Raw genomic sequence first — 115,343 nt, forward strand, 5'->3', positions numbered from 1 at the left:
TTATTAGCTTGATCTTGCTTTTTCTTTCTTCTTCCTAATTATGAGCTTCTAGCTTGCATTGTAGTTTTTTTCGCTGTGTAGTTTTCAAAGAACAGGTACTACTGAAAGATCTTTTGATCTCTCAAAATTAAACAGTGATTTCCTTAAACTCCGTTAAACCGACCTAGAAGTATCTTTACTCCTTAGAAAGGAGGTGATCCAGCCGCACCTTCCGATACGGCTACCTTGTTACGACTTCACCCCAATCACTAGCCCCACCTTAGACGGCTGCCCCTCATTCGGAAGTCGGAAATCGGATGTCGGTTGTCTGTTCAGTTGTCAAGTATCCATTGTCTGCTGTCAGTTCTTGTTGCAATCGGCTTAGCCAATTGCTTCTATTTCTGACCTCGGACTTCTGTCCTCTGACTTCTGTTTAGACTTCTGACTTCTGACCTCTGACCTCCGAACGAGTTAGCTCACCGGCTTCGGGTGTTGCCAGCTTTCGTGGTGTGACGGGCGGTGTGTACAAGGCCCGGGAACGTATTCACCGCAGTATGCTGACCTGCGATTACTAGCGATTCCGACTTCATGTAGGCGAGTTTCAGCCTACAATCCGAACTGTGATCGGCTTTTTGGGATTTGCTCCACCTCACGGTCTCGCTGCCCTCTGTACCGACCATTGTAGCACGTGTGTAGCCCAGGACATAAGGGGCATGATGATTTGACGTCATCCCCACCTTCCTCCGGTTTGTCACCGGCAGTCTACTTAGAGTGCCCATCTTATTGCTGGCAACTAAGTACAGGGGTTGCGCTCGTTGCGGGACTTAACCCAACATCTCACGACACGAGCTGACGACAACCATGCACCACCTGTCTCTCTGTTTCCGAAGAAAACTCCATATCTCTATGGACGTCAGAGGATGTCAAGCCCTGGTAAGGTTCTTCGCGTTGCGTCGAATTAAACCACATGCTCCACCGCTTGTGCGGGCCCCCGTCAATTCCTTTGAGTTTCAGCCTTGCGGCCGTACTCCCCAGGCGGGGTACTTAATGCGTTTGCTGCGGCACTGAAGGGGTCGATACCTCCAACACCTAGTACCCATCGTTTACGGCGTGGACTACCAGGGTATCTAATCCTGTTTGCTCCCCACGCTTTCGCGCCTCAGTGTCAGGGTCAATCCAGAAAGTCGCCTTCGCCACTGGTGTTCCTCCTAATATCTACGCATTTCACCGCTACACTAGGAATTCCACTTTCCTCTCTTGCCCTCAAGTCATACAGTTTCAAATGCATGCCCGAAGTTAAGCCCCGGGGTTTCACACCTGACTTGTTTGACCACCTACACGCCCTTTACGCCCAGTAATTCCGGACAACGCTTGCCACCTACGTATTACCGCGGCTGCTGGCACGTAGTTAGCCGTGGCTTCCTCCTTGGGTACCGTCACCTTATTCCCTATTCAAAAATAAGACTTCTTCCCCATTGACAGAGCTTTACGACCCGAAGGCCTTCTTCACTCACGCGGCGTTGCTGCGTCAGGGTTTCCCCCATTGCGCAATATTCCCCACTGCTGCCTCCCGTAGGAGTCTGGGCCGTGTCTCAGTCCCAGTGTGGCCGTCCACCCTCTCAGGCCGGCTACCCATCGTCGCCTTGGTGAGCCTCTACCTCACCAACTAGCTAATGGGACGCGGGTCCATCCTTTATCGGAAGCTTATTCCAGAGGCCTCCTTTTCTTACTGTATGATGCCATACTGTAAGCTTATCCGGTATTAGCTCCAGTTTCCCGGAGTTATCCCAGCTTAAAGGGTAGGTTACCCACGCGTTACTCACCCGTCCGCCACTGATTGGAAGTCAGTCATCGGAAGTCCGATGTCCGCTCTTGTCTGCAATTGGCTTGCCAATTGCTTCTATTGCAGACTTCTGACCTCTGACGACTGACCTCCGCTCCGTTCGACTTGCATGTGTTAAGCACGCCGCCAGCGTTCGTCCTGAGCCAGGATCAAACTCTCCAGTTATATTTTTTCTAGCTTAAGTCTTAACCTAAGCTAGTTTTTAACTTTCGTTTGACCTGCTCGTTTTTTGGACTTGTTGTCCTGTTAATTCTTTACTGTTTGTGCCTTACTATATTATCTTCATAATTTAGTTTGGCTTTAATATTAACGGGTTTAATTCTATCACTGTTCAATTCTCAAAGATCATTTTTTTCTTGCTTTTGTCTTTTGTTTCTTCTTGCTTTTGTCCTGCTTCTTTGTGGCAGGAACTTTATCTTAACACATCTGCTTTAGTTTTGCAACTGGTATGCACTGGAACTTTTCGTTTTTATCTGCTGTTTTTTGGGTTGTTTCTGTGTTTTGTTTGTTGTTCCAGCTGCACTTCTTTGCTTTACTGCTCCAGACGACAATAGTTATGATAACATCTCTTTTTCTTCTTGTCAACTGGTTTTTTAATCATATTTTTTAATATTTTTTAATCATATTTCTATTATTCTATATTTAGAAAGTCTTAACTCTAATAAGTAATTAAACCCCTAAATATGCCTTTCGAACATCTTCACTAGCAGCTAGCTCGCTTGCTGGGCCATCTAGAACTATACGTCCGGTTTCTAAAACATATCCTTGATCGGCAACAGAAAGCGCCATATGAGCGTTCTGTTCTACTAGCAAAATAGTGGTCCCTTCATCATTTAACTCTTTTATTATAGAAAATATCTCTTGAACAAGTAGTGGAGCCAATCCCATAGATGGTTCATCTAATAACAGCAGCTTTGGCCTAGACATAAGGGCTCTACCCATGGCCAGCATCTGCTGCTCACCACCACTTAAAGTACCAGCAATTTGGTTTTTTCTTTCAAATAATCTAGGAAAACGTTCAAACACTTTATTCATATCTTTTTTAATCTCTACCTTGTCTTTGCGCAGATATGCACCAAGTTCTAAATTCTCATATACTGACATATTGGCAAAGACTCTTCTTCCCTCTAAAACATGGGACATTCCCATCTCCACAATCTTTTCAGCAGGTACACCTGTAACGTCTTGCCCTTTAAACCATATGCATCCGGATTTAGCCTTAATTAAACCTGATATTGTACGCAATATAGTGGTTTTACCTGCCCCATTAGCCCCAATAAGAGTTACTATTTGACCCTCTTTAACCTCCAGGGTAATGCCTTTTATGGCATGGATGACGCCGTAATACACGTTAATATTTTCAATTCTTAACATTTAGCTTACCTCCTCCCCCAAATAGGCTTCAATTACCTTTGGATCATTCTTTATTTCATCAGGAGAGCCATGAGCAATAATTCTTCCGTAATCTAAAACATAGATACGCTCACATACATTCATTACTAGAGACATATCATGCTCAATGAGTAAGACAGTCAAACTGAATTTTTCTTTGATCCATCTAATCATTTCCATAAGCTGATGGGTTTCTTGAGGATTCATTCCCGCAGCAGGTTCATCTAATAAAAGCAGCTTAGGTTTGGTGGCTAGCGCTCTGGTAATTTCCAAGCGGCGCTGTTCGCCATAGGGCAGGTTTTTAGCATATTCATCCTTTTTATCTTCCAAATTAAATATTTTTAGGAGGTCTATTGCTTTTTGAGTAATCTCCTCCTCTTCCTTTTTATATTTGGCAGATTGTAGTATGCCTGCGGCCACACCATAGGATACATTCTGATGATATGCAATCTTTACGTTATCAATTACTTTCAAATCCTTAAATAGGCGGATGTTTTGAAAGGTTCTTGCCATTCCTAACTGGGTAATATTATATGGTTTTTTTCCAACCATGCTTTTGTCTTCAAATAGTATATCTCCTGAAGTAGGCTCATATACCCCAGTTAACATATTAAATACAGTAGTCTTACCAGCTCCGTTAGGCCCAATAAGTCCTATTAATTCACCGTTATTAATAGTAATTTCAAAGTCAGAAACTGCATTTAAACCACCAAATTTTTTACAAAGGTTAACTGTCTTTAGTATTGTCAACTTGTTCACCTACTTTCTCTGACCGTCCAAGTAATTTTTTTATCCAGTTCCATAACTTTACAAAGGACTCCGTGCTTAATTCCTTTGTACCTAAAAGACCCTGGGGCCTAAAAATCATAATGCCAATTAACATCAAAGCATAGATAACCATTCTAAGTTCAGAAAACTGACGCAGAGCCTCAGTCATGGTTGTTAACAGTATTGCCGCGGCAATAGAACCAGTAATACTTCCCAAACCACCTAAAACTACCATTAATAATACTTCAACGGAAAACATAAAGGTAAAGGATTGCGGGTGCAGCAAGCGTATTAAGTGAGCAAAAACACCTCCAGCTACTCCAGCAAAGAAAGCACCAAAAGTAAATGCCATCACCTTGTATTTTGTTGTATTTATCCCCATGGTTTCTGCAGCAATCTCATCTTCCCTAATGGAAAGACACGCCCGCCCGTGAGAAGTATGCATAAAATTAACAATAAATAATACAGTAACAATAGCTACTAAATAGGCCCATAAAAAATTAGTATATCCAGGTATACCCCACATACCTGAAGCAGCGCCAACATATTTCCAATTCAAGAATAAGACCCGGATAATTTCTCCAAAGCCCAGGGTAGCAATCGCCAAGTAGTCTCCTCTTAAACGAAGAGTTGGCAGCCCAATTAGAAACCCAACCATTGCTGCTACAAGGCCTCCAACCAGCAGGGCCAGGAAAAACGTTAAAAAATCAGGCAGCCCTAGGTTTAATCTGGTCGTAATAATAGCAGAAAAATAAGCACCTACAGCTGCAAAGCCAGCATGTCCTAAAGAAAATTGACCAGTTATACCATTAATCAAATTCAAGCTAGTTGCAAGGATAATGAAAATACTCATTAAGGTAAGAACCTGTGCATAATAATTGTTTACTACACCATTCCAAATCAGAACCTGGATTATTACCCCAAAAACGACAAATCCCGTGATCACAAGTAGTTTTTTCATAAACACCTTACACCTTCTCTCTAACGTTCTTACCAAGAAGTCCTGAGGGTCTTACAATTAATATTACTATTAATATGGCAAATGCTACTGCATCCCGATATGTTGAAAATCCTATAGCACTAACTCCTGCTTCTGCCAATCCCAAAATCATGCCCCCAAGCATGGCTCCCGGAATAATTCCAATTCCTCCAAGAACAGCTGCAACGAAAGCTTTAAGGCCCGGAAGTAATCCCATCATAGGGTGAACTGTACCATAATACATTCCAAATAAAACACCAGCTGCGGCAGCTAAAGAGGATCCAATGGCAAAAGTAAATGAAATTGTTTTATCGACACTTATTCCCATTGATCTTGCTGCATCACGATCAAAGGAAACAGCCCTCATGGCTTTGCCCATCTTAGTCTTGTGGACAATGAATTGCAGTAAAAGCATTAGTGATATTGCAGTAACTAAGATGATTAATTGCCTATTGCTAATAGCCACACCAAAAATTTCCCAAGTTTGTACAGGTATACGTGGAAACGCCTTAGGCGTGGCGCCAACTGTATAAATAGTAAAATTTTGGTAAAATAATGATAAGCCTACAGCTGTCATTAAAGCTGCTATTCTATGAGCGTTACGCAAAGGTTTATAGGCAATTCTTTCCATAACCACTCCAAGAGTCGCACAGACTGCCATGGCTAAAACCAGTGCTAGAAAAAAAGGCAAACCTAAAACAGTAATTGCAAAAAAGCCCGCTAAGGCTCCAAGCATAAAAATTTCACCATGGGCAAAATTAATTAATTTAATTATTCCGTAGACCATTGTGTAACCCAAGGCAATTAGTGCATATACACTACCCAAAGAAATTCCATTTATTAACTGTTGTAAAATCTCCTCCACAGTCTCACTCCTATCTCTATACTTCTATTATTAAAAAGCTGCATAAGTTTCCAAATGCTTTTATATTTCGAGCGAGAGATCGTTATACATGGTATATTAATACTTGTAAAATTATCTAAATTTGCCCAATACATTCTTAAAGCAGTAAAGAGGGGTAAGCTTTTACCCCTCTTATGCATATAAACTTAACAGTTAAGGGAATTCATCAAATTTGTAAAATTTTTAGGGATTAACTGTTGTATAGTATACCTGCTGCTGATTCTCAATTTTGATAACCACCGCACTCTTAACTGGGTCCCTATTTTCATTTAATTTAATTTGTCCGCTTACACCTACAATTTCAACATCAGCTAATGCATCTCTAATTGCTTGAGGTTCTGCAGATCCTGCTTTTTCAATTGCTGCTGCAAGCATATATGCAGCATCATAAGCTAAAGCAGCTAGAGCATCTGGCATTTTGTTGTTGTACTTGGCCTGATAAGCTGCCAAGAAGGATTTAACTTCTGGACTATCTACGTCAGGAGAATAATGATTACTAAAGTAGAAGCCATCAGCCGCATCTCCCGCTAGTTCAAACATTACAGGAGAATCCCAACCATCTGCGCCAAGGAAAATCACATCTCTGCTAAAACCAACATTGTTCTTTGCCTGGTCTAGAATTAGCCCAGCTGTATCATAGTAAGATGGTACCCAAACAACATCCGGATTTGCGTTACGTACAGTTGTTAAAATGGTATTGAAGTCTGTATCCCCACTCATGAAGGACACATTTGCAACAATTGTCCCACCCTTGCTTTCAAATACTTGTTTAAATACTTCTCCAAGACCTTTGGAGTAGTCACTATTTGCATCGGTCATAATGGCTGCTGTTTTTGCACCCAGATTATCTAATGCAAAGTTTGCCATTACTGCTCCCTGGAAGGGGTCAATAAAAGCTGCCCTAAAAATAAAGTCTCCTACTTGTGTAACTGCTGGATTGGTAGATGTGGGTGACAATAAAGGAATTTTTGCTTCCTGAGCAATTGGTGCAGCAGCCAATGAGTTAGAGCTTGCTACTGGACCTAAAATAGCTACAACCTTATCCTGGTTTATCAACTTTTGTGCCGCTGTAGCTGAATCTGGCTGCACACTTCTGTTATCTTCAACAATAAACTTTAACTGTTTTCCACCTAGAACTCCACCCTTAGCATTAATTTCTTCAAATGCCAATTGTATAGCTTCAACTGATGATTGTCCAAATGTTGCAATGGCTCCGGTTAGTGGAAATATTCCCCCTATATTGATTGTTTCAACTTCTTGTTTCTCGTTACTTCCACCACTACTGCCACTGTCACTTTTGCCTCCGCATGCTGTTAGCACCAAGCCAAATGCTAAAAGCAATGCCACTAAAACAACAAAACTTTTCTTCATAAATAATCCTCCTCCAAGATAATTTCTGAATTTTTGCTCTTTAATGCCTAACAAAATATATAGCTACTTATGTTTAGCAACCGCAGTAATTTCAACGACTAAATTTATGTAGGTTCTTGAATTACACTAAACTAAGCCTAGTTTTGATAATATATTCATTTATTCAAGATGTCAATAATTTTGTTTTAACATTTTGACATTTTAATAGTTATTAAATTAAAAAGCCAAAGCAGCTGCCTGATAAAAGGGAGCTGCTTTAAAGCTAGTGAATACTTACTGTTAATTTTCTCTGGGCCTCATTGTTGGGAATAAGATTACATCTCTGATGGACGGGCTATCAGTCAATAGCATAACTAGTCTATCTATTCCTATGCCAAGCCCTCCTGCAGGTGGCATGCCATATTCTAACGCCCTTACAAAATCATCATCCATACGCTGAGCTTCTTCATCACCTTTATCCCTTAATTCCATCTGCTTTTCAAATCTTTCTTTTTGGTCTATTGGATCGTTAAGCTCAGAAAAAGCATTGGCTAATTCTCTATTTACAACAAAGGCTTCAAAACGGTAAGTAAAGCTTTCATTACCTTCAATCTTTTTTGCAAGTGGTGAAATCTCAATTGGATAATCTTTAATAAATACAGGTTGCACTAGATGTGGCTCTACTTTTTCTTCAAATATTAGATTTAGTATTTCTCCCATTGTTGAACCTTTTTCTACTCCAATGCCAATTTGCCTGGCAGCATTGATAGCATCCTCTACTGTTTTCCATTCATTATAGTCCACATTAGCAAACTTTTTTACTGCATCCACCATTGTAATTCTTTCCCATGGCGGAGTTAGATCTATCTCCTGTCCCTGATAGATAGCTTTTGTTCCCCCTAACACTTCCTTGGCAATAAAAGCAATCATGTTTTCTGTAATTTCCATCATATCTTCATAGTCTGCATATGCCTGGTAAAGCTCCATCATTGTAAATTCAGGATTATGTTTGGTTGAAATTCCCTCATTCCTAAAGTTTCTGCCTATTTCATAAACTCTTTCCAATCCTCCTACAAGAAGTCGTTTTAAGTGAAGTTCTAAAGCTATCCTCATGTACAATTCCATGTCTAGAGTATTATGGTGAGTAATGAAGGGCCTTGCAGATGCTCCACCGGGAATAACATGCAGTGTAGGAGTTTCCACTTCAAGAAATCCTCTGCTGTCCAGAAATTTTCTCATTGCCTGGATAATCTTTGTTCTCTTTATAAAAACATTCTTAACCCCAGGATTGACTATCAGATCTAGATATCTTTGACGATACCTTAAGTCAACATCTTTTAAGCCATGCCATTTTTCTGGTAAAGGCTGAAGGGATTTTGTCAATAGCTTTATTTTATGTATTTCAACTGTAACCTCACCGCGACGGGTTTTAAAAACAGACCCTTCAATTCCAATTATGTCGCCAATATCCATTTTTTTAAACAGTGCATATGCTTCTTCCCCAAGATTATTTACCTGTGCATAAATCTGTATTTGACCAGAAAGGTCTTGAATATGACCAAAGCTTGCCTTGCCTTGAACCCTTTTTGCCATTATTCGGCCTGCTATTTTTACTGGTTGTCCATCTAGAGCCTCAAAATTTTCTGCTATTTCCTGTGCCTTATGCGTAACTTCAAACTTGCTTCCAAAGGGATCAATTCCAAGCTGTCTAAATTCATTAAGCTTTTCTCTTCTTACTTGTATTAATTCATTAAATTCCATATCCATTAAACAGCAACCTCCTTGTTTTCTGCAACACGTACAATTCTCAGTAAAAATAATTATAATGTTAATAACCATGCATGTCCACAGCATAATTATATCCTTACAATTCTATATTGCCCATTTTAAAAATGGTACAATACACCTTTAGCTTATTCAGCCATGACCATCCAGCCCTATGACAGTTATAGAACAAAATAAATCAGGACTAACGATAGAAAACCGCAGTCCTGTTAACTTATGGCATTAAACTTACTTGGAGATTTGCATAATCTCATATTTTAAAGTTCCTACAGGAACATTTACTTCTACAATAGAGCCACTCTTTTGTCCAATGATTGCTTTTCCAACAGGAGATTCATTTGATATTTTTGAATTCAATGGATCTGCCTCCATAGAGCCAACAATAACATATTCAAACTCATCACCTGATTCCAGGTCCTTTAATTTTACTCTGGACCCTACACTGACTGCTTTTGTGTCAACTGCATCATTGTCAATAAGTTTAGCATTTCTAAGTTTTTTCTCCAAAGTCAGTATTCTGCCCTCAATAAATGCCTGTTCATGCTTGGCATCTTCATATTCTGAGTTCTCACTAATATCCCCAAACTCTCTTGCCTGTTTTATCCTCTCTGCTACTTCTTGTCTTTTCACTGTTTTAAGGTAAACTAATTCCTCCTCTAGCTTTTTAAGACCTTCAACAGTTAAAATTACATCTTTTGTAGACATGCTTAACTCTCCTTTTTAGTCATATCAAACAAAGTAATGCTACAATAATAGTATTTATTATATCTATATTCACCCATTAAAATTACTATTAAAGTATAAAACCCCCTAATTATTATAACAACAAGCACTGTTATTAAAAAAATAACAGTGCTTGTGCTCTTTCTTTATGGCTATTATAAAGACCTTCCTAATATTTGTCAAGGAAAGTATTCAGTATTATTTGTCTAATTTCTCTTAAAATTTATCCTTGGATAGCTTTTTTTGTATTCTGTTTAGTGAAATATCTTACCCTATCAATGATTTCAGGCTTAACTATTTTTTCAAAACTCCTGAACCCAGCTAGTTTAAACCCATGTTTTTTACCTAATTTATGTATCTCATCTACTTGCTTGATTGTTATTTCTCTTCCCAGGGTATATGATGTCCATTTTTTTTCTAAAGCTAGTATCATTGTCTCAGCCATACAAGCTAGTGCTAATTTTGGTGGATAGCCAAAGTTTAGATTAAAATCAACATCTCCTGGAACCTCAACTAATCCACCTTCAATAATAAGCACATCATCTCTAAGTTCTGCAACCTTTTTGGATACATCCCTCGGTCTTGCCACATCACAAACAAGTGCACCTGGTTTTAAGTCCTCAGGATTAATTACACAGTCTACTGAAGAGGTAACAGTTATTATTATATCAGCCGTTTTTATTGCTTGTTCTGATCGGTTAGATATTTTTACTGCCAGGCCTGTTTCTCTTAAAATCTTTGCTGATAGTCTCTCTAACTTTTTTACGTCTCGTGAAACCAGGGTCAAATAACCACATTTTCTGGCCATCATCTGTGCACAAACGTTTCCAATTGAGCCGTTGGCTCCAATTATTAAAACCTCAGCTCCTCTAATATCTATGCCTAACATTTCTGCAGCCTTTTCTGTTCCTTCCATGGCAGTTGCTATTGTATAGCTGTTGCCAGTAGTAACAGGAAGCTTCAAGTTTTGCGCTACTGTATATCCTGCGTCTCCTACAACAGAAGTCATTGCTCCTAAGCCTAAAATTCTAGCACCTAACTTTTCCGCGATTTTACCTGTTCGAATTATTTTATCTATAACTACATCAGTAGGCAGTTCAACCATTTGTTTGCTAGTTAGGGTGCATCCAAGAAAGTTTCCTAAAACCTCGGTATCATCATATATGGATTTTATACCTGTTATTTCTGAAGTCTTTATAGGTGGCATATGGTAAATTATTTTATCAAGTAATCTGTCCGGAAGCCGTTTAAGGAAAGAAAATTTTCTTGCTATATCTGAACTATCAATTGGGTGTATCATAAATGCAAACCTATCCATGACTAACCTCCTGGGTTTGAAATGTATTTCCATTCAACCACTCTGTATGGGGAACAAAATTTAGTTTTTCAAGTAAATTTAAATACTCATTACTAGTTAGCCCCTTGTTACCCTTTTCTGAAAGTGCAACTAAGACTCCTTCAATAACGTTTGTACCAAATGATCTGCCGTTTAGATGAGGGGTAGTAGTTACCAGCAGGGAAACACCCCTGTCTTTTAAATCCTGCACGTCTTCCTTTGTCACAGTATTTGTAATTACTATTTTCTCATCTAGTATTGGCGGCATGTGCTTTTTAATAAAATGGAAATCCCCAGCTATAATGTGGGCATCTTCATAGTATTTTTTAAATTTATCCTCTGCATTGCTTACTTCTTGCTTTTTACCTGTAGGATATAGAAATTTTAAAGGCATTTGAACTACAATGGGAGCAATGACCCTGGCCACTTTATCCAAGGTTTTTAGCGAATATAAAGGTATGGAAACTCCCAAGGCAAAAATTAAATCTCCATAGATCATACTTGCCCCTGCATCTTCAAGAGCCTCTGCCATTCCAAACCTATCCATTGCACAAACCATTAAAACCTTTTTGTCAGAAAATGTTATTCCCTTGGCTTCCCGCAGGTAACTAATGGTCCTTCTTTCTAAAGTGTTCTTTAAGCCACTACCATCCACAATAGGAGTTTTTCTGGCATTTTTAGCTATCTTGGCTGCTTCTCTAATAGTATAACGTTTAGTTCCAGCAAATATATATAGGTCGGTTCCACCCAGGCCAAAGCAATCCACCTTGCCATCTAGATCTGAAACCATCTCAGCAGCCTTTTTTAAACTTCCATCGGTTCCAATACGCTCTATTAATACCTTTTCACCCAATACATCTATTTCAACTGCATGATTCCTTTTTGAAGAGCCAAGACTCACACTAACCACTTTTTTCATATCCAGCCACTCTCCTTATGCATTCAATGTGGAAAACACATTTTTAATAATCTGCATATCTATAAGCTTGTTTCCTTCTATGGGCGATTTGCCAATCTCTATTCCAATAACCTCTTTATCAACTAAAGCTTCGCATAATTTTATCCTGTAGTTTGAGCCAATAACTATAATTACATCACAGGACCTCAAACGGGCTATAATCTCCATCACATCATTAAATAGTTCAATACCCTGTTTTTCCTTGACAAAACCCCATCTTTCCTCATCTGTCATAAGGAGCATGAAGTCTATACCTTCTTTTTTAAGAAACTGTTCCAGTTCAAGCTTGTTCTCTATAGGAAAGGCAACAACTCCTATTTTTCTGCCTTTTCTAACTTCACCTAGTTTTTCTAGTCTAGAAATAAAAGGCCGGTCCAGGCCCATTATATTTGCAACCTCTTGTTGAGATAGCCCTTCAGCTCTTAAATTTAGGGTCTTATCAATAATTGCGTAGAGTTTTTTTTTGCTCAGAACCTTATCACCAATACGCATAACATCCATAATAGTAATTCTCCTCTTATTGTGCACAAAATTGTCTACATTTATAATAACAAAAATCTTTATCATAAGCAAATAAAGTTGCCTATCAAAATTAGACAGGCAACTCAACAATATTCGGCATAATATTTATTTAGTTTTTCTATAACTAATTGGGCATCATCCAGCTTATTTATCTCTTCGCGCATTCTAGCTGCATTCCTTAATCCTTTAAAATACCAGGCTAGATGCTTTCTCATTTGTCTAACAGCTAAAGCCTCTCCCTTTTCCTCCATAAGCATATTATAGTGTCTAATACCCATTGCTATTCTTTCCCCTTGTGATGGTGGGGGTAAATGCTCTCCTGTTGTAATAAAATGAATGGTTCTTTTAAATATCCAGGGATTGCCCATAGCTCCCCTTCCAATCATTATCAAGTCACAGCCAGTCTCATCAAGCATTCTTTTACCATCTTCTGGGGCCCATATATCCCCATTTCCAATGACAGGTATATTTACAGCACCTTTAACCCTTTTAATTAATTCCCAATTGGCTTTTCCTCTATAAAATTGGCATCTTGTTCTTCCATGGACAGTTATAGCTGCTGCGCCAGCTTCTTCAACGATTTTCGCCACCTCAACAGCATTAATTGTTTCTGGACTCCATCCGGCTCTTATTTTCACAGTAACCGGCACCTTTACACTTGAGCATACTGCTTCTATTATCTCCTTAATTAACCGTGGATTCTTCATCAAAGCAGAGCCCTCATTGTTTTTAACTATTTTAGGTGCAGGGCATCCCATGTTGATATCTATAATCTGGGGCTTTTTCTTTTCAATCATGCAGGCAGCTTGTGCCATGATTTTTGGATCTGATCCAAATATTTGCACAGCTGTTGGCTGCATCTCTCCATCTATGTTAAAAAGCTCCAGGGTCTTGCAGCTATTGTGCATCAAAGCATTTGCACTTACCATTTCAGTATAAGTAAGAGCGCAGCCGTTTTCTTTAGCTAAAATACGAAAAACCTTATCACTGACACCTGCCATGGGTGCTGACACAACACAATTTCTTAATTTGATTGATCCTATGTACATATTATTTCTCCATTGCAGGTTATAGATTTCTTTTATATATTATCTTTAATCCTTCTAATGTCAGGTATGGATCAATATGGTCAATAGTGTCACAATGGGGGGCAATAAATCCAGCCAGGCCGCCAGTGGCAATAGCTGCAGGGGAACCCCCTAGTTCCCTTTTCATCCTGCTCACAATACCATCTACCTGACCTATATATCCATAAAGGATACCTGACTGCATACATGTAACAGTACTTTTTCCTATCACACTATCAGGTTTTTGCAGCTCAACCCTTGGCAGTTTGGCTGCCCTACTAAAAAGGGCATCCATGGAGATTCCAATACCTGGTGTAATGGCCCCACCCAGGTAATATTTTTCGGGAGAAATTGCATCAAAGGTTGTTGCGGTGCCGAAATCAACAACAATTGCCGGTGCTCCATATTTTTCAATTGCTGCTACAGCATTCACTATTCTATCTGCTCCAACCTCCTTGGGATTATCAAATTTTATTACGAGCCCTGTCTTTATACCGGGCCCAATAATGAGGGGTTTTACTTTAATATACTCCTCACACATCATTTCCATGGCTGACATGATGGTAGGAACCACAGATGATATGACAACAGCATTAATGTCCTCAAGGGAAGCCCCCTTATATTCAAATAGCTGATTTAATAAAACCCCTAACTCGTCAGAAGTCTTGTTTGTATCTGTAGATATTCTCCAATAGTACTCTAAATTATTGCCTTTATAAACCCCCATGACAATATTGGTATTTCCAATGTCTATTACAAAAAGCATAACAAAACCCCTTTCCTGTTCTAGCCCAATTCCAAGGATAACAGCCTTTTCTAATATATTCTAATACTTTAACCTTTTATATTTTAACCTTTTTTTGCAAATTTCCACAAGCATTATATGATGATATAAAAAATAAGACAGAGGAGGTCCCTTTGTCTTATTTTTTGAATTGTTTTGGAAAGAACATGATGGTTAATAAGGTGCACCTACACCTTTATTAACCATCATGAGTGGGGTTTATTATTTACCTGCTTTTAAAAGTGCCAGCTTTTAAAAGCTTCCTTTGTATAGAGGTCTGGGGTTATTCAGCGCTTTCTACTATTCTTCTAATTTCATTTTTCACACTTGTTTCTAATGGCTCAGGCTTATGGGTAGCAAGAATTTCTCTTGCCATCTCAGCGGCAGTTTCTGAAGCATCCTTGCTGCCTCTTAGCTCCCAGTTGTTTCTCATTCTTCTATCAAAGACCTTCGCCCTTGACTGTTCGGATTTCATGAAGTCCATTGTATGCTTTTGGATTAAGAAGTCATTTCCTGGACCAACTGCTTTAATAACGTCTACCCCCAGAGTTGCATCATTTACTTCCACACCCTGAACAACTCTCTTAACCATTCTAGCTATTTCAGCATCAATCATTAACTGACCAAAGCTAAAGGTAACACCTAGTTCTAGCATGCCCAAACCGTAAATCAGGTTAGCTCCCGCCAGGGCTGGCAACAAGGCGGTCATTGTTTTTTCGTATCCTGCTTGTGCATCAGAAAGCTTGCTGTCAGCCTATCCACCAGCTGTATAGCTGGGCAATAAGTAGAACTGTGCCAATCTGGCAACCCCAGCATTGATCATTCCCAGCTCTGGCGAACCAACTGGTGCTGTTGCAAACTGCATATCAAAGGTGGTTGTTGAGCTGCCATAAATACATGGCGCCCCTTTATTAGCTAATTGAGCTAATACAATCCCACTTAATACTTCAGCATTATGACCTACTAAGGTGCCAGCAATTGTTATTGGTGAAGATGCCCCTGCAAGGGTCATTGAAAGAACGTTAACTGGAACTCCCGCTCTAGCACATTCGATGATTATTTCACAACATTCAACTGCAAGCTGCAGTGGACTTGTTGGGCAGATAAGAACTGATAAAACTGGCCTCTCTCTCAGTTCCTCCATACCTCCTGCAATGGCTGCTCCCATTTGAAAATACTTCTTGGCATGTTCACCGCAGGTTAGGTCAATATGGTGACAATGCTTTGATGTATTACTTAAGAAAGCTTCTGCAGCATGCAGGTCTGAGGAAATAGGATTAACGTCTCTGGGAACAACTGCCTGGGAATAGACCTCAACCTCATCCAGGTAGTCCACAAACAAAGCCGTATTTCCTAAATCAGCCTTTGTAGTTTCCCTTAGAACACCTGTATCTGGGTCTACTACTTTTACCCCTGCACCAAAACAGGTAAAGTTAACTCTGCTGCCTCCTAACAATACGTCATACTTGGGATCACGACCTGCAAGAAGTACAGTCCTTGGAGCACTTCTAATGGCATCCTCCACCATCCATCCCGGAATTTTTACTAACTTTTCGGATCTAATTACCTTTGCACCTGCGTCCTCAAATATATTTAGAGCTTCCTCCATATAAACCTTTACTCCAGTTTTTTCCAATACCTCAAGGGTGGCCAGGTGTATTGCTCTCAATTCATCTTCGGTGTACATGTCCAGACTAAAACCCTGCTTTACAGTATAACTAGATTGCATGCTTCTTATTGTCATAACTTCCTCTCCTTTCTATACTGATTAGTTTTTTACATTAACATTTAAGGTCAAACCACCTTTTGATTTAAACTTATTTCTACTTCTGTATGGTTTTCTCACCTCCAAAAAGTAATAGATCAACCTGCTCTATATAACCTTTTCTTTAAAACTGAAGCTGCTTCACCTGCATCATAGGCATAAATATCAGCTCCAATGCCCATGGCAAATCTTTCTGTTATAGGGACACCGCCAACCATTACCAGAACTTTTCTTCTAATGCCAGCTCTGTCCAAAGCAACTATAACGTCCTTGAGTCCCACCATGGTGGATGTTAGCAGGGTTGATATGCCAATTACATGGGGTTTAAAGTCCATGCTGGCTCTAATAAATTCTTCTTCTGATACGTCTTTACCAAGGTCTTTTACCTCAAAGCCCTCTCTTTCCAGGGTAACCTTAACCAGATTCTTGCCAATATCATGCAGGTCTCCCTTAATAGTTCCAATTAAAACCCTACCAGTAGGTTTGGTCTTGTTTGCCAACAGATAAGGCTCTAGAACCTTCATTCCAGCATTCATTGCTCTTGTAGCAAGGAGAATTTCGGGGACATATATCTCATTTTTTTTGTATTTGTCTCCAACAATATTTATGGCGGTTAGCAGGCCATTTTTCAGTATTTCCTCTGGAGGAAGACCTATTTCCAGGGCTGTTTCAATGTCCTTCATAATTCTACCTGCATCACCTTTTGTTAAACTAAGTATTATATTGTTTATTATTTCCATCTAAAGTTCACCCCCAGCCCTTGGGCTTAGCTAATATTTTTATTTATTTTCTTTATTTAAAATTGTATGAAAACTGTGAAAATTAATCTTGTACTTTTTTTTGGTCTTTTGTACTTTCTTTGTTTATTTTGTTTTTCATAAATTACAGACATATTCATATTTGCTTTCATTGCAAAAATAATATCTAGCTAACATGCATGCATTTTTATAATATATAATTATATAATTCGCTTTATATGGTATATTTACACCTCATTTCTATAAAAATTTGGGGTTTTGCGCTAGAATTTGAATAAGAAACAGGAGGAATTACCCTCCTTGGGTATCCTCCTTGTATCTTTCTTTTTGTTTATAAAATCCCCCTGATACCGTCCACTAGATGCACCTGCACCTAAGTTTTAAGTCCTGGGCTTTATTATTTTTATCAAAAGAGATGTTACCAGCATACACCTTCGATATATTAGGGTATTAATTAATTTTGCTTGGGATTAGGATTACTCAACACTTTCCACGATTCTTCTAAGTTCATTTTTAACGCTAGCTTCTAGTGGCTCTGGTTTGTGGGTGTTAAGCAGTTCTTTGGCCATTTCTGAAGCCTTTGTAGCTGTATCCTTACTGCCTTCAAGCTCCCAGTTGTTTCTCATTCTTCTATCAAATACCCTAGCCCTTGACTGCTCTATTTTCATAAAGTCCATGGTATGCTTTTGTATTAAGAAGTCATTACCTGGGCCTACTGCCTTTATTACATCTACGGCTAGAGTAGCGTCATTAACGTCTACACCCTGAATAACCCTCTTAACCATTCTAGCTATTTCAGCGTCTATCATTAGCTGGGTATAGCTAAATGTAACCCCTAGATCCAACATTCCCAGACCATAAATCAAGTTAACTCCGCCCATTGCTGGTAATAAGGCGGTTATAGTTTTTTCATATGCTGCCTGAGCATCAGGTAGTTTGCTGTCAGCCTATCCACCTGCTGTATAGCTTGGCAGGTTATAGAACTGTGCTAAATTACCAACACCAGCATTAATCATTCCAAGTTCTGGTGAGCCAACTGGTGCAGTTGCAAACTGCATGTCAAAGGTTGTTGTCGAACTACCATAAATACATGGTGCACCTTTGTTTACTAACTGAGCTAGTACAATACCACTTAATACTTCTGCGTTATGGCTTACTAGTGTACCAGCAATTGTTATTGGTGAGGATGCTCCTGCCAAAGCCATAGACAGAACATTTACTGGAACCTCTGCCTTAGCACACTCCATGATAATTTCACAGTTCTCATCTCCAAGCTGTAATGGACTTGTTGGACATGTAAGAACTGAAAGAATTGGCCTTTCACGTAATTTATCCATTCCACCTACTATGGCGGCTCCCATTTCAAAGAATTTTTTTGCATGCTCACCACAGGTTAGATCTATATGATGGCAGTGTTTAGTTGTATTGCTAAGGAAGGCTTCTGCGGCATGAAGGTCTGATGACTTAGCTGGGACATCCCTTGGCACTATAGCCTGGGAATAGACCTCAACCTCAGGTAATCCATCAACAAATAAAGCTGAGTTTGCAAGATCCTGTTTGGTTGTTTCTCTTAACTTTCCTGTATCAAGATCTACAATTTTAACACCAGCACCAAAGTTTGTAAAATTAACCCTGCTGCCACCTAAAACCGTATCCCATTTAGGATCACGACCATAAAGGATTACTGTACTTGGAGCACTTCTAATGGCATCCTCCACCATCCATCCTGGAATTTTCACAATTTTATCAGATCTGTTGACTTTAGCGCCTGCATTTTCAAAAATATCCAATGCTTCTTTTAGGAAAACCCTGACTCCACACTTTTCTAAAACCTCCAATGTGGCTATATGGATTGCCTGCAATTCATCCTGTGAATACATACTTACACTAAATCCTTTTTTTGACACGTAAGTAGCCTGATTACTTCTAATTGTCACATAATCATCTCCCATATTATACTATAAGTTAACCATAATTACTGTCAGAATCAGCCTATTTATTCAGCTTTATTATCTTTATTATCTTTTACTTAATTAACCATGTTAAACTTATTCTTCAATAGTGATACAGCATCGCCAGCATCATGGGCAAAAATGTCTGCTCCAATCCTCATGGCAAACCTCTCTGTAACTGGAACTCCGCCTACCATAACCAGCACGTTTTTTCTAATATCTGCTTCATCCAGGGCATTAATAACATCCCTGATTCCTCCCATGGTGGACGTCAGTAAAGTTGAAATGCCAATTACATGGGGTTTAAACTCATTGTATGCCATTACAAATTGCTCCTCAGATACATCCTTACCAAGATCTCTTACTTCAAAACCCTCCCTTTCAAGAGTAACCTTAACCAGGTTCTTGCCAATGTCATGGAGGTCCCCTTTTATAGTTCCAATAAGCACCCTGCCGCAAACTTCACTGCCTCTAGCTGCAACCAGATACGGCTTTAGCACCTCCATTCCTGCATTCATGGCTCTTGTTGCCAGAAGAACATCCGGGACAAATATTTTGTTTTGTTTAAATTTTTGACCAACCTCGTCAATTGCTGTCAGCAGGCCTTCATTTAAAATGTCAATTGGATCCTCATCTAACTCAAGTGCAGCTGCAACGTATTTCATGGTTTTATCTGCGTCACCATTTTGAAGTGCTTCTTGAATAGTTGCAAAAATATCCATTATAGCAATTCACCTCCGGAGGAATTACTATTCTGTAATTTAAATTTTATGACAAAATAAACAATAATTCTTGTATATATTTTAGCTGCTTAGTAAAATCTTTGATTCTTAGGAGATATTTTTCTAAGTTTACCTGGGGAAACCCCCTCAACTTTCTTAAACATCTTAGTAAAATAGCTTTGATCATTGAAGCCTACCAGCTGGGCAATATCCACCAGGGAGAAGTTGCTTTGGCTTAAAAGCTGCTTACTGCCTTCAACCCTGACCCTGTTTAGATAATCGGTATAGCTCTCGCCAGTTTCATTTTTAAAGAGTTTGCTAAAATATGAAGCATTAAGACCAACCTCATTGGAAACATCCTCCAGAGCAATGCCCTTATTAAAATTATTTCGTATGAAATTCATTGCTCTAAAAATCACATCCCTGTTTTTTACATTCTTCAGGGAAAATGGACACTCTACAAAGGTATCTAAAACTTTAGTTAAGCAAAGATTTAGCTCATTTATGTCACTTGCAACCTTGAGATATCCCAGGTGCATATATTCTAGACCAAAGATAACCTCAAGATCGGCACCCTCTTCAATAACTGCCCGTGCCAGCACCACAGTCAATTCAATTGCTTTTAACTTAACCAGTTCAAATCTACTTGCACTTTGAAAATAGCTAAAACTGATAATATCATCTAGGACCTCCATGGCTCCCTCCTTATCTCCTAATTTAACCTTTGAAATTAGTTCTCTCTCTTTTTCAAATAGGTATAGCTTTTCATTATCCTCCTGGAAGGAAGAAGGATAGTCCTCCTTTATTGCTGTGATTTTTTCTGAAATCCGCTCATTTATTTTATTTATTTCTCTTCTTTTGACTAACTCTGTAATTTCCTGGGACATTAAACCCTTTGCCAGCATAAAAAGAGAATCTGCAAGATATTTAACCCTTTTGGGTTCAACCACCTCAATGCCCTTTAACTGGTCCTTGATCTCATCTTTCATGGTCTTTAGTAATGGGTTTTGGTTAATAATTTCCATAATCAGCAGGTCGTCTACCTGGTGCATAAGAACTGGACCACCCGTTATAAAGCATGCCATCTTGTCCCCGGAAAAAATTGGTACAGCCCAGTTAACTAAACCATATGGACAAAAATAAATATAGGGTTCCCCTAGCTTCTCACACTGCAAGCCTCCATAAACATAAGACTGCCTGCATTTTTTTAATCCATGATCCTGGCATTGAACCGTTTCACAAAAGGACGATCTGTTTCTTGACCCCCGGGTAAAATAAAATTTCTCCCCATCTATACTGAAGGCTTTACTGCTGACACCTGTTGCAATGGTGTAGGTGTCAAGTATTTTTACTAATTCTGGTCTGCCCTTAAAACTATCCAACACCATCTCTCCCTTTAGGTGGTTTCGTTGATCTGTATACACTCAGTCAATGAATTGGAAAGCATCATATTATCCATATACTTAAGTATTTCTATAAAAAATATAAAAATCCTATTAGCCTTAAAATTTTCCTTATCATTCAGGTTTTACCTTTTGTATTAGGAAACAATTTAAGGTAGTCTCTAATTTAAAGAAACTACCTTAGATAAATAGAAAGCTTAAACCACCTTGGGGAGTATTTATGGCTTGATTGCGGCCTTTATACGGGGTGCAATAAGGGCAACACCAATTACCTTTAATATATCTCCTGGCAGATACAATGTTGCCATGGCCATAAAGCTTTGCAGCATTGTTACCTCAATGCCCAGGACTTTATTTAAGATTATATTCATGTAAGGAACACCGATTATATAAAGAATAATAACTCCTATGATGCAAACAACTAGGGTTTTGGAAGAACTGAGTTTTTCATCACCTGACAGGAAGTATCCTACAAAAAAGCTTACAAATACAAACCCAATAATAAAGCCAAAACTTGGATGAAATACATACCCCAGGCCCCCACCCTCGGCAAATATTGGCAGGCCCACAAGCCCCAGGGTCAGGTACACTATTTGACTCAATGCACCCAGTCTTGGACCTAGAAGAATGCCTGCCAAAAACACAAAAAACACCTGTAGGGTAATTGGCAAATATGGTATAGGTATCTTAATAAATGCACCAACCGCTGTTAAAGAAGCAAACATGGCAACTAACGTAATTTTATACACATTCATGACTAATTTTCCTCTCCTCTCACACTCATATGATTGTTAACCCTTATTTTTAAGTGGTTAACTACAGCTTTAAAAAAATTTATTTTCCTTTCAGGCTAACTTCTCCACCATAAAAGGATATTTCCTGGTTATTAATTTTTAAAATAAGAGCACCATCCCTGCCTAGATCTACAGCTTTGCCTGTATGCTCTTTATCTCCAAAATATATTGTTACAATATTACCTATGGTATGACTGTTTTCTACACAAACCCTCCTGGCTCTTTCAAAACCATTTTCAAGAAAATCCAGATAGAATTCTTCTAGTGTTTCTAAGTATTTCTGCAGCAACAACAGCCTGTCTATTTCCCTTCCCTTGATAATTTTAAGGGAAACAGCTGTATTTGCTAGTTCCCCAGAAAAATCTGACACTTCCTGATTTACATTTATGCCAATGCCAATAATTACATAGTTTATCCTATCCATTTCCCCCTTCATCTCTGTAAGTATTCCACAAACTTTTTTATTATCCACAAGCAAGTCATTGGGCCACTTTACTTTTGCCTCTATATGAAATTCCTTATGGAGAGTTATCTGGAGAGCTGCTGCAGCTAACAAGGATAGCTGGGGGGCATCTCGCGGAGGTATTGAAGGCTTAAGAATAATGGAAAACCATAAGCCTGTCGAAAGTGACTGCCAATATCTGCCCATTCTCCCCTTGCCGAAATTTTGTTTTTCAGCAATTACCAGGGTTCCTTCAGGATAATTCTTCTCTGCAATTCTTTTTGCCTCTTCATTGGTTGATCCTGTTTCATGAAAATGTATTATGTCCCTTGCAAAAAGCTTACACTTAAGTCCTAGCCTGACTTTTTCAGGAGTAACATACTTATTCATATGTAAGAGCCTATATCCCTTACCAAACTGGGACTCAATACTATACCCATCTTCTTTTAAAGAATTAATATGTTTCCATACTGCAGTTCGGGAGATACCGAGCTTAGCACTTATTTCTTGTCCTGAAGTGTATTGCCCATTTAATAATATTTCAAGCAGCTTTGTTTTCACTAATAAGCACCTCAAAAAATATAATATCCTCATCTCATCTAATTGTCAACCCCTATTTAAGCAAGGTTAACCTTTCGTTTAATTTCTTAAAACTTCACCAGCTAGAACTCCTGAGACAATCCCATTATGTAATGCCAGATTGCCATTGACAAAGACACTTTGAACTCCTTTAGAATAACGGGTTGTCTGCTGTCTAGTAGCTTCATCATTTATATTATTAAGGTCAAAAACTGCTATGTCAGCTTTATATCCTTCCAATAGCCGGCCCCTATCAGCTAACCCTAGTCTGCTGGCCGGCATGGCTGTCATTTTATGTATTAGTGTTTCTATGGACAGCAGGCTTTTATTTCGGACATACTGGGCAATGATTCTAGGATAGTTGCCATAAGCCCTTGGATGAATAGCAACACCATTAACCCTAAGTCCAGAGTCACTAGCTATCATGACCTGGGGATGTATTATAGCCCTTTCCATGTCCTCCTCATTTATTGAGTAATAACTGCTGTCACCTAAATCATTGCTAGAAAAATTGTACCCATAAACATCAGCTTTAATGTCTACTCCACTATCTCTGGCTTCTGATAGGAGCTCTAAAATTTCTTCCATTTTACCCCAATTTTTCCTATGGGCAGCTTTTATATGGGAATACTGGACAGGCACCTTGGCCCTAAGGCCTATCTCTATTATCTCTTCAACCGCTGGGATTACCCTATCACCTTCATCTCTAACATGAACTGAAAGAACTCCCCCGTATTCAGCCAGCAAATAACTCAATTCAACAATTTCATCTGTTGTAGCAAAGCTCTGGGGCCAGTATTCCAAAGCAACTGAAAAACCAAAAGCTCCCGCCTGCAGATTTTCTTGCAGCATATCAAGCATTGCCTGCATCTGGGCCCCATTAGGCCTAACATTAGCATTACCTACAACACTGCGTCTTATTTCCCTGTACCCGGAGAACATTCCATAATTGATCCCCATGCCGTTAAGGTTGTCCAATACACTGCCAATTTTCACCTTGGAGTTACCACAATTGCCTCCAATCTGTGTAGTTACCCCTTGCAGTAATATCATTTCTGATCTGCCGTTATTAACCATGTAATCTTCTGTGTGGGTATGTATATCAATAAAACCTGGGGATACAATTTTCCCCCGTGCGTCTATTATCTCACAATTCTTGCCAGCAATTGACCTGGCTATTTTTATTATTCTATCGCCCTTAATGGCTATGTCACCTTCAAAGGGTTGTGAATTAGTTCCATCTATGATTAAACCTTTATGTATTAGATAATCGCACTCCAGGAAATCAATATTGGGCATATTCACTTCAGATGCATGAGCCTGTATTTTTATATCTTTGGGTAAGCACCCTGTTAGGGTAAGCATAGCAGCAAGGGTGCCTGTTCCATAAAGCAAAAAATCTCTCCGATTTATTCTTTGCAATTTCCTCTACTCCCAATAAATAGTATTATTTTATTGGTTTCGACAGAAAATCAATCTTTCCTCCAATTTTTTCATGTTTAATTATAAGGAAATATTTTACATGTGATAACCTGACCACCCTTTTTTAAAATAATTTATGTTTCCTTTTAATATTCGTACCAAAGGATGCTATTTTGTTACATTTGAAAAGCAAAAAATCCTCTTTATGAGGATTAAATTTTTAATACAATTTTACAAATTATATTCATCAGCCAGAAGAACCGTCCCCCCGGTTTTATTTTTCAGGGGTTCACCAGATGGGAGCTTTATATCAGGGGCAATTTCCAGCAGGGGCACCAGTACGAAATCCCTTTCTGTTAACCCTATATGGGGAATGGTCAAATCCCTGGTGTTTATTACCTCATCCCCATAAAGCAGGATGTCAATATCAATTGTCCTTGGACCCCATCTAATGGTACGAACCCTGTCTAAATCCTTCTCAATTGCCATTATAACCTCTAAAAGCTTAGCTGGCATTATAGTTGTTTCTATCTTGATAACCATATTTAAAAACTTGTTCTGTTCAACACCACCAAAGGGTTCCGTTTCATATACAGAAGATATACCTGTAACTGTTATCTCCGGAATATTTTCCAGGGCGTTGATTGCTTTTTCCAGATACTCTTTTCTATTACCCACATTAGAGCCAAGCCCCAGGAATACTTGTGTGGTCATGGTTTTTCTCTCTCCATCTCTACAGCCATGTAGTTAAATTTGCCCTTTATAGGGGCTTGTGGTTTCTTAACTCTAACCAGAGTCCTAGTTACTCTTTCTTCCTCAAGTACTACATCTACGATGTTTTTTGCAACAGCTTCAATAAGGTCAAACCTTTTTTGTTCGACTATGTATTTAATTTTATCATAAAGTTCTCCATAATGGACCGTCTCTTGAAGGTCATCAGTGTTGCCTGCCTTTTCTAAATCAAGCCAAAGTGTAACATCAACTATAAAGGGCTGTCCCTTTAATTGTTCCTCTGGAAAAACTCCGTGAAAGCCCCAGAATTCCATACTATCCATTATTATTTTGTCCAAAACCCTACCTCCTGACCATGGCATCCATCATTTTGCAAACCCTGACCATTTCTTTTACGTCATGTATTCTGATAATACTTGCCCCCCTGGCAATTCCTAGTGCTACTGTAGCAGCCGTTCCCTCTACTCTTTCTTCTACAGGCAAATCCAAGACCCTGCCTATCATTGATTTCCTTGAAGTCCCTAGAAGAATTGTCTTACCCAGGGTTTTTAGCTCATCAAGCCTGTCCATAATTTCCAGATTATGCTCCAAGGTTTTTCCAAAGCCTATTCCTGGATCAATTATTATTTTGTCTGAAGCAATACCTGCAGCTTCAGCAATCTGTATGCTTTTTCTTAGAAAGGCAATAACCTCTCCCATGAAATTGTCATATTCTGTACCGTTTTGGTTATGCATGATAATCACAGGAGCTCCATAAGCTGCAGCTACATCAGCCAGCCCATAATCCCTTTGGAGACCCCATATATCATTTATTATATGCACTCCCATGTCAAGCACCTTCTGTGCTGTAGCTGCCTTGTATGTGTCAACTGAAATTGGTACATGAACCTCTTTTAACAATCTTTCCAATACTGGTATTAATCTCTGGAGTTCTTCTTCTGCTTCAACTGGAGTATGACCAGGACGAGTTGACTCAGCCCCAACATCTATAATATCTGCCCCTTCTTCTACCATTTTTAAAGCATGGTCCACAGCTCTGCCTGCATCAAAAAACTTGCCCCCATCTGAAAAGGAATCGGGGGTAAGGTTTAAAATACCCATGACTATTGTTCTCTCATCTATTGGCAAGGTATATTGTCCAACCTTCAACGGTTCAAGCTGGTTTTGGGTGTTTTGAATTAATACCCCTATATGTCTGGCTAGCTCAGGCAGTTTAAAGGGCTGCATTTTAAGTTTTTTTATCAGCTTCTTATAGTCCCTATGGGTTCCCATAAGCAGCACCGAGGTAAGGGCAACTGAGCTGTCCACAACTCCCCTGGCAACTGCTGCTTCCCCACCAATTGACAGCATCTCCTGCTTTAGTATATGGGCTATTTTAATGGGTACCTCATCAAGCTGGATACATTGGAATAATGCCTTTGGCGCCATTATTTTTACACCATGGATATCTACACCCATTTCCAAAAGGTATTTCTCAACTTGATCTACTGCCTTAAAATTAATCATTCTTAGATTAAACATATCGCATCACCTAATAAATTTGTTTGCCTTGCTTATACTCTAATTCAATTTTACAATCATCAAAGGCTTTGCAGCCCTGACATTGTCGAGATAGTTTATCCCCCTCATACAGCTTTCTGCCAAAGGGTGAATTGGTCTTCTTGTACTTTCTATGTTCCCCAATTGCCTGACATACTACTTTTATGTCTTCAGGTGAAAAACCAACATCCTCCATAATATCTTTAGCAATCCTGCCGCTTACTAGAGCATGGTCTGTTCCATCTGTATATTGTTCAACCCTACCTAGATCATGAAGAAGTCCAGCTGCATAAACCAGTTCTTTGACTTCTCCAGCATCCTTCCCTGGGAATATTTTTTTGTACTGATTATTTTCAAGGACAAGGATGTAGGTTATTCTGGAAGTATCAAGAAAATGCTGGAGATTATGCAGGCAGAATTCTCTATCCTTTTCGCATGTATCTATCTCCTTGTTTCTTTTTATAAATTCTTCATGTTTAAGTATGGCCTTTATCTTTTCTGACATGTTTTACCACCTTATTATATAGCCCTCATATTGACACGAAACATAAATTTGCCCAGGGGAAACCCCTGGGCGTGATTATTTTTGTTTTAAATAGAGTTTTTTAAAACAAACCTGTAATTTTGCCGCTTTCATCAACATCAATTACTTCTGCAGCCGGTCTCTTTGGCAGACCAGGCATTGTCATTATTGCACCTGCAATACATACAAAGAAGCCAGCACCTGCTGATAATCTAACTTCTCTTACGGTAATTTTGAAGCCAGTTGGTCTACCATACTTGGTAAGGTCATCAGAGAAGGAGTATTGTGTTTTAGCAACACATACTGGCAGCTCGCCATAGCCCTGCTTTTCATACATGGCAATTGATTTTTCAGCTGTATCTGTGAATACTACTCCATCAGCACCATAGATTTCCTTGGCAATGGTCTCAAGTTTTTCTTTTAAAGTGGTGTTTAATTCATAAATAGGTTTGAAGTTAGATGGCTTGGTTTCAATGGTTTCAATAACCTTTCTGGCTAATTCAGCTCCACCTTCTCCACCTTTAGCCCAAACTTCAGATAAGGCAACTTCTGCTCCTGCTGCCTGACAGCGTTCAATTACAAACTTGAATTCTTCTTCAGTATCTGTTGGGAATCTGTTAACAGCAACTACTGCTGGTACGCCAAACTTTTTAACATTTTCAATATGCTTTTCTAGATTTGCAAAGCCTTTAGCCAAAGCATCCATATTAACCTGACCTAGTTCAGTCTTTGGCACTCCGCCATGCATCTTGAGTGCTCTAACAGTTGCAACAATAACTGCTGCATCAGGCTTAAGTCCTGCAAATCTACACTTCAAATCAAAGAATTTTTCAGCACCAAGGTCCGCACCGAATCCAGCTTCTGTTACAACATAATCAGCAAGCTTTAATGCAAGCTTGGTAGCTGTTACTGAGTTACATCCATGGGCAATATTTGCAAAGGGACCACCATGAATAAAGGCAGGTGTATTAGCAACTGTCTGTACCAGGTTAGGCTTGATAGCATCCTTCATTAATAGACCCATTGAACCTTCAGCTTTTAAATCCCCAGCTGTCACTGGTTCTCCATTAAAATTGTAACCAACTACTATTCTCTTGAAGCGTTCCTTCAGGTCAGTTAAATCAGAAGCAAGACATAAAATGGCCATTACCTCTGAAGCAACGGTAATATCAAAGCCGCTTTCTCTAGGCATACCATTGGCTTTTCCACCTAAAGCAATTACGCACTGCCTTAAAGCTCTATCATTTAAGTCAACTACTCTGCGGTAAACAACCTGTCTTGGGTCGATTCCCAACTCATTGCCATGGTGGATATGATTGTCAACCAGTGCAGCTAATAGGTTGTGTGCAGTAGTAATAGCATGAAGGTCACCTGTAAAGTGAAGGTTAATGTCTTCCATTGGAACAACCTGCGAATATCCGCCACCTGCAGCTCCTCCCTTAATACCAAAGCTTGGGCCAAGGGATGGCTCTCTCAAACACACCATTGCTTTTTTACCTATGTATGCAAGACCATCAGTCAAACCAACACTTGTCGTGGTTTTACCTTCACCAGCTGGTGTCGGTGTAATGGCAGTTACTAAGATAAGCTTTCCATCTGGCTTGTCCTGAAGTCTTTTATATACGTCTAAAGAAACCTTTGCTTTATACTTGCCGTATAATTCTAAATCATCCTCCTGTAGTCCTAACTGTGCTGCAATCTCAGTTACATGCTTCATTTTCGCCGCCTGGGCGATTTCAATATCGCTTGGTACCTTGCTCATAAAAAAAATCACTCCTTCTACATATTTTAATTTAATTATTCCCTAAAATAAGGCCATGCATTACTTTTACTTATAGTCTCTTCGCTCTTTTAAAAAAAAATCCTTCTTTTTTCTGTTTGTGATTGTACAAGTTTTCACTTTTGTTGGATATTATTCTTCTCTAGAGTACCAATGTTTTAGTGATACATCTTTATAGACATGAGGTTTCCTAACCCTTTAAATGCTATTCCAAGTACTAAAATGAAAAAAAATTACCATAATTACATTTTTCACAAACTGCCAAACCCCTTGCCTTAGACGCTTTAACTTTTAGCCAACCACTATCTACCTTGTGGAACTTATACTTTCTGCCCTGGAAATATAAATTTTCATTCATCAGTGGTGCCGTGAGACGGCATGGGTGTCTGATAGTGTAAAAAAGGGTCTCCCGAAGGGACCCTCAGTGGCTGTTTAGTTTTCGTATATCCAGCTATCTAAACTTCTTTCGTAGCTGCATATTTCTTCATTCTTAAAAAATATGCCTATTTCTCTTTTGGCACTTTCTATGGAGTCTGAACCATGAATAATGTTTCGACCCACACTAATACCATAATCACCACGTATGGTGCCAAACTCTGCATTTAAAGGATTAGTTGCACCCATCATCTTTCTCATTCCGGCAACTGCATCATCACCTTCTACAACCATTGCAACTACAGGGCCAGATGTAATAAAGTCAACCAATCCGCCAAAAAAGGGTTTTCCTTTATGTTCTCCGTAGTGTATTTCTGCAGTTTCTCTAGAAATCCTAATCATTTTCATGGCTGCAATTTTATAGCCTTTTTTCTCTATTTTAGAAACAATCTCTCCAATTAGGTTTCTCTGAACTCCATCAGGCTTGATCATAATATATGTTTGCTCCAAAATCTCAACTCCTATTTTAAATATTTAAAGGTTATTCTAGGATTCCCTCCTCCTTCGGGCGGGGGAGTGTCTTGAAAGTCTTTACGTTCATCGGTTGGTTCTTTAATACCTTTGGTTTCTTTGGTTTCTTTGGTTTCTTCATTTTGTTTATTTTTATTTTGAGAATCTTTTGCCATCATTTCATCCAGCTTATTTCGTGCTTCTTGGGGCGATAAACCTTCATCCATACTGTTTATGAGTGTTTCAAACTCATTTGCTTCCAAGGTCTCTTTTTCCATTAATGTTTGGGCCACCAGATGCAGTTTATCCATATTGTCCATTAATATTTGCTTGGCACGATTGTAAGATTCATCCATGATACGCCTGGCTTCTTTATCAATTGAAAAGGCAACCGCCTCACTATAGTTTCTGTCTCTAGAAATATCTCTACCCAGGAAAACCTGCTCCTGCCGCCTTCCAAAGGTCAGTGGTCCCAGCTCCTGGCTCATACCATACTCAGTAATTATTTTTCTTACAAGCTCACTGGCTCTTTCAAGATCATTTTGAGCACCTGTACTAATTTCCTTTAAGACAATATCTTCTGCAACCCTGCCACCTAAAAGCATGGCAACCATGTCTAATATTTGTGATTTAGTCATGTATCTACGATCCTCTTTAGGCAACAGCAGTGTATATCCCCCTGCTCTTCCCCGGGGAATTATAGAGACCTTATGGAGAGGGTCTGTGTGTTTCAAGTAATGGCCCATTAATGCATGACCAGCCTCGTGGTATGCCACCAGCTTCTTTTCGTAGTCACTAATTACCCTGGATTTCTTCTCTGGCCCTGCAATAACCCTTTCAATGGAGGCTTCAAGCTCATCCATTCCTATTTTTTTGCGCCCGTATCGGGCCGCAAGCAGGGCAGCCTCATTAACAAGGTTTTGCAAATCAGCCCCTGTAAAGCCCGGGGTTCTTCTTGCCAAAACATTTAAATCAACGCCATCTGCAAGAGGCCTGTTTTTTACATGCACCTTAAGTATTTCTTCTCTGCCCTTAACATCGGGAACATCAACAGTAATTTGTCTATCAAATCGCCCTGGACGCAACAATGCCGGATCGAGAATATCAGGTCTGTTGGTGGCAGCTATAATGATTATACCTTCATTTGTTTCAAAACCATCCATTTCAACAAGGAGCTGGTTTAGAGTCTGCTCTCTTTCATCATGGCCCCCACCAAGGCCAGCACCCCTTTGTCTACCAACAGCATCTATTTCATCAATGAACACTATACAGGGAGCATTCTTTTTTGCATTCTCAAAAAGGTCCCTAACTCTAGATGCACCAACACCTACAAACATCTCCACAAAATCCGAACCACTTATGCTGAAAAAGGGAACCCCTGCTTCACCGGCCACGGCCCTGGCAAGCAAAGTTTTCCCAGTACCGGGAGGCCCAAATAAAAGCACGCCCTTGGGAATTTTAGCCCCTATTTCGTTGAATTTTCTAGGATGCTTTAGAAATTCCACAACCTCTTCCAATTCTTCCCTTACTTCATCAACTCCTGCCACATCTGCAAAGGTAACCTTAGATTTTTCTCCAGTTTGCAGCCTGGCCTTGCTTTTACCAAACTGCATGACCCTGTTGCCTCCACCCTGGGTTTGCTGCATCATAAATAGAATTAAACCAACAATCAACAAGATTGGCAAAAAAGTCCCTAAAAGACCGGTCCACCAGGCAGGCTCTGGTTTTGGAATAGACGTAACTTCTATGCCCATGTCAACCATCCTTTGCAGCAGTTCAGGATTTGGAGGAATATTGGATGTAAATGGTTCTCCAGTTTTAAGTTCACCAGTTATAATATATATATCCTCCCGCAAGGTTACATCAGCTGATCTGATTTTACCCTGAGCAATATCAGCCATTAGAGCCGTTAATGTAAGCTCTCTGGGCTGTTCCCCAGTAGGAGTAGTCAATCTTATAACGGATACTGCAATGAGAACAATTAAAAGATAAATTGCTAAATTCTTAAATATTCGATTCAAAAATATCCTCCTCTCAAGCTGTTATACTTATGCTACTAAAAGAAACTATACCATAAAGTTCTATTATTTTTCAAAAGAATCTGCCCTTTTTTCATAATTTCTCCATTATTCTTCCTTAACAAATCTCAATAAAACACTATTTTTATCTAATGTATTCCTAAATTCCTCTGATATTCTTAAACCAGCTACCCAAATAACTTTTCCTGAATTTTTGCTGAGGATAACCGGCACCCTGTCTCTTTCTATCTTCTCAACCTTTTCATCAATGAATAGGTCCTTAAGCTTTTTAGTCCCTGACATGCCAACAGGCATTATTCTGTCCCCAGGCCTTCTATTTCTAATAATTAAAATATCATCTGGCTCTATAGCTACTACTGCTTCGTTTGCAGCTTTTAGTTCCAGTCTTTCTATGGTTTCTGATGGACTTAAGCATCTAGCTTCTATTGAAGCATTAATCTCCCCAATAAATAGGGTGCCCGGAATAGACAGCTCATAACTGTAATTAATACCTTCCTGTGAATAATATGCCTCTTTAGGCATTATTTTAAGCCTATCATAGCTATAAATAACCACCAATTGACCCGGTAATTCTGTGCTGCTTCCTGATACATTCTGGGATATCAAGCTTCTTACAACTTCTACATGAAAAAAAGATAGGTTATAATTGTTTCTCTTTAATAAAGCATATATCTGCCTTATAACTCTCCTTTGCAGGGCAATAGGCAGCCCTATAAAAGGTTTGGTCAACCATTCCCCTTTTTTTAGATCCGGGTTTACAAACACCCGGCACTGATTTTCACATTTTTCAGCCATTGAATCTAGATATGCATTTTCTTCCCTTAGTATATCTGCAGTATTCGAAAGAACATCAACTATTTTTGAATTAAACTCATTTTTTAGAATAGGCATAAGCCTGTTTCTTATTTTGTTTCTTAGATAAACGTCTTTAAAATTTGACCCATCCTCAAAAAAGGTTAGCTTATTCTCTTCACAGTATTTCTCCAATGTTTCTTTTTTAATCTCTATTAACGGTCTTACAAATGGGTCCCTTTTGGGAGCAATACCTTTTAAACCATCTAATCCAGCCCCTTTAAAAAGGTTGAGGAGTATTGTTTCGGCTTGATCATCCTTATGGTGGCCTAAGGCTATTTTATTGCAGGATAATGCTTCTGCAGTTTTTATTAAAAAATCATACCTAACTATCCTGGCACCTTCTTGTGGTGAAAAGCTGTTTTGAGCCAGGATTTCAGGAACATTAATCCTTTCTATAACAGATTTAAGTCCAAGCTTATCTGCAAAGCCTTTCACATACTCCGCATCCCGATCTGCTTCAGCACCCCTGAACATATGGTTTAAATGTGCTACAAATAAAGTCAAGCCAAACCTATTTTTAAGTGTATATAAACAATGAAGCAGGGCCAGTGAATCTGCCCCCCCTGAAACTGCTACTAAAACTCTATCATTTTTTTGCAGTAGATCGTATTTTGCAATTGTTTTTTCTACAAAAGTAATCATTTATCAGGTAAACTCTCCAGTATTACTTTAATCTAATCTATATCATTCGGTAAAAAACGACATTTTCCTGCCAATTTGGCTGTTTTTTCCTATATATTTCTAGTTTCCCAATGTGAAAATAATCTATACAATGCATGGGCAAAACAATTACTCTAATTTTGCTACAATAACAGTCATATCATCGTTTATGATATCTGGAGCAACTGCTAAAGCATGCCGTAAAATCATATGGGCTAGTTCCTGCGGATCTTGTAGGCGCAGTTCTTTTATTACTTCCACCATCCAGCCCTCTTTATCAGTAAATTCACCTGCCTCAAGGATGCCATCAGAAACCATAATTAGAGCATCACCCTTACAGAGATGTTTAGTTTGTCTAGTCACCTCAATGCCATTAAGAATTCCTAATGGATGACTATTAGCTTTTATGATGCCAATTTGGCTCCCCCTTTTTATAAACCCGGGCGCTGCACCAATTTTTATAAATTCTACTTCCCCAGAATAAATGTCAATTATGGTTAAATCCAGGGTAGCAAAGGTTTCATCCTCTGACCTAACTCCTAGAACAGAATTAATAGTTCGTATAGCCATTTCTCTATCAAAACCATTTTTTAAAAGCTGTTCTAATAGAGATATTACAGTATTACTTTCCTTTGCAGCCTTGGGTCCTACTCCCATTCCGTCGCTCAGTGCAATAATATGCTTGCCCCCTTTTATTTCAAAGGCCTTATAGGAATCACCACATATTACCGTTCCTTCACTTTTCACCTGGCTAAATCCCATAGTAACCTTCAATGCTGCTGTGGACCTTAGCTTGCAGCTGCAGATTAATTCACCTTTTTTTATTGCACAACTACTTCTATCAACTATATAGCTTTCTTTTAAATACTCCTCTAAAAAGGGCTTAACAATTAAATTGCATTCCATCTTACCTTTGCATGCCTCTTTAATAACATCAAGCTCCAAGGTGTTGCTGTTGGTTTGAGTTAAATTAAGAGATAATAAGTCAATACCCATTTCTTCCATTTTCCTGTAAATAAAATGCTCCTTTTCAGAAAGCTGATCCCTTTCTAATTTTATCTCTCCAGCCAAGCTATCCATGACAGCCGATACACCTTGCAACTGTTCTGATACTAGATTTTTTGTCTCACTTAGTTTTTTTCTGTAATGCTTATCCATTAAGTATGTCTCGAAGAGACACCCTGCCACTGTTACTAATTCATCAGGGCGAACGCACCGTTTTCTTAACTCTCCAGGCAGATCTTCCTTATTTACCTTTCCTTGAGCTTCAATTAAATTAAACAGGGTACAGATATGCTGGCATGTTGATTTTTTTTCTCGCTGCCAGCAGATCATAAATACTGAACATCCTGAGCAAACCTTATTTGTAATGGATTTTAATATTAAGTCAAATCTGGCATTATTTTCCCACTCAATATCATCGGAAATTTGTTTAAAGGTCTTTGATAATTCCTTGAAAATATTACTAACATCATTGATTTTGTTAAGTAGCACCTTCTCAGTCTCCCGCAAATGAGATTTGCCCGGGTTTAAAGCCTCTGCTTTATAAAGCAGGGCAGTGGGTACCAACAAGAATACTAAACTTGCACTAATACTTTCAATTAATAGAGAGTTAAGTTCATCAACATACAACAAATAATATGCCATACCCAATTGTCCCATCATAAAGCCTACTATACAGCCAAGCTTTCCAAAACCTCTAAAAATGCCAGCTAATAATCCTGATAAAGCAAAAATTCCTGCGTAAGGGCTGACAACGGTTGTTAATAATGCAGGAGCAAAGCCTGATATGACTCCTATGGAGGCTCCATATCCCCCTCCGTACAAAAATGCTGTCCAAAGAATCATTACAAGCGCTATTGTTCTGCCAAGATTCCAGTATAAAAAACTTATATCCATTAAACTTATCAATATGGCTATTCCAAGCATGCTTAGTCCAATTCCATTTTCTTTGGATAGAATACCCTTCTGTAGTTCACTAATTCCTGATATTCCCTTTACAAAGGCTATGGAAAGGCTGCCGGCAATAAAACCCTCAAAGGTTGTTTCCAGAAAATAATACCTTGGGTAATCTCCTAATAAAAAATATGAGCCCTTTATTAAAACCATTATCGAAAATACTAAAACAGGAATATGCCAAATTGATTTCATAAAAAAGGCTCTAAATATTGATACAGCAAATATGATTATCAACCCTGCTGCAATATTTAAAAGGGTAGCAGCTGTAAAGGCACCAGTGCCCAACCAAATGCCCACCAAAGATCCCAGTGTAACTGCCACAACAACCTTTCTCCCTTCGAGACCAACTACTGCAGCGCAAAAGGCTGGAGCAAGCACCCATATGCTTTGCATAATAAACCCCTTTGCAAAAATAAGGGTAACTATCCCATATATGATTATTAATGGGTTCCAATTATTTATAGCTTGTCCAGCACCAACCTTTATCTCATCATTTTCCTGAGAAATGGTAGCATTTCTTCTAAATGGATAAACTTCTGTAGGTTCTGACAATTGCTGCACCACCTTAAAATAATGTCTTTTTACAATTATAGTATACAGGCTGTGCAATCATTGTCAGGTTGCGTTATAAAAACCGTGTTTTATTTGACATAATCTGCCAGTTTTCAACACAAGGATTTCCATTCCACATTTACTTTAAAGCATAATTCAGTAAGTATTGAAAAAACTGGCTCTGTAGCCAGTTATGAACACTTTTGGTAGCGGTGGTAGGACTTGAACCTACGACTCTGCGGGTATGAACCGCATGCTCTAGCCAACTGAGCTACACCGCCTTATTAAATTTTTCCAACTAATAACATATTATGAAGCATATCTCAAGGATTGTCAAGAAGATAATCCCCTATTTAATTGCCTATTTAATTAACATAAACTTTGCTCCAGCTGCCAGCAGCACTATTCCTACAAATTTCATCCATGTAAAGGGAATTTTTTGAAGACCAAACAAACCAAAATGATCAACCAGGGCAGCAGTTGTTACCTGTCCTACTATTATGGCTGTAGTTGCAGTAGCGACACCAAGTTTAGGGATGCTTACCATTACACCAACTGTAATGGCAATTCCTATAGCCCCTCCCAGGTATAAATACCAGGGAGCCTGATTGTAGCTGCCAAAATCCCCATGACCCATACGTAAAACAAATATCATTACAATTAATAAAATAGCCGCCGAAGCATGCACTATAAAAGTAGACTCTAGAAGGCCAATAATTTTAGCCAGGGATGCATTTAAAGAGCCCTGAAGAGCCATTGCTATTCCTGATGCAAGGGCAATTAATAAGGCAAATATTGCTCCTGTTAAAAGTAAATTCATAATATCATTCCCTCTGTGATTGGACTTAAAATTATACTCTCTTAGCTAATATCCCCCGCAAATAACTTCTTGTATACAAGATTAGTTAATAATTTTTTGCCAACTATTGCAAAGTATGTTGAAAACTCTTCTTAGGCATCATAATACTACGATGTAATGTAAATAATATAATCTTCATTAAAAAGGAGCTTGAAAATGAGGAAAGTAATCTTGTCTTTATCCCTAGCATTAGCTATCTCACTATCCTTTGTCCTCTGTCCTCAAACGACTTACGCTATAGACATATATACTCCCAACCCCGAAAACGAAGTTATCACCTGTTCAGACTTTGACATGGTAATTAGGCCCAAGGCTCCAGCAATGGAAGGGTCAGATGTAATAACACCTGTATCTGCTGCAAGGCCAACAGGAACAGTTCATATTGTCATAAATAAAAGCGAGAGAAAGCTTTTCTTGTATGATAATGGAAATATTTTTAAAGAATACCCTGTAGCTGTAGGAAAAGCAGAAACCCCTACTCCTGTAGGGGAATGGAAAATTACAAGTAAAGGCATGTGGGGAGGAGGCTTTGGGACAAGGTGGATGGGGTTAAATGTACCCTGGGGCAAGTATGGAATTCATGGTACCAACAAGCCTTATTCCATTGGCACCTATGCCTCCCATGGATGTATTAGAATGTTTAACAGGGACGTGGAAGAGTTATATTCATTCGTTGACATTGGCACCCCAGTAATCATAGAAGGCAATTACCCTCATCTAGCATATAGAACAGTTAAACCAGGAACAGCCTCTAAGGATATGCTCCATGTGCAAAAAAGACTTAGGGAACTGGGCTTATATTGGGGACCAATAGACGGCAGGTACGGCAAAATGACTGAAATGTCCACAACATACTTTCAACTCTTAAACAATGAAGAGGCTGATGGAATAATAGACGATTCTTATTATGAAATCCTTCAATTAAAATAAAACTTTACGCATATTTTAGGATAATTCCATATAGTATATCTGCTTCACTAACTATAACCTTGTTAATATTTAAATAGGTCATTATAACCCATAGAATTAGCAAACCTGCAATGATAATATCTGCTCTCTCCGGCTGCAGCCCAGGAATAGCTAGCCTTTGAGCCAGAGACTTGCTTCCTATATAAAAAATGGTTTTTCCAAGCTCTTCAATGCTTATCTCACTTCCATGAACCAAATCTGGATCATAATTGGTAAGCTTTTTGGTTATGGCTGCTAGATTCGTAGCTGTACCGCCTACTGCAATTAGCTTATGGTGTCTAAGATTTTTAATCTTATCTAAATGCTCCTCCAGCTCTGCATATATTTGCGTTGGGGTGGTGGAATTCTCTGTACACCTTACTGCACCTACTGGACTGCTGGTAAATATTATTTCATTATCCTGTTTAAAAACTATTTCAGTACTACCACCACCTATATCAACCACTATACCGTCTTCCAGCATGTCCAACTCTGAACAAGCACCTGAATAGCTTAGCTCTGCTTCTTCCTCTCCAGAAATAATATCTATCTCCAAACGAGCTTCCTGCCAAGCTAATTCAAGAAGCTCTCCAGCGTTGGAGGCCTCTCTCATGGCGCTTGTCGCCACTGCCTTAACCTGCTTCACATTAAAGCCTTGTATAGTTTCCATAAAAGCCACCAGAGCATCCAGGGTTCTAGCTATGGCCTCCTTGGAAATCCTACCTGTTGATTCCAGCCCCTCTCCTAATCTAGTACTTCTTAAATCTCTATGTATGGGAATAATTTTATCATTATTTCTTTCTGCAATAAGAAGCCTTACTGAATTTGTACCAATATCTATCGCTGCAAACATTTACAATACCCCCAAAATATGTTAATAGTTAAATTAATAAAACCTCCATCATATAAGGAGGTTTCTTTTTAGAAATAAAATATATTAGTGCTTAATACAACCTTGAACCACGCCCTCCCCTTTTTCCCTCGGTTTGGCGTTTAATATCGGCTTGCCTTTCATCACTATCCTTAATAAACTTAGCAAGTTTGTCCTCAAATGAAATCTGAGGCTCCCTGGTATTCCTTTTAGCCTTTTTTGATTCATAACTAGGGTTAGCTTGTTTAATGGATAAGCCTATTTTGCCCTCCTGATCAACATTAATGACCTTAACCTTAACTTTATCATTTTCTTTTAAATAATCATTAACATTTTTAACATATGCATCAGCTACCTCAGAAATATGAACCAGACCTGTAGTACCTCCAGGCAATTCTACAAAGGCCCCAAAATTTGTAATGCCCTTCACAACACCCTCTAATATGCTGCCTTTTGTGACAGTCATGCTGATAAAATTCCTCCTAACTTTATACATTGTAGTAATTATACAAAACGTTACAGGAAAGGTCAATACATAGGCACCTTAAATGATGAATTAATGCTTAATCTACTTAATGCTGAATCTCACCTTCCACAGGCTTCTTCAATGGCATAACATATCCGGGCTTAGCAGGCATAATGACTCTTTCACCCTCCTTAACCAGGCCAAGTCTTTCTCTTGCAACCTTTTCAATAAAAATGGGATCCTGGGCTAGTTCAACTTCTTGAACCAATTGAGCATGATACATTTTTGCCTCTTCTAATTGGTTTAAATAAACTTTAATTTCTTTATCAAGCTTATAGCTTAACCATGCAAACCTTCCAAAAGCTGTCAAAACAAATACTAGTAAAGCAACTATTGATATATAAAAAACAGGTTTTAATTTATTACTTCTCTTTTGTCCCTTGTTAGCTAGCTCCATATTAATTCTTCTTTTACTATCCAGACAGCGGGGATGAATTATAACATTAGAATTATCATTCATTAGATTTCAGAATCCTCCTGTGTGAAAAGGTTTAGTGCATCACCAGGTAATACTATTACTACTTGATACCCTTTTTGCTTTGCTCTATGAAGAAGTGTTGCCACAGTGCTTGCAGTTAAACCCAGCTGTTTTGCAACTTCTTCATTAGAACGACCCATTTCTTTTAGAGTTACAACCTGTCTTTCCCTAAAGCTAAGTTTTTCTGCTCCCCTAATCTCTATCTGCATCCATGCAACCCTTCACTTTTCCAAAGTTTTTCCACAGCTTTTTCCACAGCCTGTTAATAAATATCCACATATTTAGTACATTTATTGTACACTATTAGTACTTTTTCTATTCTGCGTAGCATAAGAAACTCCTGCAACGCCTTAAACAAAATTTTATTTTTTTGCAAATATAGGTCCATGGTCCTATTGCTATAAAAAGCATAAAACTGACCACCAGGGCAGTCAGTTTTTAATATTAATGGTATACTGATAAGAAAACTATAATATTTGTGCCAAAAAGGATTGGGTACGCTCATTTGCTGGATTACTAAATATCTTTTCCGGCGTTCCCTCTTCAACTATCCTTCCTTCATCCATATAAATTACTCTATCGGCTGCCTCTCTAGCAAACCACATTTCATGGGTTACTACAACCATTGTCATTCCTTCCCCAGCCAATTCCTTCATAACCACTACTACCTCTCCTACCAATTCAGGATCAAGGGCAGATGTAGGTTCATCAAATAATAATACCTTTGGCTGCATAGCCAGTGCCCGGGCTATGGCAACCCTTTGCTTCTGTCCTCCTGAAATCATACTAGGATAGGTGTTGGCCTTTTCTTCCAGTCCTACCTTCTTTAAAAGTTCATATCCTAACTCCCGAGCCTCATCCCTTGGCATTTTCTTAACCTGGGTTGGTCCCTCAATAACATTTTGTAAAACAGTCATATGAGGAAAAAGGTTAAAATGCTGAAAAACCATACCAACCTCCTGCCTGATTAAATGCAAGTCCTTACTTTTAGGATTTATTTCCCTGCCTTGAATAATTATTTGGCCCTTTTGAGCTTTTTCTAAAAAGTTTATACATCTTAAAAGTGTGCTTTTACCTGAGCCACTTGCTCCAATAATCACCACACACTCTTTTTCCGCTACTTTCATGTCCACATCCTTTAATACATGGAGCTTTCCAAACCATTTGTTAAGCTTCTTTATTTCAATCATCAAGCACACCTCCTTATCCCCTGTAGTCACTAACCTGCATGCGGCGCTCTATTTTTGATACTATTATTGTTAAAACTGAAGTCATGATTAAATAGTAAATTGTAGCAATAATCAGCATTTCCATCATCAGATACTGGGAAGAACCTATTTGCCTGCTTCGTAAAAGCAATTCTCTTACAGCTATAGTACTGGCCAGAGATGAATCTTTTAAGGCAATAATAAACTGGTTTCCTAGTGGTGGTATGGATCTTTTCAAAGCCTGGGGCAAAATAACCCGTTTCATTGCCTGCCAGGGAGTCATTCCTAAAGACAGGGCAGCCTCTCTTTGACCTCGATCAATGGATTGGATAGCACCTCGAAAAATTTCAGCTATATATGCCCCGTTGTGAATACCCAATGCTATTACTGCAGATGTAAAACCTGGAATGTTTATTATTGCAGCAAGGCCAAAATAAATTATCCAAAGCTGCAGCAGCAAGGGAGTACCTCGTATGATCCAAATATAAATATTAGCAGGTACATTTAGTATTTTTAGCTGAGAAATTTTCATCAAAGCTGCAATTAATCCAAAAATAAGGCCTACAAGTATTCCAAGGGTTGTTAGCTGCAGGGTAATCCAGGCAGCTTCATAAAAAGTTGGAAAATATCTTGGTATAGCAGAAAAATCATAAGGCAAGTCAAACATTTCTCCATCCCCCCTTTTTTTAACAAAAAAGCACGGCACTCCATGGAGCCGTGCTCTCATTAGGTGTTTTATTTTACAGTAATGTCCTCTCCCTCATGCCACCTTTTACTAATTTCTGTTAAAGTTCCGTCGGCATGCATTTCTTCTAATATTTCATTGAGCTTTTCCAATAATTCTATATCATTTTTGTTTACTGCTATGGCCATTTCCTCAGTACGGAGAAGCTCCCCTACCATAATAAGCCCATCTCCACCTCTAATTTCTCTCATTGCACCCATACCTACCAGGCGGTCTGTGATCACACCATCTACACGCCCATTTATTAATTCACTCAAGGTCAAGTTGTCATCATCGTATAGTGCAGCTGTTGCCCCTAATGCTTCAACATCATCTTCAAAGGTTGTTCCCGTGGCAATAGCAATGGTTTTTCCTTCCATTTCACTGGGATCCGTAATTCCCGAATCCTTTCTAACTATAAGCTGGGCTCCTGAATAGTAATAAGGAATAGTAAAATTCACTCTTTCTAGACGATCTTCAGTAATAGCCATGCTTCCCAATATTCCATCATAACGCCCGGCCCTAAGACCTTCAATAAGACCAGCCCATTCACCAGTTACGTAGTTTAGTTCCACTCCTAGTCTTTCAGCTATTGCAGACCCTGTATCTACATCAAATCCAACCAGTTCATCATTTTCACTGAAGAAATTAAATGGCGGATAGCCACCACTGCCTACCACGGTTATTTTCCCAGCGGCTAGAACCCTATCCAAGCTTCCATCACCTTCTACCACGTCTCCAGCATGGGATGTATCTTTATCATCTAGTTCAGCACCATTTTCCGCAGCATCTTGCGCACAGCCTATAAGAGCTAATGATAGTACCAGCAGTAAAGCTATGATTAAAAATAAACCTTTTTTACCCAACATAAAATATTACACTCCTTTATTTAAACTTTTAAATGTTTTACCTAAGTTTTAGCATGAGATTACAAGAACCCAAACCCACCCCCTATTGTTTTATATATAAGTAAATTTATGCTTACATTATAGAAAGCACAAAAAAACCTAGACCATCTAACTCCTCTTCCGTCATTACTCAGAAAGAGAGTTAGAGTGTCTAGGTTTCGCCTCCCGACTCACCTAAAGCCATACGTTACTGCTGTATAGCCTTTCATTAGCCCACTTTAACCTGAACTAATGCAGACCCCAGTTCCCTAGTGTTTAAGATTTTTCCAGCTCAAGTTTCACCTTTTCCTATTGTTGTAACCCTTACTCATGCCCGCTAATAAACGTGCACAAGCTCGAATTATATAAGTTACTGCTTGAGAGTACTTCACCCTTGCAAACACCTATTAAATTGCACAAACATTATACATGAATTTCTTGAAATAGTCAAATTAATATTATTGCCATTTTTTATCTTATTATGCATAATTTATTTCAATTAATAATGCAATTATTTATAATACATTATAATAAGTACTTCATAAAAGCAGTGGCAACAGTAAAATAAATGGTAAGACCAAGTATATCATTGATTGTAGTAATAAATGGGCCTGAGGCAACTGCCGGGTCTATTTTCAATCTAGCCATAATAAGAGGTATTATAGTGCCTGCCAGGGTTGCCACAATTAAAGTAATCCATAATGCAAGTCCAATTATAAATCCCAAAATAATGTTTCTCTGCCATAGTGCTGCAATTAAACTAATTAATATTCCATTTGTCGTACCGATAATTAACCCTACACCTGCTTCTCTTTTTATAAGCTTTAGAGTATTGCTGCCTGCAAACTGACCAGTGGCCAGGCCCCTAACAACAACTGCCAGGGATTGGGTACCAGTGTTTCCAGCCATCCCTGCTATAACCGGGATAAAAAAGGCGAGAACCACAACTTTATCCAGGGTATCTTCAAATTGGGCAATAATGTTTCCGGAGAAAATCCCTATACAAAGGAGGAGGGCAAGCCAGGGAATTCTTCTTTTTGCGGCATCAATGGCTTTTACATTTATGTCCAGTACTCCTGGATCACCACCGCCAATACCCCCAAGCTTTGCAATGTCCTCTGAGGCTTCTTCTGCCAATACATCCATGGCATCATCAACAGTAATAATGCCTACTAATTTCTGCTGCTTATCAACAACAGGAACTGCAAGGAAGTCATACTTATCAATAAGTTTTGCTACCTCTTCCTGGTCCATGTCAATGGGCACCGAAACAACCCGTTCATACATAATATCATGAATTTTGGTCTCCGGACTGGCTATTATTAGATCTCTAAGAGAAAGTACTCCTCTTAACCTCCCTTCACTGTCTATAACATATAAATAATAGACAGTTTCTGCATCTGGAGCTAGTTGACGTAGTTTTTTAATTGCCTCATCAGCAGTAAAATCTTCCGGCAGTACAATATATTCAGTAGTCATCAAGCCGCCGGCTGTGTTCTCCGGGTATTCCATTAACTCCCGTAGGTCTGCCTCTTCCTTATCTCCCATTAAATCTAAAACTTGATTTAACCTATCTTCATCCAAATCACCCAATAAATCGGCAGCGTCATCAGATGGCATCTCTACAATAATCTTTGAATATCTTTCTATGCCTAGTTCATCAATAATTAGCTTTTGCTGCTCTATGGAAAGCTCTTGAATTATCTCGGCCATCTCTTCATCTGTTAAAAAGTCTGCCAGGAGCCTTCTGTGCTCTGCAGATAGTTCCATTAAAATTTGTGCCTGGTCATAGGGATGAATCTCATCAAAGATTTCCCTAAGCTTTTCCTTGTTGCCCTTTGATAAGTTAAGTACTATTGCATCAAATGTTCCATTAAATAAGGCCAATAAAAATCCCCCCTCATTACCCCTTAGGAGGAGATTTGCTCCTTCAGGGCTGATAAAATCATAGAATTAGTGTTACTTAAAACAACACTGTTAAACTGAGTTTGATTATAAAAACACAAACCCGTACCATCGTCCATGAATTTTATCACCCCTTTCTATATAATGAAAAATAAAGGAGGCAGACCTCTACATCAGTTAATACTACCTTAGAGGAATGTCTCCAACTAAAAAGACCCTCTCTTTTTATTAAAAGGAAGGCCTAATTACCTGTGACCATATACCTATATTTCTGGGAAGTAGACTATGTTCATACAGCAGCCTCACCTACGAGGATATTTAACTATTATAGCTTTACATAACTAATGTATCATATCCTCTTAAAAGGGTCAAATTTTTTCAAACGTCTTATTATCCCTTGAACCTTATCCTTTTGATACTTTAATTTAATAAAAAACCTGCTATTACCAATAACCCTTCTCAGGGGTTTTGTCGCCCACATAAGGAATATACTTATAATGCCGACTAAATACAAAAACCCCCTGGCTATAAGTTTAAATGGAAGTAGGATTATTGATTTTACAATGTTTAGTATCTTTAGGACAGTTTTAATTAAATATTCGTAGATTATTTTTATATATCTAGAGAATATAAGATAGTAAATTAAGGCTCCTAACGCAATACCTAGAAAAACATAAAACCGCACCTCTCCCCAATTTATATAAATTAGGGTTACAAAAACAAGGGCTATCATAAATAGCCAAATTAAAAGATCACCTATATGAATAAATACCTTTCGAGGTCTTAAAAAGCGCCGTAGAATATAATAAAAGTCAAAAATGGCACCCATAGTTAAACCAAGAACGACAGTTGTAAGGAAACTAATTATTTGTTGATCCAAGGGAGTCATTTATGCCACCATGTTACTTGAGTATTCGTTTAATAAAGTTTTTTCTCCGGGCACCCGCTTCCTCCGCATAGAGGAAGTTTTCTACTAAACCAATTACCTGCAGGCTCCCGTCTTCCAGATTTAAGCTGTTTATATTCAGGTCAGTACCCCTAATGATTAAATCACCCATGGAAGTTTTTAGAATTATTTCTTTATCATCATAACTATCAACATGCTTTACTCCTGTAATCTTGATAGATTTTCTATCCTTTACTTCTAAAATATGCCCTCTGGTTTGATCCATATTTCCTTCCCCCCTTCATTAATGGTTATTAAAATAGATTTTATTTTAGAACAGTTGACTACTTATTTGATAAACTTTATTATGAAGTATAATAGGCAGCTTATAGGAGGCCAAATGCCATATATAATTACCTTTCCTTCAATATATCATGCTTTAAACTTTGAAAAAAAATTTGCCAATACTGACTTGACTTTTACATTAAGGCCTGTACCCAGGGAAATTAGTTCCAGCTGCGGGATAGCAGCCCAAATTACCACCGACAAGGGGAGGATAATGAGTATTTGGGAAGAATGTATTATTAGTAAAATTGAAACAGATGGGCTATATTCCATTGAAAGAATAAAAAATAAAAATAAAAACCAGATTACACCAATTATTGAAGGGCAGGTATAATACCTGCCCTTCTTGCCTTAATCCCAGAGATCCTCTATTTGAATATCTTTAAAGAAATACCTCACTATGTCTTCTGGACTGCTGCCCTGTTCCGCCATGGCCCTGGCACCCCATTGACTCATTCCTACTCCATGTCCATAACCCTTCCCAGTAACTACAAGCTGACCGTCTTGAATGCTTATATCATCCCAGAGGGTTGAGCGCATTACCGTACTATCAAGAGCCAGCCTTAGACCTGGCCCGCTTACGGTTACATCTCCCAGTCTAACCTGGGTAGCTCTTCCAGATGGGCCCTTTTCAACCACTTCCACAGTGCTGATCTCGCCGGGATCAGTACCCGTCACCTCCTGAACTGCCTGCCTAACCTGGGATATTGGAAAACTGGCAGTCCATGACTTGTTTTCGGGCAGGGTTATTTCAAAGCCTGGGTCCTCTACACTCTTAATATAGGGAGCCTCCCCTGTAAAAGCAAGACCTTCAGCTGCAGAAGCTGCTGTTAACCCACCACCGTCTGCGTGAAACCATCCGTTGATTAAGTTTCCTTGATATGTGGCAACCTCTCCTCGTGTATCTCCAACAGCCTGCCTCACATTTTCATTAATCCTTTCTGCATCAAAAGCCTGAAACTCTTCTATATCAGTAGACGCATCTGTACCCCTTTGTTCAACCCCACCTTCCTCTATTTTCTTTAAAGTAAAGGTTCTTGCCACTATAGCCTGGGCAGCAAGGGCTTCTCTAGGCCACTGAGGATCCATTTCTGCAGCCACTACTCCCATAAGGTATTCTTCCATCTTCATCTCCCTCACATCTCCGGTTTCATGAAAATATACAGACAACCTGGGTTCTTCCTGATACCTCTGATTTAACGGACTAGGCTTACGAGCAGGACAGCCCACTAAACTTATTAAAAAAGCCACAAAAATGCATAGTATAAGTAGTTTTCTTAAAAACACATTAAACCCCTCCTGTTTTAGTTAGAATACTGCATTTAGATTATCCTAACACCTAAATTTAGTATTATCGGAAGGGCCTAACTTTATTTATGGAATTTATTTACTAAATCTCCTCATACATGCTTTTAGCATCTTCAGTTGAAGCTGTTTTGGGTGTATCTAACACTCTAACCTTGCGAATCCTTGTTCCAAAGTCCAAGCTTAATTCATCTTCAGGCTTCACTTCGGTGCTGGCTTTTGCAGGTCTTCCGTTAATAAGTATCTTTCCTGCATCACATATTTCCTTTGCAAGTGTACGCCTCTTTATAATCCTTGAAACTTTTAAAAATTTATCTAGTCTCAATGACACCCCTCCTTTATCTATTTGCTAGATAGTATGAAAAAATCAGGCCTAAAGTAGCGCCTGATTTTCTTTGATTTAACCTGTTACTCTTTCTTTTAAAGCCTTGCCAGGCTTGAAAGCAGGTACTTTCGTTGCTGGTATTTTAATTTCATCGCCAGTTTTTGGATTTCTGCCTATGCGAGCAGCTCTGTCTCTAACCTCAAATGTTCCAAACCCGACCAGCTGAACCTTATCCCCAGCAGCCAACGCCTCTTCGATTGCTGCAAAAGTGGCATTTACTGCCTTTTCTGCATCTTTTTTAGTAACCTCTGCAGCTTCTGCTACCTTTGCAACTAATTCCATTTTATTCAAACTAAATCCCTCCTAGTTTATATATGTATAAGAGTCTTTTAAGCTAATTCGAGAAATACCAAAGATATCCTGCTTTTTAGATTAATTTTCCTGAAAAAAATGTCAAATTTAATCAATTTTTTTTGCTTCTTCCCAAAGCTTATCCATATATTCAAGGTTTAATTCATTCCAGGTCAATTTTTTTTCCTTCACCTGTCTTTCTATGTAAGAAAATCTTCTTATAAATTTTGCATTGGTACTCTGCAGCGCCTCTTCACAATCAAGTTCCAAGAACCTGCCGACATTTACTATTGCAAAAAACAGATCACCCAATTCTTCCTTTACCCTTGCACCTTCATCAAGCTTAATAACCTCTTCAAGCTCACCCAGTTCCTCTTTAACCTTAAGCCAGGGACCCTCAATGCTGGGCCAATCAAATCCAACCCTGGCCGCCTTTTTTTGTATTTTTTCAGCCCTCATTAAAGCAGGAAGATTTCTGGGAATATCTTCAAGGACCGAGCCTTTTTCTTTTTCCTTTTCCTTTATATTCTCCCAGTTTATTACCACTTCACCGGCAGAATCAACCTGCAAACCTTCAAACACATGGGGATGTCTTCTAATGAGCTTTTCAGTTATTCCCACAATTATATCATTAATATGGAAAGAACCCTGCTCTGAGGCAATTTGAGCATGAAATACTATCTGTAGTAGTAAGTCTCCCAATTCCTCGCACAATTTATTCACGTTTTTGTCATCAATTGCATCTAAAACCTCATAGGCCTCCTCAATCAAATATTTTTTCAAGGAGCTGTGGGTTTGTTCCTTATCCCATGGGCATCCGTCAGGGCCCCTTAGCCTGTCCATAACTTTAACAAGGTCACCAAGGCAATATTTACAGTCAGCTGTTTCATCATACCTCCTCCTGCCTGGCCTTTGTTTCACCATGGACGGCACATAAATACTTGTCAGGTGATCAATCCAGTCAATTCTATCTAATTCATATAAGGGGGTAGATATGATAACCTCTTGTGATGGTATGCCTGCAGCCTTCACAACCTTTATATAATGCTCATCTGGATAATGCTCCATCAATGTGAGCTTTAATTCTGAGGCCACCATTTTGTTGTAGACCTGTGTAAAAAGAATTGGCACCTCGTGATTTAACTTACTTTCATCAAAGCTCAAGGCATCTAAAATAATTAGGCCATGGCACGGGTCTATTTTTAATGCTCCATAGACAGCCTCTAAGCCACTAGGAGCCGATACTATATCCACTTTAATATCCCCAGCGTTTTTAATAAGGAGTGCAACTGTTTCCTCAGCTACCATGGGATGACCTGGAACACCATATATTATTTTATCTTTATTTCTTTCAACCTCTGAGATTAATATATCCACTATCTCAGTGTATACATCTTCAAAGGCATCATGCTTTTCATAAATACTATCAAAGGACTTATATTCTATCCCCATGACTTGTAAATCCTCAACAACTGGATGCTTTCCTGTTCGCAAGAAAATGGGAGCTCCACTCTCAAGTATTCTTAAATTTTTCACAGGAAGTGCATCAATACTGCCAGAGCCTAATCCCAGAACAGTTATTTTCATTTCATCGCCTCACAATTTTAAATCTTAGCAGCATCTTAGTTAGTTTCGCCCCAATACCAGGTATCATTTCTAGATCTGATGCCTTAACACCTCCAAAAAATAGTATAACCAAACCATAAACTATTCCCCCTATTAAAATAGACGCTAAAACTGCTAAACTATTTCCTGCCAAATTAAATATTAGACTATAGGACCATAATACTGCAAAGCTCATTATTATTACCCCAATCAATGGTACAACAAGGGTTTGATACCATGCAACAGCAAAACCAATGTTTTTTTGCAAATCTCGATAATTTAAGATAACTGCAACTGAAAACCCTATTGCCGTGGCATATCCGGCACCTCTTATCCCAAATTCAGGTATGGCAACAAGTATATAATTTAATATAGCCTTGATCATGATACCAACTAAAAGGTTTTTAACAGGCAAATATGTCTTTCCTGTACCCTGCAGGGCACCACTTGTAGTCTGGTATAAACCAAGGAGCAGTGCAGTTGGTGCAAGTACTGCTATACTGCCTCCTACCTCTGCAATGTTATACAAAAGAATTGCAATGGGTGTTGCCAAAAGCCACAATCCTACAGCTGCCGGCATACACAGCAAACAGGTTATCCACATAGCAACACCTATCCTTGCCCTGGCCTGCCGGATGTTTTTGTTTGCCAGAGCCTCAGATACTGCAGGCACAAGACTAACGGCCAGGGAAACAGTAATTATTGTTGGCAGATTAATTAATGTGTTAGCCATGCCGGAAAACTGCCCAAACAGCTCTGTGGCCCTGGCTATAGAGTACCCGGCCACCTGCAGCCTTAAGGGAACTATGGTTGCATCTATTAACTGCATTACAGGCATTACCAGGCCCCCCAGGGAAAGGGGCACTGCTATAAATCCAATTCTCAGCATAATAGAGATTATTGGTTCTTTTCCCAGGGATCTATATGATGGCTTAACTCCATATTTCCCCCTGTATATTATGTAAAACAATATCAGGACCAGGGCCGCCCCAATACTGCCTGTTACAGCCCCAAAGGCAGCCCCAGCTGCTGCAAACTCAATACCATGGGGCAGCAAGAGGTAAGCCAGAGTCAGTACAGTGACAACCCTGATTAATTGTTCAAAAACCTGGGATAAAGCAGTTGGAAGCATGGTTTGATTTCCTTGAAAGTATCCCCTGAAAGCTGAAGCAATGGCAGTTACAAAAATGGCAGGAGATATAGCTATAATGGCATAAAAGGCCCTTTCATCATACAATACATTGCCGGCAAGCCAGTATGAGTTAAAATAGAGCAGTACTGAAAACATGGCGCCGATTATAGTAAGGAGCATAAGAGAAACCCAAAATACCCTTTTGCCTCCTTGATAATCTCCCCTGGCATTTTTCTCTGCCACTAAAATTGATATGGCAACAGGTATACCAGCTGTGGATAAAGCAAGAATCATTGTGTATACCGGGTAGGCCATCTGGTAAAGCCCCATGCCTTCCCCGCCAATTAACCTTGCCAGGGGTATTCTATATAATGCACCCATCAATTTTACTATAATCCCTGCAAGAGATAGGATAAAAGCACCCTTTAAAAAATTTTGGCCCGTCATATGCTTACCGCCTTTTCCCCTTTTTAATATCTTATAACGGACCTTTGAATAATAGAAATAAAAAAAGTGGCCAAAGCCACTAATTCTATTTAATACTACATTATGATACTAAATTTCATACATTTATTGTTCCATTTGTTTTGCTAAAAACCCTGCTGCTGTTTCTGCAAGCTTCAATTCCATGTCGCCCATCTTATGTCCAGGTTCCTTTGAGCATAAAATTACTGCACCAATGGGGTCTCCTTCAGCAATAATAGGGGCTATCACTTCAGAAGTGAACTTGCAGTCTTCTTCATCTTCAGTTATGGCACATTCCTTACACAAATTATGCTTTCCAGGATCATTAATGAGTACGGACTTTCTTTCTTCCATGACCTTTTCTACTGCTGCTCCAATAGGTTTGTTTAGAAACTCCTTTTTAGGAGCGCCTGAAACAGCTATTATATTATCTCTATCGGCAATACAAGCTATATGACCTATTGCTTCATAGAGTGAATCGGCATATTCCTTAGCGAAATCTCCTAACTCTCCTATGGGAGAATACTTTTTCAAAATAACTTCGCCTTCACGGTCAACGAATATTTCCAATGGATCCCCTTCACGGATTCTTAAGGTTCTACGTATCTCCTTGGGTATTACAACACGGCCAAGGTCATCTATTCGCCTAACAATTCCTGTAGCTTTCATTAACTCTTTCTCCCTCCTTTTCATCAAGGTTAAAGCCTGTAAGGCGCTTTATATTGTTAGTATATAGCAATAAACAACCATTTATTCTTTTTTTTCCATTGCTTAAAAAACTTGTTTAAACAATATGCAGCGGAACTGGTGACAATCAACTCCTTTTTGATATTATACGTCTTCCCTTGCCAAAGAATTTTTGTTTTTCTTATATTGCCCTTTAAAGAAAAATCTATGCAAAATAAAAATCCCTGCAGTTGTATTAGCTTGCAGGAATTTCAGGTACTATTTGTATTTGTTAGCCTTTTAAATTTAAAAATTTTTATGAAACTGAGTATGATTTTCCACTTTATTAAAAAACCCTTTTATTTCTAAATGAGGTTCATCTAATACCGCATCATAAATTTTATCAAATATAACTATAGGCACATAAACTTTTACTTCCCATTTTTCACCAGGCTTTATATCTAGTTTATTATATTGTGCTTCAATCTTAAATTGGTTTTCAACATATCCGTTGTCTATTTTTATGGGATAAGAAAAATATATTATATTTTGTTTTATACTATAAGTAGTTCCGTTTTCCAATTGATAAGTATAAATGTCCATTTCACCATCTCGTGTTATCGAAACTATCTCTGCTGTTATTTTATCTAATTCCATTATATTTAAGGGTTTTACTTTATTATTAGCTTGGCATCCAAGGTTATAAATAACTAAAATCACTAGGATACACAAAACTAAAATAGTTGCTCGAGCCTTAATATTTATATTCATTGTATGCCTCTCTTTTTTGTACAATTGACTTTGATTTCATATTTCTTACCTCCAATAATTTATATACATATAATTTTATAAAGATATAATACTATTGCGATTTTTTTCAAAGACATCTATAAGGGTGATTTGCAAGTAGTTTCAACAATTACTCAGCAAATATTTCAGCTTTGTGTCCGGCATAGATATATCTTTGTTTTGTTATTTTTAAAGTTCCTTATATAAGTATATTGTTCATTAATTTCCGTTTTGTTTGTCCAAGTCAATAATACATAGACTGGGATAATCATCATCTCCCAAATATGCTATAAATGCTATTTTCCGACTGCTCGGGCTGATTGAACCACCAATTATATAACGTATGTTTGATATCCTTAAAATTTCATTTAAATTAATATCTAGTATTTGTAAGTAAGTATCTCCTGATGATGTCTTGTCAATGACATTAATTTGAATGATATCTTTAGATATGTCTATAATATTAATAGCTTGTTTATCACTATAGTTTTTAGAGGTCAGGGTCAGATCATCGTGATTCATTATGTCAAGTTTTGCAGGATATTCCTGGAAGATACCTTCGTGTACTAATAAAATATTTTCATTTTGCCAAAAAGCAATACTTCTTTTATCATAGATTAGCCTGAAGGAATTATTTACAAGGTCAATCCTGTATACTTCTATATCATAATTTTCCTTGGCAGCAACGAATAATGCCTCGGTACCATCACAATTTATTTTAAACCAGCAATTTACTAAATTTTGAGCAGGTCTAATGTCAAGTAAATGTTGAATTTCTCTACTATTTAAATCAAAAATGTATACCTTTCCATTGTCAAAACATAGCAAATTGCCATCAGGAAGGAATGCGTTTGCCCAAATATCTCTTTCAAATCTAATTTCTTCAAAAGCAGCTTGATCTTTAGAAACCACCAAAGCGGCTTCATAACCACTAATTAGAAGATTATTGTCGTCTGCATTAAGAATACTAAGGTGATTTCCTGGATCTTCTGATAACTCCCCTTCATAAATTTGCTTGACAGTACCTGAATTAATGTCTAGCAATTCAATTTTTTTGGTTCTTAAACTCTCTCTATTTTGTTTCATAACGAGTAATTCACTCTCATTTAAAAACTCTACATAACGAAATCTATAATGTTCTCTATCTGGCATTTTATTTATCTTTCGAACGAATATTTCATTCTCATTTAAAAACTCTACATAACCAAGTCTATTTTGGTCTTCATCTACCATCGAGGGTTCTGAATCACTCATTACTGTACATCCAACCATAAGTGTTGAAATTAGCAAAATAAAAAATATTATCCTTTTCATGTAATTCGCTCCTTGAAAGAGCAATATGCATAACATAGCCAAGCTATGCTATGCATATTGCATTATTTTCTACAGATACCAGGTCATAAAGCCATATGGTATTCGTGTGAGGAGATAACAATCAAATATTATTTATTTGCTCGAGTGTGTAACTCAATTCCAGCAAAGCATTTAAATTGCTTACGCCAAGTCTTTCAACAAGTTCTTCTTTGAGTTGTTCATCAATTGAACTTTGCAGAGCCATAACATTATCGTTCCACTTATGTCCTTTGATAAACTAATTAACAAACTTTTATTTAATTCATATTTTATGTATTTTTAGCTTTATTTCATATAGATATCCTCCAAAAAGGAGTTTTCATTGCACCAAAAGGTCCTTTTATCCTATGAATGTATTTCGATAGCACATAAAAAACTTACCTTGGATAAAAAACAGTTTATATACAATATTTTTCACGAAACACTTTCAGTTTTTCAAGTGTTATTAGAGCAGTTTCTTCTGTATTGGCCATCTTTATACTATAAGTCTTCTTTCCCCATGGGGTGATCTCCTTAACAAAGCCCACATTTATTATATAGCCTTTGTGGCAACGGAACAGTTTATTGCTGTCAACTCGTTCATATATTTGTTTAAGGCTTTCATAAGTGGAGAAAATCCCCTGGGTTGTATAGATGTTTGTTTTATGCTCAACCCGTGTTATCAAAATAATGTCCTTGATATTTACTAAGCTGCATTTTTCATTGGAAGATATCATGAACTTTTGGCCCTGGCAATCTAACTGTTGCGAAATATCTTTCACAAAATTCTCATGATAGCTCTCTGCTTTTAATTCAATGATCCTGTTTACTGTTTGATTTATACGTTCTAGATCAAAGGGTTTAATAAGATAATCGAAAGCATAAACCTGAAAGGCTTCCTGCATATAGTTGTCATAGGCCGTTACAAAAATAATAGCAACTCGGGGATTATGCTCAAAAATAACCCTGGCTGCTTCTACTCCATTTACTTCCGGCATGTCCACATCCACAAATATCACATCAGGTTTTAATTCTTTTGTCATTTGTATCAATTGTTTACCATTTTCCGCTTCCCCAATTATCTCCACATTGGGAATTTCATTTAACACTTGTTTTAAAACTAGTCGCATTGCTGGATCATCTTCAGCTATTATTATCTTTAACATTTTAAATGCACCTTTCATATAATAATTAATTCTACTTATTAGTACCAAAAGTAGCCATTTTGTTACACTATAAAATAAAAAAAGTCCCCTTTCATGAGGATTAAGTGTGTTTTGAGTTTAAAACAAAAACAAGACAAGGGAAGCGTCCCTGTGTCTTGTTGTGTCTTGCTTGTTGTTATTTATTGTTTTCCTTTTCCTTTTCTATGAGGTAATTGACTATTTCAGCTTCTGCATAAACCTTTGTAAAGTACTCATCAAATACCGCATTCTTTTCGTCATGAAGTATATAGCCTTCAATTTCTTCTCTTAGCTGTTCAAAGGTTTCTTTTTTATCCTCTGCTAGAATTATATGGTAGCCGAAGCTTGATTCTACAGGCTCCTGGCTGTAATTACCAACTGAAAGCTCATAAGATCCCCTGGCAAATTTGGGGTCAAGGTAAACATCATTTTCTGTGAAATAATATTCCATCTTTCCGCCATCTTTAGCTGTACCAGGATCATCACTGTACTGTCTTGCAAGTTCTGCAAAATCCTCTCCTGCATTAAGCCTGGCAATTAATCCTTGAGCCTTTTCTTTTGCTGCTTGTTTCTCTTCATCAGTTGCTGTTCCCTCTCTGGCCTCTATTAGGATATGACTAACCTTCATTGTTATTAGATACTGCTTATTTTCTTCGTAAAACTCTCTTAGAGCCTCATCTTCGGCATTAACATCCCTGGTAACATGATTAAACAGCTTTTCCATAATCAACTGCTGTTCTACAAGTTCTCTTACATCCTTTTCAGTAAGAAAGCTATCCTCTAAAGCCTTTTTAAAGTTTTCCTCGCCCATTGATTCCTTGATTGCCTTAAGTTCATCATCTACCATACCTGCTTCCAGGGTTATACCCTCAGCTTTTGCTGCCTGCTTAATCAAAGCATATTCAATCATTTCACTAAGAAGGTATTTGCGAAACTCACTTCTCTGTTTTTCTCCTTCTTCCCCTTCAAATGAGTGCCCTTGGGCTTCCATGGCTTTAACATACTTTTCTAACCTATCCTCTAACACATCGGATTTTATTTCCTCTCCATTAACAATGGCCACTACCTCAGCTTTTTTCCCACATGCGGTAAATATGAAAGCTACTGCAATAATCAACAATATTGCTATAATTTTAAGTTTATTAAGTTTCAAGTCCAGCCACCCTCTCTAATATATAAAATACAGTCTTGTGCCATTATAACAGTACTAGTGCTTTCCTTCAAGAGCAGCCAGCTTAAGAAAAATATTTTCCAGAAGGTCCAGAATCTCTTTTTGATTTAATTTATTGGTCCTTAACTTTATTACCAGACCCCTTGCACCAGAGAATGAAACCCTTCTATCCATGCCCCTTGCAAGCTCAAGAAGCTTTTCACCCTTGACACTAAAAGCTGGTGCAAAACATATTTCTATCTCGTCTCCTACATGCTTAATCTTTGTTACCATTAATTGCTTGGCCATGACCCTGATTCTTGTAAGAATTATCAAATTCTTACTTTCTACTGGCATTTCGCCATATCTGTCAACTAGGCTTTCTTCAATGTTCTTTACCTCTTCAATGGTTTCACAGTTACCCAACTCCTGATATATATCCATGATCTGACTGCTATCTGGTACATATTTGTTGGAAACATATGCTGAAACATTAACTTCAATTTCTAAGGCCTCTTTATCCCTTTCCTTCTGCCTCTCACCCTTTAACTGCCTGACAGCATCCTCTAATAGTCGACAGTATAGATCAAAACCTATTGCAAGCATGTGTCCATGCTGCTCAGGACCAAGAATATTACCTGCTCCCCTGATTTCTAGGTCTCTTTTTGCAATTTTAAACCCTGAGCCAAATTCTGTAAACTCTCTAATAGCTGCCAGTCTCTTTTCTGCCTGTTGATTCAGGACCTTATTCTTTCTATATGTGAAGTAAGCATAGGCAATTCTATTTGTCCTGCCGACTCTTCCTCTTATCTGGTATAATTGTGATAGTCCTAGCTTATCTGCTTCATCTACAATTAGAGTATTCACATTGGATATGTCTAACCCGTTTTCAACAATTGTAGTACAAAGTAAAACCTGATGGTTGCCCTCTATAAAATTGAGCATGACACTTTCAAGCTCATCCTCTCTCATTTTACCATGGGCAACTCCTATGGATGCATCAGGCACCATTTTTTCAAGGTATATCCTAACCCTATCTATGTCCTCAATTTTATTGTGTATATAGTACACCTGCCCCCCCCTGTCCAACTCTTTACGAATTGCATCTCTTACAAGGTTATCACTATATTCAATAACATAGGTTTGTACAGGATATCTATCCTCAGGAGGCGTTTCAATTACGCTCATGTCTCTCACTCCGGCAAGAGCCATATGCATTGTCCTTGGGATGGGGGTTGCAGTTAATGTCAATACATCAACATTTTTTCTAATCTGCTTGATCTTTTCCTTATGGCCAACTCCAAATCTCTGTTCTTCATCAATGACCAGCAAGCCCAGATTTTTAAACTTAATATCAGCTGAAAGAAGGCGATGGGTACCAATTACAATATCAATTGTGCCCTTTTCTAACCCTTCCACAACTTGCCTTTGCTCCTTATTTGTCCTGAATCTACTAAGGGTATCAATGACAACAGGGAAGTCTGCAAAACGCTCTAGAAAGGTTTTATAGTGCTGCTGGGCCAAAACTGTAGTTGGTACCAAAACAGCCACTTGTTTTGAATCTCTAACTGCTTTAAAGGCAGCTCTAAGAGCAACCTCAGTTTTGCCATAACCAACATCCCCACATATAAGCCTATCCATGGGCTTTGGCTTCTGCATATCTCTTTTAGTATCCCCAATGGCCTTTAACTGGTCAGGGGTCTCAGTATATGGAAAGGCTTCTTCAAATAATTCCTGGAGATTATCATCAGGTGGAAAGGCATGGCCTTCCAGGGTTTCTCGTGATGCATATAGTTCTAATAGTTGTTTGGCCATTTCCTGGACTGATTCTTTGACCCTGCCCTTAACCTTTTGCCAGTCTGTACCGCCTAACTTGTGAAGTTTTGGCCTGTGCCCTTCGGCACCTACATATTTTTGTATTAACTCCACTTGATCTGTTGGTACATAAAGCTTATCCTGTCCAAAGTATTGGATATTCAAATAGTCCCTGTAGACTCCACCGACTTTTAGATGCTCAATCCCCAAATATTTACCAATTCCATGCTGGACGTGGACAACAAAGTCTCCAACTTTAAGCTCACCATAATGACCAACCTTGGCTCCTTCTTTAAATGTCCTTAGAACCTTGCCATGCTTTTTCCTTCCAAACAGCTCCTCATCTGAAATTACTGCAAGCTTTATGGAGGGTATCTCAAATCCCTTGACAAAGCTCCCAAGGGTAATAAAAGACTTGCCATTTATCTCATCAAGGGAGGTAATTTTTTTAAGAAAGGGAATTTCTATTTTTTCTTCCCACAAATATTCCTTAAGTCTGTTTGCCCTTTCACTGGAAGAGACAGTAAAGACAACTGTATATCCTCTCTTTTTCCATGCTCTATATTCATCCAGCAGTAGCTTTATTTTCCCATGAAAGGGAGGTATGCTTTTCCCGGTAAAGCTTACTATGTTTGCCAATTCAGTATTAGGTATTTCTCTTGGCAGGGACGATAAATAGGTTACATTATGGATTTTTATGAGTTCCACTACCTCTTGGCTGGTAAAATTGGCACCCTGCAGGCCCGGAAGAGCTTTTCCAATATCTAGGAGCTCTGTTAAATTATTTAGCCTTTCTTCTTCAAGTCTTTTCAGGGTTTCAAAAACCTTAATAGGTTCAGAAACCATTATTAATGGTTTATTGACAAAGTATTCAACTATGCTTACCTGAGTTTCATAAAAAAATGGCTGCAACTTGTCAAGATCAACGGACCATAAATCATTTTTTAGATAGCCTAGCCATTCGTCAACCAGGTCTTTTAACTTTCTGGCAGCATTTCGCTTTCCCTTTGCTGCCAGCTTCTGAACATATTCCTCCCCATGACTTGAAAGCTTACCAATGGCTCTTTGACGTCTTTGCTCATCTACAATGAGCTCCCTGGCCGGAGGTATAACAAGGTTAAGGATTGTCCCCTTTGACCGTTGTGAAGCTGCATCAAAGCAGCGCATTGTTTCAATTTCATCGTCAAAAAACTCAATTCTTACCGGGTCACTGAAATTAAAGGGATAAATGTCCAAAATGTCTCCTCTGACACTAAACTGGCCTGAGCCCTGAACAAGATCAACCCTTTCATAGCCCAGCAGAACCAGGCTATCTATTAACTGGACATGATCATAGCTGGTCCCAACCTCAATCTCTATATGGGCATTTTTAAAGACATCCCTGGGAAGCATTTTTTGACTCAAGGTCTCAATTGGCAAAACCAGGCAGCGAATCTCTCCCTTTATTAACCTTGATAATACCTTTATTCTCTCCTCAGTAAGCTCATAGCTTTTGGCATAAAGACCATGGAGCAGTATTTCCCTTGGTGGTAAATAATCTACTTCTCCCTCTTGAAAAAAATTAAGCAAGTCATACATCATGTTTTTAGCTTCAGATACAGTTTCTGTAATAATCACCAGGGGCTTTTTAACCTCATATGCTGCAGACCCAATCCAGTAGCTTTGCTGGCTGTCCGTCAAGCCATGTATTAACTGGCCAACTGCCGGCTTGCGTAGATTATTTGTATAATTATTAAAATCTTCATTTGTTTGCAGCATTCCGCTGATTTCCCTTAAAACCAAAAATATCACCCCATAATCCCATGTAAGCTGCAGTTCCGATCATAACCTCAGGCGCCTTACAATTTTTGCAAAACAATATCCATAACAAATTTATTCCAAGAAATATGAACTATTGCTGCAATTAGTAAGGCTATGTAGATACTTCCTAATAATATAAATAACCCATATGTAATTATACCTAATATGGTGTGAGAAACAAGACTCACCATGGCTCCCAAGCTTTTTTTGGTATTTTTATAGTCCATTACGGCTTCTGCAAACCCAAAAACTATGTGGGTAAGAATAATGGATGTATTAAAAATCAAAGCTAATCCAGTTTTAAAAAGCTCTTCCGCAAAAGGCCCAAAGAATACCACTCCCTTGAGGCCTTCCTTTGAAAAAATATATCTATCAAAAACCCATGCCATTAAGCTTGCCATTAGACCAGCAATAATAAAAGCCATTTTTATCTCCTGTTTAACAATCTAATCCAGATATTTTCTATTATATAAATTCATGGCCCTTTCTATGTCCCCTGACAGTAATTTTTCAACAGCCTCTCCGGCCTTGGGAATAACTCTTTTTATTATTTCCCATTCCTTATGATCAAAAATACCCAAAACATGGTCAATGGTAGCGTCTTCATTCCTGCCAATACCTAACTTGATTCTGATTATTTCATTAGTATTTAAGTGATTTATAATAGACTGCATACCCTTATGCCCTCCAGAGGAACCAGAGGGTCTAATTCTAATTGTTCCAATCTCTAAATCTAAATCGTCATAAATAACTATAACATTTTCTACAGGTATTTTGTAAAAGTTCACTAGACCTCCGACACACACTCCGCTTAAATTCATGTATGTCTGGGGCTTTACTAATAAAATTTTCTCATGATTGTGGTAGCCTTCAGCTATCAGCCCTTTTTCCTTGGTCTTACTAAAATCCAATTTCCAGATATCAGCAAGGAAATCCACAACCATAAAACCGATATTGTGTCTGGTTGCTTCATATTTTTTTCCAGGATTGCCTAATCCAGCAATTAATTTCACCTTTTTTACCCCCCATGCATCTTAAAAACCTGGCATTAGCACCAGGTTTTTATTGAATATATGTGATTTTACTCTGTATCTTCAGCTTCGGGAGCCTCTTCAACCGCCTCTTCACCTGGACCCTCAATATGAGTTTCTGCCTCTTCAGCTTCTTCTTCAGCCCTTGGTGCTGACACGCTTACAACTACAGTGCTAGGATCCTCAACTATTTCTACTTTATCAGGGGTTTGTACATCAGCAGCTGTTATACTATCCCCTATTTGCAAATTAGTAATATCCACTTCAATTGAACCTGGAATATCTCCAGGCAAACAACGCACACTGATTTCTCTTAGCTGTTGTTGAACAATGCCACCCTCTGCTGCACCCATACTTTCTCCAACAAGAGAAATGGGAACAACTGTATTAAGTTTTTCAGACATGGATACTTGATAAAAGTCTAGATGTACCAGGGTGCCTTTGAAGGGATGTCTTTGGACTTCCTTTAAAATCACATTATATTCTTGAGGACCATTATCCTTATGTAGACTAATCTTGGCAAATGCATTTTCTCCACTTTTAGCAATAATCTTTTCCAATTCCTTTTCGGGAACAAGAATTGAAGTATTCTCAACTTCCTTTCCATATAATACGCCTGGAACAAAACCCTCTCTTCTAACTCTACTATTAGAACCTTTTGTTTGTTCATTACGCATTTGGGCTTGAATTAGAACTGTTTCCATTTTTGTCACCTCTCAAAATTCACTAATTTATTTAATAGTGTAACCTAATTTTAGCATAATACGTCTACCATGTGAATATTATCTTCCAAAGGACTCTTAAAGGAGGATGATCTGTCATGAACTTTAGGGGCAAAAACATCCATGGTAAAATAATTATAAGTTTACAGAATGGACAACATATTGGCAAGTTAAAGGGACTAGTTATTGACCCTGAGAACATTACTGTTGCTGCACTATTAATTGAAAGTAAGGCCCTATTTAAGGATAAAATGATAATCCCTTACGACAAGGTGCATAGTGTGGATGAAATAATAACCGTAAAAAACAGCAGCTGCCTGGAGAAAGCATCTAAAAGCACACTTACCGGAAGGCTGGTGAAACAAAACTTCAACCTCTTTGGTGCTAGAATAATAACTGAAGATGGTTCCATCCTGGGAACAGTAGAAGATTTTACCCTAGATGTAAAAACAGGTAAAGTCATGTCCTTGCTGGTGACAGGCAAAGTCTTTGAAAAATATTTTAAGGGTACGGCAGAGCTTCCTGTTTCCCAGATTATTACCATTGGCAGAGATGCAATAATAGCAAAAGCAGGTTCAAAGGAAGCCCTTCTCATATCAGATGATGCCCTGGCAGAAAAAATAGAGACCATCAAAGACTCAAGTGCTAAATTATGGAGCACAACAAAAGATTCCACTATAAAATGGTCAAAGCAGCTGTCAGCCACTCTTAAAAACCTTACTTCTTCAAAGGAAGATACTCAGCAAAATCACCAGGAAGCCTCTTTAGAGGAAACTGATCCCCAAGAACCGAAGGAAAAACAAATTATAGAAACTATCACTAATCCTGAACCAGAAGAAAAACAAGATAAAAAGCTCTAGTCAAAAAGCTTGCTCACTGAAAGATGCTCATGGATGCGAATCATGGCTTCTCCCAGTAAAGGTGCAATAGACAGCACCTTTAACTTTTTTGGCAGGTTTTCTTCCTGGATGGGTATTGTATTTGTAACAACAAACTCTTCAAAGGGAGCATTTTCTATTCTCTCTAGAGCTGGATGAGAAAGTACCGGGTGAGTACAGCAGGCATATACCTTTTCTGCTCCTCTTTCAAGCAAAGCAACTGCACCACCACAAATTGTACCTGCAGTATCTACAATATCATCAGTCATGATGACATTTTTACCCTTGACCTTACCAATAATATTCATAACTTCTGCCTGGTTAGGAGCAGGTCTCCTTTTATCAATAATGGCTATTTCAGACCCAAGTCTTTCAGCTAAATCTCTTGCCCTGGTAACCCCTCCAATATCAGGAGAAACAACAATGAAATTTTCCAGTCTCATCTTTTTAAAATGCTCAGCTAAAATAGGAACACCAATTAGATGGTCAAAGGGTATGTCGAAAAAGCCTTGAATTGCATTGGCATGTAAATCCATGGCTATCACCCTGTTAGCACCTGCAGCAGTTATTAAATTTGCCACAAGCTTTGCAGATATGGGATCCCTGGCCTTAACCTTCCTTTCCTGCCGTGCATAACCATAATAGGGTATTACAGCAGTTATCCTTTGAGCAGAGGCCCTTTTTAGCGCATCAATCATTATTAGCAGTTCCATAAGGTGTTCATTAGCCGGACTGCACGTGGGCTGGATAACATAAACATCGGCACCACGAACACTTTCATTTATAGCAATTGAAATTTCCCCATCTTTAAATCTTTGAATCAGTGCACATCCAAGGGGTATGCCCAGATAATCAGATATCTCCTCCGCGAGACGAGGATGAGCATTACCTGTAAATAGTTTAATTTTTTTCTTAAAACTAGACATTTTAAACCTCCGCGACATCAAGATATAAACATAGTAGTTTTCTATATTTATTGACAAAATCCTCTAAAATTCTACTTTTTCTTTCTCTCAGTCCAGTTTAAAATATTTCTTTGCTTTTGTCTAGCAACTGCTAAAGCTTCCGCAGGAACATCCTGGGTTATTGTGGATCCTGCTCCTATGGTTGCGTTTTTACCAACAGTCACTGGAGCAACCAGGTTAGTATTGCTGCCTATAAAGGATCCATCTTCTAAAACTGTCTGCCATTTATCCTTACCATCATAATTACAAGTAATTGTACCGGCTCCAACATTGACATTTTCCCCAATACTACAGTCACCTATATAGGACAAATGGGGAATCTTGCTGTTTTTATCAACAAAAGACTTTTTGATTTCTACAAAGTCTCCAATTTTTACATTATCAGCCAGCTTTGTGCCCGGCCTTAAATAACTAAAGGGACCAATCACACAATTTGAACCTATTTCTGCGCCAATGGAAATTGTATTATTAATATGAGTAAAGCTGCCCACATGGGTATTCTCTAAGCTGGTATGAGGACCAATTATACAATCTTCCCCTATTTTAGTATCTCCCTTTAAATGGGAAAAGGGAAGCACAACTGTATCCATGCCAATCTCTACTGAGGTTTCAATATATGTAACTTCCGGGTCAAAAATGGTAACACCCTCTAACATCCATTTTTCATTTACCCTTTTTTGAAATACCTTTTCTGCTTCTGCCAGCTGCACCCTATTATTGATTCCTGAAATTTCAAGGGGATCCTCCACAGCTATAGCCTCCACCCTTTGGTTCCGTTTTACTAGTATTTCTATAACATCTGTTAAATAGTATTCTCCCTGCTTGTTCTCAGGTGAAATTTCCTTTAAAGCACCAAATAAAGCTTCTCTATTGAAGCAGTAGGTACCGGAATTTATTTCCTTAATGGCCCTTTCCTGGGGCAGGGCATCCCTTTCTTCAATGATCATTTTCACCTGTCCCCTGGCATTTCTTACAATCCTTCCATAATTGGATGGATCTGAAAGAATAGCTGACAATATTGTTGCAGAAGCTTTGGTTTCCTGATGATGCTTCAGAAGCTTTTGTAGGGTTAAACCAGTTAAAAGTGGCGTGTCTCCGCACAAAACAACTATGGTATCAATCCCTTTACTAAGATATGGCTCTGCCTGGATAACGGCATGACCTGTACCAAGCTGCTTTTCCTGCAAGGCATATTTGTACTTATCACCTAACTCCCCTTTTACTTCCTCTGCCTGATGACCAACCACTAGTATACTTTCTTCAACGCCAATATATGAAGCCGCTTGACAAACGTGCCATATAAGGGATTTACCTGAAACCTTATGCAGGACCTTTGGGATTTTTGATTTCATACGGGTTCCCTTACCGGCTGCAAGTACAATGGATGCTATCATTAATATTCCTCCTTAAAACGTTGCTGCCTGACTGTTTAGCACTTGTTTTTTTTAAAATAAGAATACCATATGCCATATGAAAAAGAAATCTTGAGAGTTGCAGCAAAAAATTAAGGAGCAACAAATGCTCCCTAATGATAATTCTTACATGGCTTCGTCATATGCTTTTAACACTGCAGATTGGATAGTCTCTCTGGCTGATGAACAAATTGGGTGAGCTATATCTCTAAACTCACCATCGGGCATTTTACGACTAGGCATTGCAACAAACAAACCGTTCTGACCTTCTATAACTTTTACATCATGGATCACAAAAGCATCGTCCAAGGTTACAGATACAATTGCCTTCATCTTGCCATCTTGATTAATCTTTCTAATTCTTACATCAGTAATATTCAAGCCCTCACCACCCTTCATTTGTGCACATTACTAGCGTAGTTATTAATAATTCTTCGCCTGGCATAAAATTCCTTCTTGTTTCCTTATAATTTTACTCAAAATTTTTATATTTTAAACATTTTTACCAAAATGTAGTTTATTTTTTTAATTCTAACTGTAAATTTGGCTTAATAAAGGGATTTTCTGGATTATGGCTGAAGGTTTCCATTTCAAACAATGAATAATACTCTTTTACCAGCTTTCTTTCCGGTTCTATGGTGCTTAACAATACGCCAATTCCCTTGACTTCTGCTTTAAATTCCTTCATTAAGTCCAAACACCCGCCAATGGTGCCCCCACCCCTCATAAAGTCGTCAATAATTAATACTGATGAATTCTCCTTCATTGCCCTTCTAGGTAAAGACATGGTTTGGATTCTATTGGTAGAGCCTGATACATAATTAATATTTACTGAAGTCCCCTCAGTTACCCTGCTGTGATCCCTGATTATTACCAGGGGCACCCTAAAAACCTGGGCAGTCATAAGGGCAAGGGGTATTCCCTTGGTTTCCACAGTAACTATATAGTCAGGATTTGCTGCCTTATATTTCGTAGCAAAAATTCTCCCCAGCATCTGGGAGTGGTACGGATCAAATATAATGTCACTGGTGTACAAAAAACCTCCCGGCATGATCCTGTCATAATCATTTAACAAAACAGCCACCTGGTCCAGGTATTGTATTATTGCACCTTCCTCTATCCATGGGTAATACTTAATCCCTCCCGCAGCCCCAGCTATTGTTACTATTTCCCCCTTTTGCTCCCTTTCCAGGGTCTCCTTGACAAAGGTAATATCTTCACTAATGGTAGATTTCACAACCTTAAAGATGTTTTCGAAATAGTTTAATGTAAATAGCTTCCCAGGATTATCAAAGAGAATTTTACTAATAATCAACAGCCTTTCTGCCCTGCGCAGCTTATTCATAAGTACACCTGGTCCTTTCAATTACACTTTTTACAAGTTGGAGGTCACTTGGCTTATCCACATCAATACCAATCTCTGGATATGGGCTAATTACTGCCCTGCCTTTCACGCCTAATAGGTTTGAAAACTTTTCCTCCGCTTCTTGTAAGGTTAGTCTTCTAGTAACCAGCTTTAAAATGAATCTCCAGCCTATCAGGCTGCTAAGTGCCAGGGGACTTTTTCTAAGCTTGACAAGCCTTTTTCCCTTTTCAGCGCATTTATGAACTATGTTTGGATTAACTAGAAAGGCATTCCCGCCTGTATAGGTTCCATCTTTTATGGTCACATATGTTCTTTTAATTCCTGGGTATTTGGCTTCATTTGCCTCCCTTGGTACTATAGGATAGTAGATATCAACACTTGTATCCTGGCAGGCTTCCAAAAATCCAGAGATGGCAGGTGGGTTTATCAACGGTATGTCTGCTGTCAGAATCAAAAGTCGCCCCTGTGGTTTAAGCAATTCCAAACCATTAATAACACTATCAATGGCACTTTTTCCTTCTTCAGCAATAATTAGTTTTTCTTTATGGGCAAAAATGTTTTGCAGCTCATTAGGTCCCACTATAGCAATTTTATTGATACCTGGTGTATGTTCCAGGGCCTCCACCACATATTCTACCATGACCTTGTCCCCAATTGGAATCAAGGCCTCTTTGGCCACTTCACTGCATTTTTGCAGTTTGTCTGAATTATATCCTCCTGCTATTACAAGGGCATCTACCTGCATAATTAAGCTCCTTTCAGCAACCCAAATGAATTAAGCCTACAGCTTTTTATATCTCATCCTTAAATGGGAAATAGGACCTTTCTTTAAAGGCTTCTAATATGCTATTCTCAGCATTTTCAATATGTTCTTTCGCCAACTTCTGTGCCAGGGCAACATTTCTTGTGGAAATGGCATCCACCAGCTCCTGATGTTCTTTTAGAGTATCTTTAAGCCTTCCTGGTGATGCTAGAGATGCAGTTCTATATCTTTGAATTTGCTCTCTTAAATTATTTAAAATCTGTACTAATCTATCATTTCTACTGGCACCATAAATAATCTCATGAAAATCTGTATCATACTGGATTATATTATCCAAATCTGAGTTGTCCACTGCATTTTTAACTTCAACCAGCTTCCTTTCCAGTTTTTCTAACTGGTCATCAGCTATTCTCTGGGCTGCAAGACCTGCCGCTAATGCCTCCATGGCAGCCCTTACCTCAAATACCTGGGCAATATCCTTTAGAGAAATGTCCGATACATAAGCACCTCTGCGTGGTATTATAATTACAAAGCCTTCGATTTCTAGTTTTCTAATAGCCTCTCTCACAGGTGTTCTGCTTACACCTAATTCCTCAGCAACCTGCTGTTCCATTAATCTTTCCCCAGGCTTTAACTTGCCATTAACAATAGCGTCCTTAAGGGCTTCTAATACAATCTCTCTAAGGGGCTTATAATTTTCAAGTTGTACAGGCGAAAGTCTTTTTTCCATAGCTCTACACCGCCCTCCATCAAATAGTTTTACACAAATATACCTGCGTATAAACCTTCTTAAAATATTTTAACATGCTCTGAGTTTTATGGCTGCAGGAGCATATTGCAAAAACTGTAGGACCACTGCCGCACATAAGAGCTCCATCTGCTCCCATTGCAAGCATTTTGTTTTTTATTTCTAAGACTTCTTTAACCATTGAACTTGTAATAGGCTCTAAAACATTACCCATGGAACTAACCAGGCCTGCAAAGTCACCACTTTCTATGGACTGTACAGCCTTTTCTATATCTGGCCTTGATCTTAAATTCTCAACATTAACCCTGTTATATACATCTTTAGTGCTAACACCTACATCAGGTTTAACCAGCAAAATGCTATATTCTTTCATTGGCTGGAGTATGCTTAGCCTATCTCCAATGCCTGCAGCAAGCACAGTACCCCCTACCACACAGAAGGGGACATCAGCTCCAAGGCCTTTGCCTATATGCACCAATTGGGCTATTGTTAAATTCAACCCATATAGGATATTGAGTCCATGCAGAACAGCAGCAGCATTTGAGCTGCCACCGGCTAGACCCGCAGCTATGGGAATGTTTTTTGCAATTCTTATCCTTGCCCCTCCCTTAATGCCGGCCCTTTCAAAAATAGCCTTTGCTGCTTTATATGCTATGTTCCTTTCATCTAAAGGCAGTTCAGGATGATCACTTTCTATATGTATGCATCTGCTAATTTCTATTTCAACCTGATCAAATAAATCTACAGACTGCATAATGGTTCTAAGATTATGATAACCGTCAGCCCGCTTGTTAACAATATCCAGACATAAATTTATTTTCGCATATGATTTAAAGTTAATTATATTCACACCAATATATTCCCCTTTAAAGAAAGTTTTATATTTTGTCTGTATTTTATATTCCCTATAAAGATACTTGTTTAAACTCAAAAATCCTTTTTTAAACAGAAAAAAAGGCTTAAATATATTAAGCCCTTCACTCCCTTTATGGCGATTTCAGGGAATAACTCCCATTATAGTTTTTACCTGGCAGGCAATAATTATTCTAATTATAGCTATATTGGCAATTTTATCTTTTCACCTGATTCTATATCTCCCTCAATGGATAGTTTATTTATTTTTGCAAGGTCCTCAGAGGAAACTCCATGTTCTTTAGCAAAAACACGCAGGGGCTTTCTTTCTCGTACAATGAGATCAAATACTAAGATTTGTGCAACTATAACCACCTCAATTAACCTGGGGGTGCTGGGATTAAATCTAAAGTCAACAAATTCCACTTCCACATCAACAAAAACCCTATGCCTTGGCAACAGTCCGGGCACAGGCACAAAGTGAGTAAAAGGTATCTCTGCATCTATTGCAAATACTCGCCTATCGGGCTCTGCCACATATAATATGTTTACTAAAAACTTTCCGGATATAATTATTTTACCTTTAATGGCTTCCTTTCTAAATATTATTACCTTATCAACCTTTACTTCGGCTACTTTAATAGCAGGAGGGAGGTTTTTTGGTATGTGCACTGTTTGCTGTACAAGGAATTGGCTTTTTGCTTCAAAAAAGTCTTTTACTATAATTATGACACCTGTTTTACTAATAACTATAACTTCAATATAACCGTCTTTTTCTACATCTCCTTTAGCAAAACTGACAACATAGACTTCCATATCTATCTGTTTTACAAGAACAAAATCTCTTCCCCGCAGCTTATATACATGCACCTGTGCCCCAACAGCAACAAATATTTCTGGCCTTCCATCCTTATCCCAGTCTGCAACCTCCACGTCTTCGATTACACCAGAAAATCCATGGCTCAACCATTTTCTTGCTAAGCTCTGTCCTGATACACCAAGGACAAGTAATCTTCTTCTATTAGATGTTGATATGATTATCTCATCCATGAAGTCATTGTCTACATCCTTTACTCCCAGCAGCACATCTGCTTTCATGCCAATGGTTTCTTCTATAACTATTTCAAGTTGACCATTGGTTAATATAAATAGAGTTAACTTGTCACCACCTGATCCAGCCACATGCTCAAGGGTTACCAGCTGTTTTTGATGATGCCTGATAACACTGCCAATTCTAACCTGCAGGGACGTTCTTGAAACCCTTTCAGTTATTAATATTAGGGAACCACCCTGGATTTTATAGATTAGAATTTTTGTGCGCCCTACCACTATAACTATCTCATCAACCAGATCCCCTGTTAAGTCCCCAATGGTAATATCTGTGATCTCAACTTCCATGGCTGCAGAAATGTGGATTCTTTCAAACCTTCCACCTCTCCACTTAAAAACAACAAAGGAGTTCCCAGATGCAATTATTATTTCTTTTTTACCGTCCCCATCCACATCCCCCACTACAGCCTTGGTAATTCGTCTCCCAAGATTTAGTGCAGATATTCTTCTGAAAACCCTTCCATCATACCTGAATATATATATACTTCCTGTTGGATGGACTGCAACAACTTCATCCTGTCCAATACCCGTAAAATCGCCCACGAAAATCTCCAGGTTATCAGGTAAATTATATCCCGTCCAGACATAACCATAGTCCTGTATGTCTTCAGTCATTTTCACTCACCCCTTTTCCCATATTATATGTAACATAACCAGCTAAAGTTAAAGAACCAATGTCTAAGTTTGAACTTTAACTTAAAGTAAAATTTTCCATAGAAAGTATGGGAAAAAAGGGTATTTAAAAGAAAAAGCGAATGATATAAAAAGCGCAGATATGATTGTGAAGGGGGCAGTTTAATGTCGGGAGACTCAAATTTCTTGGTTAGAAATACAATGGAGATTCTAGTGTGGCAAATGGTTGACGATGTTATGAGAAAGTTTCCAGAGGTGTGCGGTTGCGAGGGATGCAGAAGTGACATAGTTGCCCTTGCTCTAAATCAGCTCCCTCCCAAATATGTGGCTACTGAAATAGGAGAGGTTTACAGCAAAAGTAATATCCTGGAAAGTCAATACAGGGCCGACATAATCGGAGCCATAACAAAAGCCATAGTTAAGGTAACCGAATCCCCAAGGTGTAAAAGGGCGTGAGAATAATGTCTTACGCCCTTTTTAAAAAAATTTTTGTCTGATTTAAATAATTAGTCTTTTATTTTGCTGTCAAGTTAATCAAAATATATTAGAATATATTTTAATAATTATTAGAAAATAAACGGCAGCCCAGATAATACTGTTTACTAAAATAAAGTTCTTTTTGTTTTTGCCAAAAATATAATAGAAAGTGGGTATTTGAGCAATTAATATGATATACAGTAAACCGGCAAATTTTGGTGTCATGTTGAGATAAATTAAAGCTGGCCAGTACAATACTAAACCGACTATTAGTAAATTTTTATCTGATGTAAAAACTGATACTATTAATATAATTAAAGAAAGAACTACTAAAGGCATCAGCATATCTGACTACCCCCTTTACCTGTAGTGCTTCTTCCACAGGTATGCATATCTTCTGGCAAGTACATTAATTTCCCTTAGCTCTTCTGGCTTTAGCTCCCTTACCACCTTTCCCGGAGTTCCTAGAACTAATGAGTTAGGAGGCACCTGCATGTTTTGAGTCACAACACTGCCGGCACCAATGATACAGTTGTCACCTACATGGGCACCATTTAAAACCACGGCATTCATGCCTATCAAGGAGTTATTTCCAATTCTGCATCCATGGACAACGGCGCCATGGCCAATGCTTGTATAGTCGCCAACTTCTACAGGATGCTTCATTCCCACGTGGAGAACAGCATTGTCCTGAACATTGGAATAGCTGCCTATGGTAATATGATTTATATCTGCCCTGATTACCACATTATACCAGACACTGCTGCCAGCCCCCAGCCTTGCCCTGCCGATGATCATGCCAGTTTCAGCTATATAGGTTTCAGGGTGTATCTCTGGTTTAAATGCTCCGAAATCTCTAATCATTACAATTCACTCCCTAATGTCATTAATTAGTGTCATTTAGCAGAAATCTGCTAATTTCTGAAAGATAGTTGGATATGGATACATCTGGCAATGAATTTAAAAAATACTTTCCATAAGTGTTAAGCTTTATTCTCGTGTCCAATACAACAACTACTCCCTTATCATTTTTGGACCTGATAAGCCTGCCAAAGCCTTGTTTAAATTTTATAACTGCCTTGGGAACTGAATATTCCAGAAAGTCATTTTTCCCCATGTCCTTTAGCTTATTCATCCTTGCAGCCTCTAAGGGATGGCTGGGAACTGCAAAGGGAAGCCTGGTAACAATGACGCAGGTCAGCTTATCTCCTGGTACATCCATTCCTTCCCAGAAGCTGCTGGTGCCAAATAACACAGGACTGTCAGCTTGTTTAAACTGTTCCAGCAGTCTAAAGGGTGATATGCCCCTGCCTTGTGCCATTGGAGATAAACCTTCCTCCCCCAGCCAGCCATGCATTTTATCGTAGCAGTAGTTTAATGAGCTATATGATGTAAAAAGAATAAAGGCTCGTCCCCTAGTCTGGGACAATATTTTCTTACAGCATTCTATAATATATTCATTGTAATCAGGACTTTTTGGGTGCAGTCCCTTTCTGGGTATGAGCACCAGGCATTGCTTGTTATATTCAAAGGGGGATTCGCATATCTTATGGCAGTAGCTTTTAACACCAAGCCTCTCTGCCATGTAAGCAAAGCTGCCACCAGTTGCCAGTGTGGCTGATGTAAATAAAACCCTGGCATCACTAAAAAGGTCCAGCTCCAAAATATTTGCAGGCTCAATGGGACAAGCTTTTAATCTGGCAGAGCCCGCATCATCCTTCTCAATCCAATATACAAAGTCATTAGCTTCTGCAGCAAGCAAAAAGTCCAAATCTGCCAAAAGCTCATGCCCTGCAGCAGCAATGTTTTCTCTTTCACCTTCAGCTTCATAGGAGAGCTCCAAAATATCACCCACTTCAGGGGCATTGATATACTTGATTAAACTGTTAAGCTTTTCACGCAAACCTGTTTCTTTCACTAGCTCAGATTGATACGAAAAGGTGCTGCTGTTTAACAAATGGTTTTCCAATTCATTAAAAAAAGTAGTATTTTCCTCTTCAAGGACCCTGCGCAGCTCTTTCACATCTTCATAAAATCCTTCATTTAATCTAACTGCTTTTCCAAAACTAGAATGGGAATTAACTATCATCTGTGAAAAATTTCTAATCCTAAAACTACTCATTTCCATTGCAAAGGATTCAGCAATAACATCCTCTATATGGTGAGCCTCATCAAATATGACCTTTGTGTAATCAGGCAGCAAAGAGTTACCGGAAGGTTTTAATGCAAGGTCAGCAAAGAATAAGGCATGATTAACAATTAGAATATGAGCAGCAACCTGTTCTTCCCTGGCAGAATTAATGAAACACTGTTTTTTCCATGGGCATCTATATTTTAAACAGTTATACCTTTGACTGCAGATATCATCCCATATTAAATTTGTGGGACATTCAATATAATCCCTTTCCCCTATGCCTTTATTAACATATTCAACAATCTCACCAAGCTGCTGCTTCTTTTCCTTGTCATTATCATCCCACAGCTTTATTTGCTTTAATATATTGGCATCTTGCACAATGCTTAGAGCATTATTATACCTCCTCAAGCATATGTAATTACTCCGACCCTTTGCCATAACCACCTTTAAAGGACCCCTGGCTTTGAAAATTTCCTCCACCAGGGGCAGGTCCTTTTCTAACAGTTGATTTTGAAGAGCTTTTGAAAAAGTAGAAACCACTACCCTTTGACGGCTCTCTATTGCCCAATGAGCTGCAGGTATAAGATAGGCCAAAGATTTGCCTACTCCAGTACCTGCCTCAATAAAATAGTTTTCATGGGAATTGAGATATTTCTCAACTTCCAATCCCATGGCAAGCTGTCCTTCCCTAACCTCAAAATCCGGTCGGTGCTTTAACAATTCTTCTTTAAAAAAGCTGCTAATTGTACCCATGCAAAGCTCATACTCCCCCATACTTTTTGCAAAAATCTTAAACAATTCCCATGACAGTTTGACTAATACTTACAGAGTGCAGGTTTATCCTTAAAAGATCATTGATCATATCCAAATAAGTGGAACTGCTGTCGAGTGTCCGTCCCTCTGGTGAAGCCATTCTGCAAAAGTGATTGAATCGCAGGTTCTTTTCTAATCTTAATATTTCAGGTTGGCCCTTTAATACTTCTGCAGCCAGCTCATAGTTATCCTCAGAAAAAGCCTCCAGGGACTTATAGTAATTCTCCTTAATTTTAGCGAACATGGCGTTAAACTCCTCTATGTCTTCTCCTGAAAAATGAGCCCCTTCATCTAATGCCCTATGATAACCCCTTGAAAGGCTGAGCACTATATCCCCTACGTGTTCCAGATCATTAATAACATATAAGTATTTTACCTGAAGCTGGGATTGATCCTCCTGCAGATCCCTCTCTGCCAGGGCTGTAATGTACTTTGATATCTCTACATAGAGGCTATCTACCTGACGTTCCTTTTTCATAAGATATTTCAGGTAGCCATCTGTTGGTGATTTTACATACAAGGGAAGTTTTGAGAGCATCTTGTCACCAACTAGCTTGCCCATTCCTATTATTTCATTTTTTGCCTGCCAGAGGGCCAGGTCAGGAACATCTAAAACATTTTCATCAATAAATTTGGTAACCTTTTTGCCATCCTCGATTTCATCTTCTTTTTCAGGAACAAGCTTATATATGAGCATGCTAAGCCAGTTTATTACTGGGAAAAAGAGCAGGGTTATGAATACATTAAAAAAGGTATGGGCATTGGCAATCTGTCTTGAAATGTCCTTACTGGAGGCAAGCACCAGGCCAACAAATGGTGAAATAAAGGGAATTACTGCAATAACACCTATTATTTTAAAGATAAGAAATGCCAGGGCAACCCTTTTAGCCTCCCTGGAAGAAGCAAGGCTGGATAGGAGAGCAGTAGCCGTTGTTCCTATATTAGCCCCCAGCATAATTGGTATTGCAGCTCCTATGGAAATCACCCCTTCCATTGCTAGCGACATTGCAATAGCAAGGGTGGCAGCACTACTTTGTACTATGGCAGTAAAGGCTGTAGCAACCAGCAAAAGTAAATAAGGTCTGTTAACCAATCCAAGCATTAGATTGGTAAAGACAGAATTGTCCTTTAGAGGATTCATTGCAGCTGTCATAACTCCCATGCCATAAAAGATAAGGCCAAATCCCAGGATTATCTGACCTGCATACCTTGCTTTTTTCTTATCTGAAAAGATAAGAAGCCCAGCTCCAACAGCTACCAAGAGCAGTGCATAATCAGTTACTTTAAAGGCTATTAGCTGCACTGTAAGGGTTGTTCCTATGGCCGAACCCATTATTACCCCAATGGCATTGGAAAAGGACATGAGGCCTGCACTCACAAATCCAACCAAAAGTACAGTAGCTGCACTACTGCTCTGGAGCAAAAAGGTAATTAGAATACCCACGCCTACTCCCTTTGCAGGGGTTTGGGTTAATTTGGAAAAAATATTCTTAATTTTGCTTGCTGAGTATTTTTGTAATGCCTCACTGGCCAGCTGCATGCCATAAAGAAATAGGCCAAGACCCCCAAACAAACCTAATATAATAAAAAACATTTGTATACTAATCCCTTCTAATCACATAATGTTTTTTTGCCCACTACCATATAATTGACCATTTCAGCAATATTCTCTGCATGGTCGCCTATTCGTTCCAGATCCCTGACAATTAAAAGAAACTGACAGGATTGGTCAATATATTTAACATCCTTTTTCATATATTCTACTAATTCATCCTTAAGAAAACCATACATTTCATCAACCTTTTCTTCCATGAGACATATTTCTTCTGTCAAGGAAGTATCCTGATTTCTATAGGCTTTCAGCGCTTTGCAAATCATTTCTATTGCCAATCTGCACATCTTTGGTATATCTATTAATGGTTTAAAATAATCTCCCATTTTTTCCAGCCTTACAACAGCCTCCCCAAGGTTTACTCCCAGATCTCCAACCCTTTCAAGCTCCTTAATAATCCTCATGAAGGCAGCAAGTTTTCTCAGGTCTTCTGGCGTGGGCTGCTGCAGCGATATTAATTCTAGAGCCTGCATTTCAATCTTTTCATTTAGTTTATCTATGGTTTCCTCTAATTCATTGATATGGGTTAATTTAGAAGGATCCTTATTTACAAGAGAATCTAGAGCTTCTTCCAGCAGCTTCTCCACATTTACACCCATCTCTATTACCTGATCCCATAAACGATTTAGCGACTGGTCATAAAAATTTACTCTTTTCATGATAAGTCTTCACCACCTGGTTTTTTAGGTTATGTTTTAGTATATTATTATATCACCTAATTCATCACATTTTAAGTGTTTGCTCTAAAAGATACCAAAAGAATCAAATATCCCCAGCCTATGGCCGGGGTATATTTGTAGTTCCATTATTCCAGGTGCTCTGGCTGTATTTTGTTTCCCTTAAGGTTATAGCATTTACCTCTTCTTCCCTGGTGAGTGCATCCCAACGCACATGAATATTAAATGTCTGGCTAAACCCTTCAGCCAGGGCTTTTGCAAGATCCCAGCAGTCAATCTCTTTTCCCAGTATTTCTTCCAGGGCAACGGCTTTCTTACGAAAATTCTCTTTCAGCCTTTGTTTTGCCTGGTTGTTAGATATTTTTAAAAGACTAAAAAGCAGTTCCACATCTAAAGCCATTGGTATAGAACCATGCTGCAGGAGGCACCCATGCTTTCTTGTCTGGGCACTACCCACCAGCTTTCTTCCCTGCCAGACAATCTCATGCCAGGACGGGGCATCAAAACAGGCAGCCGAACCTTTTTCCTTACATGGTCTTGCCATCATTTCCACTTCTATTCCAAAGCCGCCTAATCCCTTTACCAGGGCCCTGCTGATTTTCAAGTAAGACTCAATTATACTGCCGGACACTTGTTTTTCTTTTTCGCTGACTGCTATGCTGTAGGTAAGCTCCTTGTCATGAAGAATTGCCCTGCCGCCAGTCAATCTTCGTACAACCTGGATACCTTTAGCATGGCAAAGCTCCTGGTCAATTTCCCTATCCGCCCTTTGAAAATATCCCAGGGTAACAGCAGGAGGGTTCCATTTGTAGAAACGTATAGCAGGGGGCGATTTGCCCTCTATCACACTATTAAGTATGGCCTCATCAACAGCCATATTGTAAAAGCCATCATTATAGTCTGTATTGATAAACCTCCACGTTTCCAACCCTATTCGTCCCTTCTCCACCTGATAACAGGATTTCTTGCTGCTGATACTTCATCCAATCTACGAACAAGGGTTTTTTGCGGAGCATTTAGCAGTAATTCCTTGTTGGTTAAAGCCTCCTCGTGAATCCTTTCCATTACCTGTATAAATTCATCCAATGTCTCCTTACTTTCTGTTTCAGTAGGTTCTATCATTATTGCTTCTTCTACAATCAAGGGAAAGTAAACTGTTGGCGGATGATAGCCATAGTCCAGCAGCCTTTTAGCTATATCCACAGTATGAACTCCCTGGGACTTAACTGTTTTTGAATTAATCACAAATTCATGCTTGCAGGTTCTATCATAAGGCAGATGGTACGTTTTCTTAAGATGCTCCATGAGGTAGTTGGCATTTAAAACTGCACTTTCACTTGCCTCTTTAAGGCCACTGCTTCCTAATGCCTTTATATAGCAGTATGCCTTTATCATTACCAGGAAATTACCATAAAAACCCTTTATCCTGCCAATGGAATTATTCCTGTCACTATCTAAATAATAGGTGCCGTCCTCTCTTTTCTCAACAGTGGGAACTGGCAGAAATTCTTCTAGATAATCCATAACACCTACTGGACCAGAACCTGGCCCACCACCTCCATGGGGAGTGGAAAAGGTTTTATGAAGATTGAAATGCACCACATCAAAGCCCATATCACCTGGCCTGGCATATCCCATGACTGCATTGATATTGGCACCATCATAGTATAGCAGGCCCCCCGCCTTGTGAACCATTTCAGCAATTTGTATTATTTGACTTTCAAAGATACCCAGTGTATTTGGATTGGTAAGCATAAGGGCTGCAGTTGTATCATCCAGGACCTTTTCCAGGGCTTCTAAATCAACCTCGCCTCTGGAATTGGAGGGTACCTCCACAGTCTTGTAGCCTGCTACTGCAGCAGTTGCAGGGTTAGTACCATGGGCTGAGTCTGGGACAATAACTTTATCTCTTTTTGTTTCTCCACGTTTTTCATGGTATGCCTTAATAATCATTATACCTGCTAATTCTCCATGAGCACCTGCAGCAGGCTGCAGACTGACCCTGGCCATTCCAGCTATATTAGCCAGATCCCTTTCAAGGTTGTACATAAGTTCAAGGGCTCCTTGAAGCATTTCCTCAGGCTGGTAAGGGTGCAGTTTTGCGAAACCACTTAATCTAGATAGTTCTTCATTGACCTTTGGATTGTATTTCATTGTGCATGAACCAAGGGGATAAAAGCCTGTATCCACTCCATAGTTGTAAGTAGACAGCCTTGTAAAGTGCCTCACCACATCTATTTCAGCAACTTCAGGAAACTCGGCTTTTTTGTCCCTTAGATAATCCCTGGGCATCAGTTCCTCTAGTGGCTGGGAAGGCACATCACATGGAGGCAAATAACAACCCCTCCTGCCTTGTTTGCTTTTTTCAAATATTACAGGCTCTCTCATACTGCACCCCCCAATCTTTGAGCAAAGTGGTCTATTTCTTCCCTTGTTCTTAGTTCTGTAACACATATCAAGAGGTGATCAGACAGGTGGGCATCAAATTTGCCAAGGTCAACACCAGCTAGTATTCCCTCTTTTGCCAGGGTTCCAATTATTTCCGAGGCAGGTACTGGTACTTTTAATACAAATTCATTGAAAAAAGGTCTATGGGGATAGGCTGCTTCTATTCCCTTTATGGAAGTAAGCTTCTTAAAGGCATAATGTGCTTTTTGCAGATTAGTTTCTGCCATTTCCCTCAAGCCTTCCTTGCCAATGGCACACATTGCCATGCTGGCAGCAAGGGCGCATAAAGCCTGATTAGAGCAGATATTTGAGGAAGCCTTCTCTCTTCTTATATGCTGTTCCCTGGCCTGGAGCGTCAATACAAAGCCTGGCTTGCCGTCAATATCCTGTGTCCTGCCAACTATTCTTCCCGGGAGCCTTCTAACGTGCTTTTCAGTAGCTGCCAGATATCCTAAATGGGGTCCTCCAAAGGCAACAGGATTCCCAAAAGATTGCCCCTCACCAGCCACAATATCAGCACCCAGCTCTCCAGGGGTTTTTAACAATCCCAGGGCAACAGGTTCATTATTAACTGCAATTAGAAGAGCCTTCTGGTCATGGGCTATTTCTGCTAGTTTCTGTAATTCTTCCACACAACCATAAAAATTAGGATATTGTACAACTATGCAGGCAATATCTTTGCTCATTTTTGCTTCTGCTTCAGTTATTGAAGTAATCCCCCTGTCCAAGTCAACGCCTATCATTTCATTGCCTTGTGCCCAGGCATAGGTTTTAAGGGTTTGGATATATTCAGGATGTAAGCCTTTAGAGTATAGTATCTTGCTGCGTCTGGCAGCAGCTGCAGCCATGCTAACTGCCTCTGCAGCTGCAGTTGCTCCATCATATACACTGGCATTTGCAGCGTCCATTCCAGTTAGCTCGCAGATTAAGGTCTGATATTCAAATATGGCCTGCAGGGTCCCCTGGCTGATTTCTGGTTGATAGGGAGTATAGGCTGTATAGAACTCTGACCTTAAAAGCAGCTGATCGATAAAGCTTGGAATATAGTGTTCATAGGCTCCAGCACCCATAAAACTGGTTAGTTCATCAAGGCTGCGATTTTTTGCCGCTATTTTTGTCACATGCTTTCTAAGCTCATACTCGGACATCCCATCTCCAACATCTAGTACTGCTGCCCTTCTAATATCTTCTGGTATATCATGGAATAGCTCTTCAATTTTGCCGTACCCAATGCTTTGCAGCATCTGGTTTTTATCTTCCGTTGTATTAGGACTGTATCTCATTACTCCTCCTCCTTGAGAAATTCTTGATATTCCTGGGCTGACATCAAACCGTCCAGTACAGATAAATCCCCTGCCTCCATTTTTATTATCCAACCATCTCCATAGGGGTCAGTGTTAATTAGCTCTGGAGAATCCTCAAGGGCTTCATTAACAGCAGTCACTGTTCCCCCAAAGGGTGCATAGCAATCAGATACTGCTTTCACTGATTCTATATTTGCAAAGGATTCTCCACTTTCAAAACTGTCACCAACCTCTGGCAGCTCAACAAACACTACATCCCCCATTGCTTCCTGGGCATGAAATGTAATCCCTATAGTAACTTCCTTTCCGTCCACTCTAATCCACTCATGATCTTTTGAATACTTTAAATCAACTGGATACATTATAAATTTCCTCCTTTTTTATAAAATGGTGTGGCAATAGTAACTGCCTTTTTCTTCTTACCCCTAATATCAATTAGTAGTTCTCTACCAACATTAGCATACTCTACTTTTACAAGGGCATTACCTAAATTCTTATTTAGAAAGGGAGCGGGAGAGCCTGTAGTTACAAAACCAACCTCTTCCTCATTAACGAATACAGGATAATCTGACCTTGCAATTCCCCTGTCAACCATCTCAAAGCCAACAAGCTTTCTGTAAACTCCCTCCGCCTTTTGCTTTTTCAGGGCTTCTATTCCAATAAAGTACTCCTTTTCAAGAGCAACAAATTTACCAAGCCTTGCCTCTAGCGGGGATATATCCTCCCCTAGCTCGTGACCATACAAGGGCATGCCTGCTTCAAAACGCAGTGTGTCTCTGGCTCCAAGACCAACAGGGACAATATTTCCAGCCCCCGCCATGAGTATCTTTTCCCACAGGTCAAGTGCATATTCTGGCTCAAAGTAGATTTCAAAGCCGTCTTCTCCTGTATAACCAGTACGGGAGATCAGACATTCAATGCCATTTACTTCCCCATACTCCCAGCAATAATATTTAATATTACTCAAGTTTATATCAGTTATTGACTGGAGTATCTCTAATGACATGGGCCCCTGTATGGCCAGCTGGGCAGTGTTATCTGATTTATCTGTGATTTCCACTTTCCCTGCTTTATGCTGCATCATCCATTTAAAGTCCTTTTCCTTATTGCCTGCATTTACAACAAGCAGGAATTGGTCCTGGGCCATTTTATAAACAAGCAAATCATCTACAGTTCCGCCCTTTTCATTACATAAAATGGCATATTGAATCTGACCCTGGTTAAGTTTTGAAACATCATTTGTAACCATTTTTTGAACAAAGCCCAGGGCATCCTGGCCCCTTATCCATATCTCACCCATGTGGCTTACATCAAATAAGCCGGCTTTTGTTCTTACTGCCATGTGCTCTTCAATAATACCCTGATACTCAACTGGCATATGCCAGCCACCAAAGTCAACCATCTTGGCTCCCAACTTTACATGAGCCTCGTATAAAGGTGTCAATTTTAATTCCACTTTGCTGTCAGCCTCCTTTTTTATTTGCTTTATAATAACATTCCCTGTATACTCACCCCTTTCATTAAAATTATGTTTTATGACCAGCTTTGGCTGCGGGCACCACCTCTCTTTTTTAAAAAATTTTTTTCTTAATTATGAGCATTTTTTTATATTTTTTAAAAAAGAAAAAAGACAGCGTTAAGAAAATAGCTGTCTTCCCTGTCCTGAAACCTGAGAGATTGTCCGACATAACACATATGTCGGTTTCCCCTTGGGTGTTTTCTTTAATTAGAAAACTCTCCAGAGATGTGTCCTTTTAACGGTTCTTTTGCCTGAAAGTTTCAACAGTCCCTTAGCAATAAACTGCTTTGCTTCTTCGGCGCCTTAATAGGTCTCTCCCGCTAAACCTCATCCACCTTTATTTAATTATTATTCATTATTTCAAGAGCAACCTCAACTGCCTGCTGCGCACTGGCTCCATATGCATCAGCCCCTACTGCTCCTGCATAGTCTCTTGTAAGGGGCCCACCACCAACCATTACCTTAATGCTATCTCTAAGACCTTCTTTTTTCAAGAGCTTAATTGTCTCAGGTATAACAGGCATAGTTGTGGTCAGCAAGGAGGATAGGGCAAGAATGTCAGGCTTATGGCTTTTGACTTCGTGAACAAATTCCTCTGGGGAGACATCTATACCCAAGTCAATAACTTCAAAGCCTTTACCCCTTAACATCATTATTACTAAATTTTTCCCTATGTCATGCAAGTCACCAGCCACTGTGCCAATTAATATTCTACCAGACATGGACATCTCTGACTTGGAAAGGTATGGTTTTAGGACATGGATTCCTGCATGCATGGCTCTTGATGATATTAAGACCTCAGGAATATATACCTGATCATTTTTAAATAAGACGCTAACCCTATCCATACCCTTTAGCAAACCACAGTTTAGAATGTCTATAGGATTATAATCTCTCAGAAGCAAATCTTCCACAAGTGTTCTAACCCTGTTGGCATCCCCTTCCATAACTGCGTTAAGAATGTATTCATACTCTTTTGCCACAGCACTCCCCCCTACTTATAAAGCTTTCCTCTTATATTGACTGGGAGTAACTCCTTCACTCCTCTTAAACACCTTGGTAAAGTAGCTGGGATCTTCAAACCCAATTTCATTGGCAACCTGCATTATGTTGTACTTTGGATTCTTCAACAGTTTTTTAGCTTCTTCAATTCTGATTTTTATTAAGAACTCCATGATTGTACATCCCAGCTCCTGCTTGAAAATTTTACTTAGATAACATGGACTGAGATATACAGCCTGGGAAATGTCATCTATAGTGAGTTTTTCAATGAAGTTAGCTTTCATATACTCGGCTGCCTTCTGAATAACCTGAAGATTTTTTATATCATCACCATCATCTACACTATCTACAAACTTTTGAGTGATTTTTAAAAGCCACAAGCAGAGATCTTCAATGTTATCCAGCCTCATCATTTCATCAATGTATCTTGAATTCAGACTGAGCAGACTTTTTAGGTTAGCTCCACCCTCTACAGCTGCCCTTGACATGACTACCAGCAATTCTAACGCCCTAGTCTTTATCTCCTGGATATCACCAGGGTACTTTTGCAGTATATCTGCCAGCAATTCATTTAAAACCCTGTAGGTGCCATCCCAATCACCATTTCGAACCTTTGTAACAAGCTCCTGCTCCTTTTCAAGGGCATAAACTCTATTTGAACGGGTCTCTATCTTTTTAAAGGCTTCTTCCAGCTGCTTCCTGGCAAACATTTCTTCCCCAAGGCGTGCCTGCTGTTCACTTATTTCCTTTCGCTGCTGAAGTGTGATAAGACTTGTTTTCATCAGGTGATTTGCTACAACAAATAATAGGTCTGCAGCTCCCTGAACCATTTGGGGAGAAACTACCGCTAAAGATTTTGTTGCCTCTGTTAATTCGCCTAAATCCACGCCTAACCCCAAGCACATTTCTTTAATCTCTTCAAGAAAGTAGTCCTCAGGCTCCCACATCAGCACCTGGGCACAAATAATTGCCCCTAAATACTTATCCTCCAGCATTAATGGTGCAGCCCAACCTACCAGACCTGCGTGGCAGCGAAATATATATGGTTCACCATATTTTGCGGCCTCTTTACCTGCTCGCTCATAAGATCTTTGACATTTTTCAAGGCCTTTTGCCGATCCTCGTACAATCTGGCACAATTTACAATCTTCAGGAAATTCCGTCGGAACAATGCGCCCTTCACCCTTGACGTTTACAATTACGGCCCTTAATCCTGTGGCTTTTTTAAAAGAGCTTAATATTTTTTGGAGAATTTCTTCTCCTATAAGACTTCTTAATTCTATAGAATGCAGCATGGGCAATATCTCCCTTTCTACTGGTGACTTTCCACTAACTTTATGTTACCCATTATAGCATTCTATATTTCTTGCAATTTTCCTTCTTTTTATGAAACCTTACCACAGCTTCTACTGCCCAAAACCCATGGCCATCATAAATTCATCCTGAAAATCAGGTCTGCTTGACAATTCTATATACCTGATTTTGTCAGCAATATAATCTGCCCTTTCTTTTTCTTTATCAGACGCCAGGACCATCCTGGAGCCAATTCCAGCTGCATTTCCCACCTGTTCAATGTCAAGCTCATAAGGCAGCAGGTTTATTGTTTTAGCGCTTTTCACCTGTATATAATTACCAAAGGCCCCGGCCAGCAATACACGGCTAATATCCTTAAATTCAATACCTAACTCCTTGGTCAAAATCTTAATGCCTGCATAAATTGCACCCTTAGCAAGCTGCAATTCTCTAACATCCTTTTGTGTTAAAACCACATTCTCCATTGCATGCTCAGCTTTATACAGGACAAAATCAAAACCATGTTGACCCTCGACAATTCTACTTTTTAATGTTGCTGGCAAATGGGGCACTTCGTCTGGCGGAAGTATTCTTCCTCCTTTATGAATTATACCAACATTTACTAGCTCGGCAACAGCATCCACAAGGCCGGAACCACAAATACCTATGGGTTTTGCATCTCCTATAACTTCAATATATACGTCATCTGTAATCTCTACCTTTTCTATAGCACCATCAGCTGCCCTCATGCCTTGCTTGATCTGGGCACCTTCAAAGGCTGGGCCGGCTGCTGCTGAGCAGGCTAATAACCTTTCCCTGTTCCCCAGGACTATTTCTCCATTTGTCCCAATATCTACAGCCAACAAAATGTCCTCACTTTTTTCTAAAAAAGTGGCCAGGACAACCCCGACAGTATCAGCACCCACATAACCTGCTACATTAGGAGTAGTATACAAAACAGCCTCTCTATTTGCATTAATTCCTAATGAATGGGCTCTTAGTTTAAGTGAGTTCTGGAAAACAGGTATATAGGGAGACATGGCAATATTAGTTGGGTCTGAACCCACAAGGAGATGCTGCATAACAGTATTGCCAACTGTAGCCACACTATATATGTTTTCTTTATTGATCCTGGCATTAGTCGTTAGATTATTGACTATACTGTTTAATGTTTCTATTACTTTGCTTTTTAAAACCTCTAAACCCTTTTCGTTCTCGGACACATAAGTTATCCTTGCTATAACATCTGCCCCAAAGCTTCTCTGACCATTTGCCTCTGCATGGGCAGCTATAACCTTCCCAGTAATAAGGTTTATTAAGGAGCCAACAACAGTAGTGGTGCCAATATCAAAGGCAACACCATATATCTCCTTTGAAGTATCCCCTTGTTCAATGTCAATTATCTTTTTATCATAAAGCGTAACTGTAATATTATACTTTGATTGGCGAATTATATCAGGTGCTTTTTCTATTACCTGCAAAGACACATCAAGATCATCCTCGCCCAGAGCTGACATAATTCGATTAACATCTGACCTTTGATCCTCAAGGTTTGGCTTATCAATAACAATATTAACCTTCTTTAACCTGGTGGATACTTCATAATAGTCCTTACCACTTAAGCCGGTTTTCCTGTCACCTTCCTCAGCTTTTTGAGGCAGTAGAATTGATAGATGCTCTTCAATAGGAATAAGGCAGGCTAATCTCCAGCCTGCCTCAATTTCTTCCTTTGAAAGCTTCTTGCCTGCTGCTCTAGCTAAAGCCTTCTTTCCATCTAAGACTTTAATCTTACACTTGCCGCAGGTGCCTTTTCCTCCACAGGAACCTTCTATTTCAATTCCTGCGTCTAATAAAGCTGAGTGAAGGGATTTTTCCTCTGCTACTTGAAGCTTCCTGTTTTCAGGAAGTACAGTAATCTGGAATGATTTCAAAGTTAGTCCCTCCGCTTATTCTAAATTTTATTCTTCATACAAACCATTTCTATGGGCAGTTAAATATTTTCCACAGAATGGGTCTTGACCTAGAGTTGCCATGGATGAATATATGAAGCCCATCATCTTCTTGTCAAGTGGGTTAAGAATGTAAGCATCCATACCCATGGTCATTGTTTGAATCATAAATGTTTGATTTAATATTTTTCTGTTAGGCAATCCGTAGGAAATGTTACTTAAACCACAAATTGCGTGGACCTTTGGATAATTTTCTCTGATGTATCTAACAGTTTCAAGAACTTCCAAGCCAGCCTTGTCACCTGTACTTACAGGTTTTACTAGAGGGTCAAGATAAATATCGTCTTCAGCTACTCCATTGCTTGTTAGATCCTTAATTAATTTATCAACAATAACTATTCTGTCCTCTGCTGTTTCTGGCATGCCAGAGTCATCCATACATAGAGCTACTACTTTAGCATTATACTTTTGTACTAAAGGTAATATTACTTCAAATCTTTCTTTTTCTGCAGTTATTGAGTTAACCATAGGCTTCTTAGTTTTAGTTAAAGCTAGTCCAACCTCTAATGCCTTTGGGTTTGGGCTGTCAATACATAAAGGAGCGTCTACTGCTTCTTGAACTGTCTTAACAAGCCATTCCATAACCTCTGGCTCATTAAATACTTGAGTACCACAGTTTACGTCAACATAGTTTGCACCAGCCTCAACTTGCTCTTTAGCAATTTTTTGGATATATGCTGCGTCTTTGCTTTCAACTGCAGGTTTAATATCCTTTCTGCTGGTATTAATTAATTCACCTACTATTAGCATTATATTACCTCCACACAATTCTTTTTATTAAAGAACCAACGGGAATTTCCCATTGGTCCCTTCTTTAAGCTTGCAACTTGTCGCAGAGTTCGGTTGCAGATGCTGCATCTGGAGCATATCCGTCTGCACCAATTTCATCTGCAAACTCCTGAGAAACGGGCGCTCCACCAATTATGCACTTAACCTTGTCTCTTAAACCTTCTTCTTTTAATACTTCAATTGTATCTTTCATAGATAACATGGTAGTTGTTAACAAAGCTGACATGGCTACAAAATGAGGATTGTGTTCTTTAACAGCTTCTACAAATTTTTCAGGAGTAACATCTACTCCCAGGTTAACTACCTGGTATCCAGCACTCTCCATCATCATACCAACCAGGTTCTTGCCAATGTCGTGCAGGTCACCTTTAACTGTTCCTATTATAACCTTGCCTTTAGTTGGAACATCAGCATCTGCTATTAATGGCTTAACAATGTCCATTCCACCGTGCATGGATCTAGCTGCCATTAAAACTTCAGGGACAAACATGTCTCCGGCCTTAAATCTTATGCCAACAACAGTCATTCCTGCAACTAAACCCTGGTTAATAATTTCTAATGGATCTACACCCTGATCAACTAAGCTTTTAGTAAGTTCCTTAACTTTTGCCTCATTACCGCTAATCACTGCATTTGATAGCTCTTCAAAGTTTGGCATTTACATCTTACCCCCTTAAAATATTTTTTCTATATGTTTTGCTTGGGCACATGTCTTTAATATATGTAGTGCCCAACTATATCTTTAATTATTCTTTGTAAAATTTGAATCTCCTCGGTAAAATACTGTTTTCTCCTGCAGAATATGATACTTTTTTTTATTTTCTGTATTTTTAGTAAAAAAATATTCTCTTCATAAATGCTAGACTATATCGCCAGCATCATGAAAATCCATATTTTTATTATTCAAAACATCATTATTTTCCTGGTAGTTAAAGTCCTGGTTATTGTTAGGATTTCCTGGAGCAGTTGGTTTTCTTGAATTACCGTGGCCAGGAGTTTCTGGCTTATTGGGAGGCATTCCCTCCATGGCTTCAGTATTATCACTTTTATTTGGTTTATCCTCAGGTCCTTTATTGCCCTTAATTTCTTTTATCTCCCTTTTGTCCTTATTCTTTTCATCATCAAGGCCTTCTCCAAGAGCTTCCTCTTCTTTTTCCTCCAATTCCTCTAAAACAAGCTCTTCTTGCTTAATATTATCTTTATCTGGTGCTTCATCTTTATCTGGTGCTTTCTTATCATTCATTATCATAACCAGGTCTCGAACATTTATTTCTGATAATTCTTTTTGGGTATGGGCTACCACAATGCCTTTTGCTTCAATTTTCTTGATTATTATGTATTTTGCCGGGGATATTCTCTGCTCCTGGGCCATTTTGCGATCTTCCTTGGAAACAGCATGAACCAGCACGTCACTTGGAAGTTCATGCTTGTGCAGTTTTTCTGATACCCACTTCCTTACTTCTTCTTCATCTATGGATACCTTTGAATTATTAGCAGTAACGGTAGCCAGGATAACTTCTGTATGTCCCTTCTGCTCTTTGTTCAAAAACCTCTGATTGACAGCTTCATCCAAAATTATTTCTACAGCCTCTTTTACCTGCACTCCTTTTATTTTTAAACTGCCGACAAATTCTTTTCCTGCCTCATCTGTAGCCTTTACAGATACTACATTTAAATTTTTATCCAGTGCCAGTTCAATTCCTGAATTCACATCCAGGGTCATATAGGCTGCAATTGCTGGATTTGTGTTATTCATTACAGTCCAACTAAAAAATAATATTAAAATAATACCCGCAACCAATGGCAGGAAATTGGGCTTTCGGGAAAATTCAATTTCACTGCCAATGTCTGCCCCATGGGGCAAACTAACCTTTAAAAACTCACCCCTTTTTGTCATGACTACTGCTTTTCTGCCTTGAATGCTAGTAACTAGACCCTTGTCTTTTCTTCTCACGCTATGTCACCCCCTTCCAGTTCATCCTTTATGTATGCATATAGCAAATTAAACTCTTCTTTAAACCGTATCAAAACAGAAGTAGCTGCAATGTATTTGCGGCTGCGCTCTACAGTTTTTCTGCTGACATCTAATTCCTCTGTCAATCTTTTAATCGGCAGCATCTTATTCCGCCAGAAATATTCCCAAAGGTCATTATCATTAGCAAGGATAGCTGCTGCTTTAAGGCATAAGCTCCTTTTCCTTTGATGCTTTGGACAATGCTTAATTAAATCATCCCATGAAATATCAAACCTTTTAAGTACATCCCCAAATTGGATTATTTCTTGCTTTCTTATAGCTTCATCTGATTGGATTTGAAATATCTTTACCGCTTCTCGAATCTCTGCTGGACTATATGTATCTTCCTCAAAGCTATCACTGTTTATTTCCAAAGGAAGGTGCCTGTGTCTATTTTCCTTTCTCATATAATCTATTAGCTTATTCCTGATCACTACTGAGGCATAGCTTTTAAATGGGACATTTGTTTCGTGCTTGTAGCTATCCAGGGCCTGGTTAAAAGCTATTAAGCAAATACTCATTTCATCGTCATGATTATCAAGTCGTCTACCACATACCTTGCTGCCCACTCTTTTTACAAATTCCATATTTTTAAGAAGCAGGGCTTCCCTTTCTACCTCGTTTCCATTTTGAGCCTTATATATTGCACAGTTATTATGGGAACTCATTTGTATAACACCCTCTATGTTTAAGATACCTATGATTTCTCCCTTCACTTGTTCATTACCTGCAAATTAGCATATGAAAGATTTTCCTATACACTACTTATACGTGATAAGTTCTACTTTTTGGGGCAGAATCTCTTTCCTTATTTTTACATGCCTAAATTAGGTATTATTTTTTTCTCCTGGGACAGAATAATTTTCAGATGGTAATAACCATTTACTTTAAAAATTTTTAGGAGGTGAAACTTTGAATCATAATCAAATTCAAAGCAAAGTACAACAGTGTCAACAGGAACTAAACTCTATCAGCAGAATTGCACAACAGATTCAGCAGTCAGAGCAGCAAAACCAACAGCAGTTGCAGCAGCTTTCGCAAAAGGAAGGAACTGTTGCTCAACAGCTGCAGCAGCTCCAGCAGCTGGCCCAGCAGGCATCTCAGGATATTCAGCAGGTTAGCTCAATGATTCAGCAATCTCCCATGGGTCAGATTACTATGGGAACAGGTGGACAACAGTATACCATGGGTTATGGCCAATCTGGCCAGGGTTCCCAGGCTAGTTACAATCCACAGCGTTTCCAGCAGACCGTTCAGAGGTATGAAAGCCAGACTGGACAAGGCATGCAGGGTTATGGATCACAGGGCTTTGGTACTCAAAGCTATGGTGGTTCCCAGGCTAGTTACAATCCACAGCAGTTCCAGCAGACTGTTAACCAGTATGAAAGCGGCCAGGGCTTTGGCAGCTTTGGCTATGGCACACAGGGCTATGGCACACAGGGGCTAGGTTCTCAAGCTAGTTACGATCCTCAGCAATTCCAGCAGACTGTTAACCAGTATGAAAGTGGTCAGGGCTTTGGCAGCTTTGGCTATGGCACACAAGGCTATGGAATGCAGGGACTAGGTTCTCAAGCCAGTTACAGCCCACAGCAATTCCAACAGACTGTGAGCCAGCTGCACAATGAGCAGACCTATGGAAGCCAAGGTTTTGGCAGCCAGCTTTATGGTACACAAGGCTATGGAAGCGCATCATATGACCCACAGCAGTTCCAGCAATCCGTTTCCTATTACAGCCAAAAGCAAAAATAACTTTTAAAGGAGACAGCAACCTGTCTCCTTTAATCATTCTAATCACTACTTTTTACTGTCCAAACTTGAAATCCTTCTTGGGTAAATAAAATGGCATCTGTTGAACCTGCATATTTATAGATTAAGAGACAGGTAATTATATCCCTTGCAGATAGCATTAAGTTAATTGTTAAAAAGGTTATCACTCCTGTTGTTACAAGCCAGGATTTAGTTAAAGCCATGATTAAAAGTGCTATTAAAGTTAAATCCGTAAAGGGTGCCAGGGTTATGCTAATAGCCTGCCATTTAACTATATAGTTTGTAACTACTGCTTTTATCCCAAAATTTTTTATTAAAATGCTATCTAAACCCAGCAGTTTTGACATAAGATGCCTGTAGTACTCGTGAAAAAATAGTCCCGCCCCAATACCTAAAGAACCTGCAACAAATAGTGCACTATAGGAATACATATGTGGAGACCCAGCTGGCATCCATCTTTGAAACAACCAGGGAGAAGCTAACCCCGTGAGCATTAGTAAAAAGCCAAGAATTATTGTTGCAGATGTATTGACTGTAGCTATTTCTTTTTTTAGGTGCATAGTTCACCCCTCCCTTTGCCTATTAAGTCCTTGGCTTGCCTATTGATAAATTTTCCATATCCACAGCAAAACTCCTGCATATAATGTTAAATTTCATTAATGTACCGGTTCTATCTTTGCCAATGAATTGGAAATTCCTTCTAAAACCCTTATGCTTTCCCTTTCCTTTACAGATATATCTAATAATGTCCTTGCTGCACCTTTAGATTTTAACATCTGACTAAACTGATTATATTGTTTTATTTTCTGCTGCTTGTTCTCAATTGCATGATTTATAATCTGAGCAGTATCGACTAACATGGGTCCTTTATTTAAGCTTTCATGGGTAACTACTGGTCTTCCACCAAGGGTTATTATATCCTGGGCAATCCTATTCAAATGCTGCATGTCTTCTATTGACAGGACCCTCAGCCTGGGGGCTACAGACATATCCATCCCCAGGTGAATTGAACCATAAATGAGGGTCACTATTGATGGAATCTCCAATTCAAAGGCATCTTGTAACATATTAATGTCATAGGCAACAGGCCCAGCCCCCTGGGGTAAGGGAAGGAGGGTATCCATTAGCCCAGCCTTCTCTAAAATCTGCGACATTTGCTTTACCATATCCAGGTGGTCCTGTTCTTCTCTTATTTGATTTAACAGTATTAACTTAATTTCCTTATCATTTGTAATATCCACCATCTCTGAAAGGCTTTCGATGCCAGCCTGTTCGCTCTGGAAAATCATGGTGAACAACTCTTTGTAGCTTTTTGAAAGCTCAAAACCAGTGGTTTTAAGTTGGGGGTTGTGACCAGTTTTGCATAGGATTATTCCAATAATTTCTATATGCCGCATTTCATGGATTGCATGACAAATCAGTTGATGCTGCATATCCTCTGGGCGACCCAAGTAATCTAGAGAATAGGTGTTACTGGCAATTGCATAGGCAGCCTGCAGGTACAAGGCCATGCTCTTAAGCTCATCCCCAGGTATTTTTTTAATTTTTCCAGCAAATTCTAGAGAAACATGTTGGTTTTCAGTGGATCTGATATAATCTGTTGGCCTGAAATTTGTTCTATAGATATCCAAAATAGTATCCTCCCTAATTTTATTGTTCCTTTGTTCTATTAGTATTTACTGATAATACTATTTTTTTACCTTTTTAATTACCAATAATATCTGGCCTTTGGTATAATAAACGTAAATAAATGTTATGGGAAACATACATACAGGAGGGAAAATAAATGGTAAAAACTGTTGATATTAAAAATGTGGAATGGCAGCCCCACCCCAATACCAAGTGTGTAAAAACATACCTTAAGCCTCTTTTAACAACAGCTGATGATCTAAACCTAAGGACATCTTTAATGAAAGTAGAGCCAGGCGGGATGATCCCACCTCATACCCATGAAACCCTTGAATTCTTTTATTTTCTAGAAGGTGAGGGAGTAATGATCAAGGGAGACTTGGAGGAAAAAACAGCTCCCGGGCATGCAGTTAATATCCCCCTTGGAGTTACCCATGGGTTAAGAAATGAAACAAAACATGACTTAATATTTATCTCATGCTTTGCCCCAGGGGATAAAAAATAATTTAACTATTTACAAACATCTCTTTTTAAAGAGATGTTTTTTTATTAATTTAAATTTTTTGGGCATAATAACTCTTGTAAAGGATGATTTTTATATTAGGAGGTGAACAAATGTCACATATCTCAAATATGGAATTGGAAACCTTGAGGCACTTTATTGGTGACCTCACAGTAAGGGTGGCTAAATGCCAAACCTATGCCCAGCAATGCAATGACCCCCAGTTGAAAAACTTTTTTAGTTCATCTGCTCAAACAGAAGCACATGCTCTACAAACCTTAAAACAATTTTTAAATTAGGAGGTGTTATTAAATGCTAACAGATAAGGACATGGCAATGGATGCATTAGAATCAAAAAAGGCGTTTATTAGTGAGCTTACTAAAGCAGCTATGGAGTGTTCAAACCCCTCACTAAAAAATACAATTATCCAAATGAGAAATCGCTGCGAACAATCACAGCAGGAAATTGCTCAAATAGCCCAGAGTAAAGGCTGGTACATGCCTTCAGTACCTGCTGATCATTCGGATATTAGAAGGGTTCAGTCCTTCTTTAATCAACCCATGCAGCAAATGCCTTCACCACATATGGGAAGCCAGTGGCAGCAGCAACAGCAGCAGCCATACGGCAGCCCAACCAGGTTTCAGTAGGCAAATTTTTTAGATAATGCTAGAGAATAGCTTTAAATTAATACGAAAGGAGAGATTACTAACATGCAAGGTCGTGTTGATAAATCAAACCCAATAGGTAGGGTTAAGTGTGTAGTTAATACTTGTCAATACTATGAAAGCGGAGACCGCTGTGTAGCTTCAGCTATTGAAATTCAGGGCCCAAATGCCAGGAATACTGATAATACAGACTGTGCAACCTTTTCACCAAGGCATTAAATATTAAAAGACTGTTTAGCTGCAAAAGCCAAGCAGTCTTTTCTGTATTCATATCTTATGCATACCTTATTCATGCCTTTTTATAATATTTTAGAAAGATGGCAAGGCCTATTATTATGGGTATTATGGTCATGGTATACATAAACGAGTAGCCAAAGTAGTGGGCAGTAATTCCCCAGATTAAAGAGCCTAATCCAATACCTATATCAAAGGAGGAAAAAAAGGTTCCATTGGCTGCACCCCGTCTGTTTGGGGGAACATTTCTAACAGTAAGAGCCTGCATGCTGGGCATAACAAAACCTATTCCCAGTCCAAAAACAACTGCAGCAGCTGCAAATAAAAAAGGATTTGCTGCAATGCTGATAAGGTACATGGCTACAGCCATACAAAGGGTTCCAGGCACTACAACCCTACGGTACCCATATTTGTCTGCCAGGATACCACTTGAGGGTCTGGTAACTGCCAGGGCCAGGGCGTATGCTGTAAAGAAAAACCCTATATTATCTATACCCCTTTCAATAGAATATAAAGAAATAAATGATACTACTGCACCAAATGGCATGATGGTAAATAGCATAACAAGGCTGGGCAAAAAAGCTGCTGGTTCAAGGTACTTGTACTCCCTGTTTCTATCAGCCCTTTCAAAGTCAGGACAGGTTATGGTATAGCTGGTAAGCAGGGCCAGGATGCTTAGCACAGCAGACACTAGAAAAAGAATACTAAAGTTTGAATTAAATAGCACCAACAGGCCTATTGCCGGGGCTACTGCCATTGAAAAGGAATTTGTAAGACCATAGTACCCCATGCCCTCACCTAATCTCTTTGAAGGTATCAGGTCAGTAGCAATGGTTCCAGCTGAGGTAGTAGCCATTCCAAAGCCTATTCCGTGAATCAATCTAAATATCAACAGAAGTACCAACCCACCTGCCCATTGATAGCCAATGATAGCTATCAACGAAATAAAAAGTCCTATTATAAATATATTTTTTCTGCTGCCCTGGTCCAGGAGCTTACCTGCTATAGGCCTGACAATAATTGCAGATATGGCAAAAATTCCACCAACAATACCAACGGCTATCCTGCCCCCACCAAGGGTTTCTACATAAAGGGGCAGGGTTGGCATCAGAATTTGAAAGCCTGCAAATAATAAAAGGTTGGCCAGGCATATTAAGCAAAAATCCTTTGTCCATAAAGCTGCCTTGGCAGGCTGAATTCCTTCCTTCATCTTGACATCTCCTTATTTATCACGAAAGTTATTCCTCAATTCCCCTCATGCTGCATCCCATACCCTTTAAGCCTCTTCACTGGCTTCATCTGGAGGCGGCAGGAGCTTAATTAATGCAACTCCTATAAGGGGCAAGATAATTAAAATGTTAATTGCCATCATTAGCCCAAAATTATCTGCAATTAAGCCCAAAAGGGTTGTGCCAATTCCCCCGGTACCAATAGCAAAGCCCAGCACCAAACCAGAAGCCAGGCCAATATTTTCAGGCATTAGCTTTTGTGCATATACTGTGGTAACTGAAAAAGTACAGATAATACTTGCTCCTATAAGTCCGGTCCATATAAATGTGAAAATACCACTAGAATTAAAGAGAAAGTACATAAGGGGGACTGCTGAAATAAAGGAAAAGTAGAGAATGGCCTTTAACCCTAGCCTATCAGCTAGAGGCCCTCCCAGCAAAGTTCCTACTGCCCCAAGCATTAAAAAAATAGTTAAAAGAGAGCTGCCAAAGGCTGTATCCATCTGCAGATAATCAATATAATACAAAGGTATGTTCATCATCAATCCCATATGCACCCATGAACGAATGGTAACTATTAGCATCAGCAAAACAATGGGAAGAGTAATTATAAATCTAGCCCCGGCAGCATTTTTCTTTCCATTGGTATGCATCTCTTTATTTTCGGCTACTTGTAAAGATATCTTGGGCAGCAGAACAAATAGTACTCCACCCATTAATAACCCCAGGGGCAGAAATCCGCCGCTGCCCTGTAACCCGTATACACCCAAAAAAAAGGCAGCTATAATTGGGCCCAGTGCAAAACCGAAGTTTCCTCCAAGTGAAAAGACAGACATTGCTGTTGCCTTTTTGCTTCCACTTAAATAAAAAACTGCTTTGGAGGCTTCAGGATGGTATGCCGCTACCCCCAACCCCGAAAAGGTGACGACTACAAGGAGCAGATAATAATTTGGCACAAAGCCAATTAATGCAACTCCAGTCATGGCCAAGAAGCATCCTGCCGGCAGCATCCATAGACATTGGTAACGGTCACTTACAAATCCAAACAGGGGTTGTATAATTGAAGATGATATTGAACTAAAAAGAAGTATTAACCCAACAGCAAAGTAGCTAAGGTCAAATGCATCCTTTAAATAAGGAAGAAACAGGGGAATAGCCCCCTGTGAAATATCTGTAACCATATGTCCCAAGCTTATTAAAACTATTTTCAGGATATGCAACTTTTGGTCCCCCACTTCAAATATCATCAATACACAAGCCATGTCTAAATAGCTCTATTAAAATCATAACCCAATTAAGCCCAGGGTGTAAAGAAAAAAAGTGCACAGGCTTACATCATCCAAAAACCCTTGCAAAATTTACATTTCAACTTTGTGCCCATGAAGAAGATAAAGACTTACCTCCTAAAATTTGTTATACTATATGTACATTATGTATATTTAAATCAAGTTTTAAGATATGATTATTTCCTGCGTTTGGGGCGATAGGCTTATGAATAATCCTTTACCTAAAATTGATGAAATTTTCTTTCCTGTATTCTTTCAGAAAATGCTGGATATTATTGATGATTGTGTATTTGTCATAGACCATAATGGGAAAATTGTCTTATTCAATGACGCTAATGAACGATTAGATAATCTTAAACGGGAACAAGTTCTGGGAAAGCATCTTACTGAGGTGTACCAGCTTGATGAGCATTCAAGTATCAGCCTTCAGGTATTAAACACTAAAAAACCAGTTGTTGACAAATACCAGTATTATGTTACTCTGGCAGGCTATCAGGTTTCAGCCATCAGCAGTGCTTACCCTATTTTAAATAATGCTAATAAGCTTATTGGTGTTATCGTTACCACCAAAAACATTACCAAGTTCAAGCAAATGTTGGATTTTCACAAAAAACTTGCAAACCCGGGCGAGCAATGCTTACCTACAATAAAGCAGTATTCATTCCATGATATTATTGGCGAAAGTCCCTTAATAAAAATGAGCATCGCCATTGCAGAAAAAGCCGCTCAAACAAATTCTCCTATTTTAGTATATGGGGAAACAGGAACAGGTAAAGAATTATTCGTTCAGAGCATCCATAACACAAGTAATGCCAATGAACCAATTGTTTCCTTAAACTGTGCGGCAGTTCCTGAAAATCTTTTAGAGGGACTTTTATTTGGCACAGCCAGGGGCGCTTTTACCGGGGCAGTGGATCAGCCCGGATTGTTTGAGGAAGCAAGCAAGGGGACTTTATTTTTAGATGAGCTTAATTCAATGAGTACAAATTTACAGTCAAAACTATTGCGTGCTGTTGAAACCGGCAGGATTAGAAGAGTTGGCGAAACTAAAGAAAGGGTTGCCAACCCAAGGATTATTAGTGCCTTAAATCTTCCTCCACTTGAAGCCATTGACAGGAACTTATTGCGTAAGGATTTATTCTACCGATTGGGAGTCATTATGATCAAACTTCCAGCTTTAAGGGAAAGAAAAGAAGATCTGCCCCTGTTAGTGCAGCACTTTATTCAGAAATACAATTACACCTTCAAAAGAAACGTTAGACAGATTGACAATGATGTTTTAGAGCTTTTCAAAAACTATCACTGGCCTGGAAATGTGCGTGAGCTAGAACATACAATTGAATATGCCATGAACCTCATTGGCAGTGATAATGTCATCAAACAGATTCACCTGCCTCCAATTATTTTAGACCAGATAAATTCATCTGATCCATTGGAAGTGGAAACCCTTATTGCTTCATCCTCTAATCACAACCAAAATCTAAAATCACTCATTGCTTCCTTTGAAAGGACAATTATTGAAAACATGCTAGAAGAAACCAGGGGAAATGTCAGTGCTGCAGCAAAAAGATTGGGTCTAAATCGTCAAAGTTTGGATTACAAGGTGAAAAAATATGGCATCTAAATATGGTTTTTACTTAAAAAGCAAGGAATCTGGACGGACGTCCAGTTTTTTTGCTTTTTTATTATACGCTTAAATAATCATTATTTTCTGATTTTTTCATGTAAAATAAGGCCAGAAATTTTGCTTTTCTCGATCCTGATGCAGCTTGCTCATTTTTAAATTGTACATGCATCTCCTTTTATATGAAGGCCTGATAGCATTTTATTCCATCTGGCATGTTTATTGCTTTAATGATAGTTAACTATATTTTAATCATTAGAAAGGAAGGGAAAATTATGACCCAGATGAATGAAATGGAAAGAGTAAAGATTATAAGAAATGGTGAAAAAGTCAAACCAACTTTTTCAAGAGAAGAGATGGACCGAAGAGTTTCCAAGCTGCGCCAACACATGAGCGAAAACAGTATTGATGCCGTATTGCTTACCTCCTACCATAACATAAATTACTACAGCGACTTTTTATATACGGCCTTTGGAAGAAATTACGGACTCATCGTTACACAGAACAAGCATATAACCATAAGTGCAAATATTGATGGAGGTATGCCCTGGCGTCGCAGCTATGATGATAACATTGTTTATACCGACTGGCGGCGAGACAACTTTTTCTATGCAATAAAGAAAATTTTAACTGATGACAATCTCAAAAAAGGGCGCATGGGCATTGAAGAAGATCATATGAATATTATGCTTCGCAACCAGGTACAAGATGCACTTCCTGAATTTGAACTGGTAGATGTTGCACAAGCACTTATGAGGTACCGTATGATTAAATCACCAGAAGAAATAGAGCTTATTAAAAACGGTGCTCACGTTTGTGACGTTGGCGGGTATGCAGCAGTTGAAGCTATCGCTGACGGTGTCCCTGAATATGAAGTTGCTTTGCATGCAACCCAGGCAATGACACGTGAGATTGCTAAACTCTATCCCCATGCTGAATTGAGAGACACCTGGATATGGTTCCAGTCCGGCGTTAATACTGACGGTGCTCATAACTGGGCTACCACTAGAAAAATCAGGCCCGGAGACATTTTAAGCCATAATTCATTTTCTATGATTGCAGGATATTATACTGCTTTGGAGCGCACCATGTTCCTGAATGAAGTATCTGATAAACATTTGGAGTACTGGAATATTAACGTGGAGGTTCATAAACGTGGACTTGAGATAATCAAGCCTGGTGTAAGGTGTATGGATATTTGTGCTGAATTAAATGAAATTTACAGCAAATATAATCTCCTGCCTTATCGTACTTTTGGTTATGGCCATTCTTTCGGTGTACTGTGCCATTATTATGGCCGTGAAGCAGGTCTTGAACTGCGTGAAGATATTGAAACAGTATTAGAGCCAGGCATGGTAATTTCAATGGAGCCCATGATCATGATTCCCGAGGGACAGCCCGGAGCTGGGGGATACCGTGAACACGACATCCTTGTAATTAAAGAAAATGGAGAGGTTGAAAATATTACAGGCTTCCCCTTTGGCCCCGAGCATAATATTATTAGGAAGTAATGATTTAGATACTGCTTCAGGCTAAAATTTAAAAATATAGTGATTATTTTATGCTCATAAAGATAATCCAATACGGAACCATGGATGGCAGCTTCCATGGAACAATGATACTAGAATAATAAAAGTAATTATAGAGTGTCATTTAGATAAAAGTTTTTTGAATATCTAGCATATTCAAAAAACTTGCGTGAATACTTTGATCAAGACCCAGATTATTTCCTGAATCAAGTTGATGATCTCACATTAGTCACATTCGAAAACAGATCTATATATAATGGTTAAGGTTTTAAAGGAGAACAACTCAACAACAATAATAAAACATAGGAAAGCATATTTGCATAAAATTCATAAAATTTTGTATGCTCCCTTTTGAAGGTAGGTGTTAATAAAAACAAAAGAACCAAAAGATATTGATTTACGCTCTTTTGTTTATATTCCAATAAAGTAAATTTATTAAACGGAGGTATTAACATGACAGGATCTTGGCCTATGGACGGATTTATTATCGGTTCTGTTATTATGATTGCAATACCACTTGCTGTATGGCTTTATAGGGAAGTACTCAACAAGAAAAGGGGTGAGGCAGAGTGACATTAAATTGGATTTTATTTATTGTAGCTGCAGTTGTTTTACTGGGCGTTGGTGCATGGACCAAACAAAGGATAAAGAATGAAAAAACTAATGAAGGCTTTTTATTAGGTGCAAAAAAGATAGGTCCTTTAATTGGTGCTGGTACAATCATGGCAACAGGTTTTAGTGGATGGGGTTTTATTGGTTCCCCTGGAACAGCCTATGCTTTTGGAACAATTGAAATGTTTGCCAACTTTTTGTTTGCTCCTGCCATTGTGCTTGGAACGTTAATGTTTGCAGGTTTTATGCGTAAACAAGCTGAACAATATGGTGGGCTGACAGTTCCAGAGTATCTGGCAGTAACCCATCGTGGTCCTGAAAACATGAGGAGAATTGTGCATTTTTTTGCAGGTCTGGCAACCTTCGTGTTTCTTTCCGTATACATCATCGGCCAAATCAGAGCAGTTGGTCTTGTAGCATCTGAGTGGCTTGGTATCAGCAATACACTTGCAGCATTATTATTAATGGCCATTGTGATTGCCTTTACAATGCAAGGAGGACTTTTAGCGGTAGCAATTACGGATACAATCATGTGTGCAGGAATGCTTATTGCGTCTATTATTGTATATTTTACAGTTGTACAAGATATTCCTTTGATTGAATTACTTTCAAGTATAGGTAAATTTAATAGCGAATTTGTAAATCCCACCACATCTGTTCCTTATGGTGATGGAAGATTCAGCGTATACCTGGTATTTATTTATGCCCTTCTTTTTACGACTACATTACCTTACATGTCCGTGCGTTTTCTATCGATTAAAAAAGATTTAAAGGTCCATACCATGGCTTTAATCATGGCACCTATGGGTATCATTTTAAGTTTGGTTCCCATAGTAGGCATTTATATGTATTACAAGAATCCAGGCCTGGCTAATCCTGACACCGCCATGCCAGTTTTCTTAAATACATTTTTACCACCTGCATTAGGGGGATTTATTTCACTGTTTATCTTATTCGCCATGCTTTCAACAATCAGTTCAGTACTACAGGCACTGGCCTCCGCATTGTCTTATGATATGTTTGTATCTGTTGCCAATAGAAGTTCAAAGCGTGGGGATTTGTTTAACCGAATAGGCGTACTGGTAATTGGTGTCTGGGGACTATTCTTAACATTCTTGGCTCCTCAAGGATTACTCAATCAAATCGCCTATATTGGCACGGGAGGGTTAATATCTTCGTTTGTAGGGCCGATAATCATGCGTGCCTTTGTTAAAGCGGATATATATACTTGTTTAGCCTCCATGGCTATAGGATTCCTTTGTAATGTTCTTTTTGTATTCAAATTGCAGATGGGTTGGGTAGAGGCACCTATTTTAGCTGGTTTAGCTGGAACTGCAGTATATCTCATCATGGGATATATCACCAATGGATGGTCTAGAGTGCCTAAAGAACTAGACGCAAACGATAATGTTGGTATTCAGCAATAAAAGTGGGATAAATAATCTGTTTCAGGAAAATTAAAATGTTCTGGCTGCTTTAATTGCAAACTTCAGCCCTGGAGTAGTTCCAATCAATGGTGTTATCTCTGCAGTGATACTATATGCCATAATTAACAAGATTTTTATTTATGCTGGGCATCCACAAAACCATGAAATTGTCCAGTTTAAAATGTAAGAATTTTCTCTAAGCAAAGGACAATTTTATGATTATCCCTGCTCCATATCTTCTAAGTTAAACTATTATTAATCCTGCAATATACCCTCCACAGTATGGAGATGGGGTGAATGCTAAATACATTCACCCCATCTCCTAACCTAAAGATTTATCTCAGCAGCGTTACTAATACTCCCGCTTCTATAAGCGGGAGATAAGTGCCGCCAAGCTTCGAAAAGTGCAACTAAAGTTCAGGTGGAGTAAAAACTCCATCTGAACTTTAGTTTTCTTTATTAAATCACAATATTATTTAAGATATTACTGAAAATCATGCCTAATCCCAACAATAATAAATCAAATCTGCTGCCTCTTCCTCGGTAACTATTAGACGTATTCCCTTAGCTTTTAGGCTTTCCACAGCCTCCTCTAATTTATCAACTCTAAAAATAACCAGGGCTTTTTTGGGTTTGGCACCCATAAAGGCATACATATACTCTATGTTCACTTCTCTTGCATCCAAAACTTCTAAAACATTATCAAGACCGCCAGGAGTATCATCCATCTCAACTGCTATTACATCTGCCAGCTTTACTGTAAAGTTCTTTTCCTTGAGAATTATTACTGCCATCTCCGGTTTATCCACAATTAACCTCAATACACCAAAATCTGATGTGTCTGCTAATGTCAAAGCCCTAATATTTATGTTGTTCTCTGCCAAAACTGATGTTACAGCCCTTAAGCGACCAGGCGTATTCTCAAGAAAAACAGATAATTGTTTAACAACCATCAATATCCCCTCCTTATATTTTCCTCTTATCTATAACCCTTTTTGCCTTTCCTTCACTTCTGGCTATTTTCTTTGGCTCTACCAACTTGACTGTTACCGAAACGCCAAGGACACTCTCAATTTCATTTCTAATTCTTTTGCTCAATACTTCAAGCTGCCTTACCTCATCAGAAAACATTTTTTCTGAAACTTCAACCTGTACCTCTAATACATCCAGATTTCCAACCCTGTCTACAACTAAAAGGTAATGGGGCTCAGTTTCACCAATTTCCAACAAAACATGCTCTATTTGCGATGGGAAAACATTTACTCCCCTGATTATGAGCATATCATCTGTTCTGCCTTCAATTCTACCTATCTTAACACTTGTCCTGCCGCATTCACATTCTTCTACAATTAACCTGGAAATATCCCCTGTCCGATAGCGAATTATGGGCAATGCTTCTTTAGTAAGAGAAGTGAATACAAGCTCTCCCCTTTCACCAGGAAGCAATACCTCTCCTGTTTCAGGATCTATAATTTCCACAATAAAGTGATCCTCCATAACATGCAGGCCATTTTTGTACTTGCATTCTACTGCCACACCAGGACCTATGATTTCACTGAGACCGTATATATCTATAGCCAGGATGCCCAGCCTTTGTTCTATCTCATTACGCATGTTTTCCGACCAGGGTTCAGCACCAAAGATACCGGCTTTTAATTTAAAATCCTCGGGACCAAGTCCCATTTCTTCAATCACCTCTGCGATAAAAAGGGCATAGGAAGGTGTACATGTAATAATGGTACTTCCATAATCCTTCATAATCATAACCTGTCTTTTAGTATTGCCCCCTGATATGGGAATAATGGATGCCCCGATTTTCTCAGCTCCGTAATGAACACCTAACCCCCCTGTAAAGAGACCATATCCATAGGCATTTTGGATTACATCCTCTTTTTGCACACCTGCATTCATGAGCGAACGGGCCATAAGCTCTGACCAGTTGTTAATATCATTTCTGGTGTACCCCACCACTGTAGGCTTTCCTGTAGTACCTGAGGAGGAATGAATCCTAACTACTTCACTTAAATTCACGGCAAACATTCCATATGGATAGTTATCTCTTAAATCCTGCTTTTTTGTAAAGGGAAACTTCTGCAAATCCTCTAATGTGTTTAAGTCCCTGGGTTCTACTTCTGCCGCCTGCATGGTGTTTCTATAATGGTTTACATTATGATAAGCCCTTTCAAGGGTTTGTTTTAATCGTTCTAACTGCAGCTGTTTGAGTTCATCCCTGGACAAACATTCATACTTTTCATTCCAGTACATATTAATTTTTGCCTCCTTTGAGTTTCCTGGTAATATCTTTATATGTCTTTATGTATCTTTAATATAATTTACTTAAATATTTTACTGACTCTCCCCTTCTTCTCCTTCTACCACTAACCTTTTACCCTGCCAGACCTTCTGTCTGGAAATCTGCAGTACAATTATTGATATAATAATTAAAGCTCCCCCCAGTAGCTGCTCTTCAGATAAAACTTCTGCAAAAATAATGGCTGCTAGAGATACTGTTACAATTGGCTCTAAAGTACTTACAATAGCTGCCTTGGAAGGACCGATCATACTAATACCAGCATACAGCCCCCCAATTGCCAGGACTGTAGAAAAAAGTGCTATTCCCATTGCACATAAAAAAGCAACTATTGATATTGAATACTGTATTTGGCCGGTAATACCTCCCCCCACTATGAAAAAAACAGCAGCTGAAAGGGATACAATAGTTGAACTTGGCAGCCAATGAACTTCCTTTAACACTTTATTGCTTAAAACAAAATAAAAAGCAAATAGCACAGCAGCAGACAGGACATATATAACACCCATTATTTCCAAGCTTTCAAAGGAGGGACCTAGAACAAGGGTTATCCCCACCGCTGAAATCAATAAGGCCAGAACTTTCTGCGGATACATCTTTTCATCACCAAAAAGGTAGGCTAAAATACATACCATTGTTGGGTAGGTATACAGCAGCAGGCTTGCCACTGAAGCAGGTATTAATGCAACTCCTGAAAAAAACAGGTTAGACAGTACACCGTAACCAGCTGCACCAAGGGCTATCAGGTATGCCAGCTGCTTTCTATTTAACCCCCAGGAGGTTTTGGATAATTTCATTATGAGTAAGAATAATAGCCCTGCTGTAATAAACCTTATTGATAATAATGTTGTCACGTTAGATCCATGGGCATAAGCAATTTTAGCAAATATGGCCATGGATCCGAATCCAGCTGCTGATATGCTGGTAATAATTATACCTAATTTATTTCTATCCACTTCCAGCCCGCCTTTTATAATTGAAGTAGCTTACATTACATTAGCTAAAATATAATCCATGACAAACTTACCTCAATTATGGTAAAAATACGGCAATAATTCAATAGCTTATATTAACTTTGCTGGAAGTTTTTAATACACCTTTTTTTTCTAGGCATTACTTTTTGCTAATAGGGCTTTTGCTTTTTGTGCTGCTTCACTCTCCTGTTCTTGGGTTAATAGACTAACCACTATTAGTGTAAAGGCAGAAATAGGAAGGCTGATCAACATTGGATCAACCACTGTCCATGGAAAGTCAAGTAGAGTGCTTTTACCAAAGAGGGCCTTGCTGAGGCCTATAGCATTTGCTTCCTTGGCATGTATAAACATCATGTACAAGATGTTGGTGAAGGAACCCACCAGCATGCTTGCAGCAGCACCTGCCCTGGTAGCCCTCTTCCAGAAAAGGGCAGCTGTATAAGCAGGCAGGAAGGCTGAAGCACAGATGCCAAAGAAGATAGCTGTTGAAATTGCAACAATACTTGGAGGTAATTTAAAGCAAAGCCACACGGTTACCAATAATGCTACTATGATTCCTCCCCTGTGTCCCAATAACCCTGACGACTTGTAGAGATCATGGCTTATGGATGTGCCAATGACATGAAACTGTCCGCTTAAGGTTGACATTGCCGCTGAAAGAAGTGTTAAAAGCAGCAGATAAGAAAACCATTCAGGCATTGCCATATTAATGTACAGGGGGATTATTCTATCTATGTTTGCTACATTAGTAATGGGATCAACAGAGGCCGCCAGGGATATTTTTCCTAGATTTTGGTAGAAATACACATTTGTCAGGGAGCCAACCAGGAATGCTACCCCTGTCATCATAATAATAAATACTCCACCAATAGCCACTGCCCTGTTTAGCTGTTTTGGACCCTTTACAGTCATATACCTTACAATAAGCTGTGGCTGGGCCAATACACCAATGCCTACTCCCAGAACCAGGGTTGATACTAATACCCACCACTGTTCAGAAGCAAACTTCGGCATGTTAGTCCAACCCTGATGACCCTTGGCAGCAAGGCCTTCAGGAACCAGATGGGCTAGATTTGTTAAGGCTGTATGTGCGTTGGTAACGCCACCTAATTTTATATATGTTGCCACTAAAAGAATGGACATACCCAAAAACATCAAGGTCCCTTGAAAAGCATCGTTGTAAAATACCCCTTTAAGTCCGCCGGTCATAACATAGATGCCCACAATTATTCCAAAAACCCATACTGTTGTAGAATACTCCACATTTAAAACCAACTGCAAAAACCAGGCAGCGCCTATCATTACTGCAGCTGCATATAAAGGCATTGCCAGTGATATTACTGCTGCAGCATATTGTTGAATAAACCTGGAATTATATCTTTTACCTAAAAGCTCAGGAAAGGTGCTGACATTTAGCTCCTTGCTTAGCCTCAAAGTAGGTTTTCCAAAAAGGACAAAGGCAATAAAAATACCAACAAATATATTTAAGAAGGCCAACCACATTAAACCCATACCGAAAAGTGCAGCTGCACCACCAAAACCTATGATTGCCGCTGTACTGATAAAGGTCGAACCATAGGCCATTGCCATTAAAAAGGGATGACTGTTGCCCCCGGCAATAAGATAATCCTTGCAGCTTTTTGTCCTGCAGTAAGCTAGATAGGTTAACCCAGCTACAATTGATAAATAAAGAATAATCAAGCCATATAACAAAATACTGTTCATTTTGACCCTTCCCCTCTAAAAATTCCTAAAATATTTATATTTATATATTTTTACGTTTCACTATTCCATTTAACAATTCCGTAAACAATACACAAAATTGCTGATAATACAGTTAAAATATAGGCCATGGACACCTGCCAATCTGGAATTCCAAACATCCTAATTCACCTCCAATCAGCTCATTCTTAATACCTTTCCAAAACCTTTAAAAGCAATACCCTTAACGTTTGCAAAGTTTTTAAATAAAAAATAACCGCCTCTCGCCTTAAACGAGGGACGGTTATTAACCGCGGTACCACCCTTTTTGACAACTATATACAGCTGCCCCCTTAGTCCAGTACCCGCTAGAATTACAGTAAAACAAAAAAGCCTTTCGTCCTCTAGGGACGAAAAGCTGATGCTTATCGCGGTACCACCCTAATAGCTGGAGTTGCTTTTCCAGCCACCTTGAGTTTCCTGTACAGGGTATATCTACCCGATACTGGCTTCATTTTAACGGAGAAGACCCGGTTAGGACTACTTGCTGCCTTTGCAGTTTCACCCTACAGATCAAGAGCGAACTTCAGTAAACGTCTTTCCTAAAGATGCTTCCAGTCCATGGCACCTTATCCCTGGAGGACCTCAGCTTACCTACTTTTCTCTGTCATCACTTTTTAAATAGGTTTAATTGCTTGCAAGTATAGCACAGGTACAAACATCTTGGCAATACCTTTTATAAAATTTATGTTTAAAATTAATTTTTTACTTAATTTATCCGATTAGCTAACCGTCGCTAGGACGCCCGCTTCTAGCTTTGCACGGGTATTTCTACGCATTAACAAAACACAATGCTAGAATTACATACTATCACATACTGTTAACAATTGGGTTTGCAATCAGATCCTTTCTATGATAAACTATTGTTCTGTACAGAATGATTTTAAGGTGTTTTTCCATAAAATTTCTTTTACTTTTTGCACTCTCCGTGCTATAATATATTAGTGCCAAGGCGGTGTAGCTCAGTTGGCTAGAGCATGCGGTTCATACCCGCAGAGTCGTAGGTTCAAGTCCTACCACCGCTACCATAATACAGGGGTGTAGCTCAATTGGTAGAGTAGTGGACTCCAAATCCATTGGTTGCGTGTTCGAGTCGCGTCACCCCTGCCAAATTAAATTACCAAACTACAAGTAAAAAACTTGTAGTTTTTTTTATTCCTATTTTTCTACGCTTTCCCTTACTTAGAATAAAGTCTTTTTCCCTAGGATCTGCTAAAGGATTTAAATCCTGTATAAAACTAAAAATACTAGCCAACACTATTCAAAAAGGTTCATAAAAAGATTCGCTAAAGGTGTGTATTATGAAGAAAATACTTGCTGTTTTTGTGGTCATTGGAGCTCTAAGTATACTCATGCTGAAAATGCCACCCCTGGATAAAATGCTTGACGGGGAGAGTTTCTGTGGCTCGTGCCACTTCATGAGACCATGGACGGAAACCTGGTTTCATTCGTCTCACAGAGAAGTGGCAACCTGTGGTGACTGCCACATTCCAGCAGACCTTATTACCGGTTCTATCTATAAGGCTTATACTGGCACTCGTGACGCAGTCCTTACAATATCCAATCAAATCCCCAGGGCTTTTTTAATTTCCTCCCATGGAAGTATTGTAGTACATAACAACTGTATGAGGTGTCACGGAGAGTTAATGCGCATTGTCGGCAATACCCGAAATGGAGAGGGAAATTATTGTTTTCACTGCCACCGAAATACACCCCATGAATTATAGTATTTATTTGGAAGGGAGATACGTCTAATGCTTAGAGGAAAATCTGTAATTGTACTTGTCGCAATTCTTACTTCTTTACTTGTTTTAGGAAGCATAGCATATCTTTACAACAAAAACAGGGTGATCCAGCAGGCTCGCCCTAATCTACCTGCCTTAACTGAGGAGGACATTGACCCACAAATCTGGGCAAACCATTATCCCAGACATTATGATAGCTATAGGGAAGCAGTTGAAGGCCCTGTTGTAAGGACCAAGTATGGAGGCAATGACCCCTATAGTAAGCTTGAAAAGAAGCCCGAACTAAGAATTCTCTATGAGGGCTTTGGTTTTGCTGAGGAATACAATCAAAATAGGGGCCATCCCTATGCAGTCCAAGATATTGATTTTATAAATCCTGCAAGAAAAGGTGCTGGAGCTGTCTGTTATTATTGTAAATCTGCAGATGTGCCACACCTTTTGGAAAAGTATGGTAAAGAATACTTTCAAAAGAGCTTTGATGAATTAAGAGCAGAAATTAACCATGCCATAACTTGTTCAGACTGTCATGATCCGGCAACAAATGCCCTAAGAATTACCAGGCCTGCCCTTCGGGATGCTTTGGCGAGAATGGATATTAATGTTGATAATGCAAGTCGTCAGGAGATGAGAACCCTGGTTTGTGCCCAATGCCACGTAGAATATTACTTTACTCGCGGAGAAAAAATAGTAACCTTCCCATGGGGAGATAGGCTAGAAGATATGAAGCCGGAACAGGTATATGAATACTTCCAAAGCGGCCCATATGAGGGCAATCCCTTTGTAGACTGGGTACACCCTCGCTCTGAAACCCCAATGCTCAAAGCTCAGCATCCCGACTATGAGTTTTTTGTTAACAGCACTCACCATGCTGCAGGGGTGGCATGTGCTGACTGCCACATGCCTTATATAAGACAGGGTAATGTTAAAATCACATCACATAACTGGCAAAGCCCTTTAAGGACAATTTCTGAAAGCTGCCAGGTATGCCATAGGCATTCTGAAGAATACCTTAGAGACCGCGTACTACATATTCAAGATAATAACTATAACCTTCTAAAGATTGCTGCACAAAGAAATGTTGAGGTTATAGAGGAAATAGAACTCACACTTGGTACTCCAGGAGCAGATCAAGCCCTCCTTGCAGAGGCTCAAGATCTCCATCGTCAAAGTCAATGGATGTGGGATTGGATGTCTTCAGAAACCAGCATGGGCTTTCATAACCCTGCGGAAGGTCTAAATTATATTGGGAAGTCTATAGATTTGGCACACCAGGCCATAGCCAAAGCAAGAAAAGCCAGGGGAGGACAGTAGTAAAATAGCATAGGATTCTCCATTTCAAATTCTAGAATAAACTTGCCATTTAAGTCGAAGAATATAGATAACGCTTATGATAGGAGGTGAAGGTCGGTAATTTTTTTGCCGACAATATGGTGCATCATAATAAAGAGGGTTTACCCAAAGTAGCATATTTTTGTATGGAATTTGGTCTTAATAGTGAATTGCCTATATATGCAGGAGGCTTAGGTATTCTTGCAGGTGACCATCTAAAATCAGCCAGGGATATTGAAGTCCCCTTAATAGGAATTGGAATATTATGGAAAAATGACTATACAACCCAGTTGATCGGGGAGGATGGAAGACCCTACGATGTCTATCCAGAACATGAATTTCCAAATGTCAAGGATACAGGCAAAACTGTGCAGGTACGAGTTCGCGGCATGGATGTAACCTGCAAAATAATGATGGTTGATGCTTACGGAAATGTTCCCCTATATCTTCTTAATACAAATTTTGAAGGAAGCGAGCATGGATGGATGACAAGCAAGCTCTATGGCGGCGTAGATCAAGACAGAATTGCCCAGGAGATAATTCTTGGAGTTGGGGGAGTAAGAGCGTTAAGAGCCCTTGGGATAGATATAGACGTATACCATTTTAACGAAGGGCATGCTGTATTTGCAGGTCTAGAATTAATACGAGAAAAAATGAATGCTGGATTAGGCTTTCACGATGCCTGGCAAAAAACCCGAAGGGAAATAGTTTTTACAACCCATACCCCTGTTGAGGCAGGAAATGAGGTTCATGGCCACGAATTGCTGCAGCATATGGAAGCATATAACAGCCTTACATATGAGCAGATGCGAGAAATAGGGGGAGATCCCTTTAACATGACTGTTGCTGCTTTAAGGATTTCTAGGATAGCAAATGGAGTATCAAAGCTCCACGGCCGTACAGCTCGCAAAATGTGGAAGCATGTAGCTGATTCTGCTGAAATCATCTCCATTACCAACGGAGTTCACCCTCCAACCTGGCAGAATTCAGATATACGCAGTGCCTGGGAAAAGGGGGAAGACCTTTGGAAGCCTCATATTGAATTAAAAAAGAAGCTATTAGATTACGTAAAAGACAAAGCCGGGGTAAATATGGACCTGGATAGACTGACAATAAGCTTTGCAAGAAGAGCTGCCCCATACAAACGAAGTGAACTAATTTTTCGTGATACTAATGCACTTGATGGTCTGCTAAAAGAAGGCAAAATACAGCTTATTTTTTCCGGCAAGGCACATCCCAATGACACCCTTGGCAAGGATATTATCCAACTTCTTGTTCAAATGGATAAAAAATATGAGGACATGATAGTATTTCTGGAAAACTACAATATGGAAATTGCCAAGCTAATGGTACAGGGCAGTGATGTCTGGCTAAATAATCCTGTCAGGCCCTTAGAGGCTAGCGGTACATCAGGGATGAAAGCTGCCATGAATGGTGTCCTTAATATTAGTGTAATAGATGGTTGGGTTGCAGAAGGACCTCACCATGGAATAGACGGCTGGCTGCTGGATGAAGTTTTCCATCATGAAGTGGATTATAACGCCCAGGATGAGCATGATTTGAAAGCTTTATATAAGGTCATATATGATGAGGCAGTTCCTGTTTACTATGACAATAAAAATCGTTGGATTAAAATGATGAAGGCAAGTATTGACATGTCACATCATAATTTCTCATCAGATAGAATGGTGAAGCAGTACTATGATCTGCTTTATACAGAACACTAAAGCCTATTGAAACGTGATAAACATCAGGAAACACCTTGGAAACAGCCAATAGGTTCCATAATGAAAGGCTTTTAAATAGCACTGCTGTTATCAGTGCTATTTTTTGAGTAAAAGTGCTCTTTTAAGAATAAAAAAATTTACGGGCAGAAGGCTTTTAAGCAAATGCTTTATTACCTTAATAAGTATATTAGAATTTGAGATAGCAAAAACTATTAAAAATTCAACAAGGGGAGAAAAAACTTGAGCTTTTCAATATTTAAGAATAACCCATCAGGCACAACACAGATAGATACAGAAGAAGCCTATAATATTTGGAATCTTTTAAGGGCTAGATACAGCAGCATGGAAACCTATCAAATGCTTACTAATTTCGTGCATGACAAGGAATTAAGCATTCTACTCAAATCTCATCTGGACAATTTTAAGCATCAGGTAAAAATATTGGAGAATAGAGCAGAGACATTCAAAATAAAATCTCCCGAAAGACCTCCTAAGACTGTCAAAGTTTCTATGCAAATAAATGAAATGACTGATGCGTTTATTTTTCGAAAAATATTTAATGATTTACTAGCAGAGCTATATTCCATAACTCGCTCGGTTATAAGCTCAATTACCAACGACAACTTAAGAGGAGCTTTCAGGAAGTTTTTGGCAAGCCATATAAATGATTATGAAAGACTTATTCTTCTAGGTAAGGTAAAAGGCTGGAATGACATTTCTCCTTCTTACAAAACTACAAAACCTGTTAAAGAGGAAAAAATATCAGTTGCAGAAACTAACCATATCTGGAACCATGTTGCTTTTAGGTATCACCAAATGCAGCAGACACAGCTTTTTGTTGGCTTCGTCCATGATAAAGAATTTAAGCTTATGATGACCACAGGAATAAAATCCTTAGATAAGCAGGTAAAAATCCTAGAAAAAAAAGCATTTGATTTTGAGATTCCTCTGCCAACGATGCCGCCTGCAACACAAAATACATCCATAGACCCAGAGTCGCTAGAAGATAAATTTATGTACAGGATGATATTACTAGGGACTAATAGTGCCGTTGACCTGCATACTAGAGCTATTATTGAATGTACAAGAAACGACTCAGTCCGTAAAACGTTCAACGATTTTCTTAAAGTAGAACTTGATATTCAGGATAACTACATAAAATATGGTAAATTCAAAGGGTGGACTCCTCTACCACCTATGTATTTTCAAATAACATAAAAGCTCAAATTCAAAAATAGGAGTTTCAAAAGATAATCATATTATCGTGTCATTGATAACTTATTGGCAGCATATAAAACAAAAGTTTTTTTAACTACAGAGCAATTAATAGAACAGGTGACAAATAGGTTTAGCAATGAGTAAGAATAGGGTGGTATAGTTAGCAAATACTAGCTGTACTTTTTTGTTAATAGTATCACCCGTTATTTTACTAATAAATGCTTTTTATTGCAAAAAAATTAGGCCTCGAAAGAGAGAGCCCTAAACGTTAGTCTAATACGCTTAACCATAGGTCAAGGCTTGTTTCTACACAGTCAGCTGCAAGCTCAATGAATGTACTATAGTCACCTGTAATATGAGCCAGGTCTAGTGCATCATAATAACTAGACCTTATTTCAGCTTTAATTATAGCTGGCGGGTAACCACACCTCATAAGTTCTAAATTCATTATTAGCCTGGCTGTCCTGCCATTACCATCAACAAAAGGGTGTATTTTTACAAATTCACCATGCAGTAAAGCTGCCCTATGAATTGGGTGTAGGTTTTGCCATTGGTTGTTGTAGTTATCTATCAGTTGTTCCATTTGCTCTTTTATTAGAAAGTGTTGAGGTGGCCTATGGCTTGCTCCGCTTATTAATACATTCTCCTGGCGATATACCCCTGCATTTTCATCATCAATTGTTTTTAATATTAGCCGATGTAAGTTTTTAACGACCCACTCTGAAATAGGTTCTTTGTTTTTCACCAATTCTTCTAAATATACGTTAGCATCTCTATGATTGATTACTTCCAAATGCTCACGTATTGATTTACCACCAATAGTGATACCTTCAAGCACTACCTTGGTTTCTGAAATGGTGAGAGTGTTTCCTTCTATGGCGTTTGAGTTATATATCCACTCAAGTAGGATGGTTTCTTGTAGTGATTTTAATGTATGCTTTGGCAATGGCCTATTGTCTTCTAGCTTTTTTTTCTTTATATCTATTGCTTTAAATATCATCTTTATCACCAGCCTTATTTGATGCCATTATATGTTAGAAAAAATTCAAAGTCAATATTTAGAATAAATGGCACTTAGTCCTTAGAGCATTGTTTAACTTGCGTCATAGCTCTAATTCGCAAAAGCACTTGAGAGACCAATCCTAACAAGGGCAGCTCAATTAACGGACCAATAACTAGAGCCTTATCTTTCGTATAACTTTTCAAATGACCACAAAGAGTCTTGTTTATCTAATCATAAGCAAAACGCCTGTTATAATAAAAGCAGGCGTTTTGCTTGGTGATGAACAGTTATTATTTGTTAGCTAATTATCTATAGATATTTGACATCTTCAGGTGCTCTGACTCGATTTCTGCAAGGGCTTTAAAAATATCCTTGATCCTTTGCTCTGGTGCCCTGGCAACAATATCCAAATAAAACTTAATAGCCCTATGCTCCCTGTAGTGGGCTTCCTTAAACTTCTCTTCATCTGTTTCAGGACATTTAATATCAGGCAGCCCAGGCTCTTCAATTCCCATGGCCTTGCATATTAATTCAGCATGCTCCATTTCCTGTTTATTTAGTCTTTTGAAAATAGCCTGGGTTATCTTGGTTTCTGCTTCTGCTGCACATGCCTTGTAAAAAGCTGCATTGTCCAATTCTAAATCAACTGCTTTTTTACAATCTTCATAGGTTCCCTCTGACATTTCAATTTTTCCAAAGTCATAATACTCTACTGCAGGAAGAAGATGTTTGCCTGCCGCACCACAGAAGGGACACCTGTCAGGCTCTCTTTCTCCTAAATAGGTTTCACCACAAATTTGACATCTATAAGGCTTCATCTTACCACTCCTTTATAAAAGATTTTATTGTTAAACTAGAGAATATAGCAAAGGGCTTACTTATATGATAGCTTTATTATCATTTACCGGCAAGCAAAATCCAAAAACACTTCCTTCTCCCTCTTGACTTCTTACCCACACGTTACCACCATGGGCTTCAATAATGCTTTTGACAATGGCTAACCCAAGACCCGCTCCCCCTTTATTTCGACTCCTTGACTTATCAGCCTTATGAAACCTTTCCCATACTAGTTCCAGATCCTCCCTGGGTATTCCACATCCAGAGTCAGCTATTTCCACACATATCTGTTGTTTATTATTTACATAAGCAGCTATTTCAATTCTACCTTCAGCAGTATGATTAAGGGCATTTTCTAGTAGATTAATTAATACCTGCTGCAGCCTATCATAATCTGCATTTATTTTAGGAAGAGCATCTTCGATCCGAGTTTCAAAACCTAACCCTTTATTTAATACTACTGTTTCATACTTTTCCTTAATACTATTTATCAGGCTTCCAACGTCAACCATTGTAATAGCTAAAGTGAAATTACCTGTTTGGAGCCTTGAAATATCAAAAAGCTCGCTAACCATATTCTTTAGCCTGGCTGTCTCCTTGTAGATTATTTTAGCATATCTATTCTGCTCATCCTTATCATGGGCAATATCATCAATAATTGCCTCTGAATAGCCCTGAATCAAGCTTAAAGGGGTACGCAGCTCATGGGAAACATTAGTAATAAAATCTCGACGCATTTGTTCTATAGCCCTTTCCTTTTCTAAAACCTTTTCCAGCTTTGCTTTTTCGCTGGACAATTCATTTATTTTGTTTTTTAATTGTTCAGAAAGGTTGTTTAAACTTGCCCCTAATAATCCCACCTCATCATTGGTCTGAACTGTCACCTTATGGTCAAAATTACCTTTAGCCATTTCATTAGCAGCTTCATTCATCTGCAGCAGCGGCCTTGATAATGTTCTGGAAAGAAAAAAGCTGATAATGGTAGCTAAAATAACTGCAATTATGGCACTGTAGACAATTAACCACCTCATGGAGTTAATTGTATTGGTAATAGGTGCTACTGGCTTAAACATCATAAGGATTCTTTCAACCTTACCATCAATATATTCTGGGATGGCTACCGAGAGCATGGGCACATCAAAATGCTGGTGATGACCCCTTTTAGTTATAATTTCACCTGCAAAGGCCTTACTTAATTCATCTGATTTAAAAAAATACCCTGTTGGGAGCCCAAGCATTGCATCACAAGCCTGGACAAAACCTTTTTTATCAACAATAATTATATGAGCATCTATAAAATGGCCCAAAAGGGTTAACTCATAGGTTAAGTCCCGGGGGTCATCCTCAGCTCTTATAATCTCTATCAGTTCCTGACCAGTATTGATAAGGTCAGCTGATATTTGGGAATAGTAAAAGTTTTCTAGCAGACTAGAAAGTCCAAAACTAAGTAGAATTAACACCACCAGGACAAGCAGAACAATGGATACCCAAAGCTTTCCTATAACACTTTTATTTAGCATTGGGGCACCTCAAACTTGTACCCAACTCCCCAGACAGTGCTTAAATAGTCAGGCCCATTGTCTCTTCCTAACTTCTCCCTGAGCTTTTTCACATGGGTATCTACTGTTCTTAAATCCCCAAAAAAATCATAGCCCCAGATGGCCTCTAGTATCTGTTCTCTGGTAAATACCCTGCCCGGTGAGCTTGCCAAGTAATATAACAGGTTGAATTCTTTTGGAGTCATGCTTACTTCCTGGTTATCCACCTCTACTTTTCTTGCAATGTGGTCAATAACCAATCTGGGAAATTTAAGTGTTTTTTCCTGTTTATCGCCAGGTAAAGTCCTTTTTAGCAGGGCTTTGACCCTATGAGCCAATTCCCTTGGACTAAAAGGCTTTACAACATAATCATCACACCCCAGCTCAAAGCCGAGTATTCTCTCGTATTCCTCTCCCTTTGCAGTGAGCATTATTATAGGCTTATCATTAAACTTACGTATTTCCTTAACCAGTCCAAAGCCATCAAGTCCGGGCATCATCACATCAACTATAA

At 38.9% G+C, this 115,343-nt stretch carries 106 protein-coding genes, 3 tRNA genes, 1 rRNA gene, 2 pseudogenes, 1 riboswitch and 1 other annotated feature (1 of these 114 running past the window's edge); of the genes and pseudogenes, 18 read left to right on the forward strand and 94 right to left on the reverse strand.

The annotated features are described in order from the left end of the window. Positions 1-186: 186 nt before the first annotated feature. From K364_RS0101245 to K364_RS0101410, 32 genes and pseudogenes are all read right to left on the reverse strand, one after another. Positions 187-1,987, reverse strand: a 16S ribosomal RNA gene (locus K364_RS0101245). A gap of 504 nt (positions 1,988-2,491) precedes the next feature. After that, a complete protein-coding gene (locus K364_RS0101250; RefSeq protein WP_028306505.1) occupies positions 2,492-3,196 on the reverse strand; it encodes an ABC transporter ATP-binding protein in 705 nt (234 codons plus the stop codon). Further along, positions 3,197-3,964 carry an ABC transporter ATP-binding protein gene (locus tag K364_RS0101255; RefSeq protein ID WP_028306506.1) on the reverse strand — a complete coding sequence of 256 codons (768 nt, stop codon included), beginning with the start codon at positions 3,962-3,964 and terminating at the stop codon, positions 3,197-3,199. Beyond that, complete coding sequence (locus K364_RS22445; protein ID WP_051533738.1) at positions 3,942-4,943, reverse strand: branched-chain amino acid ABC transporter permease; 1,002 nt, start codon at positions 4,941-4,943, stop codon at positions 3,942-3,944. Before K364_RS22445 ends, K364_RS0101255 begins: the two co-directional genes overlap by 23 nt. Before the next feature lie 7 nt (positions 4,944-4,950). Continuing rightward, positions 4,951-5,826, reverse strand: a complete 876-nt coding sequence (locus tag K364_RS0101265; protein ID WP_028306507.1) for a branched-chain amino acid ABC transporter permease — start codon at positions 5,824-5,826, stop codon at positions 4,951-4,953. Positions 5,827-6,048: 222 nt separating this feature from the next. After that, positions 6,049-7,236: an ABC transporter substrate-binding protein gene (locus K364_RS0101270; RefSeq protein ID WP_028306508.1), complete on the reverse strand. Its 1,188-nt coding sequence runs from the start codon at positions 7,234-7,236 to the stop codon at positions 6,049-6,051. A gap of 279 nt (positions 7,237-7,515) precedes the next feature. Then, complete coding sequence (gene lysS, locus K364_RS0101275; RefSeq protein WP_028306509.1) at positions 7,516-8,982, reverse strand: lysine--tRNA ligase; 1,467 nt, start codon at positions 8,980-8,982, stop codon at positions 7,516-7,518. Between the two features lie 246 nt (positions 8,983-9,228). Further along, positions 9,229-9,705, reverse strand: a complete 477-nt coding sequence (gene greA, locus K364_RS0101280) for a transcription elongation factor GreA (RefSeq protein WP_028306510.1) — start codon at positions 9,703-9,705, stop codon at positions 9,229-9,231. A gap of 241 nt (positions 9,706-9,946) precedes the next feature. After that, entirely contained in the window at positions 9,947-11,041 is a 1,095-nt protein-coding gene (locus tag K364_RS0101285; RefSeq protein WP_028306511.1) for a saccharopine dehydrogenase NADP-binding domain-containing protein, read from the reverse strand. Further along, positions 11,034-11,978 carry a hypothetical protein gene (locus tag K364_RS0101290; RefSeq protein WP_028306512.1) on the reverse strand — a complete coding sequence of 315 codons (945 nt, stop codon included), beginning with the start codon at positions 11,976-11,978 and terminating at the stop codon, positions 11,034-11,036. The genes K364_RS0101285 and K364_RS0101290 overlap by 8 nt, the downstream gene beginning before the upstream one ends. Positions 11,979-11,993: 15 nt before the next feature. Beyond that, entirely contained in the window at positions 11,994-12,518 is a 525-nt protein-coding gene (locus tag K364_RS0101295; RefSeq protein WP_028306513.1) for a transcriptional regulator, read from the reverse strand. A 104-nt stretch (positions 12,519-12,622) separates the two neighbouring features. Further along, positions 12,623-13,588 (reverse strand): tRNA dihydrouridine synthase DusB, encoded by a 966-nt coding sequence (gene dusB / locus K364_RS0101300; RefSeq protein WP_028306514.1) that lies wholly within the window; start codon positions 13,586-13,588, stop codon positions 12,623-12,625. A 19-nt stretch (positions 13,589-13,607) separates the two neighbouring features. Further along, positions 13,608-14,372: a type III pantothenate kinase gene (locus K364_RS0101305; protein ID WP_028306515.1), complete on the reverse strand. Its 765-nt coding sequence runs from the start codon at positions 14,370-14,372 to the stop codon at positions 13,608-13,610. Positions 14,373-14,673: 301 nt separating this feature from the next. Further along, positions 14,674-16,134 (reverse strand): annotated as a pseudogene (mttB, locus tag K364_RS27160) ([trimethylamine--corrinoid protein] Co-methyltransferase). Positions 16,135-16,253: 119 nt separating this feature from the next. Continuing rightward, a complete protein-coding gene (locus K364_RS0101320; protein WP_028306518.1) occupies positions 16,254-16,895 on the reverse strand; it encodes a corrinoid protein in 642 nt (213 codons plus the stop codon). Positions 16,896-17,389: 494 nt separating this feature from the next. Continuing rightward, positions 17,390-18,865, reverse strand: a pseudogene (gene mttB, locus K364_RS27165) ([trimethylamine--corrinoid protein] Co-methyltransferase). A 77-nt stretch (positions 18,866-18,942) separates the two neighbouring features. Further along, complete coding sequence (locus tag K364_RS0101335) at positions 18,943-19,587, reverse strand: corrinoid protein (RefSeq protein WP_028306521.1); 645 nt, start codon at positions 19,585-19,587, stop codon at positions 18,943-18,945. An 89-nt stretch (positions 19,588-19,676) separates the two neighbouring features. Then, positions 19,677-20,969, reverse strand: coding sequence for a PocR ligand-binding domain-containing protein (locus K364_RS25360; protein WP_028306522.1), 1,293 nt, complete (start codon positions 20,967-20,969; stop codon positions 19,677-19,679). A gap of 239 nt (positions 20,970-21,208) precedes the next feature. Next, the gene (locus K364_RS0101345; protein WP_028306523.1) at positions 21,209-21,745 is read right to left on the reverse strand and encodes a biotin transporter BioY; all 537 of its coding nucleotides are present in this window, start codon (positions 21,743-21,745) and stop codon (positions 21,209-21,211) included. A gap of 79 nt (positions 21,746-21,824) precedes the next feature. After that, a complete protein-coding gene (locus K364_RS0101350; RefSeq protein WP_028306524.1) occupies positions 21,825-22,787 on the reverse strand; it encodes a bifunctional biotin--[acetyl-CoA-carboxylase] synthetase/biotin operon repressor in 963 nt (320 codons plus the stop codon). Between the two features lie 78 nt (positions 22,788-22,865). After that, positions 22,866-24,227 carry an N-acyl-D-amino-acid deacylase family protein gene (locus K364_RS0101355; protein ID WP_028306525.1) on the reverse strand — a complete coding sequence of 454 codons (1,362 nt, stop codon included), beginning with the start codon at positions 24,225-24,227 and terminating at the stop codon, positions 22,866-22,868. A 231-nt stretch (positions 24,228-24,458) separates the two neighbouring features. Then, positions 24,459-24,941 carry a 2-amino-4-hydroxy-6-hydroxymethyldihydropteridine diphosphokinase gene (gene folK / locus K364_RS0101360; RefSeq protein WP_028306526.1) on the reverse strand — a complete coding sequence of 161 codons (483 nt, stop codon included), beginning with the start codon at positions 24,939-24,941 and terminating at the stop codon, positions 24,459-24,461. Further along, on the reverse strand, positions 24,938-25,297 hold the full coding sequence (gene folB, locus K364_RS0101365; protein ID WP_028306527.1) for a dihydroneopterin aldolase: 360 nt from the start codon (positions 25,295-25,297) through the stop codon (positions 24,938-24,940). The genes folK and folB overlap by 4 nt, the downstream gene beginning before the upstream one ends. A 4-nt stretch (positions 25,298-25,301) precedes the next feature. Then, complete coding sequence (gene folP, locus K364_RS0101370; protein ID WP_028306528.1) at positions 25,302-26,480, reverse strand: dihydropteroate synthase; 1,179 nt, start codon at positions 26,478-26,480, stop codon at positions 25,302-25,304. 10 nt (positions 26,481-26,490) lie between these two features. After that, positions 26,491-27,003 (reverse strand): HD domain-containing protein, encoded by a 513-nt coding sequence (locus K364_RS0101375; protein WP_028306529.1) that lies wholly within the window; start codon positions 27,001-27,003, stop codon positions 26,491-26,493. Positions 27,004-27,103: 100 nt separating this feature from the next. Next, complete coding sequence (locus tag K364_RS0101380) at positions 27,104-28,783, reverse strand: formate--tetrahydrofolate ligase (protein WP_028306530.1); 1,680 nt, start codon at positions 28,781-28,783, stop codon at positions 27,104-27,106. Positions 28,784-29,233: 450 nt separating this feature from the next. Next, the gene (gene ndk / locus K364_RS0101385) at positions 29,234-29,686 is read right to left on the reverse strand and encodes a nucleoside-diphosphate kinase (protein ID WP_028306531.1); all 453 of its coding nucleotides are present in this window, start codon (positions 29,684-29,686) and stop codon (positions 29,234-29,236) included. 11 nt (positions 29,687-29,697) lie between these two features. Then, complete coding sequence (gene ftsH / locus K364_RS22455; protein WP_084295434.1) at positions 29,698-31,707, reverse strand: ATP-dependent zinc metalloprotease FtsH; 2,010 nt, start codon at positions 31,705-31,707, stop codon at positions 29,698-29,700. 105 nt (positions 31,708-31,812) lie between these two features. Next, complete coding sequence (tilS, locus tag K364_RS0101395; RefSeq protein WP_028306532.1) at positions 31,813-33,222, reverse strand: tRNA lysidine(34) synthetase TilS; 1,410 nt, start codon at positions 33,220-33,222, stop codon at positions 31,813-31,815. Between the two features lie 147 nt (positions 33,223-33,369). After that, a complete protein-coding gene (gene spoIIE / locus K364_RS0101400; RefSeq protein ID WP_028306533.1) occupies positions 33,370-35,751 on the reverse strand; it encodes a stage II sporulation protein E in 2,382 nt (793 codons plus the stop codon). Between the two features lie 204 nt (positions 35,752-35,955). Then, positions 35,956-36,032: transfer RNA gene (locus K364_RS0101405), tRNA-Met, on the reverse strand. An 80-nt stretch (positions 36,033-36,112) separates the two neighbouring features. After that, positions 36,113-36,571, reverse strand: a complete 459-nt coding sequence (locus K364_RS0101410) for a DMT family transporter (protein WP_028306534.1) — start codon at positions 36,569-36,571, stop codon at positions 36,113-36,115. A 195-nt stretch (positions 36,572-36,766) separates the two neighbouring features. On the opposite strand from K364_RS0101410, the gene K364_RS22460 reads away from it, so the two are divergent. Continuing rightward, complete coding sequence (locus K364_RS22460; RefSeq protein WP_028306535.1) at positions 36,767-37,540, forward strand: L,D-transpeptidase family protein; 774 nt, start codon at positions 36,767-36,769, stop codon at positions 37,538-37,540. A gap of 4 nt (positions 37,541-37,544) precedes the next feature. Here the strand turns inward: K364_RS22460 and K364_RS0101420 are convergent, their stop codons facing one another. The 10 genes from K364_RS0101420 to yabP form a co-directional block, all read right to left on the reverse strand. Then, entirely contained in the window at positions 37,545-38,411 is an 867-nt protein-coding gene (locus tag K364_RS0101420) for a Ppx/GppA phosphatase family protein (RefSeq protein ID WP_028306536.1), read from the reverse strand. A gap of 91 nt (positions 38,412-38,502) precedes the next feature. Next, positions 38,503-38,895: a S1 RNA-binding domain-containing protein gene (locus K364_RS0101425; RefSeq protein ID WP_028306537.1), complete on the reverse strand. Its 393-nt coding sequence runs from the start codon at positions 38,893-38,895 to the stop codon at positions 38,503-38,505. A 106-nt stretch (positions 38,896-39,001) separates the two neighbouring features. Beyond that, positions 39,002-39,415: an FtsB family cell division protein gene (locus tag K364_RS22465; RefSeq protein WP_035267524.1), complete on the reverse strand. Its 414-nt coding sequence runs from the start codon at positions 39,413-39,415 to the stop codon at positions 39,002-39,004. After that, a complete protein-coding gene (locus K364_RS0101435) occupies positions 39,415-39,642 on the reverse strand; it encodes an RNA polymerase sigma factor (RefSeq protein ID WP_028306538.1) in 228 nt (75 codons plus the stop codon). Before K364_RS0101435 ends, K364_RS22465 begins: the two co-directional genes overlap by 1 nt. 258 nt (positions 39,643-39,900) lie before the next feature. Then, positions 39,901-40,623: an amino acid ABC transporter ATP-binding protein gene (locus K364_RS0101440; protein WP_028306539.1), complete on the reverse strand. Its 723-nt coding sequence runs from the start codon at positions 40,621-40,623 to the stop codon at positions 39,901-39,903. A 13-nt stretch (positions 40,624-40,636) separates the two neighbouring features. Further along, complete coding sequence (locus K364_RS0101445) at positions 40,637-41,308, reverse strand: amino acid ABC transporter permease (protein WP_207640809.1); 672 nt, start codon at positions 41,306-41,308, stop codon at positions 40,637-40,639. A 68-nt stretch (positions 41,309-41,376) separates the two neighbouring features. Beyond that, positions 41,377-42,234 (reverse strand): transporter substrate-binding domain-containing protein, encoded by an 858-nt coding sequence (locus tag K364_RS0101450; protein ID WP_028306541.1) that lies wholly within the window; start codon positions 42,232-42,234, stop codon positions 41,377-41,379. Positions 42,235-42,777: 543 nt separating this feature from the next. Then, the gene (gene mgtE, locus K364_RS0101455; protein ID WP_028306542.1) at positions 42,778-44,139 is read right to left on the reverse strand and encodes a magnesium transporter; all 1,362 of its coding nucleotides are present in this window, start codon (positions 44,137-44,139) and stop codon (positions 42,778-42,780) included. Positions 44,140-44,506: 367 nt separating this feature from the next. Further along, the gene (yabQ, locus tag K364_RS27755) at positions 44,507-45,046 is read right to left on the reverse strand and encodes a spore cortex biosynthesis protein YabQ (RefSeq protein WP_051533739.1); all 540 of its coding nucleotides are present in this window, start codon (positions 45,044-45,046) and stop codon (positions 44,507-44,509) included. 13 nt (positions 45,047-45,059) lie between these two features. Next, positions 45,060-45,329 (reverse strand): sporulation protein YabP, encoded by a 270-nt coding sequence (gene yabP / locus K364_RS0101465; RefSeq protein ID WP_028306543.1) that lies wholly within the window; start codon positions 45,327-45,329, stop codon positions 45,060-45,062. A 114-nt stretch (positions 45,330-45,443) separates the two neighbouring features. Between yabP and K364_RS22475 the strand changes: the two genes are divergently transcribed. Beyond that, positions 45,444-45,722, forward strand: a complete 279-nt coding sequence (locus K364_RS22475; protein WP_051533740.1) for a putative Se/S carrier protein — start codon at positions 45,444-45,446, stop codon at positions 45,720-45,722. Between the two features lie 17 nt (positions 45,723-45,739). Here the strand turns inward: K364_RS22475 and K364_RS0101475 are convergent, their stop codons facing one another. The 14 genes from K364_RS0101475 to K364_RS0101545 form a co-directional block, all read right to left on the reverse strand. After that, positions 45,740-46,675, reverse strand: coding sequence for a SpoIID/LytB domain-containing protein (locus K364_RS0101475; RefSeq protein WP_035267525.1), 936 nt, complete (start codon positions 46,673-46,675; stop codon positions 45,740-45,742). Positions 46,676-46,778: 103 nt separating this feature from the next. Next, complete coding sequence (locus K364_RS0101480) at positions 46,779-47,018, reverse strand: RNA-binding S4 domain-containing protein (protein WP_028306545.1); 240 nt, start codon at positions 47,016-47,018, stop codon at positions 46,779-46,781. 75 nt (positions 47,019-47,093) lie between these two features. Then, a complete protein-coding gene (locus K364_RS0101485) occupies positions 47,094-47,369 on the reverse strand; it encodes an HU family DNA-binding protein (protein WP_028306546.1) in 276 nt (91 codons plus the stop codon). Between the two features lie 108 nt (positions 47,370-47,477). Continuing rightward, entirely contained in the window at positions 47,478-48,956 is a 1,479-nt protein-coding gene (gene yabN, locus K364_RS0101490) for a bifunctional methyltransferase/pyrophosphohydrolase YabN (protein ID WP_028306547.1), read from the reverse strand. Between the two features lies 1 nt (position 48,957). After that, on the reverse strand, positions 48,958-50,553 hold the full coding sequence (locus K364_RS0101495; protein ID WP_028306548.1) for a putative polysaccharide biosynthesis protein: 1,596 nt from the start codon (positions 50,551-50,553) through the stop codon (positions 48,958-48,960). Between the two features lie 123 nt (positions 50,554-50,676). Beyond that, complete coding sequence (spoVT, locus tag K364_RS0101500; protein WP_028306549.1) at positions 50,677-51,240, reverse strand: stage V sporulation protein T; 564 nt, start codon at positions 51,238-51,240, stop codon at positions 50,677-50,679. A 303-nt stretch (positions 51,241-51,543) separates the two neighbouring features. Continuing rightward, positions 51,544-52,008, reverse strand: a complete 465-nt coding sequence (locus K364_RS0101505; protein ID WP_028306550.1) for a hypothetical protein — start codon at positions 52,006-52,008, stop codon at positions 51,544-51,546. 237 nt (positions 52,009-52,245) lie between these two features. Further along, positions 52,246-53,340, reverse strand: coding sequence for a hypothetical protein (locus K364_RS0101510; protein ID WP_028306551.1), 1,095 nt, complete (start codon positions 53,338-53,340; stop codon positions 52,246-52,248). 437 nt (positions 53,341-53,777) lie between these two features. After that, positions 53,778-54,524, reverse strand: a complete 747-nt coding sequence (locus K364_RS0101520; RefSeq protein ID WP_028306552.1) for a LytR/AlgR family response regulator transcription factor — start codon at positions 54,522-54,524, stop codon at positions 53,778-53,780. A 175-nt stretch (positions 54,525-54,699) separates the two neighbouring features. Beyond that, positions 54,700-55,695, reverse strand: a complete 996-nt coding sequence (locus K364_RS0101525) for a peptidylprolyl isomerase (protein WP_028306553.1) — start codon at positions 55,693-55,695, stop codon at positions 54,700-54,702. A gap of 54 nt (positions 55,696-55,749) precedes the next feature. Beyond that, a complete protein-coding gene (mfd, locus tag K364_RS0101530) occupies positions 55,750-59,289 on the reverse strand; it encodes a transcription-repair coupling factor (protein ID WP_051533741.1) in 3,540 nt (1,179 codons plus the stop codon). 56 nt (positions 59,290-59,345) lie between these two features. After that, a complete protein-coding gene (locus tag K364_RS0101535) occupies positions 59,346-59,732 on the reverse strand; it encodes a hypothetical protein (RefSeq protein WP_028306555.1) in 387 nt (128 codons plus the stop codon). A 21-nt stretch (positions 59,733-59,753) separates the two neighbouring features. Further along, a complete protein-coding gene (pth, locus tag K364_RS0101540; RefSeq protein ID WP_028306556.1) occupies positions 59,754-60,320 on the reverse strand; it encodes an aminoacyl-tRNA hydrolase in 567 nt (188 codons plus the stop codon). Between the two features lie 68 nt (positions 60,321-60,388). After that, positions 60,389-61,042 (reverse strand): 50S ribosomal protein L25/general stress protein Ctc, encoded by a 654-nt coding sequence (locus tag K364_RS0101545; protein ID WP_028306557.1) that lies wholly within the window; start codon positions 61,040-61,042, stop codon positions 60,389-60,391. A 116-nt stretch (positions 61,043-61,158) separates the two neighbouring features. Between K364_RS0101545 and K364_RS0101550 the strand changes: the two genes are divergently transcribed. After that, a complete protein-coding gene (locus K364_RS0101550; protein ID WP_028306558.1) occupies positions 61,159-61,920 on the forward strand; it encodes a PRC-barrel domain-containing protein in 762 nt (253 codons plus the stop codon). Here K364_RS0101550 and K364_RS0101555 read toward each other — a convergent pair. From K364_RS0101555 to K364_RS0101590, 8 genes are all read right to left on the reverse strand, one after another. Beyond that, positions 61,917-62,864 carry a ribose-phosphate diphosphokinase gene (locus K364_RS0101555; RefSeq protein ID WP_028306559.1) on the reverse strand — a complete coding sequence of 316 codons (948 nt, stop codon included), beginning with the start codon at positions 62,862-62,864 and terminating at the stop codon, positions 61,917-61,919. The genes K364_RS0101550 and K364_RS0101555 overlap by 4 nt on opposite strands. A gap of 71 nt (positions 62,865-62,935) precedes the next feature. Further along, the gene (gene glmU / locus K364_RS0101560) at positions 62,936-64,297 is read right to left on the reverse strand and encodes a bifunctional UDP-N-acetylglucosamine diphosphorylase/glucosamine-1-phosphate N-acetyltransferase GlmU (protein ID WP_035267526.1); all 1,362 of its coding nucleotides are present in this window, start codon (positions 64,295-64,297) and stop codon (positions 62,936-62,938) included. Between the two features lie 144 nt (positions 64,298-64,441). Then, positions 64,442-64,696, reverse strand: a complete 255-nt coding sequence (gene spoVG, locus K364_RS0101565; protein WP_028306561.1) for a septation regulator SpoVG — start codon at positions 64,694-64,696, stop codon at positions 64,442-64,444. A 136-nt stretch (positions 64,697-64,832) separates the two neighbouring features. Further along, positions 64,833-65,660 (reverse strand): pur operon repressor, encoded by an 828-nt coding sequence (gene purR, locus K364_RS22480; RefSeq protein ID WP_035267528.1) that lies wholly within the window; start codon positions 65,658-65,660, stop codon positions 64,833-64,835. Next, a complete protein-coding gene (locus K364_RS0101575; RefSeq protein ID WP_028306562.1) occupies positions 65,653-66,426 on the reverse strand; it encodes a nucleotidyltransferase family protein in 774 nt (257 codons plus the stop codon). Before K364_RS0101575 ends, purR begins: the two co-directional genes overlap by 8 nt. 46 nt (positions 66,427-66,472) lie before the next feature. Beyond that, on the reverse strand, positions 66,473-67,174 hold the full coding sequence (locus K364_RS0101580; RefSeq protein WP_028306563.1) for a GntR family transcriptional regulator: 702 nt from the start codon (positions 67,172-67,174) through the stop codon (positions 66,473-66,475). 19 nt (positions 67,175-67,193) lie between these two features. Next, on the reverse strand, positions 67,194-68,042 hold the full coding sequence (ispE, locus tag K364_RS0101585; protein WP_028306564.1) for a 4-(cytidine 5'-diphospho)-2-C-methyl-D-erythritol kinase: 849 nt from the start codon (positions 68,040-68,042) through the stop codon (positions 67,194-67,196). Between the two features lie 206 nt (positions 68,043-68,248). Further along, a complete protein-coding gene (locus K364_RS0101590; protein WP_028306565.1) occupies positions 68,249-69,769 on the reverse strand; it encodes an FG-GAP-like repeat-containing protein in 1,521 nt (506 codons plus the stop codon). Between the two features lie 183 nt (positions 69,770-69,952). Here K364_RS0101590 and K364_RS0101595 point away from each other — a divergent pair, with 183 nt between their 5' ends. Next, a complete protein-coding gene (locus tag K364_RS0101595; protein ID WP_035267529.1) occupies positions 69,953-70,243 on the forward strand; it encodes a late competence development ComFB family protein in 291 nt (96 codons plus the stop codon). A 78-nt stretch (positions 70,244-70,321) separates the two neighbouring features. Here K364_RS0101595 and K364_RS0101600 read toward each other — a convergent pair whose 3' ends face one another. From K364_RS0101600 to K364_RS0101680, 17 genes are all read right to left on the reverse strand, one after another. Further along, positions 70,322-70,609: a hypothetical protein gene (locus tag K364_RS0101600; protein WP_028306567.1), complete on the reverse strand. Its 288-nt coding sequence runs from the start codon at positions 70,607-70,609 to the stop codon at positions 70,322-70,324. 15 nt (positions 70,610-70,624) lie between these two features. Next, on the reverse strand, positions 70,625-71,128 hold the full coding sequence (locus K364_RS0101605; protein ID WP_035267530.1) for a gamma carbonic anhydrase family protein: 504 nt from the start codon (positions 71,126-71,128) through the stop codon (positions 70,625-70,627). Between the two features lie 22 nt (positions 71,129-71,150). After that, positions 71,151-73,154 carry an ATP-dependent DNA helicase gene (locus K364_RS0101610; protein ID WP_028306569.1) on the reverse strand — a complete coding sequence of 668 codons (2,004 nt, stop codon included), beginning with the start codon at positions 73,152-73,154 and terminating at the stop codon, positions 71,151-71,153. A gap of 37 nt (positions 73,155-73,191) precedes the next feature. After that, positions 73,192-74,808 carry a Na/Pi cotransporter family protein gene (locus tag K364_RS0101615; protein ID WP_028306570.1) on the reverse strand — a complete coding sequence of 539 codons (1,617 nt, stop codon included), beginning with the start codon at positions 74,806-74,808 and terminating at the stop codon, positions 73,192-73,194. Between the two features lie 17 nt (positions 74,809-74,825). Then, positions 74,826-75,485, reverse strand: a complete 660-nt coding sequence (phoU, locus tag K364_RS0101620) for a phosphate signaling complex protein PhoU (RefSeq protein WP_028306571.1) — start codon at positions 75,483-75,485, stop codon at positions 74,826-74,828. A 118-nt stretch (positions 75,486-75,603) separates the two neighbouring features. Further along, on the reverse strand, positions 75,604-76,431 hold the full coding sequence (locus K364_RS0101625) for a lipoate--protein ligase family protein (protein ID WP_028306572.1): 828 nt from the start codon (positions 76,429-76,431) through the stop codon (positions 75,604-75,606). A 2-nt stretch (positions 76,432-76,433) separates the two neighbouring features. After that, positions 76,434-77,891 (reverse strand): aminomethyl-transferring glycine dehydrogenase subunit GcvPB, encoded by a 1,458-nt coding sequence (gene gcvPB, locus K364_RS0101630; RefSeq protein ID WP_028306573.1) that lies wholly within the window; start codon positions 77,889-77,891, stop codon positions 76,434-76,436. Continuing rightward, positions 77,888-79,234, reverse strand: a complete 1,347-nt coding sequence (gene gcvPA, locus K364_RS0101635; RefSeq protein ID WP_028306574.1) for an aminomethyl-transferring glycine dehydrogenase subunit GcvPA — start codon at positions 79,232-79,234, stop codon at positions 77,888-77,890. The genes gcvPB and gcvPA overlap by 4 nt, the downstream gene beginning before the upstream one ends. Continuing rightward, positions 79,234-79,617 (reverse strand): glycine cleavage system protein GcvH, encoded by a 384-nt coding sequence (gcvH, locus tag K364_RS0101640; RefSeq protein ID WP_028306575.1) that lies wholly within the window; start codon positions 79,615-79,617, stop codon positions 79,234-79,236. The genes gcvPA and gcvH overlap by 1 nt, the downstream gene beginning before the upstream one ends. Further along, the gene (gene gcvT / locus K364_RS0101645; protein WP_035267532.1) at positions 79,617-80,711 is read right to left on the reverse strand and encodes a glycine cleavage system aminomethyltransferase GcvT; all 1,095 of its coding nucleotides are present in this window, start codon (positions 80,709-80,711) and stop codon (positions 79,617-79,619) included. The genes gcvH and gcvT overlap by 1 nt, the downstream gene beginning before the upstream one ends. 292 nt (positions 80,712-81,003) lie before the next feature. Next, positions 81,004-81,104: riboswitch (glycine riboswitch) on the reverse strand. An 11-nt stretch (positions 81,105-81,115) separates the two neighbouring features. Further along, positions 81,116-81,757 carry a corrinoid protein gene (locus tag K364_RS0101650; RefSeq protein WP_028306577.1) on the reverse strand — a complete coding sequence of 214 codons (642 nt, stop codon included), beginning with the start codon at positions 81,755-81,757 and terminating at the stop codon, positions 81,116-81,118. A gap of 15 nt (positions 81,758-81,772) precedes the next feature. Continuing rightward, the gene (locus tag K364_RS0101655) at positions 81,773-83,071 is read right to left on the reverse strand and encodes a PocR ligand-binding domain-containing protein (protein WP_028306578.1); all 1,299 of its coding nucleotides are present in this window, start codon (positions 83,069-83,071) and stop codon (positions 81,773-81,775) included. Between the two features lie 111 nt (positions 83,072-83,182). After that, the gene (locus K364_RS0101660) at positions 83,183-85,000 is read right to left on the reverse strand and encodes an ASKHA domain-containing protein (protein WP_028306579.1); all 1,818 of its coding nucleotides are present in this window, start codon (positions 84,998-85,000) and stop codon (positions 83,183-83,185) included. 27 nt (positions 85,001-85,027) lie between these two features. Beyond that, positions 85,028-85,828 carry a methyltetrahydrofolate cobalamin methyltransferase gene (locus tag K364_RS0101665; protein ID WP_028306580.1) on the reverse strand — a complete coding sequence of 267 codons (801 nt, stop codon included), beginning with the start codon at positions 85,826-85,828 and terminating at the stop codon, positions 85,028-85,030. 64 nt (positions 85,829-85,892) lie between these two features. After that, positions 85,893-86,525 (reverse strand): corrinoid protein, encoded by a 633-nt coding sequence (locus K364_RS0101670; protein WP_028306581.1) that lies wholly within the window; start codon positions 86,523-86,525, stop codon positions 85,893-85,895. Positions 86,526-86,726: 201 nt separating this feature from the next. After that, on the reverse strand, positions 86,727-87,821 hold the full coding sequence (locus tag K364_RS0101675) for an anti-sigma factor domain-containing protein (RefSeq protein ID WP_028306582.1): 1,095 nt from the start codon (positions 87,819-87,821) through the stop codon (positions 86,727-86,729). Continuing rightward, a complete protein-coding gene (locus K364_RS0101680; RefSeq protein WP_156946376.1) occupies positions 87,818-88,549 on the reverse strand; it encodes a sigma-70 family RNA polymerase sigma factor in 732 nt (243 codons plus the stop codon). The genes K364_RS0101675 and K364_RS0101680 overlap by 4 nt, the downstream gene beginning before the upstream one ends. A gap of 244 nt (positions 88,550-88,793) precedes the next feature. Between K364_RS0101680 and K364_RS27035 the strand changes: the two genes are divergently transcribed. Next, positions 88,794-89,630: a hypothetical protein gene (locus K364_RS27035; RefSeq protein ID WP_028306584.1), complete on the forward strand. Its 837-nt coding sequence runs from the start codon at positions 88,794-88,796 to the stop codon at positions 89,628-89,630. Positions 89,631-89,668: 38 nt separating this feature from the next. Here K364_RS27035 and K364_RS0101690 read toward each other — a convergent pair whose 3' ends face one another. Next, on the reverse strand, positions 89,669-90,208 hold the full coding sequence (locus tag K364_RS0101690; RefSeq protein ID WP_028306585.1) for a metalloprotease family protein: 540 nt from the start codon (positions 90,206-90,208) through the stop codon (positions 89,669-89,671). Positions 90,209-90,304: 96 nt separating this feature from the next. Continuing rightward, positions 90,305-91,279: a ferritin-like domain-containing protein gene (locus K364_RS0101695; protein ID WP_028306586.1), complete on the reverse strand. Its 975-nt coding sequence runs from the start codon at positions 91,277-91,279 to the stop codon at positions 90,305-90,307. A 155-nt stretch (positions 91,280-91,434) separates the two neighbouring features. Between K364_RS0101695 and K364_RS22485 the strand changes: the two genes are divergently transcribed. The 4 genes from K364_RS22485 (at position 91,435) to K364_RS26005 (ending at position 92,664) form a co-directional block, all read left to right on the forward strand. After that, on the forward strand, positions 91,435-91,782 hold the full coding sequence (locus K364_RS22485; RefSeq protein WP_035267534.1) for a cupin domain-containing protein: 348 nt from the start codon (positions 91,435-91,437) through the stop codon (positions 91,780-91,782). A gap of 110 nt (positions 91,783-91,892) precedes the next feature. Then, positions 91,893-92,078, forward strand: a complete 186-nt coding sequence (locus K364_RS0101705; RefSeq protein ID WP_028306587.1) for a hypothetical protein — start codon at positions 91,893-91,895, stop codon at positions 92,076-92,078. 13 nt (positions 92,079-92,091) lie between these two features. Next, entirely contained in the window at positions 92,092-92,427 is a 336-nt protein-coding gene (locus K364_RS22490) for a spore coat protein (protein WP_051533742.1), read from the forward strand. Between the two features lie 63 nt (positions 92,428-92,490). Next, positions 92,491-92,664, forward strand: a complete 174-nt coding sequence (locus K364_RS26005; RefSeq protein WP_084295438.1) for a DUF1540 domain-containing protein — start codon at positions 92,491-92,493, stop codon at positions 92,662-92,664. A gap of 70 nt (positions 92,665-92,734) precedes the next feature. On the opposite strand, the gene K364_RS0101720 is transcribed toward K364_RS26005, so the two are convergent. After that, positions 92,735-93,889, reverse strand: a complete 1,155-nt coding sequence (locus K364_RS0101720; protein WP_028306588.1) for an MFS transporter — start codon at positions 93,887-93,889, stop codon at positions 92,735-92,737. Positions 93,890-93,955: 66 nt separating this feature from the next. Then, the gene (locus tag K364_RS0101725; protein WP_028306589.1) at positions 93,956-95,128 is read right to left on the reverse strand and encodes an MFS transporter; all 1,173 of its coding nucleotides are present in this window, start codon (positions 95,126-95,128) and stop codon (positions 93,956-93,958) included. A 271-nt stretch (positions 95,129-95,399) separates the two neighbouring features. Between K364_RS0101725 and K364_RS0101730 the strand changes: the two genes are divergently transcribed. The 3 genes from K364_RS0101730 to K364_RS22495 all read left to right on the forward strand — a co-directional run bounded on the left by K364_RS0101730 (position 95,400) and on the right by K364_RS22495 (position 100,386). Next, on the forward strand, positions 95,400-96,818 hold the full coding sequence (locus K364_RS0101730; protein ID WP_051533743.1) for a sigma-54 interaction domain-containing protein: 1,419 nt from the start codon (positions 95,400-95,402) through the stop codon (positions 96,816-96,818). A 275-nt stretch (positions 96,819-97,093) separates the two neighbouring features. After that, positions 97,094-98,329 carry a M24 family metallopeptidase gene (locus K364_RS0101735; protein ID WP_242841629.1) on the forward strand — a complete coding sequence of 412 codons (1,236 nt, stop codon included), beginning with the start codon at positions 97,094-97,096 and terminating at the stop codon, positions 98,327-98,329. Positions 98,330-98,916: 587 nt separating this feature from the next. Continuing rightward, the gene (locus K364_RS22495) at positions 98,917-100,386 is read left to right on the forward strand and encodes a sodium:solute symporter family protein (protein ID WP_035267538.1); all 1,470 of its coding nucleotides are present in this window, start codon (positions 98,917-98,919) and stop codon (positions 100,384-100,386) included. A gap of 500 nt (positions 100,387-100,886) precedes the next feature. On the opposite strand, the gene K364_RS0101750 is transcribed toward K364_RS22495, so the two are convergent. The 5 genes from K364_RS0101750 to K364_RS27690 all read right to left on the reverse strand — a co-directional run bounded on the left by K364_RS0101750 (position 100,887) and on the right by K364_RS27690 (position 105,554). Next, on the reverse strand, positions 100,887-101,339 hold the full coding sequence (locus K364_RS0101750) for an ACT domain-containing protein (RefSeq protein ID WP_028306592.1): 453 nt from the start codon (positions 101,337-101,339) through the stop codon (positions 100,887-100,889). Positions 101,340-101,352: 13 nt separating this feature from the next. Next, positions 101,353-102,651 carry a phenylacetate--CoA ligase family protein gene (locus tag K364_RS0101755; protein ID WP_028306593.1) on the reverse strand — a complete coding sequence of 433 codons (1,299 nt, stop codon included), beginning with the start codon at positions 102,649-102,651 and terminating at the stop codon, positions 101,353-101,355. An 81-nt stretch (positions 102,652-102,732) separates the two neighbouring features. Then, positions 102,733-103,653 carry a DMT family transporter gene (locus tag K364_RS0101760; RefSeq protein ID WP_035267540.1) on the reverse strand — a complete coding sequence of 307 codons (921 nt, stop codon included), beginning with the start codon at positions 103,651-103,653 and terminating at the stop codon, positions 102,733-102,735. A gap of 150 nt (positions 103,654-103,803) precedes the next feature. Further along, entirely contained in the window at positions 103,804-105,396 is a 1,593-nt protein-coding gene (locus K364_RS0101765) for a sodium:solute symporter family protein (RefSeq protein WP_028306595.1), read from the reverse strand. 50 nt (positions 105,397-105,446) lie between these two features. Continuing rightward, complete coding sequence (locus K364_RS27690) at positions 105,447-105,554, reverse strand: symporter small accessory protein (RefSeq protein WP_340622493.1); 108 nt, start codon at positions 105,552-105,554, stop codon at positions 105,447-105,449. Between the two features lie 111 nt (positions 105,555-105,665). Beyond that, positions 105,666-106,052 (reverse strand) — a binding site (T-box leader). A 331-nt stretch (positions 106,053-106,383) separates the two neighbouring features. Between K364_RS27690 and K364_RS0101780 the strand changes: the two genes are divergently transcribed. The 6 genes from K364_RS0101780 to K364_RS0101810 all read left to right on the forward strand — a co-directional run bounded on the left by K364_RS0101780 (position 106,384) and on the right by K364_RS0101810 (position 111,451). After that, a tRNA-Met gene (locus K364_RS0101780) sits at positions 106,384-106,460 on the forward strand. A gap of 6 nt (positions 106,461-106,466) precedes the next feature. Further along, positions 106,467-106,542: transfer RNA gene (locus K364_RS0101785), tRNA-Trp, on the forward strand. A 191-nt stretch (positions 106,543-106,733) separates the two neighbouring features. Further along, positions 106,734-107,159, forward strand: coding sequence for a NapC/NirT family cytochrome c (locus K364_RS0101790; protein WP_028306596.1), 426 nt, complete (start codon positions 106,734-106,736; stop codon positions 107,157-107,159). A 27-nt stretch (positions 107,160-107,186) separates the two neighbouring features. Then, entirely contained in the window at positions 107,187-108,488 is a 1,302-nt protein-coding gene (locus tag K364_RS0101795) for an ammonia-forming cytochrome c nitrite reductase subunit c552 (protein WP_028306597.1), read from the forward strand. Positions 108,489-108,604: 116 nt separating this feature from the next. Next, on the forward strand, positions 108,605-110,233 hold the full coding sequence (gene glgP, locus K364_RS0101800; RefSeq protein ID WP_028306598.1) for an alpha-glucan family phosphorylase: 1,629 nt from the start codon (positions 108,605-108,607) through the stop codon (positions 110,231-110,233). 240 nt (positions 110,234-110,473) lie between these two features. Then, positions 110,474-111,451, forward strand: a complete 978-nt coding sequence (locus tag K364_RS0101810; RefSeq protein WP_028306599.1) for a DUF3231 family protein — start codon at positions 110,474-110,476, stop codon at positions 111,449-111,451. Between the two features lie 268 nt (positions 111,452-111,719). Here the strand turns inward: K364_RS0101810 and K364_RS0101815 are convergent, their stop codons facing one another. From K364_RS0101815 to K364_RS0101830, 4 genes are all read right to left on the reverse strand, one after another. Further along, a complete protein-coding gene (locus K364_RS0101815) occupies positions 111,720-112,448 on the reverse strand; it encodes a Fic family protein (RefSeq protein ID WP_028306600.1) in 729 nt (242 codons plus the stop codon). A gap of 311 nt (positions 112,449-112,759) precedes the next feature. Further along, entirely contained in the window at positions 112,760-113,272 is a 513-nt protein-coding gene (locus K364_RS0101820; RefSeq protein ID WP_028306601.1) for a ferritin family protein, read from the reverse strand. Between the two features lie 60 nt (positions 113,273-113,332). Further along, positions 113,333-114,811 carry a sensor histidine kinase gene (locus K364_RS22500; RefSeq protein ID WP_051533744.1) on the reverse strand — a complete coding sequence of 493 codons (1,479 nt, stop codon included), beginning with the start codon at positions 114,809-114,811 and terminating at the stop codon, positions 113,333-113,335. Next, positions 114,805-115,343 carry the 3' portion of a response regulator transcription factor gene (locus K364_RS0101830; protein WP_035267543.1) on the reverse strand. The gene runs 151 nt beyond the window's last position, so the window shows 539 of its 690 coding nt (coding positions 152-690); its start codon lies off the right edge, out of view — the gene reads right to left on this strand; the stop codon is at positions 114,805-114,807. Before K364_RS0101830 ends, K364_RS22500 begins: the two co-directional genes overlap by 7 nt.

Source organism: Desulfitibacter alkalitolerans DSM 16504 (assembly GCF_000620305.1).
GTDB lineage: Bacteria > Bacillota > DSM-16504 > Desulfitibacterales > Desulfitibacteraceae > Desulfitibacter > Desulfitibacter alkalitolerans.

Excerpts from the sequence above, each read along its gene's own strand:
- phoU (WP_028306571.1), bottom strand. The coding sequence starts at position 75,485 with ATGAAAAGAGTAAATTTTTATGACCAGTCGCTAAATCGTTTATGGGAT.
- K364_RS0101445 (WP_207640809.1), bottom strand. The coding sequence starts at position 41,308 with ATGTTTGACTTGCCTTATGATTTTTCTGCTATACCAAGATATTTTCCA.
- K364_RS0101320 (WP_028306518.1), bottom strand. The coding sequence starts at position 16,895 with ATGGAAATAATAAACAATATAATACTTAGTTTAACAAAAGGTGATGCA.
- K364_RS0101505 (WP_028306550.1), bottom strand. The coding sequence starts at position 52,008 with ATGAATATAAATATTAAGGCTCGAGCAACTATTTTAGTTTTGTGTATC.
- K364_RS22490 (WP_051533742.1), top strand. The coding sequence starts at position 92,092 with ATGCTAACAGATAAGGACATGGCAATGGATGCATTAGAATCAAAAAAG.
- K364_RS27690 (WP_340622493.1), bottom strand. The coding sequence starts at position 105,554 with ATGTTTGGAATTCCAGATTGGCAGGTGTCCATGGCCTATATTTTAACT.
- greA (WP_028306510.1), bottom strand. The coding sequence starts at position 9,705 with ATGTCTACAAAAGATGTAATTTTAACTGTTGAAGGTCTTAAAAAGCTA.
- K364_RS0101750 (WP_028306592.1), bottom strand. The coding sequence starts at position 101,339 with ATGGTTGTTAAACAATTATCTGTTTTTCTTGAGAATACGCCTGGTCGC.
- folP (WP_028306528.1), bottom strand. The coding sequence starts at position 26,480 with ATGTTTAATCTAAGAATGATTAATTTTAAGGCAGTAGATCAAGTTGAG.
- K364_RS22500 (WP_051533744.1), bottom strand. The coding sequence starts at position 114,811 with ATGCTAAATAAAAGTGTTATAGGAAAGCTTTGGGTATCCATTGTTCTG.
- K364_RS0101670 (WP_028306581.1), bottom strand. The coding sequence starts at position 86,525 with ATGCCAAACTTTGAAGAGCTATCAAATGCAGTGATTAGCGGTAATGAG.
- K364_RS0101545 (WP_028306557.1), bottom strand. The coding sequence starts at position 61,042 with ATGGAAACAGTTCTAATTCAAGCCCAAATGCGTAATGAACAAACAAAA.
- K364_RS0101425 (WP_028306537.1), bottom strand. The coding sequence starts at position 38,895 with ATGACTGTCACAAAAGGCAGCATATTAGAGGGTGTTGTGAAGGGCATT.
- K364_RS0101820 (WP_028306601.1), bottom strand. The coding sequence starts at position 113,272 with ATGAAGCCTTATAGATGTCAAATTTGTGGTGAAACCTATTTAGGAGAA.
- K364_RS0101735 (WP_242841629.1), top strand. The coding sequence starts at position 97,094 with ATGACCCAGATGAATGAAATGGAAAGAGTAAAGATTATAAGAAATGGT.
- K364_RS0101295 (WP_028306513.1), bottom strand. The coding sequence starts at position 12,518 with ATGGATGTTATGCGTATTGGTGATAAGGTTCTGAGCAAAAAAAAACTC.
- tilS (WP_028306532.1), bottom strand. The coding sequence starts at position 33,222 with ATGATTACTTTTGTAGAAAAAACAATTGCAAAATACGATCTACTGCAA.
- K364_RS26005 (WP_084295438.1), top strand. The coding sequence starts at position 92,491 with ATGCAAGGTCGTGTTGATAAATCAAACCCAATAGGTAGGGTTAAGTGT.
- K364_RS0101610 (WP_028306569.1), bottom strand. The coding sequence starts at position 73,154 with ATGGGTACAATTAGCAGCTTTTTTAAAGAAGAATTGTTAAAGCACCGA.
- K364_RS0101600 (WP_028306567.1), bottom strand. The coding sequence starts at position 70,609 with ATGCTGATGCCTTTAGTAGTTCTTTCTTTAATTATATTAATAGTATCA.
- glgP (WP_028306598.1), top strand. The coding sequence starts at position 108,605 with ATGGTGCATCATAATAAAGAGGGTTTACCCAAAGTAGCATATTTTTGT.
- K364_RS22445 (WP_051533738.1), bottom strand. The coding sequence starts at position 4,943 with ATGAAAAAACTACTTGTGATCACGGGATTTGTCGTTTTTGGGGTAATA.
- K364_RS0101680 (WP_156946376.1), bottom strand. The coding sequence starts at position 88,549 with ATGAGTTCCCATAATAACTGTGCAATATATAAGGCTCAAAATGGAAAC.
- K364_RS22460 (WP_028306535.1), top strand. The coding sequence starts at position 36,767 with ATGAGGAAAGTAATCTTGTCTTTATCCCTAGCATTAGCTATCTCACTA.
- yabN (WP_028306547.1), bottom strand. The coding sequence starts at position 48,956 with ATGAAAATAACTGTTCTGGGATTAGGCTCTGGCAGTATTGATGCACTT.
- K364_RS0101575 (WP_028306562.1), bottom strand. The coding sequence starts at position 66,426 with ATGCAGGTAGATGCCCTTGTAATAGCAGGAGGATATAATTCAGACAAA.
- K364_RS0101615 (WP_028306570.1), bottom strand. The coding sequence starts at position 74,808 with ATGTTTTTTATTATATTAGGTTTGTTTGGGGGTCTTGGCCTATTTCTT.
- K364_RS0101730 (WP_051533743.1), top strand. The coding sequence starts at position 95,400 with ATGAATAATCCTTTACCTAAAATTGATGAAATTTTCTTTCCTGTATTC.
- yabQ (WP_051533739.1), bottom strand. The coding sequence starts at position 45,046 with ATGACTCCCTTGGATCAACAAATAATTAGTTTCCTTACAACTGTCGTT.
- lysS (WP_028306509.1), bottom strand. The coding sequence starts at position 8,982 with ATGGATATGGAATTTAATGAATTAATACAAGTAAGAAGAGAAAAGCTT.
- K364_RS0101580 (WP_028306563.1), bottom strand. The coding sequence starts at position 67,174 with ATGGAAAAAAGACTTTCGCCTGTACAACTTGAAAATTATAAGCCCCTT.
- K364_RS0101690 (WP_028306585.1), bottom strand. The coding sequence starts at position 90,208 with ATGCACCTAAAAAAAGAAATAGCTACAGTCAATACATCTGCAACAATA.
- K364_RS0101435 (WP_028306538.1), bottom strand. The coding sequence starts at position 39,642 with ATGCAGATAGAGATTAGGGGAGCAGAAAAACTTAGCTTTAGGGAAAGA.
- K364_RS0101375 (WP_028306529.1), bottom strand. The coding sequence starts at position 27,003 with ATGTCAGAAAAGATAAAGGCCATACTTAAACATGAAGAATTTATAAAA.
- K364_RS0101450 (WP_028306541.1), bottom strand. The coding sequence starts at position 42,234 with ATGTTGGGTAAAAAAGGTTTATTTTTAATCATAGCTTTACTGCTGGTA.
- K364_RS22475 (WP_051533740.1), top strand. The coding sequence starts at position 45,444 with ATGCCATATATAATTACCTTTCCTTCAATATATCATGCTTTAAACTTT.
- K364_RS0101765 (WP_028306595.1), bottom strand. The coding sequence starts at position 105,396 with ATGAACAGTATTTTGTTATATGGCTTGATTATTCTTTATTTATCAATT.
- K364_RS0101495 (WP_028306548.1), bottom strand. The coding sequence starts at position 50,553 with ATGACGGGCCAAAATTTTTTAAAGGGTGCTTTTATCCTATCTCTTGCA.
- K364_RS0101250 (WP_028306505.1), bottom strand. The coding sequence starts at position 3,196 with ATGTTAAGAATTGAAAATATTAACGTGTATTACGGCGTCATCCATGCC.
- K364_RS0101605 (WP_035267530.1), bottom strand. The coding sequence starts at position 71,128 with ATGATTAGAGATTTCGGAGCATTTAAACCAGAGATACACCCTGAAACC.
- K364_RS0101305 (WP_028306515.1), bottom strand. The coding sequence starts at position 14,372 with ATGCTTTTTGTAATAGACATTGGAAATACCAATATTGTCATGGGGGTT.
- K364_RS0101290 (WP_028306512.1), bottom strand. The coding sequence starts at position 11,978 with ATGAAAAAAGTGGTTAGTGTGAGTCTTGGCTCTTCAAAAAGGAATCAT.
- K364_RS0101595 (WP_035267529.1), top strand. The coding sequence starts at position 69,953 with ATGTCGGGAGACTCAAATTTCTTGGTTAGAAATACAATGGAGATTCTA.
- K364_RS22485 (WP_035267534.1), top strand. The coding sequence starts at position 91,435 with ATGGTAAAAACTGTTGATATTAAAAATGTGGAATGGCAGCCCCACCCC.
- K364_RS0101665 (WP_028306580.1), bottom strand. The coding sequence starts at position 85,828 with ATGCTAATAGTAGGTGAATTAATTAATACCAGCAGAAAGGATATTAAA.
- gcvPB (WP_028306573.1), bottom strand. The coding sequence starts at position 77,891 with ATGAGAGAGCCTGTAATATTTGAAAAAAGCAAACAAGGCAGGAGGGGT.
- gcvH (WP_028306575.1), bottom strand. The coding sequence starts at position 79,617 with ATGTATCCAGTTGATTTAAAGTATTCAAAAGATCATGAGTGGATTAGA.
- spoVT (WP_028306549.1), bottom strand. The coding sequence starts at position 51,240 with ATGAAAGCTACAGGAATTGTTAGGCGAATAGATGACCTTGGCCGTGTT.
- K364_RS0101510 (WP_028306551.1), bottom strand. The coding sequence starts at position 53,340 with ATGAAAAGGATAATATTTTTTATTTTGCTAATTTCAACACTTATGGTT.
- K364_RS0101535 (WP_028306555.1), bottom strand. The coding sequence starts at position 59,732 with ATGGCTTTTATTATTGCTGGTCTAATGGCAAGCTTAATGGCATGGGTT.
- K364_RS0101555 (WP_028306559.1), bottom strand. The coding sequence starts at position 62,864 with ATGTCTAGTTTTAAGAAAAAAATTAAACTATTTACAGGTAATGCTCAT.
- K364_RS0101270 (WP_028306508.1), bottom strand. The coding sequence starts at position 7,236 with ATGAAGAAAAGTTTTGTTGTTTTAGTGGCATTGCTTTTAGCATTTGGC.
- K364_RS0101420 (WP_028306536.1), bottom strand. The coding sequence starts at position 38,411 with ATGTTTGCAGCGATAGATATTGGTACAAATTCAGTAAGGCTTCTTATT.
- K364_RS0101755 (WP_028306593.1), bottom strand. The coding sequence starts at position 102,651 with ATGTACTGGAATGAAAAGTATGAATGTTTGTCCAGGGATGAACTCAAA.
- K364_RS0101590 (WP_028306565.1), bottom strand. The coding sequence starts at position 69,769 with ATGACTGAAGACATACAGGACTATGGTTATGTCTGGACGGGATATAAT.
- K364_RS0101655 (WP_028306578.1), bottom strand. The coding sequence starts at position 83,071 with ATGCTGCATTCTATAGAATTAAGAAGTCTTATAGGAGAAGAAATTCTC.
- purR (WP_035267528.1), bottom strand. The coding sequence starts at position 65,660 with ATGAATAAGCTGCGCAGGGCAGAAAGGCTGTTGATTATTAGTAAAATT.
- gcvPA (WP_028306574.1), bottom strand. The coding sequence starts at position 79,234 with ATGAGATACAGTCCTAATACAACGGAAGATAAAAACCAGATGCTGCAA.
- K364_RS0101335 (WP_028306521.1), bottom strand. The coding sequence starts at position 19,587 with ATGGATATTTTTGCAACTATTCAAGAAGCACTTCAAAATGGTGACGCA.
- K364_RS0101520 (WP_028306552.1), bottom strand. The coding sequence starts at position 54,524 with ATGTTAAAGATAATAATAGCTGAAGATGATCCAGCAATGCGACTAGTT.
- folK (WP_028306526.1), bottom strand. The coding sequence starts at position 24,941 with ATGACCACACAAGTATTCCTGGGGCTTGGCTCTAATGTGGGTAATAGA.
- glmU (WP_035267526.1), bottom strand. The coding sequence starts at position 64,297 with ATGATAGCATCCATTGTACTTGCAGCCGGTAAGGGAACCCGTATGAAA.
- K364_RS22465 (WP_035267524.1), bottom strand. The coding sequence starts at position 39,415 with ATGAATGATAATTCTAATGTTATAATTCATCCCCGCTGTCTGGATAGT.
- yabP (WP_028306543.1), bottom strand. The coding sequence starts at position 45,329 with ATGGATCAAACCAGAGGGCATATTTTAGAAGTAAAGGATAGAAAATCT.
- dusB (WP_028306514.1), bottom strand. The coding sequence starts at position 13,588 with ATGTACATAGGATCAATCAAATTAAGAAATTGTGTTGTGTCAGCACCC.
- K364_RS0101705 (WP_028306587.1), top strand. The coding sequence starts at position 91,893 with ATGTCACATATCTCAAATATGGAATTGGAAACCTTGAGGCACTTTATT.
- K364_RS0101285 (WP_028306511.1), bottom strand. The coding sequence starts at position 11,041 with ATGGATAGGTTTGCATTTATGATACACCCAATTGATAGTTCAGATATA.
- K364_RS0101795 (WP_028306597.1), top strand. The coding sequence starts at position 107,187 with ATGCTTAGAGGAAAATCTGTAATTGTACTTGTCGCAATTCTTACTTCT.
- K364_RS0101410 (WP_028306534.1), bottom strand. The coding sequence starts at position 36,571 with ATGAATTTACTTTTAACAGGAGCAATATTTGCCTTATTAATTGCCCTT.
- K364_RS0101345 (WP_028306523.1), bottom strand. The coding sequence starts at position 21,745 with ATGAATGTGTATAAAATTACGTTAGTTGCCATGTTTGCTTCTTTAACA.
- K364_RS0101720 (WP_028306588.1), bottom strand. The coding sequence starts at position 93,889 with ATGAAGGAAGGAATTCAGCCTGCCAAGGCAGCTTTATGGACAAAGGAT.
- K364_RS0101380 (WP_028306530.1), bottom strand. The coding sequence starts at position 28,783 with ATGAGCAAGGTACCAAGCGATATTGAAATCGCCCAGGCGGCGAAAATG.
- K364_RS0101550 (WP_028306558.1), top strand. The coding sequence starts at position 61,159 with ATGAACTTTAGGGGCAAAAACATCCATGGTAAAATAATTATAAGTTTA.
- K364_RS0101440 (WP_028306539.1), bottom strand. The coding sequence starts at position 40,623 with ATGATTGAAATAAAGAAGCTTAACAAATGGTTTGGAAAGCTCCATGTA.
- K364_RS0101790 (WP_028306596.1), top strand. The coding sequence starts at position 106,734 with ATGAAGAAAATACTTGCTGTTTTTGTGGTCATTGGAGCTCTAAGTATA.